The organism is Amycolatopsis sp. NBC_00348, from assembly GCF_036114655.1.
Taxonomy (GTDB): Bacteria; Actinomycetota; Actinomycetes; order Mycobacteriales; family Pseudonocardiaceae; genus Amycolatopsis.
The window spans coordinates 4,817,837-4,933,179 of record NZ_CP107994.1 but is presented as its reverse complement, the minus strand read 5'-3'; the positions used below and the strand labels follow the sequence as shown (position 1 = coordinate 4,933,179).

Genomic DNA, 115,343 nt, shown 5'->3' with positions numbered 1-115,343 from the left:
TCGACTGGCCGGCGCGGGCCGCGGGCTGGGGCGGGAGCCGGGCGGACCTGCCCACCTACGCGTTCCAGCGGGAGCACTACTGGCTGCGGGCCGAAGCACCGGTGGCCGCCGCGACGGCGCCCGACTCGGCGTTCTGGGCGTCGGTCGAACGCGCCGACGCCGGTGCGCTGGCCGAAGCGCTGAACGTCGGCGAGGACGGCCGGGCCGCGCTCGACACCGTGCTCCCGGCGCTGTCCGCGTGGCACCGCCGCCGGCGCACCGAGTCCACTGTGGACAGCTGGCGGTACCGGGCCGAGTGGCACTCGATCCCCGAGCTGGCCGGTGGCACGACGTCGGGCACCTGGCTCGTCGTGGCGCCCGCCGCGCACGCCGAGGACGAGCGTGTCGCCGGTGCCGTGCGGCTGCTCGAAAGCCTCGGCGCGACCGCGGCCGGGGTGGCGCTGGACGACACCGACGCCGACCGCGACCTGCTCGCCGGCGGCCTGCGCACGGTGCTCGACGGGCCGGTCGGCGGCGTGCTCTCGCTGCTGTCGCTGGACGAGACGCACGGGCTCGCGCTCAGCACCGCGCTGGTCCAGGCCCTCGGCGACGCCGGGGTCGAGGCGCCGCTGTGGTGCCTGACCAGCGGCGCCGTCCGGACCGGGACGGCCGACGCGGTGCCTGCGCCGGGTGCGGCGCAGGTCTGGGCGCTCGGCCAGGTGGCCGCGCAGGAGTACCCGCACCGCTGGGGTGGCCTGCTCGACCTGCCCACCGCGCCCACGGCTGCGGACTGGCGCCGGGTGGGCGCGATGCTCACCGGTGGTGGGCGTGAGGAGGAGGTCGCGGTGCGGCCGGCGGGCGTGCTCGCCCGGCGGCTGGTGCGCGCGCCGCTCGGCGACGCGGGTACGTCTTGGACGCCGGAAGGTCAGGTGCTGCTCACCGGGGCGGTGTCGGAGTCGGTCGAGGCATGGCTCACCGGCCTCGGCGCCGAACCGACCCGCGATGTCACCGCGGGCGTTCGTACGGTCGTCCACCTCGTGACGCCGTCTTCGCCCGTGCCGCTGGACACGCTCACGCCGAGTGCGTTCGAAGCGGCCGTGCAGGAGCAGGTCGCCGGAGCGCTCGACGTCGGCGATGACGTCGAGGCGTTCCTGGTGCTCGTGCCGGGTGCGTGCGTCTGGGGTGGGGCGGGTGCGGCGGTCGACGCCGCTGTCGGTGCTCGGCTCATGGCGCTCGCCCAGCAGCGGGGGGCCGGCACGCTGTGTGTCGCCACCGGGCCGTGGGAGGGCACGCCGACCACCCCGGGTGTGGCTCCGCTCGATCCGCAGCACCTGCTGGCCGCGGTGCGTGCCGCGGCGGGGCGGGGTGAGCGTGGGCTCGTGCTGGCCGACGTCGACTGGGCCGCCGTGGCTCCCGGGCTGCGTGCCACCCGGCCGGCCGCGTTCCTGGACGTGCTGGCCCCCGTCGTCGAGGCCAAGCCGGAACCGGTGCGCCTCGGCGCGCTGGAGGGGCTTGGCTCGGCGACCGCCGCCGAGCGGGTCGAGATCCTGCTCGGCGTCGTCCGTGAACAGGCCGCGTTCGTGCTCGGTCACCGTTCCGCGGACGCCGTCGAGGCCGATCGCGAGTTCCTCGAACTCGGGTTCGCCTCGCTCACCGCGGTCGAGCTGCGCAACCGGCTCACCGAGCTGACCGGTCTCGACCTGCCGCCCGCGCTCGTCTACGAGTTCGGCACGCCGAACGCGCTGGCCGGGCACCTGGCGGAGCGGCTCGCGGGCACGTCCTCCGTCAAACCGGCCGAAAGCACGCTCGGCGCGTTGTTCCGGCAAGCCTGCGCCCAGGGTCAGGCGGGCGACTTCGTCAGCATGCTGATGACGGCGTCGCGGTTCCGGCCCACCGGCACGCCCGCCGCGTCGCTGGTGCGGCTGGCGCCGGAGACGGCCGAGCCGAGCCTGATCTGCGTCCCGTCGATGACCGCCATCTCCGGTCCGCACCAGTACGCCGGGATCGGCGCCGCCCTGCGTGGCGTGCGTGGTGTGTCGTCGCTGTCGGTGCCCGGATTCGGGACCGGGGAAGCACTTCCGGCCTCGGCGGACGCGGCGGTCGAGCTGATCGCCGACGCCGTCGCCGAGCGGGCCGGCGACGGGCCGTTCGTGCTGGCCGGGCATTCGTCGGGGGCGGTTCTCGCCCACGCCGTCACCGCGCGGCTGGCGGAACGCGGCCTGCGCCCGCGGGCGCTGGTCGTTCTCGACGGGTACGCGCCGGGCGGCGAAGGAATCGACGAACTGCTGCCCGGCCTGATGGGCGGCATGGCCGACCGCGACGGCCGGTACGCGCCGGTCGACGACGACCGGCTCACCGCGATGGGCGCCTATTTCCGGCTGTTCGAACAATGGCGCGCCCCCGCAGTCACCGTTCCGGTCCTGCTCGTCACCGCGGCCGAGCCGATGCCGGAATGGCCCGCCGGAGACTGGCGGTCGAAGTGGGTTTCCGCCACCACCGAGGCGGAGACCGAAGGAAATCACTACACGATGCTGGACGAGCACGCCGAGGTCGTCGCCAAGCACGTCAACGACTGGCTCGCCCAGCTTTCCTGACCACCGCCCTGCCGGAGATCTCGCACCCCTAGGGTCTCCGGTAGGGGTTAATGACCTGGGGGTCCTCCATTTAGGCTTGACGCGAATTCCAGAGTACTGGGGAGTTGTGATGAACGATTTCACCGAATGGCGAATCCTGAAGAACGGCGCGAAGAACGACTTCGTGCTGGCGGTCGACTTCTATTCCCCCGGCCGCTCCGAAGCGACGTTCTCCGACCTGGCGCCCGCCTTGAGCGTGCCCAGCACGGTCTGGGAGACGATGCAGCCGGAGCCGGGCACCGAGGACGACATGACCGGCGAGGACTACCTGACCCGGTGGCTCGACGCGCTGCCCGGCGGCGAGATCCGCGGCGTGCTCGGGTTCTGCGTCGGCGGCGTCTACGCCTCGGCGCTGGCCCGCCGGATCGGCGAACGCCGGGGCACGCAGCCCGCGGTCGTCATGTTCGACCCGGAACCGGTCAGCGCGATCGTGCTGTACTGGCAGTTCCACAAGCTGCTGGACAAGCTCGTCGGCGTGCTGACCCCGCAGGAGATCGAGGAGTCGAAGACCGTCGGCTTCGCCGAGGCCGACGGCGCCGACGACCTCGTGGTGCTCGGCGACTCGCTGATCAAGCTCTACCGCGAGGTCGGGCACGTCGGCCTCGGCCGGCTCGGCCTCAACGAGGCGCGCCGCAACGAGATGATGAGCTGGTTCGACGCCTACGTGCACTACCTCGTCGGCGCGACCCAGGTCGACACCGCCGTCGACCTGAGCACCTGCACGGTCATCAACTCCGACGCCCCGGCGGACGGCCGCCACCTGGCCGGCGCCGAGATTTCCTTCGACCTCGACCGCCACGACCTGCTTCGCCGCTCCGCGGTGGCCGAAGCCGTGTCGGGCCTGCTGAAGTAGGAGAACCCACGATGCGCACGTTCACCGGCAAGGGCCCGGGGCAGGACGTCGAGGTACCGGCGAGAGCCGGCGTCACGTCCAAGGAAGAGGCGCTGTGGCTGCTGGACCGGCTGGTCCCCGGCAGCGGCGTCAACACGGTCGCGGTGCGGTTCGAGGTGCCGGTCGCGCTGGACCCGGTGGTGCTCGCGGAAGCGGCCCGGCTGGTCCAGCGGCGGCACCACGGGCTGCGCCGGGTCTTCCACGACGAGGGCACCCGCCTCACCGCCGAGGTGCTGCCCGCGTCCGCGGTCACCCTCGACGTGTCCACCGTGGACACGAGCCGGGAGCTGGTGGACGCGCGGGTCGCCGGGTTCGCGGCCGCGCCGCTCGAGATCGGCGGTACGCCGCCGATCCGGCTGGCGCACTTCCGCTGCCCGGACGGCGACGTGGTGTGCGTGTCCGCGCACCACCTCGTGTTCGACACCATTTCCGCCGCCGTCTTCTTCACCGAACTGGCGAAGGCCTACGAGGCGCTGGCCGTCGGGCGCTCGTGCCCGGCCGTGCTCGCGGCCGAGGTCCGCGCCACCCCCGACGTCGTGCCGACCGAGACCGGGATCGCCTACTGGCGCGAGCACCTCACCGGGTTCGACGCCACCGCGCTCGGGCTCTCGGTCGGCACGCCCGAGGCGGCCGGGTCCGTCCTGGACGGGGACTTCGTCGAGCACCGGCTCTCCCGCGAGGCCCTCGCCGCGCTCGACCGGCTGCGGCGCGAGCTGCGGGCCCCCGACGCGGTCGTGCACATGGCCGCCTACTACCTGCTGCTGGCCCGGCACGGCGCCGGTCCGGACCTGGTGGTCGGCACGCCGGTCAACACCCGGCCGTCGCACGCCCAGGGCGCCATCGGCTACCACGTGAACGTGCTGCCGCTGCGGGTCGGCGTCGAGTTCGGCGCCGGTTTCGCCGACCTCGTCGCCCGCACCCGCTCGGTGTACTTCGACGCGCTGGCGCACGCCGACGTCCCGGTCGACCTGCTGCTCCCGGAGCTGCCGCGGGCGAGTTCCGACTGGCGCAGCACGATCTTCCGGCACCTGTTCAACTACCAGCCGGGCGGCGGCCTGCCCCGTTTCGGCATCGGCGGGGTGCACACCCGGCCGGTCAGCGTCGAGAACGGCACCAGCAAGTTCGACCTGGAGCTGGTGGTGCAGGCGGACGCGGACGAAACCGTCCTCAAAGGACGGTACGCGACCGGTTCGCACTTCCGCGCCGACGTCGAGGCGCTGCTGCGCCGCTACGACGCGCTGCTCGTCGCCGCCGGCGCCGACGCGCAGCGGCCGGTGGGGCAGCTGCCGCTGTTCAGCCCCGCCGACCGGGCCGTGGTCGACGCGGCCAACAAGACCCGGCGGCCGACTCGGGCGCGCACGGTCCTCGAGGCGGTCGCCGACCACGTCGCCACCCAGCCGGCCGCGGTCGCCGTGCGGGACGGCGAGCGCGCGGTGACCTACCGCGAGCTGTGGCTCACCGCGCAGGCCACGGCCGACCGGCTGCGCGGCCAGGGCGCCGGCCCCGGCGACATCGTCGGGCTGGCCGGGCGGCGCGGCCCCGAACTCGTCGCGGCGGTGTTCGGCTGCTGGCTGATCGGCGCGGCCTACCTGCCGATCGACCCCGATCACCCGGCGCACCGCGTCGAGCACCAGCTCGCCGACTCCGGCGCCCGGGTGCTGCTGGTCGGCGACGGCGTCTCCCTTGACGCCGACGGCCGGACCGTGCTGCCGCTGCCGGCCATCACCGCCGACGGGCCGGCCGTCCCGGACACCCTCGTCGTGGAAGGCGACGAGGCGGACGACGCGTGCGCGTACCTGATCTACACCTCGGGGTCCACCGGCAAGCCCAAGGGCACGGTGCTCGCGCACCGCAACCTCGCGAACCTGGTCACGCACTTCCGGGGCGAGACCGGGCTGGGCCCGGGCGACGGCGGGCTGTGGATGACGACGTTCGCGTTCGACATGTCGGTGATGGACCTGTTCCTCCCGCTGTACGCCGGCGCCACGCTGGTCGTCGCGCCGGACGAGGCCCGCACCGACGGCCGGGCCCTGCGCGCGGTGCTGGCCGAGCACCGCGTCGACTTCCTGCAGGCGACGCCCACGACGTGGCGGCTCGTGCTGGACGACGTCGCCGACCTCCTGGCCGGGGTCAAGGTGGTCTGCGGCGGCGAGCCGATGCCGCCCGCGCTGTTGCGGCGGCTCGTCGCCACCGGGTGCGAGCTGCGCAACCTCTACGGCCCGACCGAGACGTGCGTCTGGTCCACCGCGGCCCGGCTGACCTCGCCGGACGACCCGATCGTCGTCGGGCGGCCGATCCGCAACACCACGGTGTTCATCGCCGACGACGCCGGGCGCGAGCTCCCGCCGGGCGTGCACGGCGAGCTGTGCATCGCCGGCGGCGGCGTCGCGATCGGCTACCACAACCGGCCCGAGCTGACCGCGGACAAGTTCCGCGAGCACCCGGTGCACGGGCGCTACTACCGCACGGGCGACCAGGGCCGCTGGCGCCACGACGGCACGTGCGAGCTGGTCGGCCGGGTGGACCGGCAGATCAAGCTGCGCGGCAACCGGATCGAGCTCGGCGAGGTCGAGGCCGTGCTGGCCGAGCACCCGGAGGTGGCCGGCGTCGCGGTCGTCCTGGTCGGCGAGCCGAGCGCGGGCGGCATCCTGGTGGCGTTCGTCGAAGGGCCGTTCGTCGAGGGCCCGGACTCGCCGGGGCCGGCCGACCGGCTGTGGCAGCACGCCCGGGCCCAGCTGCCCCGGGCCGCCGTCCCGCACGAGTTCGTCACCATCGACCGGCTGCCCACCACGGTGACGGAGAAGATCGACTACCCGGCCCTGACCCGCCTGGCCGCCGACCGGCGCGCCGCGGCGGGGGAGGAGCCGGGCTCCCCGGCCGCCGACGGCGACCTGCTGGACACGCTGATCGGCCTGTGGGCCGGCCTGCTGGGCCGCCAGGACGTCGCGGCCGACACGAACTTCTTCGTCGTCGGCGGGCACTCCCTGCTCGGCGTGCAGCTGGTGCAGCACGTTGAGGACCTGACCGGCGTCGGGTTGAAGCTCACGGACGTGTTTTCGATGCCGACCCCGGGCCAGCTCGCGGACCACGTCCGCGACCTGCTCCGGACGCCCTGACCACCCTCCCCCTCGGACCCCGGCGCGCCCCTCCGCGCCGGGGTCCCTCCCTTTCCGGGGAGCGGCTTCTTCGCGCGGGAAGGGCTCTCAGCGTTCGACGATGGAGGATCCTGGCCACTCAGCGTCCCAATCCTCCATCGACACCGCGGCCATGCCCCAGTCGGACGATTCTGCGCGAAGCGGTGCGTAATCCGGATCCGCCGGTCGCGAGCCGATGAAGGTATGTGAGCGGTGCGGCTGCGGGCTCCTGAGGTTGCTGTGTCGTAGCCATGCCCTCGGGGTTGCCTTCAGCGGCTTTCGCGTGAGAGGGAAAGCTCAGCCGGTCACCGGGAACGCGTGCAGGCCGCGGATGAACGGTGACGCGCGGCGCGTCACCTCGCCCGCCCGCTGCAGGTTCGGGAACCGCTCCAGCAGCACGCGGAAGGCGACGTCGCCCTCGAGGCGGGCCAGGGGGGCGCCGAGGCAGTAGTGGATGCCGCTGGAGAACGAGATGTGGTCCGGGCCCGACGGGCGTTGCAGGTCGAAGACGTCCGGGCGGTCGAAGGCGTCCGGGTCGCGGTTGCACGCTCCGGTCAGGATGGTCACCTGGCTGTCCACCGGGATCCGCTTGCCGGCCAGCTCGACCTCCTCGTGCGCGAACCGCGCCTGCATCAGCACCGAGGTGTCGTAGCGCAGCGCCTCCTCGACGGCCTTCGGCGCGAGGTCCGGGTCCGCGCGCAGCAGGTCCCACTGCCCGGGGTGCTCCAGGAGGGCGAGCGTGCCGTTGCCGATCAGGTTGACCGTGGTCTCGGTGCCCGCCAGCGACAGCATCCCGCACATCGCGACCAGCTCGGCCGCGGTCAGCTTGTCGCCGTCCACCGACTGCAGCAGCCGGCTGACCAGGTCCGGACCCGGCTCGGCGACGCGCAGCGCGAGCAGCTCGGTGAACAACGCGGTCATGCCGTCGACGGCGTCCTGCAGGCGCTTGGCCTCGGCCAGGGAGACGACGCCGTCGAGCACCAGGCTCAGCCCGGCGGCGAGCTCGTCGAACTCCGCCTGCCGCGATTCCGGAATTCCGAACAGCGTCGCGATCACCGCGCACGGAACGCGTTTGGCGTATTTCTCCATCAAGTCGAACGGCTTGCTCGAATCGACGGCGTCGAGCAGTTCCCGGCACGCCCGTTCGATATCCGGGCGCAGCGCCCCGATGGTCTTCGGGCTGAATGCCGGCATCGCGAGTTTGCGCAGCCGGGTGTGTTCCGGCGGGTCCATCGCGAGGAAGGAATTGTCGAACGTCGACGTGCCCTGCGGCCAGTAACCGCCGAGTGTCCGGCGGCCGAACCGGCGGTCGCGCAGCACGCTGTCGGCGATGTCGCGCCCGAGCACCGCGTAGATCCCGATCCGGCTCTTCTGCACCGGCCCGCGGGCCCGCATCTGCGCGTACACCGGGTACGGGTCCTCCGGGCCGAGCATCAGCGCGGCGATCCGGTCGCCCAGGGCGCCCAGCGAGGTGAGCCCGGCCCGCGCGGTGCGCAGCTGGGCCTCCAGTTCGCTGTCGGTCGATGTCGTCATCGGCTCTTCCCTCGGCTCGGAATTGCTTTTCGCTGCCCGGGGTGGTTAGTCTGATTCGGCCGGTTTGGTCGACTCGGCAGTCGGCTGCCACCGTAATTGCGCGACACGCCGATTCGTAACCCCTATGCCCACCCTTATCGCGGGACGCGAACTGTTCAGTTGTGCCGCGTTCTCTTTTCCCCGGCAGGCCGCTACGCTGTGCCCGGTAAAGCGCGGCCGGCGGGCCGCCCGAACCATGGGGATGATCCACGTGCCTACGATCGACGAAAGTGCACCCGCGCTCCGGCTCTCCGGGTTGCGCAAGAGATTCGGCCGGAAGGTCGCGGTGGACGGGGTCGACCTCGCCGTGCCGAAGGGTTCGTTCTACGGCCTGGTCGGGCCCAACGGGGCGGGCAAGACGACGTCGCTCTCGATGGCCGTGGGCCTGCTCCGCCCCGACGCCGGCGCGTCGCACATCTTCGGCGTCGACGTCTGGGCCGACCCGGTGCACGCCAAGGCCCTCGTCGGCGTGCTGCCCGACGGCATGTCCCTGCCCGAGCGCCTGACCGGCCGCGAACTGCTGACGTACCAGGGGCTGCTGCGCGGCCTGCCCGAGGCGCAGATCGACGAACGCGCGGGCGAGCTGCTCGAGGTCCTCGAGCTGACCGAGGCCAACCGCACCCTGGTGATCGACTACTCCACCGGCATGCGGAAGAAGATCGGGCTGGCGACGGCGTTGCTGCACGCGCCCAAGCTGCTGGTGCTGGACGAGCCGTTCGAAGCGGTCGACCCGGTCTCCGCGGCCACCATCCGCACGATCCTGCAGCGCTTCGTCGCCTCCGGCGGCTCGGTCGTGTTCTCCAGCCACGTGATGGCCCTGGTCGAGCAGCTCTGCGACCACGTCGCGGTGATCGCCCGCGGCCAGGTCGCCGCGGCCGGCCCGGTCGACGAGGTCCGTGCCGGGCGCGGCCTCGAAGACGTCTTCGTCGAGCTCGTCGGCGCCCGCACCGGGGGGATGGAGGGGCTGGCGTGGTTGGCGTCCTGATCCGGATGAAGCTGGCGGTGCTGCGCCGCTCCATGAGCGGGCAGCGCGCGGCCAGCATGCTCGCGGGCGGGTCGATCGGCCTGGTCCTCGCGATCGGCACGCTCGTGGTCGGGTTCTCGCACTTCGGCTCGCCCGAAACCGCCGTCGCGGTGCTGTCGCTGCTGCTCATGGTGTGGACGCTGGGCTGGCTGTTCGGCCCGATGCTCACCGGCGGCGACGCGGTGCTGCGGCTGGAGTACTTCACCCTGCTGCCGATCCGCCCGCGCACCCTGGCCATCGGCATGGTCGGCGCCGGGTTCGTCGGCATCACGCCGGTGGTCGCGCTGGTCGCGTTCGCCGTGCTGCTCGTCTACGGCGCCCACCTCGGCCTGGCCGCCGCGCTCGTCGCGATCCCGGCCGTGCTGCTGCAGCTGTGGTTCGTCGTCGTGCTGTCGAAGGTCGGCATGCAGGCGCTGGGCCGGCTCGTCCGGTCGCGGTTCGGCTGGGAGCTGTCGTCGCTGGTCGTCGGCTTCGTGCTGGGCCTGCAGAACACCGGCTGGATGGACATCGGCCTGGCGATCCGCACGTTCAGCGGCGGCTGGGCCGACGGCGGCGGCATCGTCCTGCGGATCCTCCCGTCGAGCTGGGCGGTCGTCGCGGTGGACGCGGCGGGCAAGGGCAACTGGGGCGTCGTCGCGCTCTCGCTGGGCGGCCTCGCCGTCCTGGGCGTGGTGCTGTTCTTCGTGTTCTCGGCGCTGCTTTCGCGCCAGCTCGTCCGGGGCCTCTCCGACGGCGGCACGACGCAGACCGGCGGCGACAGCCTGGCCACCAAGCGGATCCTGCCCGGCGGGCCGTTCGGCGGCGTGCTGGGCAAGGAACTGCGGCTGTGGGTCCGCGACCTGCGCCGCGCCCGGTTCCTGAGCATCGCGCTGTGGGCGGGCCTGTTCAGCGGGCTGTTCCCGCTGCTCGACGGCAACACCGTGCTGCTGCCCTTCGCGGGCGTGATCACCGCGCTGTTCGCCGGCGCGCTGTCGGCGAACGTCTACGGCCTCGACGCGGGCGCGTTGTGGCTGACGCTGGTCGCCCCGGCGGCCGAACGCGTCGACGTCCGCGCCCGGCAGGTCGCGTGGCTGCTGCTGGTCGCGGTCCCGGTGCTCGTGCTGACCGCGCTGCTGACGCTGGTCAGCGGGCAGGGCTGGGCGTGGCCGTGGGTGCTGGCCGTGCTGCCGGCGATGCTCGGCGGGGCGGCGGGCCTGGTGCCGCTGGTCTCGCTGGTCGGCGTCGCGCCGTTCCAGGACCGCCCCGGCGGCAACCCGATGGACGGCTTCACCGACGAAAGCGGCGACCAGGTCCGGCTGAAGATCTTCGGCATGCTGTTCGGCCAGATCCTGTTGGCCGTGCCGGCCGCGGTCGTCGTGCTGATCGGGTTCCGCACCGGCAGCACGCTGCTGGGCTGGGCGGGCGTCGCGGCCGGGCTGCTCACCGGCGCGTTCTACTACTGGCTGTTCGGCCGGCTCGCCTACCGCCGGCTGGAGAAGGCGGGCCCGGAGATCCTCGACCTGATGCGCAAGGGCGTCCGGACCGAGGTCAAGGCCTCCGCCGACGAGCCGGCGGAGGGCGAGGAAGAGGAGCCGGCGAAGAAGGACGACCTCAGCGGTCCGCAGAACGCCGCGGTCGCGCTGTTCGTCCTGCTCGGCGTCCTGCTGGTGATCCCGCAGGGATTCGTGTCGCTGGGCCTGAGCCTGTTCGGCGCGACCCTGCCGGGCTGGTTCCTCGTCGCCCACGTCGCGCCCGGGCTGCGGGTGCTGGTGGCCATCGGCTCGATCGTGCTCGGCGCGTGCTCCTTCAGCATGGTCGTGCTGATGCACCGCGTCGCCAAGCGCAAGGCCGAAGCCTTGGCGGCGGCGGAGGAAACCGAAGTGCCGGAAGAGGAAAAGGAGAACGGCCGCGAGCACGCGGCGGCCCGCTGACCGCAGTGCGAAAGGCCCGGCTCACTCGGTGAGCCGGGCCTTTTCGCGGGTGCGGGACGTTCAGCGGGGGTGGCGGAAGCGGATGTTGCCCGCGGTCACCTTGCAGTGCGCGCGCAGCACCGGCAGGCCGGGCTCGGGTGGCGCGGTGACCTTGTTCGTGATGTCGCCGGCGCCGGTCGCCATGGCCTCGAACAGCAGGGTCCAGCCGCGCGGGACGATGACGAGGATGGTGCCCCAGCCGCAGTCCAGGTTGAGCGTGACTTCCCGGTGCGGGCACGTCGCTTCGCTGAAGTCGATCCGGACGTCGCCGGAGGAGCACTTGGCGTCGATGCGGCTCGGCACGTCCCACGGGCCGGTGCGCTTGACGTCGCCCATGCCCGCCTTCAGCACCAGCGGCGGTGTCTCGATCGCGGCGAGCGTGCCGGACGGCAGGTCGGCGAGCAACGGAGCCAGGTCGCCGCGGGTGCGCGCGGCCGCCGCCGCGGCCGAGCGCTGGGCGAACTCCTCGAGTTCCAGCATGCCTTGGCCGAGCGCGTCCTGCAGCAGCCGCGCGGCGCGTTCTCTGTCCAGATTGGACACACGGAGGGTGTCTTGGTCGCTCATGTTTCCACGCTAACCAGCGGGAAAGCCCGGCGGCACCCCTACTTCCCGGGGACGGCTCATCCACGAGCCGGGCGGGGTGTAGCCCGTGGCGCGCAGCCACGGCGCGGCGGTGGGCGGCCGGTCCCGCTTCGGACCTCTCGCACTGCCCAGCGCGCCGAGGACGGCGAGTATCACGGCCAGGTCGTCGTCCGGGCCGCTCATACCGGCGGGTTCCCGTGCTTGCGCGCGGGCGGCGCGGCGTACTTCGTCCGCAGCACGGCGAGCGCCTCGATGACGACCGGCCGGGTCCGGGCCGGGTCGATCACGTCGTCCACCAGGCCGCGCTCGGCGGCGTGGTAGGGGTGCGCCAGCTCGGTCCGGTACTCCTGGATCCGCCGGCGGCGCGCCTCTTCCGGGTCGTCGGCCGCGGCGATCTTGCGCCGGAACACGACGTCGACGGCGTCCTCGGCGCCCATCACCGCGATTTCGTTGGTGGGCCAGGCGAAGGACAGGTCGCAGCCGATCGAGCGGGAGTCCATCACGAGGTACGCGCTGCCGTAGGCCTTGCGCAGGACGACCTGCACGCGCGGCACGGTCGCGTTGCAGTAGGCGTAAAGCAGCTTCGCGCTGTGCCGGATGATCCCGCCGTGTTCCTGGTCGCTGCCGGGCCGGAACCCCGGGACGTCGACGAGCGTGACGAGCGGGATGCTGAAGGCGTCGCAGGTCTGGACGAACCGCGCCGCCTTCTCCGACGCGGGGATGTCCAGCACCCCGCCGCCGGCCGACGGCTGGTTCGCCACGATCCCGACGACTTCGCCGCCGAGCCGCGCGAGCCCGCACAGGACGTTCGGCGCCCAGCTCGCGTGCACCTCGAAGAAGTGGCCGTAGTCGGCGATCTCCGCGATGACCTCGCGCATGTCGTAGCCGCGGTCCGCGTCGACCGGCACCAGCTCCAGCAGCGCCGGGTTCGGCCGGTCCACCGGTTCGCCGGGCGGCAGCGACGGCGGCAGCTCACGATTGTTCGCCGGCAGCATCGAGATCAGGTGCCGGACCTCTTCGAGGCACTCTTCCTCGGTGTCGTAGACGAAGCCGGCCGCGCCGGACACCCCGGCGTGCACGTCCGCGCCGCCGAGCTGCTCGTGGGTGATGTCCTCGCCGGTGATCGAGCGGACGACGTCCGGGCCGGCGAGGTACATGTGCGCGATGTCGCGGACCATGAACACGAAGTCGGTCAGCGCGGGGGAGTGGGCCGCGCCGCCGGCGCACGGGCCGAGAAGCACGCTGATCTGCGGGATCACCCCGGACGCCTTGACGGTGCGCCGGAAGATCCCGCCGTACCCGGCGAGCGCGGTGACGCCCTCCTGGATCCGCGCGCCCGCACCGTCCGAAAGGGACACCAGCGGCGCGCCGGCGGACTCGGCGAGGTCCATCAGCTTGTGGATCTTCGCCGCGTGCGCTTCGCCGAGCGAGCCGCCGAAGATCCGGAAGTCGTGCGCGTAGACGAAAACGCGCCGTCCGAAGACCTGGCCCCAGCCGGTGACCACGCCGTCGGAGCAGGGCCGCCGGTCCTCGAGGCCGAACCCGGTGGCGCGGTGCCGCCGCAGCTGGTCGATCTCGTGGAACGTGCCCTCGTCGAAGAGCAGGTCGATCCGTTCCCGGACGGTGAGCTTGCCCTTGGCGTGCTGCCGCTCGGTCGCGCGCCGGGACGGCGACACGGCGTGCGCCCGCAGCTCGGCCAGTTCGGCGACCTTGGCCTCGATGTCGAGAGCCGGCAGGTCGCCGACGACGAGATCTTCGGTGGCGGTCATGACTCACCCCAACGTGTTTCTTTCGGCGGTTCCCCTCGCGGCCGGATGCCGGTAAGTCATTGAAACCGGCCGGCACCGTCCGGACCAGCACGTCGGCCCCCTGTCTGCCGCCCCCGGCCCCCAGCACCCCCTCATCCGGAACCTAGGGGTCGACCCGCGCGCGGGTGTTTGACAGATTCGGCGGGGTAAGCGCGCGACAGCACAGCCGACACGCGGAAGGCCCGGCCATGACCCTCTCCCTGGACAGCCAGCTCTGGATCCGGCGGTTCCACCCGGCCCCGGCCGCGACGGCCCGGCTGGTCTGCTTCCCGCACGCCGGTGGTTCCGCGAGCTACTTCCACCCCGTGTCGGCGGCGCTTTCGCCGGCGGTGGAGGTCCTCGCCGTCCAGTACCCGGGCCGTCAGGACCGCCGCACCGATCCGCTGGTGGACGACCTGTTCGTGCTCGCCGACCAGCTGGCGGAAATCCTCGCCGCCGAGCCGGGCCCGCTGGCGTTCTTCGGCCACAGCATGGGCGCCAGCCTCGCCTTCGAGGTCGCGCGCCGGCTGGAACCGCGCGGCACCGAGCTGCTGGGCCTGTTCGTCTCCGGCCGCCGGGCGCCCTCGGCGTTCCGCGACGAGCGCTACCACCGCGAGAGCGACGACGGCCTGCTCGCCGAGGTCAAGCGCCTGAGCGGCACGGACGCGAAGGTCCTGGAGGACGACGAGATCATCCGCATGGTCCTGCCGGCGCTGCGCAACGACTACAAGGCCGCCGAGACCTACCGCTACCGCCCCGGCCCCGACGTCAGCTGCCCGGTGCTGGCCCTGATCGGCGACCACGACCCCAAGGTGACCGCCGACGAGGCCCGGCAGTGGGCCACGCACACGTCCGGCGCGTTCGAGCTGCGCACCTACCCGGGCGCCCACTTCTACCTGAACGAACACCACGCGGCCGTCAACAGCCTGATCGCCGCCCGGCTCTCCGCGGCTGCTTCGTCGCGCGGCTAGGGGGAAGGCCGGGCCGCTCCCGCGGCGGGCGCCCGCCGGCCTTCGACTCGGTCGGCTACTGCGGTCGCAACGTGGTCGAACGCCGCTTCACCCTGCCCGAGCAGTGACGCGGGCCGGACAAGCCGGCCATCGTCCACCGAGCAGCGGTCGTCCGAACGCCGTGATCACCTGGACCAAAGGCATGGTCGGACATGTCCTGGCGGCCGACGCACGGGGTGCGCCGGCCGCGGGACCTCACAAGCTGCAGGGCGCGAGCGCGTCGAGGCCTTGGGGCTTGTCCGCGTTGCGGCCGATCGCGGTGGCGATCCGGTTGATCGTGGCGACGCGCTTGTCCTCGAGCGGGCCGAGGATGGCGTTCTGGACGAAGTTCGCGCCACCCTCGCCCGCGCTGGTGACCAGGCGGTTGTTCGCTTCGGCGAGCTGCGTGTCGAGCAGGGCGAGGTTGCGCTGGACCTCGGCCTGGGCTTGGGCGGGGATCGCCGGGAGCCGGCTCTCGACGTCCGGGCAGGTGATCTGGCCGCCCTGGGCGGGTTCCGCGGCGCTCGGTTCGGTGGACGCCGGTGCGGCCGCGGACGTGGTGGCGGCCGGCTGCCCGCCGAGGGTGCAGGCCGCGAGCGCGTCGAGGCCCTGGGGTTTCGCCGTGACGCGGCCGATGGCGATCGCGATGCGGTCGATGGTGCTGGCGCGTTTGTCCTTCAGCGGGCCGAGGATGGCGTTCTGGACGAAGTTCGCGCCGCCTTGGCCGGCGCTGGTGACCAGGCGGTTGTTGGCCTCGGCGAGCTGCGTGTCGAGCAGGGCGAGGTTGCGCTGGACCTCGGCCTGGGCTTGAGCGGGGATCGCGGGCAGCTGCCCGGCGACGTCGGGGCAGCTGATCTGCTCAGACGTCGCCGCGCTGGCCTGGCCCGTCTGGCCGGTCGTCGTCGCGATCACCAGGGCGCCGGCGGCGAGCGCGAGGCCCAGGGCCGCCGTGGCGAGTTTCGTCCGCCGGGAAATGCGGTGTCTTTCACCGGTATCAGGCATGAATGGCTCCCATGTTCCGTACTCGTTAGCGTGAACATATGCGCGGCCAGGCGCTATCTTGACGTCTCGACCAGGGGATTGTCCAGCCTGATCGGCCGGAAAAAGATAATCTGAACCAGGTCGAACCGGCGGCCGTATTCTCCGGTGAAGCACCCGGTCTGCGTATTCCGGAAAACGTCGGAAGCCGGCCGGGTCTTGACGAGGACCGGCACTGCCTCCTAGCGTCGCCATACCGACCGGTCGGTGTCCAAGGGAGGTCACTGGATGAGCTGGTACGACGAGAAACCGTGGCTGACGAGCTACGGCGAACGGCCCCTGGAACCGGTCGTGGCGACCACGCTGCCCGAGACCTTCCGCCGGGCCGCGGACCACGTGCCCGACCGGGACGCCGTCGTCTACTTCGACGGCCGGCTCACCTACCGGCAGCTCGACGACCTCTCCGACGGCGTCGCCCGCTACCTCACGCACCACGGCTTCGAGCGCGGCGACCGGCTCGCCCTGGTGCTGCAGAACATCCCGCAGTTCGTCATCGCGCTGCTCGGCGCGTGGAAGGCCGGCGGGATCGTCGTGCCGGTCAACCCGATGTACCGCGAGCGCGAGCTCACCCACGTGCTCACCGACGCCGGCGTCAAGGCGATCGTCTGCTCGCAGCGCGGCTGGAACGCCTACATCGGCGAGACGGCCAAGGAACTGCCCATCGCGCTCACCACCAGCGAACTGGAGTTCCAGACCCGCGACGACGAGCGCGTGCTGGGCAAGGTCGTCCGCGAGGCGACCCCGGGCGCCGTCGAACTCCTCGAAGCCGCCGGGACTCCAGGGCCGAAGCCGCCGGAGCCCGCGTTCGCGCTCGACGACGTCGCCCTCATCAGCTACACCTCCGGCACCAGCGGGACGCCGAAGGGCGCCACCAACACCCACGGCAACCTCGGCACGAACGCCGCCGCGCTCGGCTCCTTCAGCGGCCTGCCCGCCGGCACGACGCTGTTCGGGCTCGCGCCGCTGTTCCACATCACCGGCATGGTCTGCGAAGTCGGCTCCGCGATCGACATCGAGGGCACGCTCTCGCTCGCCTACCGCTTCGAAGCCGGCGTCGTTCTCGACGCCTTCCTCGAGCACGAGCCGTCGTACACCGTCGGGCCGTCGACGGCCTACATGGCGCTCATGGCCCACCCGTCCTTCAGCCGCGAGCACTTCGCGTCGTTCGCGCTGCTCTACTCCGGCGGCGCCGCGCTGCCGCCCGCCGTCGTCGAGGCGTTCCGCGCGAAGACCGGGCACTACATCCACAACGGCTACGGCCTCACCGAGACGACCGCCGGCTGCGTCGTCGTCCCTGGTGACCTCGAAGCGCCGATCGACCCGGCGTCCGGCACCATCTCGATCGGCCTGCCGGTGCCCGACACGATCGTCCGCATCCTCGGCGAGCACGGCGAAGAGCTGCCGTTCGGGCAGGCCGGCGAGATCGCCGTCGAAGGCCCGATGGTCGTGTCCGGCTACTGGAACCGCCCGGACGCCACGGCCGAGTCGATTCCCGGCGGGCGGCTGCTCACCGGCGACATCGGGTTCATGGACGAACGCGGCTGGGTCTACGTCGTGGACCGCAAGAAGGACATGATCAACGCGTCCGGTTTCAAGGTCTGGCCGCGCGAGGTCGAAGACGTCCTCTACACGCACCCGGCGGTCCGCGAGGCCGCCGTGGTCGGCATCGCCGACGACTACCGCGGCGAGACGGTCAAGGCGTACATCAGCCCGGCACCCGGCGTGACCGCCGATCCGGCGGAGCTGGTGGCCTGGTGCAAGGAACGGCTGGCGGCCTACAAGTATCCGCGCACCATCGTGGTGCTCGACGAGCTGCCGAAGACCACCAGCGGCAAGATCCTGCGCCGCGAACTGCGGGCGAGGGGGTAGCGGTGGTCGAGACCGTCCGCGGCGGGATCGCGCCGGAAGCGCTGGGCCGGGTGCTGATGCACGAACACCTCTTCGTGCTCAGCCCCGAGTTCGTCGACAACTACCCCGAGCACGAGGGGTTCCAGGAGGGCAAGCACGTCCCCGAGGCGATCCGGCGGCTCAAGGAGCTGAAGGACGCCGGGATCGACACGATCGTCGACCCGACGGTGATCGGCCTCGGCCGCTACATCCCGCGCGTGCAGCGGGTCGCCGCCGAGGTGGACGTCAACATCGTCGTCGCCACCGGGCTCTACACCTACAACGACGTGCCGCACTACCTGCACTTCCGCGGGCCCGGCACGATGCTGCAGGGCGAAGACCCGCTGGTCGGGATGTTCGTCGGGGACATCCGCGACGGCATCGCCGGCACCGGCGTCAAGGCCGGGCTGCTCAAGTGCGCCACCGACGAGCCCGGCGTGACCCCGGGCGTCGAACGCGTGCTGCGCGCGGTGGCGAAGGCGCACCTCGTAACCGGGGCGCCGATCATGACGCACACCCACGCCGTCAGCCGGCGCGGGCTGGAGCAGCAGGCGATCTTCGCCGACGAGGGCGTCGACCTGAGCCGCGTGCTGATCGGGCACTCGGGCGACTCCACCGACCTCGGGTACCTGACCGAGCTGGCCGACCGCGGCTCGATCCTCGGCATGGACCGCTTCGGCCTCGACCTGCTGCTGCCGTTCGAGGAGCGGGTGAACACGGTCGCGGCGATGTGCGAGCGCGGGTACGCGGGCAGCATGGTGCTCTCGCACGACGCGTCCTGCTACATCGACTGGCTGCCCGAGGACCAGCTGCCGGTGCTGACGCCGAACTGGCACTACCTCCACATCACCCGTGACGTGCTGCCCGCGCTGCGCGAACGCGGGGTGGGTGAAGCCGACATCACGACGATGCTCGTGGACGTACCGAGGCGGTTCCTCGGGTGAGCGATATCCTGTGCGTCCGATCCAGAGTGGGACCGTGGCGCGAAGCGCCTCCGTTGAGGGTGGTGGCGGGGGCATGGATGGAGGAGGGGGGACTTGCCGTGACGCGAGCAAGCGCCCGCAAACCGGGCGAGGCGGCCGGCGACGAGCAGGCCGCCGTGCCGCGGCGCCTGCTGGAGCAGGCCACGAAGCTCTTCGCGAAGAAGGGCTTCGACCGTACGTCCGTCCAGGAGATCGTCGAGGCCGCGGGCGTCACCAAGGGCGCGATGTACCACTACTTCGGCTCGAAGGACGACCTGCTCTACGAGATCTACGCCCGGGTGCTGCGCGAGCAGACGCGGCAGCTGGAGAGCGTCGCCTCGTCGGGCGCGCCGCTGCGCGAGCGGCTGGCCGCGGCCGCGTCGGACGTCGTCGTGTCCAGCATCGACAACCTGGACGACAACACGATCTTCCTGCAGTCGATGCACCAGCTGTCCCCGGACAAGCAGAAGGCGGTGCGCGCCGAGCGCCGCAAGTACCACGAGCGCTTCCGCGGCCTGGTCGAAGAGGGCCAGGCGTCGGGGGAGTTCCGCACGGACAAGCCGGCCGACGTCGTCGTCGACTTCTTCTTCGGCTCGGTGCACCACCTCGGCTCCTGGTACCACCGCAGCGGCTCCCTGACGGCCCGCCAGATCGGCGACCACTACGCGGACCTGCTGCTGGACGCCCTGCGTCCACCTGGTTGATCGCCGGCTACCGGACCGGGCCGGGCCCTACCAGCAGCTCGTCGCCAAGACGGGCTAGTGCCGGCCCACGTGGTCCAGCAGCAGGGCGATCACTTCGTCCGCCGTCTCCGAGGCCAGGAGCTGGCCGGCGCCCTCGATGATCTGGAAGCGGTATTCGGCGTCGATGTGGTGCACCGTCAGCTCGGCGGCGCCGCGGCCGAGCCAGGGGTCCTCGCTGCCCCAGATGTAGAGCGTCGGCACGGTGATCCGGCCCGCCGGGATGTCGAACGCGTCGGTCGTCGCGCCGCGGTACCAGTTCAGCGTCGCGGTCAGGGCGCCCGGTTCGGAAAGGCGCGCGATGTTGCGTTCGACGAATTCGACGGGAATGCGGTTGTCGTAAACCGCGCGTAACCGCATGGCCCCGTCGCGTAGGAGGTATTTCTCGGCTTTGCCGACACCGCGGCGGAAGAACCGGATGTAACCGAGGTCGTGGAACTGCCCGTCGTCGGTCGCGGCCGCGTGCTGCAGCGCCGACGGGTGCGGCGTGGAGAGCACGGCCAGGGACCGCAGCCGGTGCGGGTGGGTCGTCGCGAGCGTCCACGCGACCATGGCGCCCCAGTCGCGGGCGATGAGGTGGAACCGGTCGGCGCCCTGGCTGTCGGCGAACGCGAGGGCGTCGCTGACCAGCTGCTCGATGGTGTAGGCCGCGACGTCGTCCGGGCGCGCGCCCGCGGCGTAGCCCCGCTGGTCGACGGCCACCGCGCGGTAGCCGGCCTCGCCGAGGGCGTGCAGCTGCTCGGTCCAGGCGTCGGCGAATTCGGGCCAGCCGTGCAGCAACAGGACGAATTCGCCCGACGCGGGCCCGGCCGCGAGCGCGCTGTGGTGATGGTCGCCGACGGCGATGTCCAGTTCTTCGAGCGTGCCGGGCGGCCCGGCTTCCGTCGGCGCGACGGCGAATTCCATGGCGCCAGGCTAGATCGCATCCACCGGGTCGAGCCATGGGAAGAAGGGCACTTTTGCCACCCTTTTGCCCTCGCAGTGGCCTGGCTCACACAATTCCCGCTCATCTGAGCGAAAAGCCGAAAGCATATGAATACTATTCACAATTCGGCCGCCGCAGACCCCTTGCCGCGCGAACCCCTGCCGCGCGAACGCCGGGCAGGTTGCCGGGTCTGCCGCGGCTGGTCGTGAGTGTTTAGGAGGGTTAGAACCCTCCTAAACACTCACGACCGGTACGGCTGGGGCACGTGTGACAGCTGGTGCAGGACTCGCCGCCAGCGCGCGCAGCGCGCGCTGCCGCGCCGCCGGTGCGCGCTGCCGCGCCGCCGGTGCGCGCCGCCGGCGCGACAGGCGCCCGCCCGGGCTGGAGCAGCGCAAGTCTGTGAAGGGCTCCTTGCGGGACTCAGGGTCCCGCAAGGAGCCCTTCACAGACCAGGGGAGTGCCTCAGGCGGGCAGGTCGACCAGGTCGGCCAGGCGGGCACGGTGGCGGCCCGGGGTGCCGAGCGCGAGCTCGTCGGCCTTGGCGCGCTTGAGGTAGAGGTGCGCCGGGTGCTCCCAGGTCATCCCGATCCCGCCGTGCAGCTGGATCGCCTCTTCGGTGGCCTTGACCGCGATCGGCGCGTTGCGGGCCTGGGCGACCGACACCGCGATCGGCACGTCGACGCCCGAGGCCAGCGCGTCCGCCGCGTTGCGCGCGGTCGCGCGGGCCAGCACCAGGTCGGTGTAGAGGTTCGCCAGCCGGTGCTTGAGCGACTGGAACCCGCCGACCGGGCGGCCGAACTGGTACCGGCCCTTGAGGTAGCGCACGGTCTCGGTGAGCGCCCACTCGGCGATCCCGGTCTGCTCCGAGGCCAGGATGCCCGCGCCGGCGAGCAACGCCTGCTCCAGCGCGCCCGCCGCCTGCTCGCCCGAGGCCACCAGGACCGCCGGCGCGTTCGCCAGCACGACGTCGGCCACCCGCCGCGTCAGGTCGAAGGAGACCAGCTCGGTGACCGCCGCCGCCGACGCCTCGACGACGTACAGCGCGGGCCCGTCCGGGCCGGCGGCCGGGACGACCAGCAGGTCCGCCACCGACGCGTCGGCGACCGTGCCCACCCGGCCGGTCAACGTCCCGTCGGCCGCGGTCACCGACGACGGGAAACCCGCCCCCGGCGTCGTCGACAGCGGCACGGCCAGCGCGCCGATCGCCTCGCCCGCCGCCAGCCGGCCGACGAACTCGCCGTCGTCGGTGTGCAGCAACGCCGTCGTCGCCAGCACGACGCTGCCGAGGAACGGCACCGGCGCCACGCTGCGGCCCAGCTCCTCGGCCACGACGGCGACCTCGCGGGCCGACGCGCCGTGCCCGCCGCGCTCCTCCGGCACCGCCAGCCCGGCGACGCCGAGGTCGGCGGCCAGGGTGCGCCACAGCTTCAGGTCGTAACCCTCGGCCGTCTCGACCCGCGCCAGCAACGTGGCCGCGTCGGCCTTGGCCTTGAGCAGGTCGCGCACCGAAGCCCGGAGGTCCTCCTCGACCTCCGAATACAGCAGATCAGGCTGTGTCTGACTCATCGGGGGAGGTCCTTCCAGGCGACGTCCTTGTCGACGCGCGGCTCCGACGGGAGACCCAGCACGCGCTCGGCGATGATGTTGCGCAGGACCTCCGAGGTGCCGCCCTCGATGGAGTTCCCCTTGGCGCGCAGGTAGCGGTAACCCGCCTCGCGGCCGGTGAAGTCGACGATCGCCGGGCGCCGGAACGACCAGTCGTCGTAGGCCAGGCCCTCTTCGCCGAGCAGTTCGACCTCCAGGCCGGTGAGCGCCTGGTTCAGCTCCGAGAACGCGACCTTCATGGCCGAGCCCTCCGGGCCGGGCGCGCCGGCGGTGAGCTGCTGACGCAGCCGGGTGCCGGCCAGCCGCAGCGACTCCGCCTCGACCCAGCGCTGCACGAGCCGGTCACGCAGCTCCGGCGTGCGCAGCTCGGGACGTTCGCGCCAGGTCTTGGCGACGATCCCGACCAGCCCGCCCTCGCGCGGCTGCACGTGCCCGCCGATCGCGACGCGCTCGTTCATCAGCGTGGTCTGCGCGACCTTCCAGCCCTCGCCGACGGCGCCGAGCCGCTGCGTGTCCGGGATCCGGACCTCGGTCAGGAAGACCTCGTTGAACTCGGCCTCGCCGGTGATCTGGCGCAGCGGCCGGACCTCGACGCCCGGCGCCTTCATGTCGCACATGAAGTACGTCATGCCCTGGTGCTTCGGCACGTCCGGGTCGGTGCGGGTGACCAGGATCGCCCACTGCGACTCGTGCGCGCCCGACGTCCACACCTTCTGGCCGGTGACGATCCAGTCGTCGCCGTCGCGCACCGCGCGGGTGCCCAGCGCGGCCAGGTCGGAGCCGGCGCCCGGCTCGCTGAACAGCTGGCACCACACCTCGTCGCCGGTCCACAGTGGACGCAGGAAGCGCTCGCGCTGCTCCGGCGTGCCGAAGGCGAGGATGGTCGGCGCGGCCATGCCGAGGCCGATGCCGATCCGGCGCGGGTTGTTGTCCGGCGCGCCGGCGTCGACGAAGAGACCGTCCACAACGGACTGCAGCGCGCGCGGCGCGTCCTGCCCGCCGAGCCCGGCGGGGAAGTGGATCCAGGCGAGACCCGCGTCGTAGCGGGCCCGCAGGAAGTCCATCCGGTCCGTGGTCTTCGGGTCGTGCGCGGCCAGGAACTCGGTGACCTGGCCGGTCAGTTCTTCGGCGGTGACAGTCACTTCGCGCCCTCCGACAGGTACTTCTTCAGCTCACGGCGGGCCAGGGACCGCTTGTGGACCTCGTCCGGCCCGTCGGCCAGGCGCAGCGTGCGGTTGCCCGCCCACATCGCGGCCAGCGGGAAGTCCTGGCTGACGCCCCCGGCGCCGTGCACCTGCACGGCCTTGTCCAGGATCCACTCCACGGCGGACGGCGTCGAGATCTTGATCGCCTGGATCTCGGTGTGCGCGCCCTGGTTGCCGACGGTGTCCATCAGCCACGCGGTCTTGAGCACCAGCAGCCGCTGCTGCTCGATCTTCACGCGCGACTCGGCGATCCAGTCCTGCACGACACCCTGCTGCGCGATCGGCTTGCCGAACGCCTCGCGCGAGATCGCGCGGCGGCACATCAGCTCCAGCGCGCGCTCGGCCATCCCGATGGCGCGCATGCAGTGGTGGATCCGGCCCGGCCCGAGCCGCGCCTGGGCGATGGCGAAGCCGTCACCCTCGCCGGCGATGAGGTTCTCGACCGGCACGCGGACGTCCTCGAAGAGCACCTCGGCGTGGCCGCCGTGGTCGCTGTCGTCGTAGCCGAAGACGTGCATGCCGCGCTTGACCGTCAGGCCCGGGGCGTCGCGGGGGACCAGGATCATGCTCTGCTGCTTGTGCGGCGCGGCTTCGGTGTCGGTCTTGCCCATCACGATGAAGATCTTGCAGGCCGGGTTCATCGCGCCGGAGATGTACCACTTGCGGCCGTTGACGACGTACTCGTCGCCGTCACGGCGGATGCTCGTCTCGATGTTGCGGGCGTCGGAGGAGGCGACGTCCGGCTCGGTCATCGCGAACGCGGAGCGGATCTCGCCGTTGAGCAGCGGTTCCAGCCACTGCTTCTTCTGGTCGTCGTTGCCGAACATGGCCAGGACTTCCATGTTCCCGGTGTCGGGCGCGGCGCAGTTGACCGCGGTCGGGGCCAGCCGGATGCTGCGGCCGGTGATCTCGGCGAGCGGCGCGTACTGCAGGTTCGTCAGGCCCGCGCCGTGGTCGCCGGGGAGGAAGAAGTTCCACAGCCCGCGCTTGCGCGCCTCGGCCTTGAGCTCCTCGACGACCGGCGGCATGGCCCACGGGTCGTCGCGCTCGGCCAGCTGCCGCTCGAACACGGCCTCGGCCGGGTAGACGTGGGAATCCATGAACTCGAGGAGCTTCGCGCGCAGCTCCTCGGTCTTGGCGTCGAACGCGAAGTCCATTACTTCTCCTCGTTGAGAATCTCGTTGCCGTGCGAGATGAGCAGCGGGACGCCGGAGCCGACGCCTTCGAAGCCCGCCCCGACCGTCTGGCCCTTTTGGTAGCGGTAGTAGATGCCTTCCAGGATCACGGCCAGCTTGAAGAAGGCGAAGCTGACGTACCAATCGAGCTGCGAGACGTCGCGCCCCGAGCGTTCGGCGTAGCGGGCGACGACCTCGTCGGTGCTCGGGTAGCCGGGCGCCGAGCTGGCGTTCGACACGAACTGCAGCGACACCTTGTCCCGCTCGGCGTAGGCCACCAGCAGCGCGAGGTCGGTCAGCGGGTCGCCCAGCGTCGACATCTCCCAGTCGAGCACGGCGGAGATCTTGTCGTCGCCGTCGACGAGGACGTTGTCGAGCCGGTAGTCGCCGTGGATGATCGACGGCTTCCCGGACACCGGCACGGCTTGGGCGAGCCGCTCGTGCAGCTCCTCGATGCCCGGCAGGTCGCGGCTGCGCGAGGCGTCGAGCTGCTTCTTCCACCGCCGCAGCTGCCGCTCCAGGAAGCCCTCGGGCCGGCCGAAGTCGCCCAGCCCGGCCGCGACCGGGTCCACCGCGTGCAGGTCGACGAGCGTGTCGACCAGCGCGTCGGCGATGGCCCGGGTCCGCCCGGCGCCGAGCGCGGCCAGCTCGTCGGCCGTCCGGTAGGGCGTGCCCTCGACGAAGCTCATGACGTAGAAGCTCGCCCCGATGACGTCGGGGTCCTCGCACAGCAGGAGCGCCTCGGGCACCGGGACGCGCGTGTCGCGCAGCCCGGAGATCACCCGGAACTCGCGGGTCATGTCGTGCGCCGTGGGCAGCACGTGCCCCAGCGGCGGGCGGCGCACCACCCAGCGCGACCGGCCGTCGCCCACCACGTAGGTGAGGTTCGACCGGCCGCCTTCGACGACGTCCGCGGTCAGCTCCCCGGCGACCAGCCCGGGCCGCTGCGCGTCCAGGTGGGCGCGCAGCCGGCCCAGGTCGAGACCCGGCGGATCGGTGCTCATCCAGCCTCCTCAAGCTTCTTTCCGGCGATGATACCGACCAGTCGGTATGTCGTACAGGGACCAGGCCCGAAGCGGCACTTTCACGTGAAAGTGCCGCTTCGACGGCGCGTGCGTCACGCGAGGAAGCGCGTCACCCATTCGGCGACGCACGCGGGCTTCGCCGCACCCTCGATCTCCACGGTCCACCGCGACACCGCCTGCTTGCCGCCCTCGATGTCGGTGATCTCGACCAGCTCGGCCCCGGCACGCACCTTCGAGCCGACCTTCACCGGCTGCGGGAAGCGGACCTTGTTGAGGCCGTAGTTGATGCCCATCTTGATGCCGTTGACCCGGTAGATCTTCGGGCCGAACGCCGAGAGCAGCGAGAGCGTCAGGAAGCCGTGGGCGATGGTGCCGCCGAACGGGCCCGCGGCGGCCATCGCCTCGTCGACGTGGATCCACTGGTGGTCGTCGGTGGCGTCGGCGAACTTGTTCACCCGGTCCTGGGTGATCGTGTGCCAGTCGCTGTAGCCGAGGTGCTCGCCGACCGCGGCGGCGAAGGCGTCGAGGTTGTCGAATTCGCGCATCCGCCTCAGTCCTTCGGTCCGCCGGCGACGTAGATGACCTGGCCCGAGATGAACCCGGCGCCGTCGCTCACCAGGAACGACGCCAGGTTGGCGATGTCGTCCGGCGTGCCGACGCGCTGCACCGGGATCTGCGACGCGGCGGCCGCCTTGAAGTCGTCGAACGACATACCGATCCGCTCGGCCGTCGCCGCCGTCATGTCGGTGGCGATGAAGCCCGGGGCGATCGCGTTCGCCGTGACGTTGAACTTGCCCAGCTCGATCGCGAGGGTCTTGGTGAAGCCCTGCATGCCGGCCTTGGCCGCGGAGTAGTTGACCTGGCCGCGGTTGCCGAGCGCCGAGGTGCTGGACAGGTTGACGATCCGGCCCCACTTCTCGGCCGTCATGTGCTTCTGGACCGCGCGCGTCATCAGGAACGAGCCCTTGAGGTGGACGCCGAGCACGGAGTCCCAGTCCTGCTCGGTCATCTTGAAGATGAGGTTGTCGCGGGTGATGCCGGCGTTGTTGATCAGCACGGTCGGCGCGCCGAGCTCCTCGGCCACCCGCGCGACGGCGGCGTCGACCTGCTCGGCGTCACTGACGTCGAGCGTCACGCCGACGGCCTTGCCACCATCGGCGACGATCGCGTCGGCACCCTGCTTGACGCCGGCCTCGTCCAGGTCGAGCAGCCCGACGGCGAAGCCGTCAGCGGCCAGCCGGGCGGCGACAGCGGCCCCGATGCCACGGCCGGCCCCGGTGACCACGGCGACACGGGAAGGGGAATCGGTCACGGAGGACCTCCTCGTCGTTGAGAAGCGGGTTGGTTGCCGCTCGCGAGCCTACTAAGCGGTTGGTCACCGAGGCTACGGACAGCGCCCGCTATTTCGCTGCCAAAGTTACGCAGGTTCCCGGCCTCTCGCCTGGTCGAACCCACCCGGTGGCCTGCGTCACACCCACCTGGTGGCCTCCCAAGGCCCGGGCCGGTACGGCTCGCCTGCGCGTCGAGGTGGTCACGACGACGGGCCGTTCCGGTCGTGCGGGACTACGCCGGGTTCTCCGCGACGGCGAGGTAGTCCGTGTAGATCTGCGGTGAGCCGGAGAACGAGGCCAGCTGCTTCCACTCCTCGTACATCTGCTTGGTGTCGCGGTGGGCGGACGCGAACTCCGCGGCCTCGCCGGTGGCGATGTCGGGCTCGGGGTAGAAGACGTCCAGCGCGTCCAGGCCCGCGATCTCCATCATCATCACGTACTGGTCGAGGCGGTTGCCCCGCTCGCCCTTGAGCACGTGGAACCGCCAGTCCGGGTAGTCGTCGATCCGGTGGTGGTTCTCGGCGATGAAGCGGTCGAACACCTCCTCGGTCACACCGGCGCGCAACGCCAGGTTGTGGATCCCGACGACCCGGGCGACGGGCTCCTCACCCGGCCGATCGCGGTAGCGGGGGCCGGGCGTGACCGTGCTCCGCGGATTGTCGGCCAGCAGCCGGTAGTCGGTGAACAACGTCGGCAGCTCACCGAACGTGCCCAGCCGCCGCCACCGCGCCAGCACCGCCTCCGCTTCGGGGTGCTGCGCCCAGAACAGCCGGGCCGGCTCGGTCTGCTCACCCCGGGCCGTGACGTAAAGGTCGCGCTGCTCGGCGCTCTCGATCTCGTACAACATCAGGTACTGCCCGGTCCGCTCTCCGCGCAACCCGCGCAGCAGAGTCCACCGCCACCCCGGGTACACGGGCAGGTGAACGCCTTCACCACGCACGAAGGTCTCGAACTCCTCCGGCGTGACACCAGCCTCGGTGTCGATGGCGATGTACTGGAAGGTGAACACCGACAAGCGTCCCAATTGCGCGTCCAATCCTCGGGCCGGGAAAGGGATCGCGCGTCCGACGAGCACGACCCCCGCACCACATCCTGCCCGCTCCAGAGCAACGGGGCCCGCCAGCCCTCGGTCTCGATCTCCGACGCAGTGGTGCCCACGAGCGGAGCGCGAGTTCTCCCATCGGGTGCGCGCCGGGGGTGAACAGAACGATCGGCCCAGCACTATCCATCTCCTCCAGCGCCGGGACGAGTCCCGCGCGCAACACGGACGACTTGCCTGCTCCGGAGGGCCCGAACACGGCGAGGAAACGCTGCCGCCGAAGCCGGGCGACGAGGTCGTCGACCAATCGCTCGCGCCCGAAGAACCGTCCGGCGTCCGAAGAGCGGTACGCGGCCAGGCCGACGTAGGGCGCGGTGGCGGCAGCCTGGTCGGCGTGTTCGAGTTCGAGGTCGTTCAGCTCGGCGGAGACCGCGTGCCACCGACGTTGCCACTCGGCCCGGTCGCCGTCGCAGGCTGTGACGTACGCCAGCGTGACCGCCAGGCTGGGCAGCCGGCGACCGCCTGCGGCGTCGGACAACGTCGTCGACGAGAAGTGCGCTAGCCGAGCCAGGTCCCAACGGTCGCTCTGCACGTGGCATAGCTTGTCCAACCCCTCCCCGGGTCAGTTGCCGATTGTCCGGGTGTTGATGTCCGGCGTCCAGGCTCCGGCGCCGGACAACCCGTCCGCACTACACCGATAAACGTGCGTCGCGAATCGCCGCGGCGCTGCCCGCTCCGGTGAAAGGAACGGTGTGTTGCGACCTGCTACTCGGCTGGGAGTGCCCCTCGCGTTGATGGCGGCCATTGCCGCCACGACGACCGGTGTCGCCTCGGCCGCGCCGCCTGGCGTGGTGTTTCCCCCTGCTCGGGCCGTGGGGTGGAGTACGACGACGGTTCAGGTCTTCCACCGCCAGGTGGTGGTGTCGACGCAGGGCGGAGCGAAGCAGGTGATCGTCATCATGACCGGCACGATCCGCAAGATCACGTGGACTTGGCGAACTGCACCGCCAAGCCCCCTGGTCGCGTCAACAGTCAGTGGGCGATCGTTCTGACCTTTGGTCACCACCTGGCCCAGCGTGGCACTGCCGAACCGAGCCGGCCAGGAGCTGACGGTACGCCACGCTTACGTTGAGCGATCCGGCTTTCTGTACGGGCGTTCTGGCAGCAGTTGCCTTCCAGTCAGCCGTGCCGGTAACCGTCAGCGAGCTGAACGTCGAAACCCGCCCGTGACACCGTGACGGCCGCTCGTCGGCCACGCGGTCAGCCGGCGGCGGTGTTGTAGTTGACGATTCGCTCCACCATGAGGGCGACCGCGCCGGTCAGTGGGCTGGCCGTCTCCTTGCGCACGACGTCGGGCAAGCGGTGCGCTTGCTCTTCAGTGACCGTCACGATGCCCCAGCACGCGTTGTAGCCGGTGGGATCCGCGGGCTTCTCGGCGGCCGCCTCGACGGTCACGGCGCCGTCCCGTTCGGCGACGGTCAGGGCGCCCATCTGCCGCAGTGTCTCGGGATCCCGCTCTTCGACGGCCACCGCGGCCCAGCCCGCCGCCGCTGTCCGCTGCAGCGCGGTGAGCAGCACGCCGGCGCTGCCGGCGCCGGAGACAACGATGTCAGGCAACATGAGGGCCACTGGTCCCGTCGTCATCGGCAGGGCGGACCGGATCGCTCCGTCGAGCGCCGGTGCGAACGATTCGTCCTGGTAGACGAAAACGAGCTGGAAGATCCCGGCGTACCGCGCGAGGTACCGCACCGTGTCCAGCTTGTGGGGCCGGAACACGACCACCACGCGCACCGTGAGCCCGCTTCCGGCCAGTTCGACGGCGGTCTCCAGGCTGCGGTCGAGCACCGTGACGCCGGGAGCCAGGCAGTGCAGCTCCTTCGGGTAGGGCGCGCCGAAGCGCGACCCGACCCCGGCGCAGGGCAGGATGATCGAAACGTCGGGGCGGGGTCGGTCCGAACCGTGCATCGCGTGGCCCTCGGGTCGTGGGGACGATCGGAAAACGTTGCGCACCCGACCGTAGCCAGCCGGGGACGGCCCCCGGCGAGAGGGCGCGGTGATCGACTCGCGCCGCGGCACGCGCCGTAAGCTGCTGCCGCACACCCGGCCGTGGCCGGCGGCCCGGCGGAACGGAAGAGGGCGCGAATGCGGGTGCTGTTGTCCACCTACGGGACGCGTGGCGACGTCGAACCGCTGGTCGCGCTCGCGGTGCAGCTTCGGGCGCACGGCGTCGAGGTGCGGCTGTGCGCTCCACCCGACGAAGAGTTCGCGGAGCGGCTGGCCGGCCTGGGCGTGCACCTGGTGCCGATCGGACCGCCCGTGCGCGAGCTGATGCGCGCGACACCGCCGTCGGCGGCGGAGCTGGCGCGGTACCGGACCGAGCTGGTCGACGCGCAGTTCGGCATCCTCCCGGCGGCGGCGGAGGGGTGCGACGCGCTGGTGGTGGCCGGCCTGGCGCAGGTCGGCGCGCGGTCCGTGGCCGAGGCCGCGGGGATCCCTTACGTGTACGTGACCTACGCCGCGGTCAACCTTCCCTCGCCGCACCACGCGCCGCCGCCGCGGCCGGGCTGGCCGGAGCCCGCCGGGGACGACAACCCGGCGCGGTGGGATGAGGACGCCCGCCGGGTGAACGAGCAGTTCCGCGAGCCGCTCAACGGCCATCGCGCGGCCCTCGGCCTGCCCCCGGTGGACGACGTGCGCGCCCACGTCTACACCGGCCGGCCGTGGCTGGCCGCGGATCCGGCCTTGGGGCCGTGGCCGGAGACCCCGGGGATCGACGTCGTCCAGACGGGCGCCTGGAGCCAGGCCGACGAACGCCCGCTCCCGGCCGGCTTGGAGACGTTCCTCGACGCGGGCGCGCCGCCGGTCTACGTGGGCTTCGGCAGCATCCGGCCGTCGCCGGACATCGCCGCGTGGGCCGTGGCGGCGGCCCGCGCCCGCGGCCGCCGCGTGCTCGTCGCCCGCGGCTGGGCGGACCTGGACCTGGCCGACGGCCGGGACGACTGCTTCGCCGTCGGCGAGGTCAACCAGCAGCGCCTGTTCGGCCTCGTGGCCGCGGTGGTCCACCACGGCGGCGCGGGCACGACGGCGACCGCGGCCCGGGCGGGCGTGCCGCAGGTCGTGGTGCCCGTCCAGCTGGCGGACAACCCGTACTGGGCCGGCCGGGTGGCGGAGCTGGAGGTCGGCGCGGCACTCGACGGCCGGACCGCGACCAGAGCGTCCCTGGACGCCGCGCTGGAGACCGCCCTCGCCCCCGAGACCCGGGCGCGGGCCACGGCACTGAGCACCCGGATGCGCGCCGACGGCGCGAAAGTGGCCGCGAGCCTGCTGATCGACACCATCCGGTGAGCGAAGCGGCTGGTTTCACCGCATCAAGGCCTGCAGTGGGGATGTTCAGGCCGTCCGCGTGACCGCCGGCCGCCGCCCGTGAGGATCTCGCCGGACGATTTCGCTGTCGACATCCAAGCGTTGACGATGCCGAGGCGCGCGAAACGCTGGTTTAGCGGGCAGTCAGTGGCCGCCGTTGGGTTTCAGGGCGTTTGTCAGCTTGCGGATGGTCGGGTTCAGGTACAGCTCGCGCAACGGCAAGGCGGGCAAGCCTTGCTGTTGCATCGCGGCGTCCAGGCGGACCGCGTAGAGCGAGTTGCCGCCCAGGCTGAAGAAGTCGTCGTCCGGTTCTACCGGTTTGCCCAGCACCTCTGCCCAGATCTTCAGCATGGCCGGGTCGACGTCGTCGGCGCTGTCTGGGCGTTCGGAGGTGGAGTTGTGGGTGAACTCCGGTTCGGGGACGGCTGCCGTGTCGAACTTGCCGTTCGGCGTGAGGGGTAGCTGGGGTAGCACCGTGATCGTGGCCGGGAGCATGTGTTCCGGGAGGAGTTTTGCCGCCCATCGGCGGATCGCTGTCGTTGTGGTGCTGTCGGTTACTACGTAGGCGTCCAGGCGTAGTGCCGCGTTGTCTCCCGTGTCGCGGCCGCCGACTACCACCGCGGCGTCGTGGACGCCCGGGCACTGGCGGAGGACGCCGCGGACTTCGCCGGGTTCGATGCGGAACCCGCGGATCTTGACCTGGTCGTCCAGCCGGCCGAGGTGTTCCAGGCGGCCGTCGGGCAGCAGGCGGCCTCGGTCGCCGCTGCGGTACATGCGGCCGCCCGTGATCGGGTCGGGCAGGAATCGCTCCGCCGTGAGGGCCGGTCGGCCTAGGTAGCCGATGGCTACTCCGGCGCCGCCCACGTGGATCTCGCCGGGTGCGCCTACCGGTAGGTGACGGCCGCGTTCGTCCAGTACGTACAGGTGCCAGCCCGGCAGTGCGGGTCCTACCGACCGGGAGCCGGAAAGTGCTTCGCGGCGGGTGATCGTCTGCGCCGTCACGTGCACCGTCGTTTCGGTGATGCCGAACATGTTCACCAGCCGGCACCGGCTCTCGGGGTAGCGGTCGAACCACCCGCGCAGCGGGGCGGGATCCAGCGCTTCGCCGCCGAACACGACCAGCCGCAGCGGCAACGGCGTGAGCGGCGCCCGGTCGGCGGCCATCAGCTGGGCGAACGCCGACGGCGTCTGGCTGAGGACGGTGACCCGCCGTGACGCGAGCAGCGCGCGGAACTCGGCCGGGGACCGGGAGACCCAGTACGGCACGACGACTAGGTGGCCGCCGGTGAGCAGCGCGCCCCAGATCTCCCACACGGAGAAGTCGAACGCGCTCGAGTGGAACAGCGTCCAGACGTCGTCCGGGCCGAGCCCGAAGTCGCCGGTGGTGGCGGCCAGCAGCGCCGGCACGTTGCGGTGCGGCACCACGACGCCTTTCGGCCGGCCGGTGGAGCCGGACGTGTAGATCACGTACGCGGCGTCGTCGGCACTGCGCGCCGGAACCGGAAGTTCCCCGGTACCAAGGGAAAGCGCTGCCGGTGACACCCACTCGACGTCGCTCGCCGGGAGTTCGGCGGTCGCGGCCACCACGAGCCGCAGGTCCGCGTCCGCGACGGTGCAGGCGAGGCGGTCCCGGGGGTGGGCCGGATCCATCGGCACGTAGACCGCGTCCGCCTTGAGCACGGCGAGCAGCGTGGCCACCAGGTCCAGCCCCCGGTCGAGGCAGACGCCCACCCGGTCGCCGGGGCGCACCCCGTGCTCGACGAGGCTCGCGGCGAGGCGGGTGGACCGGTCGTCGAGTTGTTCGTAGGTCAGGGATTCGGCTTCGCAGGACACGGCGGTCGCGTCCGGCCGCTCGGCCACGCGGCGGGCGAAGACCCGCTCGATGCGCTCCGGTTCCCGGCCGGGCTCCCGGGACGGACGGCCGAGTGCGGCGAGGGCCGCGGCTTCCGCGTCGTCGACGAGGTCGAGGTCCCGTGGGTCGCGTTCCGGAGCACTCGCGAGCACCTGGGCGTAGACCCGGGCGAGGTGGGTGGCGAACCGTGCGGCCGAGGCATCGTCGACGTCCGTGAGCCGGTGGTGGACGGTCACGGTCAGCTGACCTGTGGTTGTGCGGGGGACGAGCGTCAGGGGGCACAGCGGGGCCTGGCAGGCGACGTACCCGTCGGCGGTCTGTCCATTCGCGACGATTGCGACGGCCTGACCGGCGGGCCGCGCTGCTGGGGCGGGGTCCGCCAGTTCGCCGAGGGTCGACTCGCCCGAGAAGTCCAGGGACGGCACCGAAAAGCGGTCGAACGCACCGAGAACCGCGGCCGGGCGGTCCGGTTCCGGGGCGCACAGCAGGATTTCCTGCGTCGTCCGCCCGGTGTACCGGCTGAGCACCAGGCCCGCCGCTACGACCAGTGCCGGTACTGTGCCGGAGCCCGCCGCGCCGAGTACGACGTCCACCTGGCCACTGCGGTCACCCGCCCGCGGATCCGAGGTGGCCCAGGCGGTTTCGCCGTCATCCCAGTCGGGGTCGACGGACGGTGCCGGTGGTGAGATGTCCGCGGCCGCGCGGGTGCCCGTGACGACGTCGGCGATGAGGCGTAACGACGTGAGGTCCAGTGCCTGCCGCCGGGCGACGAGCACCAGGTCGGCCGATCCGTCCGCGTAGACCAGGCACACGGCTCGCAGCACCGGGCCGCCCGGCTCGATCGGCCGGTGCAGTTCGGCGTGGAGCCGGCGGTCAGCCGCGGGAGAACCGGCGGGCGCGGGGACCGGGTCCAGCCACAGCCGGGGCGGGCGGGCCGGCCACCACGCCGTCGCGGCGGCCCGGAACGCGGGCTCCGCGTCGGCCGGCAGGTGGGGGAGGCGGACCCGCAGGGCGTGGCACGATGCCCGGGGCGACCGGGATGCCTTACTGGACAAGGAAACCCTCCTGGGAGTGCACGGCGTCGGAAGCCGGGTCATCGAGCGGTGAAGCCGCCGTCCACGGTCAGGACGCTGCCGGTCACCTGCCGGGACTCGTCGGAGGCGAGCCACACCGCGGCGGCCGCGACGTCGTCCGGTTCGATCAGCGCATTCATCGGCTGCGCCTGCAGGAAGGTCGCCTCGTGCTCGGAGACGGGGACCGCCAGCGACCGGGCGATCTCCGAGAGCATGCGGCCCTCGACGGCGTCGTCGTCGCGGACGGACCCCGGGCACAGCGCGTTGACCCGCACCTTCGCGGGGGCGTAGTCGAGCGCGACGGCCTTGGTGAGCCCGATCAGCCCGTGCTTGGCCGCGACGTAGCCGGCGAAGTACCGGTACCCGACCAGTCCCGCCGTCGAGGCGATGTTGACGATGCTGCCCGACCGCCGGCCGACCATCCCGCCGGCGACGGCGCGAATGGCGCGCCACGCACCGGACAGGTCGACGTCGATCATCAGCTGCCACTCCTCCTCGGCGATCTCGTGCGCGGCCTTGCCCGAGGGCGCGGCGATCCCGGCGTTGTTGACCAGCACGTCGATCCGGCCGAACCGCTCGACGGTGTCGGCCACCGCGGTCACGATCCCGGGCAGGTGCCGCACGTCGACGTGGTGCGTCCGCACGGCGACGCCCTGGTCGCGGCACAGGTCGGCGGTGAGGGCCAGCTGGCTCGCCGAGCCCAGCGGGTACGGGACGCCGTCGAGGTCGCCCGCGATGTCCAGCAGCACCAGATCGGCGCCCTCGCGCGCGAACGCGGTCGCGCAGGCGCGCCCGACGCCCCGGGCGGCCCCGGTGACCACGATGACCTTGTCCCGCAGTCTCATGGCGCGCTTTCCCCGGCGACGGCCAGTTCGCCGGCGAGCAGGCCGAGCACCTCCTCGGCGCGGTCCACCAGGTACATGTGGCCGCCGGTCAGCTCGACCGAGCGGAAGCCGGCGGTGCTCGCCCGCGCCCACTCGGCGATCCGGGCGGCACTCACCAATGCGTCGTCGCGCCCGCGCAGCGCGGTCACCGGGATCGGCAGCGTCACCCCGGCGTCCGGGCGGTAGTTCTCGTGCATCTCGACGTCGGCCCGCAGCATCGGGAGCAGCATCGAGCGCATCTCCGGGTGCCGCAGCGTCGGGTGGGCGTAGCCGGAGAACCGCTCGACCTGGGCCAGGAACGCGTCGTCGGGCAGGCCGGTCGCCCGGCTTTCCCGGCCGCTCCACGGCCCGGGGGAGCCGCTCACGAAGAGCCGGGTGAGCGGCGCCCCGAGCCGGTCGAGGCGCCGGGCCAGCTCGAACGCGAGCACCGCGCCGAGGCTGTGCCCGAACAGCGCGATCCGCGCGGCGCCCTCGATCCGCTCGACGACGGCGGGCAGGACGTCGTCGAGCGCGCGGCCGACGTCCGCGTGCGGTTCGTCGACGAACCGCTCTTCGCGGCCTGCGAGCTGGACCGCGACGACGTCGAGCGATTCCGGCGCCAGGGGTTGCCAGGCCCGGAAGAACGACGCGCCCGCGCCGGCGAACGGCAGGCAGATCACCGTGGTTTCGCGCACTTGCTTCCCTTCTCCGCGGCCGTCCGGGACGGCCTCACCGTGCCGGTGTCCGCGCGCGGCCGAGTTCCGCCGCGGTGACCAGCTCCCGGCCGCCGCCGGTGTCGATCGCGAACGTCAGGCGGTCGAGCACCCGCGCCAGCCGGGCCAGCATCTCGTCGTGGTCCGCGGCGACCCCGCTGATCAGGTCGAGCGGCCGCGTCATGACCGACGCCGGCAGCGCCGTGCCGGGTTCGAAGTACGGCCGGTACCCGGTGACGCCGGGGACGCGCCGGACGTCGTCGACGCCCAGGGTCTCGAGCAGCGTGAAGGCGCCGACCGGGGCCGGGGTGTTGTACTGGAAGTAGACCTGCCCGGGCCGGGGCGGCCGCTCGGGCAGCTCGGCCCCCAGGGCCAGCCGCGCGGTCAGCTGGACCATGTCCAGGCCGTGGGCCCTGCGGGCGAGGTCGTTGATGTGCCCGCCCATCCGGCCGTTGACCTCGATGATCCGCGGGCCGGCCGCGGTCAGCTTGAGCTCGGTGTGGCTCACGCCGAAGCGCACCCCGAGCGCGTTCAGCGCGCGCCCGGTCAGCTCTTCGACCTCCCGCTCTTCGGCCGGGGACAGCGGGGAAGGCCAGAACTGGCCCACTTCGCGGAAGGGCGGCGAAGTGGGGAACTTCCCGGTCACGGCGAGGTGCCGGACCCCGCGCGGGGTCGTCACGCTCTCGACCGAGACGTAGTCGCCGAACGGCTCGCTGGGGCGCCCGGCCAGGAACTCTTCGAGCACGAGGCCCGCCACCGGGTCGGGGCCCGCCAGCAGGTCCGCGCTCAGCCGGGCGCCCGCTTCGGCGTCGGTGACGAGGTGGGTGTCCCGGCTTCCCTGTCCCCGCAACGGTTTGAGCACCGCGGGGACGCCCACCGCGGCCACCGCGCCCGGCCAGTCGCCGGCGTGGCGGACCGGGTGCGCCCGCACCTCGTCGACGCCGTGGGCGCGCAGCTCGTCGCGCTGCCGCAGTTTGTCCGTCAGCAGCGCCACGGCCGGCGCCGAGTGGAACCGCAGGCCCAGCCGGTCGGCGATGCGCGCGGCGACCGGCATCATGGTGTCGCTGAAGGTCACCACGGCGTCGATCCCGATCGCGGCCAGCCGGGTGAGCACGGGCTCGAGGCCGTCGTCCAGGAACAGGACCTCGCCCAGCTCGCGCAGCAACGGCACGAGCGGCCCGGCGGGTCCCGCTTCGTGGCCCACGAAGACCAGGTCGCCGAGCGCGCCGAGGCTGAGCGCGACCTCGGCCGCGTTGACCGCACCCCGGTCGTAGGCGACGGCGAAGGTGGTCACGCCGGTTCTTCTGTTGACGTCGCCGCCACCAGCCGCCGCGCCGCCGCGATGAAGTCGGCCAGCACCGGGTGCTCGAAGATGAGCCTGATCGGCACCTCGGTGTCCCAGCGGGCGCGCAGCCGGGTGATCATCCGCATGGCGGCGGTCGAATGGCCGCCGAAGTCGAAGAAGTTCGTTTCCGGTCCGTCGGGCGGACTGCCGAGCACCTCGGTCCATGCCTGGATGACGGTGCTGCCGATCGGGTCCGGTTTCGTTTCCGGCGGCATATCGATCTTGGAAGAGTTTTTCATTCACGTGTCTCCGGTATGTGCTGATCTTGGAGATCTTCGTAGCGATTCACGCTAGCAGTGATCAATTTGTCAGCTGTCGGTAATTTTACCCACTCGGGCGTGGTGGGGAATTCCCTTCCTTCGTCGGGAAAACGCGAGCTATAGTCGGGACGAACGTCGAGCCCGGCGAGCATCGGTTCTCGCTGAAACAGGGCGGAAACCGGTCCGGGGATGTGCTCGGTGCCGGGTTGCACGCAACGATGCGGGCAGGTGAGAGGTACTTTTATGTCATTTCTGTCGGCCGTGGAATCGGCTCGTTCGGTAGCGATCTTCGATTCGAATCGATCCGCCGTACGGGTGAACGGCACGCGAATGCTGGCCGATCTCGACAAATTGGCTACGTACGGTGTCGATTCCGAGGGCGGTTTGTCCAGGCTTGGGTTCACTTCCGCGGAAGATTCCGCGCGCGCGTTTTTGCGCGACGCGGCCGCGCGAGCGGGCCTGGGCAGTACGGTGGATCAAGCGGGCAATCTCTTCCTGCACCAAGGGAAAACGCTTCCGGACGATCCGGTGGTGCTGATGGGGTCGCACGTCGACACGGTGCGGCGGGGCGGCCGCTTCGACGGCACCTACGGCGTGGTCGCCGGGCTGGAAGTGCTGCGGACCCTCGCCGAACACGACCTGCCGATGCGCAACGCCCCGGTGGCCGTGGCGTTCTCCAACGAAGAGGGCGCCCTTTTCCCCTATCCCTTCTGGGGTTCGCTGGCGGTCAGCGGGCAGCTGGACGCGCCCGAGGCCGCCGTCGACCGGACGGGCCGCTCGATCCGTGAGCCGCTGGCCCGCGCCGGCGGCGACCTGGACGCGATCGGCGAGGCCGTCTGGCCGCCCGGGATGATGGCGGCCTACCTCGAACTGCACATCGAACAGGGGCCCGTCCTCGAGTCCCGCGGTATTCCGATCGGTGTGGTGACCGGCATCGTCGGGCGCACCATCATGGAGTTCGAGGTGCGGGGCAAGCAGAACCACGCGGGAACCACGCCGATGGACCAGCGGCGCGACGCCCTCGTGGCGGCGGCGAAGCTGGTGCTGCGGGTCGAAGCCCTTTCGGCCGAACGGAAGCTGTGCGCGGTCAGCACCGTGGGCGACCTCGCCGTCGAGCCGGGACAAGCGAACGTGGTACCGGGCCGGGCGCGGCTGACGGCCGAGATCCGGGACCTCGACGCGACCCGCCTCGAGGTCGTGGAAGCGTTGCTCCGCGAGGAAACCACGCGGTCCGCGCGCGATGCCGGGGTCGACGTCACGTGCGTGACGACCATGCGCTCGGCGCCGGTCCGGACCGCGACGGCGTTGCAGACGGCGATCGAGGAGGCGGCGGCGGACCTCGCGCTGCCCGTCGTGGCCATGCCCAGCGGCGCCGGGCACGACGCGCAGATGATCGCCGCCGTCGCGCCGGTCGGGATGATCTTCGTGCCCAGCCGCGACGGGATCAGCCACGCACCCGAAGAGCACACCGCGCCGGGACAGCTCGTCGCCGGCGCCAACGTGCTCCTCCACGCCGCCCTTCGCGCCTGACGAAACCGGCGCAACCGACCGAAACGGGGAACAGCCATGCCGAACGACACCACGGAAGACGAGTTCGAGTACCAGGTCGTCGTGAACGAGGAAGAGCAGTACTCCATCTGGCGGGTGGGCAAGGAGATCCCGCGGGGCTGGCGGCCCGACGGGACCCGCGGCGCCCGGAAGGCCTGCCTGGAGCACATCGAGCGGGTCTGGGTCGACATGCGGCCGCTGAGCCTGCGCACGTTCATGGACCGGCAGGCGGCCGGGAACTGATCCGGCCGCCCCGGCACGAGGTCGGCATGCCCGCACCGAGAACGCCGTTCGCCCGGCAGTGCCTGGCGGCGCGCGACCGCATCGGACCGCTGATCCGGCGCACGCCGATCCTGACCGACCCGGACACCGGGATCCACCTGAAGTGCGAGAACGAGCAGGTCACCGGCTCGTTCAAGGCACGCGGCGCGCTCAACGCCCTCACCGCGCTCGGGCCGGGCGCCGTCGTCGTCGGCTCGTCCGGGAACCACGGCATCGCCACCGCGTGGGCCGCCTCCCGGCTGGGGGCCGACGCCACGGTGGTGATGACCGAGGCGACGAGCGCGTACAAGCGGAACCGGATCCGGCGCCTCGGCGCGCGGGTGATCACGTGCGCCGGCGGGAACAACGCCAGAGGGGACCGCGTGGCCGAGATCGCGGCCGCGACCGGCGCGGTCCCGGTGTCGTCCTACGACCACCCGCTGGTGGTGGCCGGGCAGGCCTCAGTGGGCTTCGAGATCCTCGAGCAGCTGGCCGGGGCCACGACGATCGTGGTGCCGGTCGGCGGCGGCGGGCTGCTCGCCGGGGTGGCCGCCGCGGTGGAGGTCGCCGGCCGGCGGGTCCGCGTGGTCGCCGCCGAGCCACGCGCGGCCAACGACACCGCGCTGTCGCTCGCGGCGGGCCGGCGGATCGAGATCGACCCCCCGGTTTCCGTCTGCGACGGCGTTCTCGCCCAGACGCCGGGCGCGTTCACCTTCCCGCTGATCCGCCGGCTGGTCGACGAAGTCGTCGAGGTCGGCGAAGACGAAGTCCTCGCGGCGATGCAGGAACTCGCCGTGCTCGGCCTGACCGTCGAACCGACCGGCGCCCTCGCCTTCGCCGCGGCCCGCACCCTGCCGGCCGCGGCGGGCACGGTCGCCGTCGTGAGCGGCGGGAACGTCGAGCCGGCCGAGTTCCGCCGGCTCACCGGAGCCAGCCGGTACCCCGCCCGTCCCTGATCGTCACGTGTTTCGGAGGAAGCCGATGTCCGGCGCACCGCTGTCCTTTTCGCAGCAACGGTTGTGGTTCCTGGATCAGCTCGAACCGGGGAGCGCCGAATACGTCGTGCCGTTCGCCTGGCGGCTCACCGGCGAGCTGGTCGTCCCCGCGCTCGAGGACGCCATCACCAGGGTCGTGTCGCGCCACGAGGTGCTTCGCGCCCGCTTCGTCGCCGAAGACGGCGAGCCCGCGCAGGTCGTGACGGCGGCGGAACCGGCCCGGCTGCCGCTGCTCGACGCCCGGGACGACGACCTCGCCAAGGTGGTCGCCGGGTTCGCGGCCGAGCCGTTCGACCTGGCCCGCGGTCCGCTGTGGCGCGCCGGGCTGGTGCGGGCGGGCGAGCGCGACCACGTGTTCGTCTTCGCCGCGCACCACGTCGTGATGGACGCCTGGTCGGCGCGGAACCTCGTGGACGAGCTGGGGGAGTGCTACCGGGCGGCGCTGTCCGGGCGGCCGCCGGTGCTGCCGGAGCTGACCATGCAGTACGCGGATTTCGCGCGCTGGCAACGGGAGCGGCTCGACGGCGCGGTCGCGTCCCGGCTGCTCGGGCACTGGCGACGGCAGCTCGACGGGATCCGGCCGCTCGACCTGCCGACGGACCGCCCGCGCGGGGCGCTCGCCTCGGCCGAGGGCACCGCCGTCGAGTTCACCGTGCCGCCGGACGTGGCCGACGGGCTGGTGAAACTGGCCGGCGAGCACCGGGTGACCCGGTTCATGATCGTGCTCGCCGCGGTCCAGGTGGTGCTCGGGCGCTACTGCGGGCAGGACGACGTCGCCGTCGGCACCCCCATCGCCAGCCGCGGCCGGGAAGAAGCCGAAGCGCTCATCGGGTTCTTCGTCAACACCCTCGTACTGCGCACCGACCTGTCCGGCGATCCGACGTTCGCGGAGCTGCTGGCCAGGGTCCGCGAGGTCGCGCTCGACGCCTACGACCACGAGGAACTGCCCTTCGAACGGCTGGTGGAACAGCTGCACCCGGACCGGGACCGGACCAGCACCCCGCTGATCCAGGCGTTGCTGGTGCTGAACACGACCTTCGACCACCTCGAGCTGGACGGCCTGCGCGCCGAGGCGTTCCCGGTCGAGTTCCTGCACTCGAAGTTCGACCTGACGGTCGGGTTCGTCGACAGCGCGGACAGCCTGACCGGCTGGGTGCGCTACCGGACCGAGCTGTTCGACACCGCCCGGATGACCCGCATGTGCGGGCACCTGCTGCAGGTGCTCACCGCCGTCGCCGTCGACCCCGAGGTCCGGCTGTCCGACCTGCCGCTGCTCACCGACGCCGAACGCGGCGAACTCGTGCCCGCCGGCGCGCCCGTGTCCGGGCCTGCCGAGCCGGCGCACGCGCTGTTCGAGGCGCACGCGAAGACGTCCCCGGACGTCGTCGCGCTCGTCGAACCGGACGGCGGCCGCCTCACCTACGGCGAACTCGACGTCCGGGCCAACCGGCTCGCCCGGCACCTGCTCGCGGCGGGTGCCTCGGCGGGCGCCCCGATCGGGATCTGCCTGCCCCGGTCGGCCGACGCGATCGTGGGCATCCTCGCCGCGCTCAAGACGGGCATCGGTTACGTCGCCCTGGATCCCGGCTACCCGCAGGCTCGGCTCGAGTACCTCCTGACCGACAGCGGGATCGACCTGGTGCTCGCCGACCGGGACACCGCGGCCGCGCTCCCGCCGGGGTTCGCGGGCCGGACGGTGGATCCGCGGGACCCGGCGATCCCCGGCCGGCCGGGGCACGATCTCGCGCTGCCGGTGCACCCGCTTTCCGTCGCCTACATCGCGTACACGTCCGGCTCGACCGGACAGCCGAAGGGCGTCGTCGCGACCCACGAGGCCGTGTCGCGGCGGATCCGGCACATCCGGGCGGACTACGACCTGGGCCCGTCGGACGTCGTCCTCGCGATCGCGGGGTTCGGCTTCGACGCGTCGGCACGCGAAATCCTCGGGACGCTCACGTCGGGGGCGCGGCTGGTGCTGGCCGGGCCGGACGCGGCCAAGGACCCGGCCGGGGTGGTCGGCCTGGTCGCCGCGGCGCGGGTGACGGTGATCGCGAGCACGGTGCCGTCGGTCCTGTACGAGCTCGCGGCCCAGCCGGTCGCCGCCGGCGTGCCCGCGGACGTCCGGCTGGTGCTGTGCAGCGGTGAACGGCTGCACGCCGAACGGCTGGCCGGCTGCGCCTGGCTCGCCGGGAAGGTGCTGAACCAGTTCGGCCCGACCGAAGCCACGATCACGGTCACCTGGACGCGGGTGCCGGCGGGCGCCGGGCCGTCGTGGCGCTACGACGTGGGTTCCGCGGTCGGCGACACGACGCTCTACGTCCTCGACGACGCGCTGAACCCGTGCCCCGTCGGCGTGCCCGGCGAGCTGTACATCGGCGGTCCCGGCCTCGCCCGCGGGTACCTGGGCCGGCCCGGCCTGACCGCCGAGCGCTTCGTGCCCGACCCGTTCGGCGGCGGCCGGCTCTACCGCACCGGTGACCGCTGCCGCTGGTCGCCCGCGCACACCCTCGAGCACCTCGGCCGGCTCGACAACCAGCTGAAGGTGCGCGGTCTGCGCGTCGAGCCGGCGGAGATCGAGGCCGCGCTGCGCGCGCTCGAGCCGGTCGCCGACGCGGTGGTCGTCCTGCGCGAGGACGTCCCGGGAGACCAGCGGCTGACCGCCTACTTCACGACGTCCGGCGCGCCGCCCGCCGCGTCGTGGCTGCACGCCGAGCTCGAGCGGGTCCTGCCCGCGTCGCTGGTGCCGTCGGTCTTCGTGGCCCTCCCGGCCCTGCCACGGACGGTGAACGGGAAAACCGACCGCGGCGCCCTGCCCGCGCCCGGGAGCGAACGGCCGGAGCTGGGGGCGGCACCCGTGCGGCCGCGGACCCCGGCCGAGGCCGCCGTCGCCGGCGTCTGGCGGGAGGTGCTCGGCCTGGACGAGGTCGGCGTCCTCGACGACTTCTTCGCGCTGGGCGGGCATTCCCTGCTCGCCACGCACGTCGTGGCCCGGTTGCGGAGCCGGCACGGGTTCGCCGTGTCCCTGCGCGCGCTCTTCGAGACGCGGACCGTCGCGAAGCTCGCCGCCCTCGTCTCCGCCGTCGATCCGGTGGCGGCCGGGGAATCCGTGGCGGAGGCGCCCATCGCGCGGTCCGGGCGGCGCGGCCCGGCGCCGCTGTCCTTCGCCCAGCACCGGCTGTGGTTCCTCGACCAGCTCGAACCGGGCGGCACCGACTACGTCATCCCGCTGGGCTGGGAGCTGTCCGGGGTGGTCGACGCCGGCGCGTTGCGCGCCGCGCTGACCGAGGTGGCCCACCGGCACCACACGCTCCGGACCACGTTCCCGACCGCCGACGGCGAGCCCGTCCAGGTCGTCGCGCCGCCGGGCCCGGTGCCGTTCACCGTGCTCGAAGCGGGGGACGGGGACCTGGACGACGTACTGGCCGGGTTCGTCGCCGAGCCGTTCGACCTGGGCACCGGGCCGGTCTGGCGCGCGCTGCTGGTCCGGACCGGCCCCCGCCGTTCGGTGTTCGCGCTGACGATCCACCACATCGTCGCGGACGCCTGGTCGGCCGCCGTCTTCGCCGAGGAGATCGGCCGCGCCTACCGGGCCGCCGTCGAAGGGCACGCGCCGGCGCCGGCGGACCTGCCGATCCAGTACACCGACTTCGCCCGGTGGGAGCGGGACCGGCTGAGCGGTCCCGCGCTCGACGAGCCGCTGGCGTACTGGCGCGACCGGCTCACCGGGACCGAGGTGCTCGACCTGCCCGCCGACCGGCCCCGCCCGGCCGCCACCGAGACCGCCGGTGCCTCGCTCGAGTTCACCCTGCCCGCCGCGACCGCCGACGGGCTGCGGGCGCTCGCCCGGGCCGAGGGCGCGACCCTGTTCATGGTCGTGCTCGCCGGGCTGCAGGCCGTCCTCGCCCGGTACACCGGTCAGGACGACATCACCGTCGGCACCCCGGTGGCCCGGCGCGCCCGCCCGGAGACCGAGCCGCTGATCGGCATGTTCGTCAACACCCTCGTGCTGCGGACCGACGTCGGCGGGGACCCCGCCTTCACGGCCCTGCTCGCCCGGGTGCGGGACACCACGCTGGGCGCCTACGAGCACCAGGACGTGCCGTTCGAACGGCTCGTCGAGCAGCTGCGCCCGGACCGCGACCTCACCCGGACGCCGCTGTTCCAGGTCTCGTTGTCGGTCGACAACACCCCGGCGCTGCGGCTGCGGCTGCCCGGCCTGACCCTGGCCGACCACCCGTTGACCACCGACCGCGCCAAGTACGACCTCGCCCTCGCGTTCACCGACAACGCCGAGGAGTTCTCGGGCGTCATCTGCTACCGCACCGCGTTGTTCGACGCGCGCCGGATCGAGCGGCTGGGCGAGCACCTGCGGACGTTCTTCGCCGGTGTCGTCGCGGATCCCGGTGCGCGGCTCTCGGCGACCCCGCTGCTGACCGAAGCCGAACGCCGGACGGTCGTCGAGCAGTGGGGCACCGGCCCCGCCGAACGCCCCGAGGCGGCCGAGCGGCCGGGGTGGATCCACCGCGTGCTCTCGAAGCACGCGCAGGACCAGCCGGACGCGGTCGCGGTCCGCGCCGCCGACGGCACCACCGTGAGCTTCCGGGAGCTGGTGGACCGCGCCGAGCGCCTCGCGGGCCACCTGCGGGACCGCGGGGCCGGGCCGGAGGACGTCGTCGGGATCTGCCTGGCCCGCCGCCCGGAGACGATCGTGGCCCTGCTCGCCGTGCACCGCGCCGGCGCCGCCTACCTCCCGCTGGATCCGGGACACCCGGCCGAACGCCTCGCCGCCACGCTGGCGGACGCGCGCGCGGCCGTCCTGCTCACCGACACCGCGCACGCCACCGACCTGGGCGCCCGGATCCGCGCGGACGTCGTCGACGTCGACGACCCGGCCACCGCGCGGGCCATCGCCGGGCACGCCCCCGCCGGGGACCCCGGCGGCCACCCGGAGAGCCTCGCCTACGTCATCTACACCTCCGGCTCCACCGGTACCCCCAAGGGCGTGCAGATCACCCACCGGGGGCTGGCGAACTACCTCGCCTGGGCCGCCGGCGCGTACCCGTTCCCGCGGGCCGGCGGTGCGGTGCTGCACTCGTCGCCCGCCTTCGACATGACCGTCACGTCGATCTTCCTGCCGCTGCTGGCCGGCCGGCCCGTGCAGCTGGCCGAGGAGGGCGCCGACCCGGCCGGGCTGCTGCCCGCGCCCGGCGCCGCCCTGGTGAAGCTGACGCCCACCCACCTGAGGGTGCTGGCGGGCACCTCGCCGGCCGGGGTCGTGTTCCCGCCCGCTGTCATCGTCGGCGGTGAGGACCTCCCGGCCGCGGCGGCCACGGAAGTGCTCGCCGGGCTGCCGGCCGGCGGCTACCTGGTCAACGAGTACGGCCCCACCGAGACCGTCGTCGGGTGCTGCGTGCACACCCTGCCCGCGGGCGCCGTCGCCGGCCCGGGCCGCGTCCCGATCGGCCGGCCGATCGCGGGCACCCGGCTCCACGTGCTCGACGCGGCGCTGTCGCCGTGCCCGATCGGCGTGGCGGGCGAGCTGTACATCGGCGGGGCCGGCGTGGCCCGCGGGTACCGGGACCGGCCCGGGCCGACCGCGGAGCGCTTCGTCCCCGACCCCTTCGGGTCCGGCCGGCTCTACCGGACCGGCGACTCCTGCCGCTGGTCGCCCGACGGGCACCTCGAATACCTGGGGCGCACCGACTTCCAGGTGAAGATCCGCGGCCACCGCGTCGAACCCGGCGAGATCGAGGCGACGCTGCTGGCGCAGCCCGGCGTCGCCGAGGCGGTCGTGGTGGCCCGGGAGGACACCCCGGACGACCGCCGGCTCGTGGCCTACCTGGTGCCCGGCGCGGACCCGCTCGACCTGCCGGCCCTGCGCGCCCGCCTGACGTCGTCGCTGCCCGGCTACCTGGTCCCGTCGGCCTTCGTGGTGCTGCCCGCCCTCCCGCTGTCCGGCAGCGGCAAGGTGGACCGCCGGGCGCTGCCCGCGCCGGACACCGCGCGGCCCGACCTCGGCAGCGGCCCGGTCCCGCCGCGCGGGCTGCTGGAGGAGCTGGTCGCCGACATCTGGAGCGACGTCCTCGGCGTCGAGGAGGTCGGCGTCTTCGACGACTTCTTCGCGCTGGGCGGGCATTCCCTGCTGGCGACCCAGGTCGTGGCCCGCCTCGCCCGCACGAGCGGCCGTGAGGTGCCGCTGCGGCTGCTGTTCGAGGCGCCGACGGTGGCCGGGATGGCCCAGCGGCTCTCCGGTGCGGACGGGACCGCGCTCAGCCCGATCCCGCACGCCGACCGCGCGGCCGGGCTCCCGCTTTCCTTCGCGCAGCAACGGTTGTGGTTCCTCGACCAGTTCGAGCCCGGCAGCACCGAGTACATCGCGCCGATGGCCTGGCGGCTGACCGGCGAGCTCGACCCGGCCGCGCTGGGAGCGGCGCTGGCCGCGGTCGTGGCGCGGCACGAGGTGCTGCGGACGGCGTTCCCGACCGTGGAAGGCAAGCCGTCCCAGCACATCGCGGCCGCCGTCGCGGTGACCCTGCCGGTCCTGGAAGCCGGCGACCGCTCGCCCGAGCAGGTCGTCACCGACTTCGTGTACCGCCCGTTCGACCTGGGTACCGGACCGCTGTGGCGCGCCGCCGTCGTCCGGCTCGGCCCGCGGGAGCACGTGCTCGTGCTGGCCATGCACCACGTCGTCGCCGACGCCTGGTCGTCCGGTGTGCTCGTGCGGGAGCTGAGCCACCACTACCGGCGGGGCGCCCCCGGGCTCCCGCCGCTCGCGACGCAGTACGCGGACTTCTCGGCGTGGCAACGGAACTGGCTCACCGGGCCGGTGCTGGAGGCCCAGCTCGGCCACTGGCGCGACCGGCTGGCCGGGCTCACGCCGCTCGAGCTGCCGGCCGACCGTCCCCGCGAGGCCGTCCGCTCGGCCGACGGCGCCGCGATCGAGTTCACCGTGCCCGCCGAGGTCGCCGCCGGGCTGCGACGCCTGGCGCGGGACCACCGGGCGACGCTGTTCATGGTGGTCCTCGCCGGGGTGCAGGCCGTGCTCGCGCGGCACACCGGGCAGCACGACGTGGCGGTCGGCACCCCGATCGCCGGGCGCACCCGGACCGAGGTCGAGGACCTGGTCGGCTTCTTCGTCAACACGCTCGTCCTGCGCGCGGACCTGTCCGGCGACCCGGCTTTCACCGAGCTGCTGGAGCGCGTCCGCACGGTCACCCTGGACGCCTACGAGCACCAGGACCTGCCCTTCGAACGGCTCGTCGACGAACTGCGGCCCGAGCGCGACCTGGCCCGCACCCCGCTCTTCCAGGTCATGCTCACCCTCGACAACACCCCGCCCGGGGCGTGGGTGTTGCCCGGGGTCGAGGTCACGGAGTTCCCGCTCGACGCGCGGCACGCCAAGTTCGACCTCACCTTCGCCTTCACCGACACCCCGGACGGGCTCGCGGGCGTCATCCGCTACAGCACGGCGTTGTTCGACGCCGGCCGGGTGACCCGGCTGGGCGAGCACGTCGGGCGCGTACTGGAGGCGGTCGCGCAGGATGCGGGCCGGCGCCTGTCGGACCTGCCCCTGCTCACCGAGCGGGAACACGCCCAGGTCGTCGCGGAGTGGAATCCCGGCGGCTCGGCCACCGGCGTCGCGCTGCTCCACGAGCTGGTCGAGCGGCACGCCGCCGAGCGCCCGGACGCCGTCGCGGTCACCGACACCGACGGCGCGGTCCTGACCTACGCCGAGCTGAACCGCCGGGCGAACCGGCTGGCCCACCACCTGCGCCGGCGCGGCGCGGGCCCGGAGCAGCTCGTCGGGCTGTGCCTGGGGCGGTCGGTCCGGACCGTGGTGAGCCTGCTCGCCGTGCTCAAGTCCGGCGCCGGGTACCTGCCGCTGGATCCCGCGTACCCGGCCGAGCGCCTCGCGTTCATCATCTCCGACGCCCGGACGGCGCTCGTCGTCACCGACGCGGCCACCGCCACCCGCGACTGGGCGGCCGAAGTCGTGAACCTCGACGACGCGGCGCTCACCGCGGTGCTCGACGGCCTGCCCGGCACCGATCCGCGGCCCGTCATGAGCCCGCAGAACCTGGCCTACGTCATCTACACCTCCGGCTCCACCGGCAAACCCAAGGGCGTTCAGGTCACCCACGCCAACGCCACCCGGCTGTTCGAGGCGACCCGGGAGACCTTCGGCTTCGACGACGAGCAGGTGTGGCTCTCGACGCACAGCTACGCGTTCGACTTCTCCGTCTGGGAGATCTGGGGCGCGCTGACCACCGGCGGGCGGACGGTGATCGCCGCGAACGCGGTGGCCCGCGACCCCGAGCGGCTGGCGGGCGTCGTCGCCGAGCAGCGCGTCACCATGCTGAGCCAGACGCCGACGGCGTTCCGGGCCCTGATGGCGTCGCTGATCGCCGCCGGACCGGGGCACCTGCGGTTCGTCGTCTTCGGCGGCGAGGCCCTCGACCTGACCACGCTGCGCCCCTGGTTCGACGACGACCGGACCCGAGCCGTCGCGCTGGTCAACATGTACGGCATCACCGAGACGACGGTGCACACGACGTCGCTCGTGCTGTCGCCCTCGACCCGCGGTGACGCCGCGGCCGGCCCGATCGGCCGGGCGCTGAGCGACCTGCGCACCTACGTGCTGGACGCGGATCTGGCGCCCTGCCCGATCGGGGTGCCCGGCGAGCTGTACGTCGGCGGCGCGGGCGTGACCCGCGGCTACCTCGGCCGCCCCGGGCTGACGGCGGAGCGGTTCGTCCCGGACCCCTTCGGCACCGGCCGGCTCTACCGGACTGGCGACGTCGGCCGGTGGTCGGCGGCGGGGGTCCTGGAGTACCTCGGCCGGACCGACCGCCAGGTCAAGATCCGCGGGTTCCGGATCGAGCTGGGCGAGATCGAGGCGCGGCTGCTGGACTCCGCCGACGTCGCCGCGGCCGTGGTCACCGCGCGGGAGGACAAGCCGGGCGAACGCCGTCTGGTCGGTTACGTCGTGCCCGCCGAGCGGTCGCCGTCGGTGTCGGAGCTGCGGGCCTGGCTGGAGCGGACGTTGCCCGCCCACCAGGTGCCTGGCGCCTTCGTCTTCCTGCCGGCGTTGCCGCTCACGGCCACGGGCAAGGTCGACCGGCGTGCGCTGCCCGCACCCGGTGCGGCCCGGCCGGAACTCGCCTCGGGCTTCGCCGAACCGCGCACCCCGGCGGAGGAACTGCTGGCCGGCGTCTGGGCGCAGGTCCTCGGGCTCGACCGGGCCGGGGTGTTCGACAACTTCTTCGACCTCGGCGGGGACTCCATCCTGAGCATCCAGATCGTCGCCAGGGCCGTGGCCGGCGGCCTCCGGATCACGCCCCGGATGGTGTTCGAGCACCAGACCATCGCGGCGCTGGCCGCGGCGGCCGAGACGGCGCCGGTCGTGCGGGCCGAGCAGGGCGTGGTGACGGGCGACGCGCCGCTCACGCCGATCCAGCACTGGTTCTTCGCCCGCGACCTGCCGCACCTCGACCACTACAACCAGTCGATGATCGTCACCGTGCCGCCGGCGGCGACCGAGCGGGACCTCCGGCTGGTCCTGGACCGGCTCGCCGCGCAGCACGACATGCTGCGCGCGCGGTTCACCCCCGGGCCGGACGGCTGGACGCAGTCCGGCACGGCCGAGGTCCCCGAGGATCTACTGTGGACAGTGCGGTGCGCGACCGATACCGCGCTCACCGTCGAGGCGGACCGGTTGCAGGCGAGCCTGGACATCCGGGCCGGGCGGGTGTTCGGTGCGCTGCTGGCCGATCTCGGCCCCCGCGGGCGGCGGCTGCTGCTCGTGGCCCACCACCTCGTCGTGGACGGCGTCTCGTGGCGGGTGCTGCTCGAAGACCTGGAGACCGGCTACCGGCAGGTGCGGGCGGGCCTGCCGATCACGTGGCCCGCCAAGACGACGTCGTTCCTGCAGTGGGCGCGAACGCTGCCGGAGTACGCGGTTTCCCCCGCCGCCGACGGGGAAAGCGACTTCTGGGGCAAGAGAACGGGCCCCGGCGCCGTGATCGCGGTCGACCACCCCGGCGGGGCCAACACCGTCGAGTCCACGGCGCGGGTCACGCGCGAACTGAGCGCGGAGCTGACCCGCGCGCTGCTCGTCGAGGTGCCCGCCGCGTACCGGACGCAGATCAACGACGTCCTGCTGACCGCGCTCGCACTGGCGATCCGGCCGTACGCCACCGCCTCCGACGTCGTCATCGACCTGGAGGGCCACGGCCGCGAGGAGATCGTGGCGGGGGTGGACCTGTCCCGGACGGTCGGCTGGTTCACCTCGATCTACCCGGTGGCCCTGGACACCGGCGGCGGCACCGGCATCGCCGAGGTGCTCAAGGAAACCAAGCAGGCGCTGCGCGAGATCCCGCGGGGCGGCGTCGGCCACGGGATCCTGCGGTACCTCGCCCCCGGCGGCGCCGGGCTCACGGACTCCGGCGGGCAGGTGCTGTTCAACTACCTCGGGCAGTTCGACAACGTGCTCGCCGCCGACCGGACGTTCGGCGGCGCCGAGGAGCCACGGGGGAGCGCGCAGGCGCCGAGCGGACGGCGTTCGCACGTGCTGGAGCTCAACTCCGAGATCAGCGGCGGCCGGTTCCGGGTCACCGTCGGCTACTCCCGGAACCTGCACCGCGCGGAGACCGCGGACCGGCTCGCCGACGCCTTCGTCGCCGAGCTCGCCGCCGTCATCGCCCACTGCACCGCCCCGGGCACCACCGGCGCGGTCCCCGCGGACTTCCCGCTCGTGGGCCTCGACCAGCAGACCCTCGACCTGATCATCGACGAATACCGAAGGGACGTCTGATGGAGGCCTCGCCACTGGAGGACATCCTCCCGCTGTCACCGATGCAGGAGGGGATGCTGTTCCACAGCTTGCTGGACCCCGACGGCGGCGTGGACTTCGAGCAGCTGCTGTACCGGTTCGACGGGCCGCTCGACACCGCCGCGCTGGAGCGGGCGTGGCAGTCGGTGGTGGCCCGGCACACCGCGCTGCGCGCCCGGCTGCGCTGGCAGGGCGTCGACCGGCCGCTCCAGCTGATCGAGCGGTCGGTGACGGTGCCGGTCACCGTGCTCGGCCGGGTGCCGTCAGATGGGCTCGAAGCGTGGCTGGCGCAGGACCGGCGTGAAGGCATCTCCCTGGCCAAAGCGCCGCTGCTGCGGGTCACGCTGTTCCGGGAGACGGACCGGGAACACCTGATGGTGCTCAGCTTCCACCACGTGCTGCTGGACGGCTGGAGCGTCCGGCTGGTGCTGCGCGACCTCATGACGTGCTACCGCGCCGAAAGCGAAGGCCGGCGCGTGGTGCTGGAGCCCGCGCCGCAGTACCGCTCGTTCCTGCGCTGGCTCGGCGCCCAGGACACCGCCGCCGCCGAGCGGTACTGGAAGGGGGAGCTGGCCGACTTCACCGCCCCGACGAAGATCACCGCCGACCGGCCGGGCACCGAGTCCGGTTTCGCCGTGGCCGAGCTGGAACTCGACGCCGCGGAGTCCGCGCGGGTGCGGGAGTTCGCGCGGGCGCAGCGGATCACCGTCAACACGGTGCTGCAGGGCGCGTTGGCGCTGGTGCTGTCCCGCTACACCGGCGAGCGCGACGTCGTCTTCGGCGCCACCATGAGCACCCGGCCGCCGGAAGCCGACCGGGTCGAGTCCATGGTCGGGCTGATGATCAACACGCTGCCGCTGCGAGTGCGCGTCGAGCCGGCGAAACCGGTCGGCGAGTGGCTGCGGTCGGTCCAGGACGCCCAGCTCCGCCTGCGCCAGTACGACTACACGCCGCTCGTGCTCGCGCAGAGCAGCAGCGGGGTACCGCAGGGCACGCCGCTGTTCGAAAGCCTGCTGGTGTTCGAGAACTACCCCGCCGCGAGCGCGGCGGACCAGTCGGCGGGCGGCGTGGAGCTCGTGCCGGTCGGCGCGCGCGAACGCAACGGCTACCCGCTCAGCGTCGTCGCGGCGGTGCGCGACCTCCTGCGCGTGGAGATCACCTACGACCGGGCGCGGTTCGACCGCCACCGGGCCGGCCTGCTCGCCGGGCACCTGCGCACCCTGCTGCTCGGGCTGGCCGCGGATCCCGCCGCCTTGGTCGGCGACCTCGGCATCCTCACGCCGGCGGAGCGGCAGCTGATCGTCACCGAGTGGAACGCCACCGACGCCGGATACCCCGCCGACCGCTGCGTGCACGAGCTGTTCGCGGCGTGCGCGGCCCGCGATCCCGGCGCGGTCGCGGTGGTGGACACCGACGGCACGCGGCTGACCTACGGCGAGCTGGACGCCCGGGCCAACCGGCTGGCCCACCACCTGCGCGGGCTCGGGGCCGGCCCGGAGCAGCGGATCGGGATCTGCGTGAGCCCGTCGGTGAACGCGCTGGTGGGGATCTTCGGCATCCTCAAGTCCGGCGCCGCCTACGTGCCGCTGGACCCGGGGCACCCGGCCGAACGGATGCGCTTCATGCTGGACGACACCGGCGCGGAGTGGGTCCTGGTGGAGCCGCGGACGCGGCCGGGCCTGCCGGCGGAGTACGCGGAGCGGGCCATCGTGCTCGACGCGGACGTCTCCGTGGCGGCCGGGCTGCCGGAGACCGACCCCGGCGCGCCCGTCCGCGCGGACAACCTCGCCTACGTGATGTACACCTCCGGCTCCACCGGCCGGCCCAAGGGCGTCCTCGTGGCGCACCAGGGCCTGGTCAACTACCTGTGGTGGGCCATCGACGGCTACGGGCTGGGCGGTGCGTCCGGCGCCCCCATGCTCGGCTCGATCGCCTTCGACCTCTCGATGCCCAACTTCTTCCTGCCGCTCATCGGCGGCAAGGACGTCACCCTGCTCGCGGCCGATCGCGGGCACGACTCGCTGCGGGAGCTGCTGGCCGCGCCCGGTGACTTCAGCCTGCTCAAGATCACCCCCGGGCACCTCGACCTGCTGCGCGGCATGATCGGCGAGGACGAGCAGCTCGGCTCCGTCCGGACCTACGTGGTCGGCGCCGACGAGGTCAAGCCGGAGACCCTCGCGGCCTGGCAGCGGATCGCCCCCAAGTCCCGGGTGATCAACGAGTACGGCCCGACCGAGACCGTCGTCGGCTGCTCGATCTACGTCGCCGACGAACGGTTCGACCCCTCGGTGCCCGTGCCGATCGGGCGCCCGATCGCGAACACCCGGATGTACGTGCTCGACGAGGCGCTCAACCCGGTGCCGGTGGGTGTCGTGGGGGAGCTCTGCATCGGCGGCGACGGCGTCGCCCGCGGGTACCTCGGGCGCCCGGACATCACGGCCGAGCGGTTCGTGCCCGACCCCTTCGGCCCCGGGCGGCTCTACCGCACCGGCGACCTGGCCCGCTTCCGGCCCGACGGCGACCTGGAGTTCCTCGGCCGCACCGACCACCAGGTGAAGATCCGCGGGTACCGCGTCGAGCTGGGCGAGATCGAGGCGCGCCTGCTGCTGCTCGACGCGGTGTCCGAAGCGGTGGTCGTCGCGCGGGAGGACACCCCGGGTGACCGCCGGCTGGTCGCCTACCTCGTCGCGGACGGCGACCTCACCGAGCCCGCCGTCCGCGAGTGGGTCGCAGCGGTGCTGCCCGGCTACATGCTGCCCGCCGCGTTCGTGTTCCTGCCGGCGTTGCCGTTGTCGGGCAACGGGAAGGTCGACCGGCGCGGCCTGCCCGCGCCCGGCGGTGCCCGGCCCGAGCTGGCCGCCGGTCCGGTCCGGCCCCGGACGCCGTCCGAGGAACTCGTCGCCGGCGTCTGGTCCGACGTGCTCGGGATCGACGAGATCGGCGTCTACGACGACTTCTTCGCGCTGGGCGGGCATTCCCTGCTGGCGACCCAGGTCGTGTCCCGGCTGAGCCGGCTCGGCGGCGCCGAGGTGCCGCTGCGGGCGTTGTTCGCCGACCCGACGGTGGCGGACCTGGCCCGGCTGCTCGACGAACGGCGGACCGGGCGGCGGATCCCGCCCATCGAGCGGGTGGCCGGCGACGGTGATCTCTTCCCGCTGTCTTTCGCCCAGCAACGGCTGTGGCTGCTCGACCAGCTCGAGCCGGGCAGCACCGAGTACGTCGTCCCGCTGGCCTGGCGGCTCACCGGCACCCTCGACGTCGCGGCCCTGGAAACCGCGCTCGGCGGGGTGATCGCCCGGCACGAGGTGCTGCGGACCACGTTCGCCGCCGGGGAAACCGAAGCGGGGCAACGGATCCACCCCGCCCGCCCGGTCGGGATCCCGGTCTTCGACGTCGGCGTCGAAGCACTCGACGACGCCATCCGCGGGCCGGCCACCAAGCCGTTCGACCTGGTGACGGGCCCGGTGTGGCGCACCGCGTTGTTCCGGGTCGCGGCCGACGACCACGTCCTGCTGTTCGCCACCCACCACATCGCGATGGACGCCTGGTCCGCGCGCAACCTCGTCCGCGAGCTGGGGGAGGGGTACCGGGCTGCGCTGCGCGGCACCGCACCCGAAACGCCCGCACCCGCGGTCCGGTACGCGGACTTCGCCGTCTGGCAACGGAACTGGCTGCGCGGCGACGTGTTGGACGAGCAGCTCGGCTACTGGCGCGAGCAGCTCACCGGCGTCCCGCCGCTGCAGCTGCCGACGGACCGGCCCCGCGCCGCGGTCCGCTCGACCGAAGGCGCGTCGCTGGAGTTCAGCATGCCCGCCGAGCTCGCCGCGGGCCTGCGCGGACTCGCCCGGGACCACCGCACGACGCTGTTCATGGTCATCCTCGCCGGCGTCCAGCTGGTCCTCGGCCGGTACGCCGGCCAGACCGACGTCGCCGTCGGCACCCCGATCGCCGGGCGCAACCGGCGTGAGGTCGAGGGACTGATCGGCTTCTTCGTCAACACCCTGGTGCTGCGCACCGACCTCGGCGGTGACCCGCGGTTCGCCGAGCTGCTCGACCGGGTGCGCGAAGTGACGATGGGCGCCTACGAGCACCAGGACCTGCCCTTCGAACGGCTCGTCGAAGAGCTCCAGCCCGAGCGGGACTTCGCCAGGACACCGCTGTTCCAGGTGATGCTGTCGGTCAACACCGTGCCCGCCGGCGAGTGGGAGCTGCCGGGCGTGCACACCGAAGAGCACGGGTTCACGACCGGCCAGGCGAAGTTCGACCTCACGCTGGCCTTCGCCGACACCCCCGGCGGCCTGCTCGCCGGCATCCGCTACAGCACGGCCCTGTTCGACGCCGAGCGCGTGCGCCGGCTGAGCGAGCACGTGCAGCGGATCTTCTCGGCCGTCGTCGCTGATCCGAAGGCCCGGCTCTCGGACCTGTCACTGTTGTCCGAAGCGGAACACGAAAGCCTGGTGCACGGCCGCAACGCCGACCGCACGAGCCACGTGCCCGCCGGGGTGACCGGGCTGCACCGGCTCTTCGAACAGCAGGCGGCCGCGCGCCCGGACGCCGTCGCGCTGGCGGGGCCGGCGGAGCTGACGTACGCCGAGGTCGACCGGCGGGCGGACGCGCTGGCCGCGCGGCTGCGCGAGCGCGGTGCCGGCCCCGAGGTCTTCGTCGGGATCTGCCTGCCGCGCAGCGCGGAAGCGGTGATCTGCGCGCTCGCCGTGGCGAAGACCGGGGCGGCGTTCGTCCCGATCGACGCGCGCCAGCCGCGGGACCGGGTGGCGTTCATCCTCGAGGACACCGGCACCGGGCTGGTCCTCACCGACGCCGCCACCGCGGCCGGGGCGCTCACCGGGTTCCGGGGCGAGGTGCTCCTGATCGGCGGGGACGACGACGCGGCGGAGTCCCGGCCGGTCCCGCCCGCCGCGATCCACCCCGGCAACGCCGCGTACGTCGTCTACACGTCCGGCTCGACCGGGCGCCCCAAGGGCGTCGTCGCCACCCACGGCAACGCGCTGGCCCGGATCGGCTACCTGCGGGACGAGTACGGCATCGGCCCGGCCGACACCGGGATCACGCTGTCCGGCTGGGGTTTCGACGCCTCCGTGCGCGAGATCTTCGTCGCCCTGTCGGCGGGGGCGAAGCTCGTGGTCACCGACCCGGACGCCGCCAAGGACCCGGCCTCGGTCGTGGCGCTGCTCGCCGGGCACCGCGTGAGCACGATCCTCAGCGTGGTGCCGACCCTGCTCTACGAGCTGGCCGCGCAGCCGGTGCCCGACGCCGGCCTGGCCGCGGTCCGCCTCGTCCTGTGCAGCGGCGAGCACCTGTACGCCGAGCGGCTGGCGGAGTGCGCCTGGCTCGCGGGCAAGGTGGTCAACCAGTTCGGGCCGACCGAAACCACGATGACCGCGACGCGGATCCGGGTCCCGGCCGGCGCCGGGTCGGCGTGGACCTACCCCGTCGGCGAGCCCATGGCCGGCACCGAGGTCTACGTCCTGGACGCGGCGATGGCGCCGTGCCCGGCGGGTGTCCCCGGCGAGCTGTACATCGGCGGCGCCGGCGTCAGCCGCGGCTACTGGGACCGGCCCGGGCTGACGGCCGAGCGCTTCCTGCCCAACCCCTTCGGCGACGGCCGGCTCTACCGCACCGGGGACCTCTGCCGCTGGGGACCGGGCCAGGTGCTCGAACACCTCGGCCGCACCGACCACCAGGTCAAGATTCGCGGGTTCCGGGTCGAGCTCGACGAGATCGGGACGCACCTGCGGGCGCTGGATGCCGTGGCCGAAGCCGTTGTCGTGGCGCGGGAAGACGAGCCGGGCGACCAGCGGCTGGTCGCCTACGTCGTGCCCGCCGGCACCGCCACCACGGTCCCGCAGCTGCGCGCGTCGCTCGAAGAATCCCTGCCGGAGTACCAGATCCCGGCCCGGTTCGTGCTCGTGCCCGCGTTGCCGAAGACGGCGAACGGGAAGATCGACCGGCTGGCGCTGCCGGATCCCGACTCGGCGCGCCCGGAGCTCGGGGCGGGCTTCGCGGCCCCGCGCACCGAGCTGGAAACGGCCATCGCCGCGATCTGGCACGAGGTGCTCGGCCTCGACCGGGTCGGGGTGTTCGACGACTTCTTCGACCTCGGCGGGCATTCGCTGCTCGCCGCGCACGTCGTCGCCCGCCTGCGCGCCCGGCACGACGTGAAGGTGCCGCTGCGGGCGATCTTCGAGGCGCGGACCGTCGCCGGGCTGGCCGAACTGGCCGCCGCCGAGCAGCCGACGGCGACGCCGGGACTGGTGCCGCTGAACACCGGTCCCCGGGACCGCACCCTGTTCTGCGTGCACGAGGGGACCGGCAGCGTCACCGGGTACTACGCGCTGGCGCGGGCGCTGGAGCCGGACTTCGCGCTCGTCGGGCTCGACTTCGACGAGTCCCTCGTGACGGCCGCCGCGCCCGACCAGGTGGTGGCGATGGCCGAGGTCTACGTCGAGCGGATCCGGCGGTGGCAACCCGCGGGCCCGTACCGGCTGTGCGGCTGGTCGTTCGGCGGGATCGTCGCCTACGAGGCCGCGGCCCAGCTGCTCCGCGCGGGCGCCGAGGTGAGCTGGGTCGGCCTGGTCGACTCCGTCGTCCAGGCACCGGAAACGCGGCAACGCCACCACCTCGACGGGCTCCTCGACGAGATGATCGCCGTGGCCGAAGGCATTTCCGAAGCGGACTGGACCGGCGTGGCCCCACGCCGGCTGACGGACCTGGTGCGGCAGGCCGGTTTCCGCGAGGAACAGATCGGGCTCGGGAAGGACGCGCTGGAGAGCGTGCTGCGCCGCAACCGGTTCTTCCGGATGGCCAAGCGGAACTACCGGCCGCGGCCCGCCGACGTCCCGCTCACCGTGCTCAAGGCGACCGACGGCAACTGGTCGTGGCCCTGGTTCGAAGCGTGGCGCGAGCACGCGCCGCGCACCGCGCTGCTGGAGGTGCCGGGCACCCACCTGTCGGTGCTCGAAGAACCCCAGCTCGCCCAGGTCGTTTCGGTGTTCCGGGCCGGGTTGGAGGCGGCCGGATGACCGCCCGCGACGAACCCTCGGCGCCCGCGCCCGAATCTGCCGGTCAGGCCGAGATTCCGGTGCCACTGAGCCGCAACCGCGACTTCACGTTGCTCTGGGTCAGCCAGCTGGCGTCCGTGCTGGGCAGCCGGATGTCCTACGTCGGTTACCCGCTGCTGGTGCTCTCGCTGACGGGGTCGCCCGTGCTCGCCGGCCTGGTCGCGACGGCGCGGGGCGCGCCGCAGTGGCTGCTCGGCCTGCCCGCCGGGTTCTTCGCGGACCGGTGGGACCGCCGCCGGCTCATGCTGACGTGCGACCTCGTCCGGTTCGTCGCCCTCGCCAGCATCGTCGGCGGGCTCGCGACGGGCTGGCTGACGTACCCGCACATCATCGTCGTGGCGCTCGTCGAAGGCTCGGCCACCGTGCTGTTCTCGCCGGCGGAGGTGGGAGCGCTGCGCCACGTCGTCCCCGCGTCGCAGCTGCGCTCCGCGACCGCGCGCAACGAAAGCCGGGAATACGGCGCGATGCTGGCCGGCCCGCCGATCGGCGGGACGCTCTTCTCGATCGCCGCGCTGCTGCCGTTCCTCGGCGACGCGCTGTCGTACCTCGTCTCCTACGTCACGGTGTCGATGATCAAGACCCGGTTCCGGTCGGCGCCGGTGCCGGACACGAAGGCGCTGTCGCTGATTTCGGGGGTGCGTGACGGGCTTCGCTGGCTGTTCCGCCAGCCGTTCCTGCGCGGCAGCGCCCTCATGGTCGCGGCCACGAACCTCGTCGGGAACGGGATGCCCACGCTGCTCGTCGTCATCGGCCACGAGTCCGGCACGTCGGCCGCGGTGGTCGGCACCGTGCTGACCGTGGCCGCGGTGGGCGGGCTGCTCGGGTCGTTCGCCGCGACGTGGGCCGCCGAGCGGATCCCCGCGTCCTGGATCGTCATCGGGTTCCCGTGGGTGTGGGCCGCGCTGCTGCCGATCCTGCTGGTCGCGGGCAACATCGTCGTGATGGGTGTCGTGTTCGGGCTCATGCTCGCGGCCGCGCCCCTGTGGAACTCGGTGCTCTCCACCTACCGCATCGTGCTCGTCCCCGACGAGCTGCTGGGCCGGGTCGACAGCGCCTGCCGGTTCATCAGCCAGTCGGCCACCCCGCTCAGCCCGCTGCTGGCCGGGGTGCTCCTGCAGTTCTACGGCAGCACGACGACCGTGCTGGTGATGCTGGGCTGGCTGGTGCTGGTCGCGCTGGTGGGCACCGTCGTGCCCGCGCTGCGCCACCCGCCGGTGCTGCCCGGTGACGAGAAGCAGCCGTCCGATCCGGTCGTCGCCTGACAGCCCACCACGAAGGGAAACCCGATGCGCTTCGGCATCATGTTCTTCGCCGCTCCCGACGGTGCGGCCGCCTCCGAAACCTTCGACACCATGTTCGCCGCCGCGAAACTGGCCGACCGGGGCGGGCTGAGCGCCGTCTGGACGCCGGAACGGCACTTCGACCGGTTCGGCGGCGTCTTCCCGAACCCCGCGCTGACGAGCGCGGCGCTCGCCATGACGACGGATTCGCTGCAGTTGCGCGCCGGCAGCCTGATCTCGCCGCTGCACAACACCGTCCGGATGGCCGAAGAGTGGTCCGTGGTGGACAACCTCTCCCGCGGCCGGGCCGCGGTGTCCTTCGGCGCGGGCTGGAACGTCAACGACTTCGTGCTGAGCCCGCAGACCTACGCCGATCGGCGGGACGTCATGCTGGCGCAGCTCGACGACCTGCGCCGGCTGTGGCGCGGCGAGGCGATCGAGCTGCCCAACGGGCTGGGGCACCCGGTGCCGGTGCGCCTGTTCCCCCGGCCGATCCAGCCGGAGCTGCCGATCTGGCTGACGTCGTCGGGCAACCCGCAGACGTTCGTGGACGCCGGCGCCCGCGGCACGAACGTCCTGACGCACCTGATCGGGCAGGACGTCGACCAGCTCACGGCGAAGATCAAGCTGTACCGCGAGGCCCGGGCCGGGACCGGGCTCGATCCCGCCACCGGCGTCGTCTCGCTGATGCTGCACACCCACCTGGCCGACGACGAAGCCGAAGCGAAAGCGACGACGAGAACACCGTTCCGCGAGTACCTCCGCTCGGCGGTTTCCCTGGAGACCAAGGCGGCGAAGGGCGGCGGCACCATCAGCGGCGGCCACCGGATGCCGGCCGAGGACCTGCCGGACGACGTCGTCGAAGACCTGCTCGACCTGACCTGCGACCGCTACCTGCGGGACGGATCGCTGATCGGCTCGCCGGAAAGCTGCCGGACCGTCGTCGAACGCTTCGCGGCGGCGGGGGTGGACGAAGTCGCGTGCCTGGTCGACTTCGGCCTGAGCGCGGAGCGGATCCTCGCCGGGCTCCCGCCGCTGATCACCCTCGCGCGGCACTTCTCCCGGACCCGGCCTTGACCAGCTCGCGCGTCCGGCCGGCCCCGGCGCGGTTCAAGGCCTACCGGTTCCGCCAGGCCAGCCGGCTCGACCTGCTGGCGAAGCTGCCGGCGGACCTGCGCTTCGAGATGGAGGTCGTGTCGCACATCCTGCCCTTCCGGATCAACGACTTCGTCCTCAACGAGCTGATCGACTGGGCGGACCCGCCCGCCGACCCGCTGTTCCGGCTGTTGTTCCCGCACCGGGACATGCTTTCCCCCGAGCACTACGACGCGATGTCCGAGCTGGTGCGGCTGGGCGCGCCGGCCGCGGAGATCCAGGCGCTGGCGCGGAAGATCCGAGAGGAGCTCAACCCGCACCCCGCCGGGCAGCAGACGCTGAACGTGCCGTCGCTCGAGGGCGACGCGCTGCCCGGGATGCAGCACAAGTACGCCAACACCGTGCTGTTCTTCCCCTCCGCGGGCCAGACGTGCCACTCGTACTGCGCTTTCTGCTTCCGCTGGCCGCAGTTCGTCGGCGCCGAAGACCGGTTCTCCGCGCCGGACAGCACGGCGTTGCGCGCCTACCTGCGTGCGCACCCCGAGGTGTCCGACGTCCTGGTGACCGGCGGCGACCCGATGGTCATGCGGACCCACCGGCTGGCCGGGTACCTCGACCCGCTCCTGGCGGACCCCGGGCTGGAGCACGTGCGGACCATCCGGATCGGCACCAAGGCGCTCACCTTCTGGCCGCACCGCTTCGTCCTGGACGACGACGCCGGCGAGCTGCTGGCGTTGTTCCGGCGGATCGTCGCCGGCGGCCGGCACCTCGCGGTGATGGCCCACCTCGACCACTGGCGGGAGATGGAGGACCCGCTGTTCGCCGAGGCCGTCCGCCGGATCCGCGAGACGGGCGCGGTGATCCGCAGCCAGGCGCCGGTCCTCGCGCGCGTCAACGACGACCCGCGGGTGTGGTCCCGGATGTGGGAACGGCAGGTGGCGCTGGGCATCGTGCCCTACTACATGTTCGTCGAGCGCGACACCGGGGCACGCAATCACTTCGAGGTGCCGTTGGTGCGCACGTGGCGGATCTACGCCGACGCCGTCAGCGCGGTGTCCGGCCTGGCCCGCACCGCGCGCGGCCCCAGCATGAGCTGCGGTCCGGGCAAGGTGGAGATCCAGGGCGTCGCCGAAGTCCACGGCGAGCGGGTGTTCGTCCTGCGGTTCATCCAGGCCCGCGACCCCCGCTGGACACAGCAGCCGTTCTTCGCGGCGTTCGACCCCACCGCCACCTGGTTCGACGCCCTGCGCCCGGCCTTCGGCGAGCGGGAGTTCTTCTTCAGCCGGGACTACGCGGCGATGACCGGAGCGGGAAGCTGACGCCCTGGCCCGGGATCTTCAGTGGCACAGCAGGGAAGAGCCGCGTTCGGAGAGTTCGTGGAAGGCCGAACCGCGCGATCGGCTCCTCGTGAGGCGGGCTTCGGTCAGCCTGCCGCCTCTTTCGTGCGCTCCAGCTCGAACCGCGCGCCGATGCGGTCCAAGATCGCCAGGGACCGGCGGAATGCGGCGGCGTCACCGGTGAACCTCCTGGAGCACGACGTGTACCTCAGCTGGTGGTGACACCGAGCGGGTACGACACGAAGGTCCAGTCGGTGCTGAAGCACTGGCTGGGCAACGACTTCCCGTTCCGCAAGCCGTATTTCTCCAACCGGCAAATCCCCGGCTGACGCTCCGGCCCGGGATCTTCAGTGGCACAGCAGGGAAGAGCCGCGTTCGGAGAGTTCGTGGAAGGCCGAACCGCGCGATCGGCCCGTCGTCACCAGGCCCGCTCCGCGCAGTACCGACGTGTGCTGGCTCGCGCTGGCCAGTGAGATGCCCGCCGCGCGGGCCAGTTCGGTGGTGTTCACCCGGGGGAGGGTCGCGATGACGCGCAGGACCTCGGCGCGGGTGTTGCCGAGCAGGGTGTTGAGCGAGCGGTCGCAGCCGGTGGCGGGCTCGGCCGCCCAGCCGGGTTCCGGTGCGATGGGGTAGACGAGCACGGGCCGGTCCGGCTGACGCAGCAGCGTGATCGGGCCCGGCCAGCAGAACAACGACGGCACCAGCGTCAGCCCGGCGCCGCCGAGGACCAGGTCCTGCTCGACGGGGTAGGCCAGTTCGAGGACCGGGGCGCGCCAGCGGGCCGACGGGTGCAGGGTGGCCAGGACGGCCTCGAAACCCCGGGTGACGGCCAGTTCCGCCCGCTTCCGGCGATCGGCGCGGATGTGGCGGCGGATGGTTTCCCAGTGCGGCTTCACGGCCGCGTCGTGGTAGGTCGTCAGCGCGTCCCCGAGCAGGTTCAGGGCCGGCACGTTGCCGTCGGCCAGGTCCGCCGGCCAGGACGCGACCCGGGTGCCGGACGCGAGCTGGGCGATGTCGGCGCGCAGCCTCTCGCGCGGTGTGCTGAGGACGAGGTCCAGCCCGGTGCCGAAGTCGGCGACGTCGCCGGACGGCGTGAGGAAGTCGGGGGAGTACCCGGTCGGCCGGCTCAGCGTGCGCAGCACACCGGCCGGGCGGGCGAGGCGCGCCGGCAGGCCGCGCCGCCAGCCGCGGAAGCGCAGGTCGGCCGGTGCCGGCGTCGTCAGGTGCAGGCTGAGCAGTACCTCCCACATCGGGTCGGGCTCGGCGAGGATCCGCACGCGCACGAGGTCGGCGTCGGTGAAGTGGATGCGAAGCATGAATCCCCCAGTTGGTGACAACCCGACCATATGGTGCGGCGACGCCTGAACGCTGTACGCTTCCTGTACGCGGGCTTATCGCGTTCCACCTGCGAATTCGTCGAAACTTCAGCGGTCCGACCGGCAGAATCCGGCGACGATCGGCAGGAACAGGGGAAGACTTGCGAGGGGGCCGATGACGCTGGGGGAGCGGCTGCTGGCGTACCGGCGGCGAGCCGGGATCAGCCAGCAGGAGCTGGCCGGGCTCGCCGGGGTCAGCGTGCGGACGTTGCGGGACATCGAGCGGGGCGAGGTGCGCCGGCCGCACGCGCGGTCGCTGGCGAAGCTCCTGGAGGCCACCGGGCTGGCGGACGTCGGCCCCGCGCCCGGCGAGCGGGCCGGCGGGTTCCGCGTCGAGGTGCTGGGCCCGCTGGCGGTGCGGCAGGACGGCCGTGAGGTACCGCTCGGTTCGGTGATGCAGGCCCGGCTGCTGGGGCTGCTCACGCTGCGCGCCAACCAGGTGGTGTCCCGCGCGGACGTCGTGGAGTTCCTGTGGGGCGAGCGGTCCCCGGAGTCGTCGGTGAACCTGGTCCAGACCTACGTCTCGCGGCTGCGGAAGTTCTTCGCCGGCCTGGACGCCGATCCCGGGCTGGTGACCCGCGTCGGGCCGGGGTACCGCCTCGGCCTGGCACCCGGGCAGAGCGACCTGCTGGAGTTCGCCGAAGCCCTGTCGCAGGCCCAGGAAGACCGCCGGGCGGGCGATTCCGCCGCGGCCGTGCAGTCCTACCGGTCGGCGCTGGAGCTGTGGCGCGGTCAGGTCCTGGACGGCGTCCTGCTGCCCGCGGCCCCGCACCCGGTGGTCGTCGCGGTCACCCAGCAGCGCCTCAAGGCCGTGCTCGACTACGCGGATCTCGCGGTGCCGCTCGGCCACCACGACGACGTCCTCGACCGGCTGCGGGAAGCGGCCTTCGCCGACCCGCTGCACGAAGGGCTGACGGAGCGGATCATGCGGGCGCTGGCCGCCTCGGGGCAGCGGGCGGCCGCGGTCCAGGTCTTCCTCGCCTTCCGCGGCCGGCTCCGGGAGAACCTCGGCCTCGAGCCGGGTCCCGAACTGCAGCGCACCTACCTGCACAGCATCCGCGAGGAACCGGGCACGCCGACCCCGGCGCTGCTCAGCCGCCGCTCCGGGACCCCGGCCGCGCCCATCCCCGCCGAGCTGCCGCCCGACCCGTCGCGGTTCATCGGCCGGGACGCGCAGCTGCGGCAGCTCGACGAGTTCGTGTTCGACGCCGCGCCGCACGCCTCGGCCCGCGTCGTCGTCCTCAGCGGCACCGCGGGCGTCGGGAAGTCGGCGCTGGCCGTGCGGTGGGCGCACCGGATGCGCCACCGCTTCCCGGACGGGCAGCTGCACGCCGGGCTCAACGGCTTCTCCACGGTCGGCACCCGGTCGGCGGGCGAGGTGGTGGCCGCGTTCCTCACCTCGCTCGGCGTCGCGCCCGCCACCATCCCGGTCGACCTCGACGCCCGGGTCGCCCTCTTCCGCTCGGTGCTGGCCGACCGCCGGATGCTGCTGGTGCTGGACGACGCCGTCAGCCCCGATCACGTGCGCCCGCTCATCGCCGCCAGCCCGCACTGCGCTGTGCTCGTGACGAGCCGCAACAGCCTGGCCGCGCTCACCCTGCACGTCGACGCGCTGCTGGTCGAGCTCGACGTGGTCTCCCGCGGCGAAGCCATCGCGCTGCTGCGGGCGTCGTGCGAGCGGGAGGCGGCCGAAGCCTCGCCCGGGGCCCTGGCGGAGCTGGCCCGGCTGTGCGCCCACCTGCCGCTCGCGCTGCGGATCGCCGCCGCCAACATCGCCGGCCGGAAGACGGTCGCGGAGTACCTGACCGTCCTGACCGAAGGCGATCGGCTCGCCGGGCTCTCCCTGGGCGGCGACAGCCGGTCCGCGGTGCTGACGGCCTTCGAGATGTCCTACGCCGCGCTCCCGCCGGAGACGGCCCGGCTGTTCCGGCTGCTGGGGTCGCTGCCCGGAGCCGACGCCGGGATGCCGGCCATCGCCGCGCTGGCCGGCGCCGGCGTGGACGACGCGGCGCGGATGGTCGACCGGCTGGTCGCCGCGCACCTGGTGCAACGACGGCCGGGCGGCCGGTTCCAGACCCACGACCTGCTCCGCCTGTTCGCCGGGCAGCGCAGCGCCCGCGCCGACGAGGAAACGGACCGGGCGGCGGCGCTCGAGCGGTTGTTCGACTACTACCTGGAGACCGCCACCCAGGCGACCGCGAGGCTGTACCCGGGCATGCTGCGGCTCTCGGAGCTGCGCCAGTACCCGCCGTCGCCCTGGCGGGAACGAGATGAGCCCGGGGTCTGGCTGACCGCCGAACGCGCGAACTTCGCCGCCGTCGTGGCCCACGCCGTCGACCACGGCCCGCAAGGCGTGGCCTGGCAGCTGATCGACGTGCTCCGCGGCCACCTCTGGCGCACCTACGACCCGTCGTCGTGGTGCGCGCTGGCGCTGGCCGGGCTCGACGCGGCGCGCCGGGAGGGCAACCGGGCCGCCGAGGCCGCGATGCACTACAGCCTGGGCGCGGCGCACCGCTACGGCCTGCGCGACCTGGCGGCCTCCCGGCAGCACCTCGACCAGGCCCAGCGGATGCTCCGGGAACTGGGCGACACCACCGGCTGCGCCGCGGCGCTGGACAGCCTGGGCATGGTGCTGCACGAGGCCGGCGAGTCCGCCCCGGGCCTGGCGGCGCTGGAGACGTCGCTGGAGCTGTGCCGTGAGGCGGGGTTCGTGGTGGGCCAGGCGAAGGTGCTCGGCAACGTCGGTTTCGTCCTGGCCACGATGGGCCGCACCGAGGAGGCCAGGCAGCGCTTGGCCGAGGCGGCGGCGTTCGCCGCGCGGCTCGGTGATCGTCACCTGGAAGCGACGGTCCAGCACAACCTGGGTTACGCGCGGGCGTGCGACGGGCGGTTCATCGAGGCCGAGCGCAGTTACCAGCAGGCCCTGCTGATCCGGGAGGACATCGGCGACGCCGAAGGCCGCGCGTCGACGCTGGAGAAGATCGGCACGTTGCTGCACGACACGGGCAACCCCGCCCAGGGAACGCGGTACTGGGAGGCGGCCCTGGTCGTCTTCGACGACCTGTCCCACCCGAAGGCGGCCGAGGTCCGCGCCCGGCTCGGCCAGTACTGACGGGCCGCTCCGACCAGGCGTGCGACGATCTGCGGGGAACCCGGATCGGACTAAGGAGCCTCGGACCTTGCCTGTGGTGCACGCTCTGTGGTCTCCGGGCCGGGGGCTGCTGCTGTGGGCGGAGCACGACCGGCGCCCGGCCGGTACGTCGAGCCGGTCGGCGCGGATCGCGTTGCCGCATCCGTTCGCGGTCTCCAGCGCGCAGCTGACCGCGCTGCACCCCGGCAAACCCACGTCGGCGACGCTGCTGCTGCCGTCGCGGGCGAGCCGGCCGCTCGCTTCTGCCGAGCAGGCTGCGGGTCAGCGGCGTGGCCCGGCGCCGTCGTTGCGGCCGTGGTCGGTGCCGGCGTTGATCGTGGACGCGACCGAGCTGGACGACCTCGACGACGCCGCCTCGTACGGCGAATCCGTCACCTACCTGCGCGCGGTGGCCCGCCTGGCCGCGGATCTGGTGCGGCGCGGGCGGGTGCTGCCGACGCTGCTCCGCCAGGGCGACGCGGCCGAGGCCCGGTGGCGCCCGGTGCTGCAAGGCGTCGACTTCGTCGCGTTCGACTCGCTGGTCGCGGCCATGCCGCCGGTCGGACGGGCCGAGCAGGTCGCGCCGCTCACCGGGGCCTCGCCGCGCGCGCTCGTCACCGATGCCCTTCACACCCTGGTCGACACGGCGGTCCGGGACCGGCTCGCGCGCGCGGAGCCGCCCGTCGACCTGCGCGGGGGCCGGGGCGCGGCCGGGGTGTGGCTGGCCGCGTTGCAGGGCGGCGGTCCCCGCGTCGAGCTGCCGCTGAGTGAGCTCGGTGTGCTGGCCGAGGCCGTCGCGAAGTGGGACGAGGTCGCCGACACCGACGTCGTCGACGGCCGGGCGTGTTTCCGGCTGGCCGAAACCGGCACCCTGCGTCGACCGGCCGACGCCGATCCCGACGACCAGACCGGCGACGGCACCAAGTGGCAGCTGCGGTTCCTCCTGCGCGCGACGGCCGATCCGAGCCTGCTGCTCTCGGCGGGGCAGATCTGGTCGGGCGAGGCGCACGGGCTGGTCCGGGACCCGAAGGGGCTGCTCGTCGCCGAACTGGGCCGGGCCGCGCTGGTCGAACCGATGCTGGCGCCGGCGTTGCGCCGGACGCAGCCGGCCGAGTACGACCTGACCGTCGAGGAAGCCGAACGGTTCCTCACCTCGGGTGCGACCCGGCTGATCGAGGCCGGGTTCGAAGTGCAGCTCCCGGCCTCCTGGGACGGCAGGCGCCGGCTCGGGCTGCGGCTGTCGGTCCGCAGCACGCCGTCCGAGCAGGTCGTCACCCGCAACCGGGTGGGCCGCGACGAGCTGGCCACGTTCCGCTGGACGATCGCGGTGGGCGACGTCGAGATCGGCCGAGAAGAACTGGCCACGCTCGTCGCGGCGAAGACCTCGCTGGTGCGGCTGCGGGGGAGGTGGATCAGCGTCGACGCCGATCGCCTGCGCGCCGGACTCGAGTTCCTGCGCCGCGACCCGTACCGGCACACCGAGCCCCCGACCGGGGCCGAACTGCTGGAGCTGGTGCACCTCGCGCGGGAGGCGCCGCTCCCGGTCACCGCCGTCAGCGCCGACGGCTGGGTCGGGGACGTCCTGGCCGGGCGGGTCGAGGAGGCCCTGCGGCCGGTCGAGCTGCCGCCGTCGTTCCGGGCCACGCTGCGCCCCTACCAGCAGCGGGGTGTCGCCTGGCTGGCGTTCATGGCGGAGCTGGGGCTCGGGGCGTGCCTGGCCGACGACATGGGCCTCGGCAAGACCGTCCAGACGCTGGCGCTCGAGGCACTCGAGCGGGCCGCGGGCGAGCACCGGCCGACGCTGGTGCTGTGCCCGATGTCGCTGGTCGGCATGTGGCAGTGGGAGGCGGCGACCTTCGCTCCCGGCCTGCGGGTCCACGCCCACCACGGCAGCGCCCGCACGCACGGCGACGCGCTCGCCGAGCAGGTCGCCGCGGCCGACCTCGTCGTCACGACCTACGCCACCGCCGCCCGCGACGCCGATGAACTCGAGAAGGTCACCTGGCGACGCCTGGTGCTCGACGAAGCGCACGCCATCAAGAACGCCGACACCGCGACGGCCAAGGCGGTGCGGCGGTTCACGGCCGGGCACCGGCTCGCGCTGACCGGTACCCCGGTGGAGAACCGGCTGGCGGACCTGTGGTCGGTGCTGGACCTGCTCAACCCCGGGCTGCTCGGCAGCAGGTTCGAGTTTCGGCAACGATTCGCCGTCCCGATCGAGCGGCGGGGCGACACCGACGTGGCCGCCGAGCTGCGCCGGCTCACGCGGCCGTACCTGCTGCGCCGGGTGAAGACCGACCCCGCGATCGTCCCCGAGCTCCCGGAAAAGCTCGAGATCCGGCAGGAGTACCGGCTCACCCGCGAACAGGGCACGCTGTACTGCGCGATCGTCGACGAGATGATGAAGAAGATCGAGAACAGCCAGGGCATCAAGCGCCGCGGCAACGTCCTCGCCGCGATCACGAAGCTCAAGCAGGTCTGCAACCACCCCGCGCACCTGCTGCACGACGGCTCCCCGATCGGGCGCCGCTCCGGCAAGGTCAGCCGCCTCGAAGAGGTCCTGGCGGAGATCCTGGCGTCGGGTGATCGGGTGCTGTGCTTCACGCAGTACACCGAGTTCGGCCACATGCTCGTGCCCCACCTGACCGACCGGCTCGGCGTCGAAGTCGCCTTTTTGCACGGCAGCTTGGCCAAAGGCGCGCGAGACGCGATCGTGGACCGCTTCCAATCCGGCGACGGGCCGCGGATCCTGGTGCTCTCGCTCAAAGCGGGCGGCTCCGGGCTCACGCTGACCGCCGCCAGCCAGGTCCTGCACCTGGACCGCTGGTGGAACCCGGCCGTGGAGAACCAGGCCACCGACCGGGCGTTCCGGATCGGCCAGGGCCGCACCGTCCAGGTCCGGAAGTTCGTCTGCCCCGGCACCATCGAAGACCGCATCGACACCTTGATCACCAGGAAACGCGCGCTCGCGGGCATGGTCGTCGGCGAGGGCGAAAGCCGGCTCACCGAACTGTCCACGGACGCGCTGCGCGGGGTGCTCACCCTGGGGGAGGACGCGATCGATGACTGAACCGCTCCCGTGGTGGCCGACCCGGTTCCTCCGGGCGCTGACGGCGATCGGCGTCCTCTTGCCCGCACCCGGCCGGGGCCGCGTCGTGTCCCTGGAGGTCGGCGCCGGGCGCGTCGAGGCCGAGGTGCGGGACGGCCGCGCGTACCAGGTGCGGATCGGGCTGACGGCGTTCGGGAAGGCGGACTGGGCGGCGATCACCCACGCCCTCGCCGCGAAGGCGTCGGCCACCGTCCTGCTGCTCAGCGGCGAGCTGCCCCGCGACGTCGAGCAGATCTTCACAGCAGTCCGGCTGCCGCTGTTCCCGTCGTCGGCGCGGGAGGTGTCGCTGGACTGCACCTGCCCGGACGCCGAAGTGCCGTGCGGCCACCTGAACGCCGTGTTCGCCGCGCTCGTGGCCCGGGTCGCCGACGACCCGTTCACCGTCCTCGCCCTGCGCGGCCGGAACCGCGAAACGCTGCTGGAGGAGCTGAAGAACCGGCTCATCTCCGCCGAACCGCTCGATCCCGACGACCGGTCGCCGGCCCTGACCGAGGTCATGAGCACCTTCTTCGCCGGCGGCCAGGCCCCGGGCCTGGCCGCCGCGGCACCGCTGCACGGACCGCGTACGCCGGTCGACGCGCTCCTGGACCAGGCCCCGCCGTTCACGATCACGGCGGGCGGCGAAGACGTCACCGAACTGCTCCGGCCGGCGTACCGGGCACTCGCCGGAGACCCCGGCGCTTAGCTTCGGCCGGCGGTGACGACGGTCCGGCTGCGACACTGTCCGGCATGACGTTCCGGTCGCAGCCCCTGGATCCGGCCTCGTGGCCGGACCTGGAGCGGGTGTTCGCGGGCCGGGCCGGGCGGGGCGACAGCTGCTGGTGCCAGCGGTTCCGGCGGCACGACCAGCCGGACAACCGCGCCGCGCTGCGTCGCGAGGTCGACACCGTCTCGGTGCCGGTGGGGCTCGTCGGGTACGTCGACGACGAACCGGTGGGCTGGACCCGGGTGCAGCCGCGCGCCCTGCTGCCGGGCGTGACCGGGAACCGTGCGGTGCGCCGGCTGCTCGAGGACGATCCGGCGGCGTGGTGGGTCACGTGTTTTGTCGTCCGGCGCGGGCACCGGGGTCACGGTGCCGGCGTTTCCTTGCTGGGCGCCGCCGTCGAGTGGGCCCGGGAGCACGGGGGGTCCGTTGTGGACGGACACCCGGTCGACGTCGCCGCGCTGGCGGCGGTCCCGTCGCCCTCCGCGGTGTTCACCGGCACGGTCGCCATGTTCACCCGGGCGGGGTTCACCGAGATCGGCCGGACGTTCCCGAGCCGGCCGATCATGCGCAAGCGGCTGCGGCCATAGCCGCGTGCTCCCGGGCTCGGGAGCAGGAAGACCGGCGCCGTACCGACCGGGTGGTATGTTGGCGCGGTGATCGAAACGGCGCGCCGGACCTGGCGATTCCTGGAGCCATACCACGGGATGATCTACTTCGCGCCGGAAGCCGCCGCCGCGTACGCGGAGCTCGGCATCACCGGCCGCGCCGGCTACTTCGCGTCGCGGTCGGCGGCGTTCGGCGCGGTCCCGGCGCCGGTCGTGGTCGCGACCTTCTTCAACTTCAACCCGGCCCTCGTCACGACGTCGATCAGCACCGCCTGGTCCGCCAGCGAGCCGGCCGCGGTCCTCGCCGCCCGCTACGCCGCGGCCGACCAGGCCCTGCGCGGCGTCCTGGGCGACGCGATCGGCTCACCCGAGATGCGCCGGGCCGCCGTTCTCCTCCGTGAGGCCGCCGAGACGGTCACCGGCGACGTCACCGGCCGCCCGCTCTTCGCCGCCCACGCGGCGTTGCCGTGGCCCACCGAGCCCCACCTGGTCCTGTGGCACGCGCAGACCCTGCTCCGCGAGTACCGCGGCGACGCGCACGTGGCCGCCCTGCTGACGGCCGGCCTGCGCGGCGTCGAGGCCCTCATCACCCACGCCGCCTCGGGTGCCGTCCCCGCCGAGACCCTGCGCACGTCCCGGGGGTGGTCCGAGGACGACTGGAACCGGGCCGTCACCGGCCTCCGCGAGCGCGACTGGCTCACCGACGACGCCGACCTGACGTTCACCCCCGGCGGCGCCGCCCGCCGAGCGGAGATCGAGAAGGCGACCGACGAGAACAGCGTCGTGCCCTACGCCCGCATCGGCGAGCCCGCCTGCGCCGAACTGCAGGCACTGGTGAGCCCGTTCAGCCGGGCACTCGCCGAAAAGCTCATGCCGTGGGCGCTCGCGAGGCAGTAGCCGATCCGCTGCGTGAATGACTCGTCCGCGAAGTCCTGTCTTCGCGGACGAGTCACCCACCACCCCCTCAGGAGGTGCTGCAGCTGACGCTCGGCCAGTTCCAGTTCCCGTTGTGCTGGATGGTCACCCCGAAGTTGTTGCCGCTGCCGTTGGGTGTCGCGGTCATGACCTGACTGCTCGGCCAGGTGGCGTTGACGTTCCAGGTGGCGATGATCTTCGCGGGGCTCGGCACCGTCATGGTCACCGTCCACGAACTGGCGCCGCTGACCGAGACGTTGAGGTTGTACCGGTCGCTCCAGGACTGGCCGGCCGACAGCGAGGCGCTGCAGCTGCCGCCGCCCGGGGTCGTGGTCGGGGTGGTCGGTGTGGTGGTGCCCGTCGGGGTCGTCGTCGGGGTGGTGGTCGTGCCTCCGGAGTTGAGGACGTTCAGCACCGAGTTGTAGGCGGACTTCTTGTTGCCGTTGCCGTCGAACAGGAGCGGGCTCTCGCCGGAGCGCCACGAGTCGCTGTCACGCACGCCCCACACCGTGATGCCGACGCAGCGCGCGACGTTCACGCACGCCTGGGTCAGCGCCGCGTACTGCGACGTCGACGCGTTCGTGACGTCGACCTCCGTCAGCGCCACGTCGACGCCGAGTGCCGCGAAGCTGGAGATCGTGGTCTGGAGGTTGCCCGGAACCGAGCTGCCGCCGGTGAAGTGGGCCTGCAGGCCGACGCAGTCGATCGGCACGCCGCGGGACTTGAAGTCCCGCACCATGTTGTAGACACCCTGGGTCTTGCCGTAGCTCCAGTTGTCGATGTTGTAGTCGTTGTAGCAGAGCTTGGTCGACGGGTCGGCCGCGCGGGCGGTCTTGAACGCGACCTCGATCCAGTCGTTGCCGGTGCTCTGCAGGTTCGACGACCGGCGGCTGCCGTCTTCGTTGAAGGCCTCGTTGACGACGTCCCAGTACGCGAGTTTCCCTTGGTAGTGGGCCATCACCTTCTGGATGTGGTTGATCATCGCGCTGCGCAGCGAGCTGCCGCCCATGTTCTGCATCCAGCCCGGCTGCTGGGCGTGCCAGGCCAGGGTGTGGCCGCGGACCTGGGCACCGTGGCTGATCGCCCAGTTGTAGATCTGGTCGCCCGAAGAGAAGTTGAACTGGTTCTGGTTCGGCTCGGTCGCGTCCGGCTTCATCTCGTTCTCGGGCGTGACCATGTTGAACTCGCGCGCGGCGAGCGTGGTGTAGGCCGAGTTGCTCAGCTTGCCGGCGGCGATCGCCGTGCCGAAGTACCGGCCGGACTGCGCGGCCGCGGCGCCCAGGGTGCTGGCCGCGGCGTCGGCGCCGGGAGCGGCCACGAGGACGGCGGCCACGGCGGTCACGGTGGTGACTCCGGCCACTACCCGGCCGACCGAGGACCGCCACCACCGGTTGCCGCGCAGGCCTGACGAACTTCCCGCCATCCGAGATCTCCTTCCGGGCTCCCGCCCAGGAGCTGTCCACCTCGGGGTCGAGTCCCCGCCGGCGCTTTCCGGGCCTGGGAACCAAGTCGTCGGTGACCTGGACGAAATCGACGATGTTCACTGTCCGCGATCAGGAGAGCACGCGGCGCCGAGGCCGGGCAAAGAGTTTCGGTCGAGTTTCGGGGCACCCGCGCGAGCGGCGACGGCGTGCCTGGCGAGCGCGAGGCTCGCCAGGCACGGGGCGTCAGGCCGGGTTGTCCAGCGTCAGGGCCGTGCAGCGGATGCCGCCGCCGCCCTTGCGCAGCTCGGTGGTGTCCAGCTGCACCACCGTCAGGCCCAGGGACCGCAGGTCCGCGGCCAGGCGGGGCGCGCCGCTGGTCATGGTCACCGTGCGGCCGTCGCTGATCAGGTTCAGCGCGAACGCCGCCGCCTCGTCCGGGGCCACCTCGATCAGGTCCATGCCGAGCCCGCGCAGCGTGCGCAGGCTCGGCGCGTCCAGCGCCTGCGGGTTGTACGCCAGCACGCGGCCGGGGTGGATCACCGCGACCGCCAGGTCCAGGTCGTACCACTGCGGGCTCGTGGTCCGGAGGGCGACGACCTCGTAGCCGAGGTGCCGCGACAGCGTGTCGAGCGCGCGGAAGTCCGTGCGCTGGCCGTGGGCGCTGAGCAGCAGGTCGCCGCAGGCCAGCGCGTCACCCTGGCCGCTGAAGGCGTACGGCGTCTCCGCGACGTCGAAGCTGTTTTCCTCCAGCCAGGCCCGGTGGTGCGGCGTTTCCGCGGCCCGCTCCGGCGGGAGGGTGGCCAGCACCGCGCGGTCGCCGCGGACGACCGCCGCGTTGGCCGTGTAGGTCATGTCGGGGCAGCCGGGGTCGGCGTCGACGAACTCCACCTTGCGGCCGGCGGCCAGGTGCGCGGCGACGATGCGGTCGTGCTCGGCGACCGCGGCCGCGACGTCGGGCTGGACGCCGACGTGCATATACGGGTTGATCTCGTAGTCGATCCGGAAGTAGTCCGCGGCGCACATCAGCAACCTGCGGTGGGAGACCGGGGCTTCCTCGGTGGTGGCCGGGGAGACACGCGGGACGGTGCTGGTCATGGTCACTCGTTTCGTCGGGCGGGCGGTACGGGCTGGCGGGGCGCCCTCGAGTGGGGGCGCCCGGCCGGATCGGTGCTGTACCGCGGGTTCGCCGCGTCCGGACGTACGACGGTGGACGTCCGAAGGCGGCCGGTGGGGCCCGGCGAATCGAGCGGCCCGGGTCAGCCCAGGCCGCGGAGGCGGAACAGCTCGATCGTCATGAGGTGCTGCGCCCGAGCCGCGTCGAGGCGCTGGGCGATCGTCGTGGCCGAGGTCGCCGGCCGCATCGCCGAGGACACCGCGCGCACCAGTTTGGTGATCATCACATCTCCATTCGATTCTTTCCCCGGCCGGGTTTCCGATCTCCGGCCCGGGGTCATCAGATTGCCCGGGAGCGTGGCCGGAGGTCTGGCCAGATCCGGACAGCTTCGCCGCTCCGGCGGCGACAATGGGTGAAAGCACGTGGAGGTTCCCGATCTTGGTCGATTAACCGCGCCGGGCGCGGGAACGGCGGGGGAATCAGCGATTGGCGTTCAGGAACCCGATCACGACGGCCCCCCACCAGCACAGCTGCGAGATCGCCGTGGTGAGGCCGCCGCGCACGAGCAGGCGCCGGGGGACGGGACCGGCCACGACGGCCATCCGCTTGCCCAGCTCCATGACCTGGACGCCGTTAACGGTGAGCACGGCCACCAGCGCCAGTTTCACCACCGTGGCGGCCGCGTGCAGGTTCGGTTCGAGCAGCGCACCGCTGCCGACCAGGCCCGTCAACCCGGCCCACACCAACAGGTGCAGCCGGGAGGTGCTGCGGACGGCTTCGGCGAACGTCGAGCGGCCGAGCACCCACAACGCGAAGAAGTAGTCGGCCACCAGCACCGCGCCGAGACCCAGGACGAGGGAGGCGAGGTGGGTGAACAACGCGATGGTGTGCCACGCCGCGTTCGGGTGCGCCACCGAGGAAACCCAGATCGCGGCGACGAGCAGCATGATCGAAGCAGCCATCGCGAGATAGGGCCTGTAGTGTCGGAAATCGGTCGGCCGCACCACCCTGGGCGGCAGCTCTTCCGCCGGCGCGAGACGCGGGCGGATCGGGGTGCCGGCCGGGCGGTGGCGCTCGGCGGCCCGGCCGGCCCCGTCGGGCTCCGGAATCCTTACGGGGATGCCGTTGTCGAGCATGTCCTGTCCTTCCGGAAAACGGCCGGCGAGGCCGTGAAGGGGCGGGGGCCGGGTACGAGGTCCTGCCGGCGTCGGCGTGCGGAATGCACGCCGGTTCCCTGCTGATTACAGGCCATGGCGGACTTGGCTGGGAGCGTTGTCCGGAAAGGACAATCAATCGGCTCTTCCCGAGGACGCGCGGGAGGGGACAAAGTGGTACAGGTACGGCGAATGCCGACGTGAGGGTGCGATTGACCGCACCCGGATGGCCGCCCCGGAATCGCGGCGAAATGATGCGTCACGGGACGGCGTGCGTCGTTGCCGGGCCGTCCGGTGGCGCGTCAGGCGGACACGGGCCCCGCCATGGCCCGGTATTCGTGGCCGTGCGGCTGCTCGATCGTGCTGAGCACGAAGGCGCGCATGGGCTGCGGCAGCCCACGGCCGTCGAGGTACGGGTCGGCGTGGGAGAGCAGACCGGCGTCGGCGATTTCCTCGGCCAGCTCGTCTTCGCCCGGAGGCAGGGACCCCGGCGTGCCGGCCGGGGTCCGGGCGAGCTGGTGCAGCAGTTCCCGTGCGGGCGGGCTGAGCGTGCGGTAGGCGGACTCCAGGGAGTACCGCATGGACAGGTCCCCGACACTCAGCCAGTCGACGGTGTTGTCGTTCAGGCGCCACTCTTCGACGACGCGGCGCAGGGTCAGGTGCGGCCGCGAGGCGATCTTGCGGATGGCCAGGTCGAGCGCGAGCGGCAGGTCCCCGCACAGCTCGGCGAGCCGTGCGCAGTCCTGCCCGGCGGTGACGGCGAGGTGCGGCAGCGCGGCGGTGATCATCGCGATCGAGTCGCCGCGTGACAGCGGGGTCAGCTGCAACCGGTCGACGTCGCGCAGGCCCAGCAGCCGCTTGCGGCTGACCAGCAGCGTGGTGCTCGTGGTGGTCTCGGCGAGCAGCGGGCGCACCTGCTGCTCGTCCTGCACGTTGTCCAGCAGCACCAGGAGCCGGCGATCGGCCAGGAGCGTGCGGTAGACGCCGGCGCGGTGGTCGAAGCTGCCGGAGAGGTCCTCGACGCCGAGGGCCCGCAGGAAGCCGTCGAGGATGTCGCCGGCCTCCGGCGCGGCCGGCGCGCCGGCCAGGCCGTGGCGCAGGCCGCCGAGGTCGGCGTAGAGCTGCCCGTCGGGCAGGTCCGCCGCGACCGAATGGGCGTAGTACAGCGCGAGGTCGCTCTTGCCGACCCCGGCCGGGCCGCTGATCACCATGGGCGTGTCCCCGGGTGAGCGCAGCCACGCCAGCTCGGTCGTGCGGCCGGTGAACCCCCGCGGCCGCTGGGGTAGTTGAGCCGGGTGCGACGGAACCCCGCCGCGCCGCTGGAACAGTGCCGGTCTTCTGGTGCGCCCCCCGATCGAGGGCTGCGTATAGCCGCCGGTGGCGACGTGCCAGTGCCGCCGCCACGCCTCGTCGTCGCCGCCGCACGCGGCGACGAACGCGAGGGTCACCTGCAGCGACGGCATCCTGTTGCCGCTCGCCGCGCTCGAGAGCACGGACGACGAGAACATCGCCGACCGCGCCATTTCCCGGTATGTCGGATTTCCGGCCCGTGCTCGCAGTTCGCGCAATTCCCGAGCGAACTGGGTGGCGACGCCGCCGGACGTGTTGACGGGCTTTTCCGGTCTGCCCATGTGAATCCCCTTCCCCTTACTCACTCAGCGTCGCTGACGGCGGCTGGTATCTCTTCCGCTGCATGGCGGTGTCGTTGGCCCGTTCGTGTAATGTGTGCCTGATTTTCCGGCGAATTCCGGTGATCTTTTACATCCATCGCGTGAATTGTGCGAACGCTCGACGGCCGCCCGCGCGGTGCGGGCGGCCGGGGCGCTGCTGTGTGGTCAGGCTACGGCGACGCGTGCGCGGGGAGCGGTCATGCCGAGCAGGGCGCACAGCGCCGCCACCAGGCCGAGCGCGCCGCACAGCCACCAGACCCCGTTGCCCAGCGCGACCCACGTGGCGACGCCGAACAGGGGACCGAGTGCCATCCCGAGACCGAAAGTCGCTTGGTGGGCGCTGATGTAGCGCGCCTTGACGGCCGACGGGAAGGACGAGGGGTAGGCGAACATGGTCGGGCCGTTGATCATGATGCCGAAGACGAACACCACCGTACACACGATCAGCGCGACGGCCGAGCCGCCGCTGATGCCGAAGCCGGCGACCCCGAGTCCCATCAGCGCGGTGCCGGCCGTGGCGGCGACGCGCCCCGGCCAACGCGTGACGAACGACGTGATCTTCAGCTCGCACAGGATGAGCACGGCCGACGCGGTCACGAGCACGACGCTGTAGAGCCACGTCGGGTGGCCTTCGGAGTTGATCTTGAGCGGCAGGGCGACGGTGTACTGGACGTAGACGATCGAGCCGATCAGCACCGACGCCAGGAAGAACCAGAAACGCCCGTCCCGCAGCAAAGTCGCGTACGCCGCCCGGGTGCCGGTATCGGCCCGCTCGGTCGGTGCCTCGCGCTCGACGCGGTGGTCGGGCAGCAGCCGGATCGCCAGGAACGCGTAGAGCACCGCGGTGGCCGAGTCGAACCACAGCAGCAGGTTCCAGTCCAGCAGGATCAGCCCGGCGGCGATCAGCGGGCTGAGCGACGCGCCGAGGTTGAGGGCGGTGCGCATCATCGAGAAGCCCATCACCCGATCGTCTGCGGGCATCAGCTCGCTCAGCAGGACCGCCGCCGCGGGCCGGTAGCTCTGGGTCGCGAGGCCGGCCAGCAGCAGCGCGACGAGCAGTGCCACGAACATCCCGGGACTGGCGAACAGGGGGACGACGGCGAGGACCACGGCCGAGCCGAGCATCGCGGCGAAGATGGTGGCGCGCGGGCCGATGCGGTGCACCAGCTCCCCGCCGGCCAGCCCGCCGAGGACCGAACCGATGCTGTACGCGGCGATGGCGAGGCCGGCCTGGCCCGCGGAGAAGCCGCGGAAAACCAGGTACAGCACCATGAACGTCTGGACGAACGCGCCGAGCTGGTTGACGAGCACGCCGCCGAGCAGGTACCGCACCGGCGTCGGAGTCCGGCGCAGGACGGCCAGCACGCCGGTGGGTTTGTCGGTGATCGGGGTCACGGTGGAGCCTCCTGGTGGCTTGCGAACGGGTGCGCCGCACCGGAATCGGCCTCGGGCCGAGGAGCGGCGTACACATTCCAGCCGCCGGGCGAGTTGACCGGCAGAGTTGTCTCCTCCGGAAAATCAACTCGGGGGCGATCCGCGGTGCGAGGAATTCGGAGCGTGACCCTTCGGTCGCGCAATTCACCGCACAAGCGTCCGGCCGGACGCAGCGATTGCTGCATCCGGCCGGTGCGGGAAAATCAGAGCCCGACGATCTGCTCGTGATCGATTTCGACGAATTCCAGGATCAGGTCGGCGAACTGGCCGGCGATCAGCTTCTGGTAGGCGGCCGACCCGGTGTGGGCGTCGTAGGCGGCCTGGTCCGCGAAGTGTTCGACGAACAGCAGGTAGTCCGGCTTGGCGGGGTCGCGGTAGACGCGGAAGGACAGGGTGCCGTCCTCCTGCCCGGGACCCAGCGGCGCGAACTCGTGCACGAGCTTCTCCGCTTCGTCCTGCTTGCCCGGCTTGAGGGGGATGGGGAACACCTTCGCCAGCATCGGAGAGCCTCTCTCTAGTGCGGTGCGCGTCCGGCGCGCCGCCGTTGAGGAAGACTCTGCCGGGCGCGAGCGGCCGAGTCTGGTCAGATCCGGACACGATCTCCGCGGCCCGGATACGCCTCCGTGCGGCATGTCCGGATGTGGCTAGCTTCGCGCCCGCGCATCCCTTAGACCTGTGTCATGACGACTTTTTCGGCCGTGGTCACCACCGGCATCTACTGCCGCCCGGGCTGCGGCGCGAAGCCGCTCGCGGAGAACGTGAAGACGTTCGAGCTGGCGGCCGAGGCCGAGGCCGCGGGGTTCCGCGCGTGCCTGCGCTGCCGCCCCTACCGGGTGGCGGGCCCGGTCGGGGCCGAGGCGCCGGAGCTCGTCTGCCGCGCGGTCCAGCTGATCATCGCCGGCGCGCTGGACACCGGGACGGAAGCGGCTCTCGGCGAGCGCCTGGCGGTGTCCCCGCGGCACCTGCGCCGGCTCTTCCACGACCACCTCGGCGTGACGCCCGACCAGCTCGCCCGCTCCCGGCGGGCGCACTTCGCCCGCCGCCTGCTCGACGACTCCGACCTGACGGTCGCCGACGTGGCCTTCGCCTCCGGGTTCGGCAGCCTCCGCCAGTTCAACCGGGACATGAAGCTGGTCTTCCGCGCGTCCCCGGTCGAGCTGCGCAACCGGCGCCGGCGCGCCGACCGGCTCGCCGCGGACGGCGGCCTGGCCATGCGGCTGCCCTTCGCGCCGCCCCTGCACTGGGAGGCGCTGAGCACGTTCCTCGGCGAGCGCGCGGTCCCGGGCGTCGAGTCGGTGCTCGACGGCGTCTACCGGCGCACGATCAGCATCGACGGCGAGGCGGGCGTCGTCGAGGTGCGCCGCGGCGGTGACGACCACCTGCTGCTGATCGCGCACATGCCGTTCTGGGAGGGCATCATCCACGTCGTCGACCGCGTCGGGCGGATGTTCGGCGTCGACGCCGACACCGCCCCGGCCGAGGCCGCGCTGCGCGACGACCCGGTGCTGGCCCCGCTGCTGCGCGCGCGTCCCGGCCTCCGTGTCCCCGGGGCCTGGGGGTTCTTCGAGATCGGGGTGGAGGCGGTGCTGAGCCAGCGCAGCGCCCGGCCGCTGGTCCGGCGGCAGCTGGCCGCGCTGGTCGAGGCGGCCGGCACCGCGGTCCCCGGCCTGGAGGACGGGCTGACCCACCTCTTCCCCTCGGCCGAGACGCTCGCGCACGCGGACCTGGCGGGCGTGCTGCCCGCGGCCACCGCCAAGACGGTGCGCGGGTTCGCCGCCGCGGTCGCCGCCGACGAGACCCTGCTGGACGGCGGCACGAGCCTGGCCGACTTCACCGCCGCGCTGACGGCCGTGCCGGGGGTGGGGGAGTGCGCCGCCCAGCAGATCGCGCTGCGGCTGGGCTACGCCGACGCGTTCCCCGCCGCCGACCGGACGCTCTGCACGACGCTGCTGGCGAACGACATCCTCGACGACAGCGAGGGCCTGGCGAAGGCCTGGCACCCGTGGCGCGCGTTCGCCGCGACCCACCTGATCGCCGCCGGCGTCCCCACGCTGGCGGCCTGACCCACCGCGGCCGGTCGTGAGTGGTCAGGGCGGTTCTAACCGCCCTAACCACTCACGAGAGCCGCGGCAGACCCACCGAAGTAACCGAAGGAACGAGGAGAATGTCCATGGACAGCGTCCAGCGAGGGCTCGCCGAAACACTGCGTGCCCTGCACCACGACCGCACGCTGGTGCTGCCGAACGCCTGGGACGCCGCCAGCGCGGCCCTCATCGCGCAGGCAGGGGCCCCGGCGATCGCCACCACCAGCGGCGGGGTCGCCTGGTCGGCGGGCCGCCCGGACGGGCACGGCCTGACGCGCGCCGAGATGGCCGCCCTGGTCGCCCGGATCGTGCAGGTCGTCGACGTCCCGGTGACGGCCGACATCGAAGGCGGCTACGGCCCGTCCGACGACGACGTCGCCGCGACCGTCGCCGCGATCGTCGAGGCCGGCGCCGTCGGGATCAACCTGGAGGACTCGACCGCGCCCGGCGGGCCGCTGTTCGACGTCCCCGCCCAGGTCGGCCGGGTCCGCGCGGCCCGCGACGCGGCGACCGCGGCCGGGCTGCCCGAGCTGTGGATCAACATCCGCACCGACGTCTACCTCTTCGGCATCGGTGCGGCCGAGGGACGCCTCGACGACGTCCTGACCCGGGCGGGCGCCTACGCCGCGGCCGGCGCCGACAGCCTGTTCGTGCCGGGCCTGATCGACCTGGAGACCCTCGGCCTCCTGGTGAAGGAGAGCCCGCTGCCGGTCAACGTGATGGTGTGGCCGGGCGCCCCGACCGTCGCGGAGCTGGAAGCCGTCGGCGTCCGCCGGATCAGCGTCGGCACCGCGATCGCCCAGGCGGCCTACGCCGTCGCCCGCAACGCCGCGGTCGAGCTGCTCGGGCACGGCACCTACAGCGCGCTCGAGGGCGGCCTCGACTTCGGCGCCGTGAACAGCGCCGTCACCGGCTGAGCGCAGCCGACCGGCCAGCGGGCCGCGACGGGACCTGCGGGTCCCCTCGCGGCCCGCCGTCGTTACCCACTCGTCTACCTCAAATCACACGGTATTGATTTTCCTTGGTGGCCAATGGTTTCCATCAATTAAACGGAAGCCTTGAATCACTTCCAACGCGGCCGGACCGAGTCCGCGACCTGCAGTTGGAGCCCCGAGGAAGTGATGAGATGACCGTTGTCGAGCCGCTGTCCGTGCCCGAAGGTGACGTCAGGCCGCCCGATACCGCCGCGGAGGTCCTCGCCCGTGCCCAGGCACTGGCGCCGGTGCTCCGGGAGCGCGCCGAGGAGATCGAGCGGGCCCGGCGGCTGCCCGCCGACGTCGTGGAACTGCTGCGTGCCACCGGAGTCTTCCGGATGGGGTTCGCCAAGGACCGCGGCGGCCCCGAGCTGACCTCGGCCGAGCAGACCGAGGTGATCGAGGCCATCGCCTACGGTGACGCCGGCGCCGGGTGGTGCGCGATGATCGGGTCCGACACCGGTCTCTACGCGTCCTTCCTCGACCGCGCCGTCGCCGACGAGATGTTCCCCAGCCCGGACGTGGCGACCGCGGGCCTGCTGTTCCCCAACGGCCGCGCGGAGATCGTCCCCGGCGGCTACCGCCTCACCGGCCGCTGGCAGTTCGGCAGCGGCGTCACGCACGCCGACTGGGTCGTCTCGGGCGCCTTCCTCTACCGCGACGGCGCACCCGAGCCCGGCGCCGACGGGGCCCCGCACGACTCGATCCTGCTCATGGTGCCGAAGTCCGACGTCGAGGTGCTCGACACCTGGCACACCACCGGTCTCGCGGGCAGCGGCAGCTGCGACTACACCATCACCGACGTGTTCGTGCCCGCCGAGCACACGCTGGTCTTCTCGGACGTCCGCAGCGGGACGGGCCCGCTGGCCCAGCCCGAGGTGCACATGCGGAACATGCCGGGCGTCGCGCTCGGTGTCGCCCGCGCCGCGCTGGACCACGCCCGTGACCTCTCCGTCGCCGCCGGCCGCGCGGAGGACTACCGCACGCAGGTCACCCTGGCCGACTGCGAAGCCGACTTCAACGCCACTCGCGAAGGCGTCTACGGCGCCCTTCGCCGCCAGCACGAAGTCCTGTCCGCGGGCGGCACCCTGGACGACCTCACGCCGTCCGAGCGCGCCGCGCTCCCGCTGTCGCGGCGGCACGCGTTCCGCACCGCCCGCTCGATCGTCACCCGGCTCTACGACCTGGTGCAGACGAGCGCGATCTACCGGCCCTCGCCGCTGGACCGCTGGCTGCGCGACACCACCACGATGTGCCAGCACATCGTGGCGCAGGACCGGATCCTGCAGACCGCCGGCGCCCACCTGCTCGGTGGCCGGCCCGCGTTCCCGCTGGCCCTCGGGATCACCTCCAGCCGGCGCTGACCCACCCCGAACCACCCCGATCCGCCCTCCACCTAAGGAAGAAACCGATGCGCAAGCTCAAGGTCGCCGTGTGCGCGGCCGCCGCACTGGCTGTCACGCTCTCCGCGTGCAGCACCCCGGGCGGCACGACCGCCGCCAGCACCCCCGACGGAGCCGCGGCCCCCGCGGCCGCCGCCGCGAACATCGACCGCGACGCGGTCGTCAGCTACAGCGAGACCGAGCCGGCCGCCCCGCTGGTGCCCGGCAACACCACCGAGGTCGGCGGGATCAGCGTGCTGGGCACGCTGTTCCGCGGCCTCATCGAGTACGACGCCAAGACGGCCGCCCCGCACAACGCCGTGGCCGACTCGATCAGCACGACCGACTCGAAGACCTGGACGATCAAGCTGAAGTCCGGCTGGACGTTCCACGACGGCACCCCCGTCACCGCGAAGAGCTTCGTCGACGCGTGGAACTACACCGCCTATTCGCCGAACCTGATGGCGGGCGCCAGCTACTTCTCCCACGTCCAGGGCTTCGCGCAGGTCAACAACGCCACCGCGGACGGCAAGCAGCCGGCCACCCTGCCCGCCAGCAAGGAGCTCTCGGGCCTGAAGCTGGTCGACGACAGCACGTTCACCGTCGCCCTCGACGCGCCGTTCTCGGAGTTCGGCGTCCAGCTCGGTTACGCGGCGTTCTTCCCGCTGCCCGCGAGCTTCTTCGCCGACCGCAAGGGTTTCGAAGCCCACCCGATCGGTGACGGGCCGTTCGAGTTCGAGTCGTACACGCCCGGCAAGGACCTCGTCGTCAAGCGGTTCGACGGCTTCGCCGGCACGCAGAAGGTGAACATCGGCGGCATCGACTTCCGCTTCTACACCGACCTCGACAAGGCCTACGCCGACGTCCTGGCCAACAAGCTCGACTTCCTGTCGTTCACGCCGTGGACCTCCACCCAGGGCGGCAAGATCAAGAAGGACCTGCCCGACAACCGGCGCAAGACCTACACCTACCTCGGCTACCAGGCCATCGCGTTCCCGCTGTTCGACAAGCGCTACGACAGCCCGCAGTTCCGCCAGGCGATCTCCATGGCCATCGACCGGAAGGCCCTGATCCAGCAGGTCTTCAACGGCGGCCGCACCCCGGCCGACGGCCTGGTCGCCCCGAACGTCCAGGGCCACCTCGACAACCAGTGCGGCGAGCTGTGCACCTACGAGCCGCAGAAGGCCAAGCAGCTGTTCGACGCCTCCGGGTTCCAGGGTGACATCGAGCTGACGTCCAACATCGACTCCGGCAACCAGGAGTGGATGGAGGTCATCTGCAAGCAGATCCAGGCTTCGCTGGGCCGCACCTGCAAGTTCACCCCGCAGACCACCCTCGGCGACTTCCGCTCGAAGCTGAACGACCGGAGCGTCACCGGCATCTACCGCTCGGCGTGGGTCGCGGACTACCCGTCGATCGAGAACTTCCTCAACCCGCTGTTCCGCACCGGTGCCGCCTCGAACGTCGGGCAGTACTCGAACCCGAAGGTCGACGAGCTGCTCAAGGAAGCCGACGCCGCGCCGTCGCAGCAGCAGGGCCAGGCGCTGTACCAGCAGGCCGAAAAGCTGGTCCTGCAGGACATGCCGACCATCCCGATCTGGTGGCAGTCCGGCACCGCGGCCTGGTCGACCCGGCTGCACGACGTCCAGCCCACCCAGTTCCGCGAGCTCGACCTCTTCAGCGTGACCGTCAGCAAGTAGTCCCCGTGCGGCGCGCCGGGACCCGGCGCGCCGCACCCCGAGATGGAAAGCAGGCACGTTATGACCGTCCACGAGGTGGATGTCCTGATGATCGGGGCCGGCCCGGCGAACCTCGCGCTGGCCGTGGCCATCGAGGAGTGCGGCCGGTCCGATCTGGCCGGCGGCGCCATGATCCTGGAGCAGCACGAGGACGTGAAGTGGCAGCGCAACCTGATGCTGCCGTGGGCCCGCAGCCAGGTGTCCTACGTGAAGGACCTGGTCACCCTGCGCAACCCGCGCAGCCGGTTCTCGTTCCTCAACTTCATGCACGAGCGCGGTGAGCTCGACGAGTTCGTCAACCTCGGCACCTTCAACCCGTTCCGCTGGCAGGTCTCGGCGTATCTGCAGTGGGTCGCCGACTCGCTCGAGCGCGTCCGGGTGCGCTACAACGCCCGCGCCGAGCGGATCCTGCCGATCCACTCCGAGTCGGGCGCGGTGCTCGGCTTCACCGTCCCGCTGTCCGACGGCGACACGGTCCTCTGCCGCGACCTGATCGTCGGCGGCGGCCGCGACGCCCACGTCCCGGAGGTCTTCCGCGGGCTGCCGGCCGAGCGGGTCGTGCACAGCACCGAGTACAGCACCCGCGTCGCCGACACGGTGGCGCAGGCCCGCCCGGGCAAGCCGCTGCGGCCGGTCGTGGTCGGCGGGGCGCAGAGCGCGGCCGAGATGTTCATGGCCCTGCACGAGCACGCGAAGGGCTCGTCCCCGACGATGCTGGTCCGCGCGATCGGCCTCAAGGACTACCAGACCAGCAAGTTCGTCAACGAGCTGTTCTTCCCGTCCTTCGTGGACGAGTTCTTCACGATGACCGACGAGGCGCGGGCGCGGGTGCTGGAGGAGATGCACCTGACCAACTACGCCGGCCTCGCGGCGCCGTTCCTCGAAGAGCTGTACACGATGATCTACCGGCAGAAGATGCAGGGCCTGCCGGTCTCCACGATCCGCGCGCTCAGCGAGGTCGTCGGCGCCCGCGCGGCGGAGATCGAGGGCGGCGGCGAAGAGGTCGTGCTCGACGTCCGCGACCTCAAGCACGGCGGCATCGAGCAGATCCGCTGCGACGCGGTGTTCCTGGGCACCGGCTTCGACTCGCGGATGCCCGCGATGGTCCGCGGCCTGGCCGACTCGATCGGCCTGGACACCGTCTCGGTCAACCGGCAGTACCGCGCCGAGCTCGGCCGGGAGGCCCACGGCGCGCTGTACCTGCAGGGCGTCAACGAGGCCACGCACGGCATCTCCGACTCGCTGATCAGCGTGCTCGCCCAGCGCTCGGCCGACATCGTCCGTGACATCGTCGACCGCCGCGAAACGGGCACGGGTCCCGACGGTGGCCGCCGCACCTCCGGCGAGTCCGTGGTGGTGGCGGCATGATCGACGTCCGCAGGCTCGACCGCGAGCACCTGGAGCGCGCGTACGGGCTCGACTCGCAGCGGCTGCTGCCCTGGCCGGAGCTCAACGCGCCGTTCGAAGGCGCCTGGTGCGTCCTGCGCCCCGGCACCACCTCCACCCCGCACGCCCACCACGAGTACGAGATCTTCATCGCCGTCCACGGCGCGGCCACCCTGATCGTCGACGGCGAGCCGCACCCGTTCACCGCCGGCGACATCGTCCGGCTGCCGCCCGGCTCGACCCACTGCGTCACCAACGAGGGCGACGCGGACTTCGAGTACTACGGCGTCTGGTGGGACGCCGAGATGACGGCCCAGTTCGCGGCCCGCCACGAAGCGAGCGTGTCATGAACACGCGGACCGTGGTCATCTCCCCGGCGCCGACGGCGAACGGGGACCTGCACCTCGGCCACATCGCCGGCCCGTTCCTGGCCGCGGACGTGCACACCCGCTACGCCCGGGCCCAGGGCCGGGAAGTCCTGCTGGGCACCGGTTTCCAGGACACCTCGACGTTCGTCGTGACGACCGCGCACCACCGCGGCGTCACCCCGGCGGAGCTGGTGGCCACCTCGGCCGCGCAGATCGAGGCCAGCCTGGCCGCGCTGGGCATCGGCGTCGACGGCTACACCGGCGACGACGACCGGTTCACCAAGTGGGTCGTCGACTTCGTCGGCCGGCTCTACTCGGCGGGCAAGCTGGAACTGCGCACGATGAAGTTCCCGTACTCCGAGCGGACCGGCGAGTTCCTGCTGGACGGCTTCGCGGCCGGCGGCTGCCCGGAGTGCCTCGCCGAAAGCTGCGCGGGGCTCTGCGAGAGCTGCGGGGCCCTGGTGGCGGCGGGCGAGCTCCTCGGCGTCCGGTCCACTTTGGACCCCGAGGACCCCGTGGTGCTGCGCGAGGCCGACGTCCTCGTGCTGCCGGTCGAGCGCTACCGCGAACAGCTGCGGGCGCACTTCGCGGCGAACGCCGCCGGGATGCGGCCGCACATGGCGCAGGCGATGGCGCAGATGCTGTCGCGGCCGCTGCCGGACTTCCCGGTGACCTACCCGATCTCCTGGGGCATCAAGGTGCCCTTCCCGGAGGTCGCGGGGCAGGTCGTCAACCCCAACGCCGAGCCGATGGCGTGGAGCATGCACTGCTCGGCGCTCGCGGCCGAGCAGCGGGGCGTCGCGGCCGGCACCGAGGACGCGCTGTGGCTCGCCGGGGCCGGCTCGGAGATCGTGTACTTCCTCGGGTTCGACAACATCTACCCGTTCGCGATCGCCGGCCCGGCGATGCTGCTGGCCTTCGACGGCCAGTACGACCTGCCGACGCGCTACCTCACCAACGAGTTCTACGAGCTGGACCACCGGAAGTTCTCCACCAGCCGCGGGCACGTTGTGTGGAGCCGGGAGCTGGCCGCCGAGGTGCCGCGGGACCTGATCCGGTTCCACCTGGCCGCGACCAGCCCCGAACACCAGCGCACCAGCTTCAGCCGGGACGCGCTCGCGCGGGTCACCGGCACCCGGCTGGTCGAACCCTGGAACCGCGTCGCCGACAAGGTGAACCGGTGGATCGGCCTCGGCCCGCTGGCGGTGTCGGAACGCTCGCGCCGCGGCGCGGCCCGGATGGCCGAGCGCTTCGCGGCGTCGTACGAGCTGGCCGGGTTCAGCCTGAACCGGGCCGCGGAGACGATCACCGACCAGCTGGCCCGGCTCGACCGCCGGGAGGTGACCGGCGCCGACGCCGGTGACTTCTGCTTCGAGGTCGACCGGCTGCTGCGCGCCGCCGCGCCGATCCTGGTCGACCTGGCGGCGGCGGTCCTCGGCGAGGACGCCGGGGCGGCCCCGGCCGACGTGGACTCGTTCACGCCGGCCGCCCTGCCTCGCCTGCGCCCGGCGGAGGCCGGGCGATGAGCGCCGGCACCCGGCAGGGTGGTGGGCGGAGCAGCGCGACCGCGGTGGTCCTGGGCGAAAGCCCGGCGGTGACCGGCGGTGGCCGGAACGGCGGCACGGCGGTACTGCTGGGCGAAAGCCCGGCGGCGACCGGTGTGGTGCCGGATGTCGCGGAAGCCGTCCTGCCCGGTGCGGGCCGGACGGCGAACTCCGCCGGCCGGCCCGGCGTGGCCGCGGCCACGCCGGGCGGCGACTGGGCGTGGACCGGTGGCTCCCGGCGCGGCGGCCTGCGGGTCGTGGTGGTCGGCGGCGGCATCTCCGGGCTGCTCACCGCGATCCGGTGCGTCCTGGACGGGCACCGCGTGGTGCTGCTCGAGCGCGGCCCGGTGCCGCACCCGGGCGCCACGTCGTTCGACCAGCACCGGGCGCTGCGGGCCCTCGTCGTCGGCGACACGGCCGCCACGCGCCAGGCGGCGGAGCTGCACCGCCACTGGCGCGAGCTGGACGCGCTGCTGTGCGACCACCTGCCGGGTGCCGGCCTCTACCGGCGGGTCGGGGTCCTCCAGGCCCTGCCCCCCGGCCAGGTGCCCGCGGCGGTCGCCACGGCGTCGGCCGCGGGGGTGCCGATCCGGATCGTGCACCCGTCGGCGTACCCGCTCGTCGGGTTCCCGCGGGGCAGCGGCGCGGTGCTCGAACCGCACGCCGGGACGCTGCTGGCCGACCGGATGCTGCACGCGGCGGCGCGCTGGCTGCGCCACCACCCCGACGCCGAGCTGCGGCCCGGCCGGGAAGCCGTCGGCATCGACCCGGACCGCGCCCGCGTCCGGCTCGCCGACGGCACCACGGTGACCGGTGACGTCGTGCTCGTCGCCGCCGGCCCGTGGACCGGGGCGCTGGTCGACCGGCCGGTGGCGTTGCACCGCCAGACGATGGTGTACCTGCGCCCGCCCGCCGCGCTCGCCCACGCGTGGGCGGCGACGCCCACGGTGGGCGGGATCGGCACCGACGGGCGGGCGTGGCTGCTGCCCTCGGTGGCGGGCACCCTGCTCAAGGTGAGCACCGACGCCGTGCGGCGCGAGGTGACCACCCTGTCCGGGCCCGACGACGACGCGGGCTGGGCCGCGCGGGTGCTCGCCGCCGGCGTCGTGTCCGATGTGGACGGATACGACGTGGTGCGGGTCAAGCACTGCCACTACGCCACGGCCGCCGACGGCAACACCGGCTTCGTCCGGGTCGGGCCCGCGGTCTGGGCCCGTCCGGCCAGCGGCGGTGACGGCTTCCGCACGGCGCCGCTGGCCGCGGACGCCGTCGTCGCGCAGCTGGCCGGCCAGGCCACCGCCGTCGGCACGCTCGCCTGATCGCCGTCGTCTCAACCACCTTCCCCTGAACACTTTCCGACCGGAGGAACGTCTTCCATGACCTCGACCGCCCCGGGTGCGCTGCTCGTCATCGGCAGCGGGCTCAAGCTCTACCGCGAATACCTCGTCCGCAGCGTGTCCGACCGGGCCCGTGAAAACGGGCTGCGGCTGGTGCTGATCAACAACCTCAACCCGACCTGGCAGCACGAGTACTTCGACGACATCACCGTCGTCAACGTCTTCGACCACGCGCTGCTCGCCGAAACCGCCCGCAAGCTGGCGACCGAGTACACGATCGCCGGCGTGCTCTGCTGGGACGAGCCGCTGGTCATGCCCGCGGCCGAGCTGGCGGCCGAGTTCGGCGTGCCGGGCCTGAGCATCCCCGGCGTGCACGGCTGCCGCGACAAGCACAGCTGCCGCGTCCGGCTCACCGCCGCCGGCCTGCCGCAGCCCGGCTTCCACCTGGCCGCCGACCTCGACGACGCCCGCGCGGCGGTCGCCCGCATCGGGTTCCCGGTGGTCGTCAAGCCGCGGGCGCTCGGCGCCAGCATGGGCGTCTCCCTCGCCCGGGACGACGCCGAGTTCGACGCCGCCTACCGCGTCGCCCACGAGGCCAGCCTCGTCGGCGACGAGCCCTACCGCGGCGGCGCGATCATCGAGGGCTACGCCGACGGTCCGGAGATCAGCATCGACGGCGCCGTCCACAAGGGCGAGTACCTGCCGATGTTCATCGCCCGCAAGAGCACCGGCATGCCGCCGTTCTTCGAGGAGACCGGTCACGTCGTCGACTCCGCCGACCCGCTGCTGAAGGACGAGGAGCTGCTGGGCGTGCTGGCCAAGGCCCACCACGTGCTCGGCATCGAGAACGGGATCACCCACACCGAGGTCCGCCTGACCCGCTCCGGCCCGGTGATCATCGAGGTCAACGGCCGGCTCGGCGGCGACCTCATCCCGTTCCTCGGCAAGACCGCGACCGGCATCGACCCGGGCAGCGTGCTGTTCGACGTCGCCACCGGGCAGCGCCCGGACGTCTCGCACAGCCGCGAGGGCGTCGCCGGCATCCGGTTCGGCTACCCGGACCACGACTGCGTCCTGCACTCGATCTCCGTCCCGACGGAGGCACCCGGGCTGGTCACCGCGTCCCCGATGGCGGAGCCGGGCACCACGCTGCGGCTGCCGCCGGGCGGCTACATCGCCCGGCACTCGTTCGTCGTGTGCCAGGCACCCGACCGCGACACGTGCGAGCAGCGGCTCGCGCACGCGGCCTCGCTCGTCGAGGTGGGTTCCGAGGACATCGAGCCCCCGCCCGTCGGCACCACGCTGGCGATGCCGGCCGGACTCCTGGACGTGGACGAATGAGCGTCGACTACCACGGCCGCCGGTTCCGCGCGCTGGGCGGCGGTGACGGCACGTACGCCGAGTACCACCAGCACGGCGACCTGGTCTGGGCCACGTTCGAGGGCGGCCACGTCCGGCGCGGCACCGTCACCGGCGTCTGCGGGCCGACCGGCGTGCTGCGGCTGGCCTACACGATGGTCCTGGTGACCGGCGAGGTGATCGCCGGCAACAGCGTCAACACCCCGCAGTGGCACGGCGGCCACCTGGTGCTGCGGGAAGTCTGGGAGCGCCACGGGGACAACGCCGCCAAGGGCGTGTCCTACCTCGAGGAGGTCCTCGCGGCCGAGCTCGCGGGAGCGGCGCGATGACCGCGTGGGACACCCTGCGCGGCCTGGTGGCCGGCGAACTCCGGCTCCCCGGCGACCGCGGCTTCGGTGAAGCCACGGCGCCGGTGAACCGGCGGTTCGCCGCCACCCGCCCCGCGGCGGTGCTCTCGGCCGCCCACGCGGGCGACGTCGCCCGCGCGATCGAATGGGCCCGGACGGAGTCGATCCCGCTGGTGGCTCGAGGCGGCGGGCACAGCTACGCCGGCTTCTCCGCGAACACCGGGCTGGTGCTGGACCTGCGGCGGCTGTCCGGGATCCGCGTCGACCGCGGCACCGGGCGGGTCACCGTCGGCGGCGGGACGCAGATGAAGGCGCTCTACGCCGGGCTGCGACCGTGGGACCTGACCTTCCCGCTCGGCAACTCCGACACCGTCGGCATCGGCGGCCTGACCCTCGGCGGCGGCGTCACGACGATCTCCCGCGCGCACGGCATCACCTGCGACGCGCTGGTCTCGACCGACGTCGTGCTCGCCGACGGCTCGGTCGTCACGGCGTCGGAAACCGAAAACCCGGACCTGTTCTGGGCCTGCCGCGGCGGCGGGGGCGGCAACTTCGGCGTCAACACGAGCTTCACGTTCCAGGCGCGCCCGGCCCCGGCCGGCTCGACCTGCCTGCTGCTCTGGTCGTGGCCGCACGCGGTCGAGGTGCTGGCCACGATGCAGGAGGTCATGCTGGCCGCGCCCGAGGCGTTCTCGGCGCGGATCGGCATCGCCCGGTCGTCGGGCGGCGACGGCGTCGTGTCCGTGGTGGGCCACCACCTCGGTCCGGCGGCGGAACTGCGTGAGCTGCTGGCGCCGGTCTTCGCCGTCGCGGCCCCCGACCGCGCCGACATCGAGGACCGGGACTTCTGGGAAGCCGCGACGTACCTGCACCACGCCAGCGAGGGCGGGGCGTTCGCGGCCCGGACCCGCTGCACGCCGCACGCGATCGGCGACGACGGCGTCGAGGCGCTCGTCCGGGCCGTCGACAAGTGGCCGGGCAGCGGCAACCCCGACGGCGCGGGCGCCGCGCTGTTCGCGTGGGGCGGCGCGATCGGCCGCGTCCCGGTGGGGGACACCGCGTTCCCGCACCGGGACACCCGGTTCCTGCTCAGCCTCGACACGTCGTGGGCCGAGGACGACGCGCCGGGCGTCGTCCAGGCGAACCTGGACTGGCTCCACGCCCTGCACGCCGAGGCGGGGGAGTTCGCGCCGGACGCGTCCTACGTCAACTTCACCGACCCGGACCTCGAGGACTGGCGCGGCGCCTACTACGGGCCGAACGCCGCCCGGCTCGCCGAGGTCAAGCAGCGGTACGACCCCGACCGGTTCTTCCGGTCCCCGCAAGGAGTCTGACCACCGGCCGGCCCGCTCCGGCGGGCCGGCCCGTACCCCGGGAGCAGCCGAATGTCCCCCGACCTGCGTGGCGTGATGCGCACCTTCGCCACCGGCGTGTGCGTCGCCACCACCTACCGCGACACCCCCGGCGGCCGTCGTCACGACGCCGTCACCGTCAACTCACTGGGCTCGATCTCCCTCGACCCGCCGTTGATCTCACTGTCCTTCCGCAAGGAGTCGGTGTTCCTCGCCGACCTGCTCGACACCGGCCGCTGGGTCGTGTCGATCCTGCCCGCGAGCGCGCGGGAGCTGGCCGGGCGCCTCGCCGGCCCGCGGTCCTCGCGGGTCTCCGAAATTGCGGTTCTCGAAGCGACTCCGGGGGAGCGGACCGGGGCGCTCGTGCTCGACGGCGCGAGCTGGCTGGAGTGCGCGCTGCGGCAGCCGATCGACCTCGGCGACCACACGCTGGTCGTCGGGGAAGTCCTGGCCACCGGCCACGACCGGCAGGCGCCCGCGCTCGTGTTCGTGCACGGCACCTACCACTCCGTCACCGATCCGCGGCAGGTCTCCGGGCCGGGCCAGTGGGGTGAGGCGGTGGGGTGAGGCGCCCTGGCCCGGCTCGGCGCGGTCGGGCATGCTGAGCGCCCGGCAAGAGGAGACCTGAGACGGTGAACGAAGATTCGATGCGCTGGAACGGCCAGCGCACCGACCGCGTCGACGCGGGGACGCTGCCGGGCCTGGCCCGGCTGACCGGGTTCGTGCGCAGTGTCCGGACCCCGGAGTTCCGGGGCGTGACGTTCCACGAGGTGCTCGCGAAGAGCGCGTTGAACCACGTGCCGGCAGACGCGCGCATGCTGCCGGGCGAGTACACGATGAACCCGTACCGCGGCTGCACGCACGCGTGCCAGTACTGCTTCGCGCGTCCCACGCACACGCGGCTCGGGCTGGACGTCGCCGGTGACTTCGACAACGAGATCATCGTCAAGACGAACATCGTCGAGGTGCTGCGGGGCGAGCTGGCCCGCAAGCGGAAACTCCCGCCGCGCGTGGCTTTCGGCACCAACACCGACGTCTACCAGCGCGCCGAGGGCCGCTACGCGCTGATGCCCGGGATCATCGACGCGCTGACGGGCCACCGCGTCCCGTTCTCGATCCTGACCAAGGGCACGATGATCCGCCGCGACTTGGACCTCCTGGCCAAGGCGAGCCGCGCGACGACGGTGCACCTGGGCGTCTCGCTGTCGATCCTGGATGAGGAGTTGCAGCAGTCGGTGGAGTTCGGCACGGCGACCACGACGGCGCGCCTGGCCACGGTCCGCGCCATCCGCGACGCGGGCCTCGAGTGCACGGTGTTCCTGTCGCCGATCCTCCCGCACCTCACGGATTCGCCGGAGCAGCTGGAAGAACTGGTGTCCGCGGTGTCCGAAGCGGGCGCGACGAGCGTGCTGTACCACCCGCTTTACCTGTCGTCCGCGGTGAAGGAAGTGTTCTTCACGTGGCTGCGCGGCGCGCACCCGGAGCTGGTCTCGGAGTACACGCGGTTGTACTCGTCCGGTTCGGAGACGTCCTACCGGCACGAGATCGGGGCGCGGATCCGCCCGCTGATCGCGAAGTACGGCTTCCCGGACCCGGACGAGACGATCGAGGACAAGTTCGCCCTCAACGGCCGCCGGGGCCAACCGGAGGAGGAACCGGCGCAGCAGTCCCTCTTCTGAGGTGCCGGCTGTTCAGGCGTGCGGCCAGATCTGAACCAGCCAGGTCTCGTGGAAGACATCGGGATCGCCGTCCTCGGCGATGTTCCGGCCGGCCGGCCGCCCGGCGCGGAGCCCCGCCGAGGTGCGCACCGCCACCATTCCGGTCGACCACTCCCCGTTCGTCATCTTCGGTGACGCCTCCTACGCCGACCTCGACCCCCCCGCGCCCCGGACTGGCTGGGGCCCCGGGCGGTCATGCATTCCGCTCGATTCGCGCGGTCTCGGCGAGCAGTTCGTCCATCAACGCCCTGATGCGGCCGTACAGCGCGGTTCCCGTGAGCCCGGCGGCGTCGGCCAGCAACCGCTCGCGGCTCTCCCGGTCGCCCAACGCCGTCGCGAGGCGTTCGCCACGGCCTTGCGGAGCGAACTGGCTGGCGTTCGCGCCCACCCGCGTGCCCAAGGCCCACAGCTCACGCGCGATCGCGGCCTCACCCCGGAAGTCCGTGAATGCCACATTCACGGACACTACGTCCCTCGATGTGGCATTCACGGACTTGCGCAGCATCGTCGTGGCGGCCAGCTCGGCGCCGCCCATCGCCCAGGCGCCCAGCAGCGGGCGGTCGTGGGCGGTCAGGACTTCGGGGCGCACGGCACGCAGCGTGTCGGCGGCCCGGGCGCCGGCGCCGAGCCACACGTGGAGGACGGCGACGGCGATCCGGAAGACGGCCGGCGGGCCGGCCCGCAGCAACGCGTCCACGTGGGCCGTGGCCTCGTCGGGCCGGCCGCGGCGCCAGGCCAGCTGGGCCAGGCCGAGCCGTGCCTGGTGGACGTCGAGGCCGGCCGAACCGGCGGTGTCCCGCAGCCGGCGCTCGGCCTCGGCGTCGCCGGCCAGCGCCAGCTGCGTGTCGAGCAGCACGCGCGTCGACCGGGCGTCCTGGGCCGCGCCGACCAGCGCCAGGTGCCGCTCGCTGCGGCGCAGCCACTCGTCGGACCCGGTCGTGTGCCCGGCGGCGTGGGCGGCCATCCCCATGCCCCAGTGGTCGCCGATCGCCTCGAACCGGCCGTAGGCCAGCTCGGCGTCGCCGGACCGCCGGGTGCCGGCGTCCTCGACCAGGACGGCCCGGATGAAGTGGCCCATCCCCTGGACGTACGGGTCCGGGTGCGCGACGAGGACCGCGGCGTCGGCCAGGCTCTTGTCGGGGACCGCCTGCTCCAGCCCGGGCATCGCCGCCGCCAGCGCGGCCGTGCGCGGTGAGACGTCGCCGGGGCGCTCCGCGAACAGCGTGCGCAGCGCGCGGCGGGCCAGCACGGTGAGGCGGACGGGCCCGGTGTTGCCCGCGTTGACGCCGATCAGCACGCACAGCCACGCGAGCCGGTCGGCGTGCGGCAGCGGACGCGCAGTGGCCCGGCCGCGCGTGATCGCCGACCGCGCCCGCGCGGCGGGGTCGTCGAGGTGCAGCAGCCTGCGCGCCCAGGCGCCGGCCTCGAGGTGCCGGCCGCGCACCGTCCACAGCTGGAACAGGGCCGTGGCGACGTCGACCGCGACCGGTTCGTCGTCGTGGTCCCACGCCCACCGCAGAGCGGCGACGAAGCTGTCCTGGTCGGCCGCGCAGGCGTCCAGAGCTTCGATCTGGGCGGGGCCGACGAAGTCGGGCCCCAGCGACACCGCCCGCCGCCCGGCCCAGCCGACCAGCCCGGCCATCGCTTCCGCGCGCCCGGCCGCGTCGAGGCGGGCCTCGCCGTGTTCGCGGACCGTCTCCAGCATCCGGTAGCGGTCGTCCTCCAGCCGCAGCATCGACTGCTCGACCAGGATCGCCAGCCCCCGGCGGGCGCCGGGGCCCGCGACGGCCTCGGCGAGGTCCGCGGTGAACGGCGCCGGGATGACGGCCAGCCGTTCCAGCAGCTCCCGTTCGCCGGGCTCGAGCAGCTCACGGCTCCAGCCGACCAGCGCCCCCAGGCCGGCGTGCCGTTCGGGCAGCCCGCGCACGGCGTCGTCGAGCAGCGCGAACCGGTCGCCGAGCCCGGCCAGGACGTCGTCGAGCGGCATGGACCGCAGCCGGGCGGCGGCCAGTTCGAGCGCCAGGGGCAGGTTGTCGAGCCGGTGCGCCAGGGCCAGCGCCCGGTCCCGCGGCCAGGCCGGCGTCGCGCCGCCGGTCCGCACGCGGGCTTCGAGCAGGGCGAGCGCCTCGTCGTCGGGCAGCGCCGGCAGCCGGTGGACGACCTCGCCGAGCAGGCCCAGCGGCGCCCGGCTGGTGGCGAGCACGCCGAACCCGGGCGGCGCCACGGCCAGCAGCTCGGCCACGACGTGCGCGACGGCGCCGAGGACGTGCTCGCAGTTGTCGAGCACGAGCAGCCCGTCGAGCCCGGCGCCGAGGGCCCGCAGCCGTTCGTCGGGCCCGAGCGGGCGGCGGTCCGGGGCGCGGGTGTCCGGGCCGCCCAGTACCGCGAGCACGGCGGGCAGCACCTCGGCGGGCGAGCGCAGGCCGGCCAGCTCGACCACCCGCACGGGCTCGGCGGAACGGGCGATCTCGGCGGCCAGCCGGGTCTTCCCGGCCCCGCCGGTGGCGACGACGGTCACCACCGGCGCCTCCCGCAGCGCCTGTCTGACGGCGGCGAGATCCGGCTCGCGCCCGATCAGCGGCGTCATCGTCCGGCGCCAGGCGGCCGGCAGCCCGCCGGCCCGGTGCGGCCGCGCCGTCAGCTGCCCGCGCAGCAGGGCGAGGTGCGCGTCGGCGAGCAGGGGTGACGGGTCGGCGCCGTACCGCTCGACGAGCTCGCCGCGCACCCGCTCGACCACGTCGAAGGCTTCGGCGTCGCGACCCTGGGCCGCGAGGACCCGCACGAGCAGCGCGGCGGCCGGCTCGTCGGGCGGGACGCGGGCGACCAGCCGCCGCAGGTCCGCCTCGTCGACCGGCCCGCCGCCGGCCAAGGCGGCTTCCGCCCGCAGCGTGACGACGTCGCCGAAGAGCCGGGTCGGCTCCGGAACTTCCGGGAACAACGCCCGCGCCTCGTCGGCGCAGTCCCGCGCGCGCCCCGCGTCGCCTTCGGCCAGCGCCCGCCGGCCACGATCGGCGAGCGCGCGGACGGCGACGGCGTCGAGCTGCACCTCATCGACCGGGATCCGGTACCCACCGGGCCCGGTGCGCACCGGCACGCCGAGCCGCCGCACCCGGCCGACCAGGGCCTGCACCGCACCGGTGGCGTCCTCGGGAGGTGCGCCCTGCCAGACCGCGTCGACCAGCGCGGTGGTGGAAACGGTGCGGCCCCGGGCATCGAGCAACTCCCGGATCACGGCCGCCAGCCGATCACCCCGCACCGGCCGGCCATCCACCGCCAGAGGGCCGAGAGTCGTGATCCGCACGCCACCATCATCACCCATTCGCCGCGCGCGGGCCTGGGCCGCGGGTTCGCCGAGTCCGCGCGGCCGGTCAGCGGAAGCCGTGCCCGCCCGGCGCAGCACCTAACCTGCCGCGCGCGGGCCGGGCTGCGGGTTCGCCGGGTCTTCCCGCGCCGCGCGGCGACGGTCCGCTGTCGCGCGGCCGAGTGTCGTGATCCGCACATCCGCATCGCGGGCGGGCGGGTGCCAAGCCCGTCGCTCGGGCCGCGGCTTCGCCGCGCGGCCGGTCGGCGGAAGCCGTCGACCTGCGTCGGCCCGGCGCAGCACCCCCCCGCCGCGCGCGGGCCCGGGCCGCGGGTTCCCCGGGCGGCGGTCTCCCCGCGCCGCGCGGCGACCATCCGCATCCGCGTCCCGGCGCAGCACCCACCCGCCGCACCCACCCGGCCGCGCGCGGAACCCCGGGTGACTACTCGGCGAACCTCTCCGCCAGGTTGATCAGGTTCAGGGCCGCGTTGTCGCCCAGCAGGATCGCGTTGTCCGCCACGCCCTGGGCCGCCGATGCGGCGCTGCGTGGGAACAGTGCCTCCTCGTACTCGGCCAGCGCGGCCTCGATGTCGCCCGGGTGTGCGGCGATGGCCGCGCCCAGTTCGGCGCCGTCCTGGAGGGCCAGGTTGGCGCCTTCGCCGTTCGGGGGCTGCAGGTGGGCGGCGTCGCCGAGCAGTGTCACTCCCGGTATCCGGTCCCAGCGGTGCTCGACCGGCAGCGTGTAGTGGCGGCGGTAGACCGGGGCGGTGTCGCTTTCGGTGATCACCTCGGCCAGTTCCGGGGCCCAGCCGTCGACTTCCCGCGCGATGCGCGCGGTCGCCGCCGCGGGATCGGCGAAGTCTATTTCGCCGAACCAGTCCAGCGACCGGGCTAGCCACAGGTAAGCGTGCAGGTTCCCGTCGCTTTCCCGGTGCACCAGGAAAACCTTCCCGCTCGCGCTCTTGTCGAACACCATCAACGCCCCGTCGCCGACGGCTTTCGCGACCCCGGGGTGCCGGTTGTCGGCGTCGAACAGGAAAGTCTCGATCGACGCGTTCCCGGCGTATTCGGGCGTGACGTCGGTGAGCAGCGGCCGGACCCGCGACCACGCGCCGTCCGCGCCGACGAGCAGGTCCGTCACGTCGGTGGTGCCGTCGGCGAAGGTGATTTCGTGGCGGCCTTCGCCGAGGGCGCGCACGCCGTCGACCCGCCGGCCCCACCGGACGGTGCCCGCCGGGAGCGAATCGAGCAGCAGCTGCCGCAACGCGGCGCGCTGCGCTTCGGGACTGCCGCCGGTGCCGTCGTCGGCCTTGTCGTACAGCACGGTCCCGTCCGTCTCGACGACCCGCATCGCTTCCCGGCCAGGGAGGACGATGGCGCGGAAATCGTCGATCAAGCCGGCCGCCTGGAGAGCGCGCTGTCCGTTGTGGTCGTGGATGTCGAGCATTCCGCCTTGGGCGCGGGCCGTCGGTGACGCCTCCGCTTCGTGGACCGTGACCGGGATCCCGTGCCGGGACAGGACCCGGGCCAGGATGAGGCCGCCGAGTCCGGCGCCGACGATCGTGACGGGAGTGCGCATGGGTGCTCCTTCGGTGACGGTGGTGCGAATTGCCACCGAGCGTGTGTGACCCCGCCGACACGGCCCCGACATGACGCCGACATGACACCGACACGCCTTTCCCGGAGATGTCGCCGATACGCATTGGCTGCCACGAGCCTTGCGGATCCGGCGGAATTCGAGTAAGGGCCGGGGATCGCCCGGAAAATCGGGGACCCGCGCTGCCCGGCCCGCGACGGCGGCGTTAGTGTCGCCGCCGTTGTAGGCGCACCGAAACCGACCCGTGATCTCGGTCGGCAAACCGAGTACTGTTCGGGCACCAATCGGACTCGAGGAAGTGGAGCGATGTCGGAACGACCGCCCGCACAGCATCGGGAAGAACGCGAGTCAGTCGGCCGGGCCGTAATCGGGGTGGTCGTCACCGCGGTCGTCGCCGCGGCGATCTGGACGTGGATATCCCTGTCGGTTTCCGGTGGTCAGGGGATTGTCATCGCCATCGCGGGCGCGTTCACCGGGATCGTCGCGTGCGTCGCGGTGTTCTTCGCGCTGCGCCGCACCGATCAGGTCGCGCACGCGACGGGGCAGACGCGGACCGCGCTCGACGAGGCCCAGCAGGCCCGCGAGTTCGTCCGGTACAGCGACGGTGAACTGGCCCGGCTGCTGGAGCAGACGGTGCCCGACGCGGTCCGGCGGCTGCGCGGCGGCGCGCCCGCGGACAGCGTGCTCGCCGAGGTCCCGCGCCCGGCCGACGAACTCCACCAGCGCGTCCTGCGGCTGGTGGTCGACGAGATCGCCGTCGGGGAACGCCGGCGCGCGGCCGCGACCGCCGCCTGCGCGAACGCCGCGGGCCGGCTGCAGGCGCTGGCGACCAGCACCCTCGGGGACCTGCGGGAGATGGAGAACCGCTCGTCCGACGCGATGCTCGGCGACCTCCTGAAAGTGGACCACAGCACGGCGCAGGCGGGCCGGCTGGCCGACAGCATCGCCGTGCTCACCGGCGCGCGCTCGGGCCGCCGCTGGACGAAACCGATCCGGATGGAGAGCATCCTGCGCGGTGCCCTCGGCCGCATCGGCGCTTATCAGCGGGTCCGGGTGCATTCCGCGAGCGGGGTGGCCGTCGTCGGTTACGCCGCGGAAGACGTCATGCACGCGCTCGCCGAACTCATGGACAACGCGACGAAGTTCTCGGCGCCGTCCGAAGAAGTGCACGTTTATGTCGAAGATCTGCACAACGGCGCGGTCATCACCATCGAGGACGGCGGCCTCGGGATGAAGGCGCAGGCCCTCGTCCGCGCCGAGCGCGCGGTGTCGCTGGACCAGCCCCTCGACCTGACCTCGATGTCGGGCACGCGCCTCGGCCTGGCGGTCGTGGGCTGCCTGGCCCGCAAGCACCAGCTGCACGTCTTCTTCCGGCCGTCTTCGCGTGGGGGGATCGGTGTTGTCATGCGCATTCCGACGCAGCTGATCACGCAGCCCCGGCCGGAAACGGTGTCGGAGGCCGACGATTCCGCCGCCGTCGCGTGGCCCGGGCCCGCCGACGACACGAGCCACGAGATCACCGGCGACCTGGCCGAGCCGTCCGAGCTGCCGCGGCGCTCGCGCGGGCAGACGCTGACCGCCGCGTCGCGCCGGCCGCCGTCGCCCACGCCGAGCACCGCCCGGGCCGAGCGGGACACCGGTTCCCGGTTCGGTGCCTTCCAGCAGCGGCGCAGCGGCAGTACCGCTCCGTCGCGCCACGCCGCCACCCCGGCGGACACCGGCGAAGACGCGTGACCCGTCGCTCCCCCCGAACACCCACACCCCGCCAGATTGGAGCGAGGGGACCCGCCAGCCCGGTCCCCGGATTCGATGACTGATTCGGACAAGAGCCTCGAATGGCTCCTCGAGAACCTCGTCGGCAACACGGCCGGCGCGTGTCACGCGCTCGTGTTGTCCCGTGACGGCCTGAAGCTCTGTCACACCCAGGGCCTCACCGTCGACCGCGCCGACCAGCTGGCCGCGATCGCCGCCGGCGTCCAGGCGCTGGCGCACGGTGCGTCGGTCGAGTTCGGCGACGGCACCGGTGGCGTGCGGAACTCGATGACCGAGTTCCACGGCGGGATCCTCTTCATCGTGGAGGCGGGTGTCGGCTCGCACCTGGCCGTGATCGCCACCGAAGACGCCGACGTGGGCCTGATCGGCCACAACATGGACGAGCTGGTGGAACAGATCGGCTCGGTCTTCACCGCCCCGCCGCGCTTCACGGCGGCTGACCACCCGGCTTCGTGACGCGTTCGGCGCTCGACGGGGAGGACCCGGACCGGCTCTACACGGTCACGGGCGGGCGCAGCAGCGCGGACGACATCGACCTCGATCTCGTCACGTTGATCGTCCGGGAGTCGCAGCCGTCGGCGGGCATGCAGTCCGAGCACGTCAGGATCCTGGAGATCGCGGCGAAACCGACGTCCGTCGTCGAGCTGTCGTCCGATCTGGCGCTACCGGTGAGTGTGATCAAGATTCTGCTCGCGGACCTGCTGGCCACGGGCAAGGTGTCCGCCCGACATCCGTCGTCGGCCCAGGCCGCGGGACGGACCTCCGACTCGGAATTCCTCAAGAAGGTGCTCGTTGGACTCCGCAATCTCTGAACAAGACGAACGGCTGCCCCTGGCCGACACCGCGACCGATGGCCTGAAGATCGTCATCGTCGGCGGCTTCGGCGTCGGGAAGACGACCATGGTCCGGTCGGTCAGCGAGATCCGGCCGTTGAGCACCGAAGAGACGATGACGCAGGCCGGGATCGGCGTCGACCACACCCGCGGGGTGCAGGCCAAGACGACGACCACGGTGGCGTTCGACTTCGGCCGGATCAGCCTCGACGAGCAGCTGGTCCTCTACCTGTTCGGCGCGCCGGGGCAGGAACGGTTCTGGTTCCTCTGGGACAGCCTCTTCGCCGGCACCCTCGGCGCCGTCGTCCTGGTGGACGCCCGCCGGCTGGCCGAGTCCTGGTACGCGATCGACCGGCTCGAACACCACGGGACGCCGTTCATCGTGGCGCGCAACAACTTCGGGCCGCCGAAGCACAGTCTCGACGACGTCCGCGCCGCGCTCGACCTGCCCGACGAGGTGCCGCTCGTCGACTGCGACGCCCGCGACCGGGACTCGGCCAAGCAGGTGCTGATCTCGCTCGTCGACCACCTCTACACCCTGTCCACAGTCCGGGAGGGCGCATCGTGACCGGTTTCCAGACCAGCACCCCGGCGGACACGATCCCCGCGGCGGACCGCGTCCGGTTGTACGGGCCCGAGTTCCAGAAGGATCCCGCCGCGCTCTACGCCCGGATCCGGCGCCAGTACGGCGGCGTCGTCCCGGTCCTGCTCGACGGCGACATCCCGGCCTGGCTGCTGACCGGCTACCGCGAGATCCACCAGGTGTGCCAGGACTCGCAGCTGTTCGCCCGCGACAGCCGCCGCTGGAACCAGTGGGGCAACGTCCCCGACGACTGGCCGCTGCTGCCGTACGTGATGCACAACCCGTCGGTGATGTTCACCGAGGCCGCGGAACACCGGCGGCGGGCGGGCGCGATCGGCGACGCGCTGTCGGCGGTCGACCAGTTCGACCTCAGCGCCCACTGCGAGCGCATCGCGGACCGGCTGATCGACGAGTTCGCGGGCTCCGGCGAAGCCGACCTGATCGCCCGGTTCGCCCAGCAGGCACCGCTGCTGGCGATCGCGAAGATGTACGGCATGCCCGACTCGGAGGCCCCCGCGCTGGTGCGGGACGTCGCCCTGTCGCTGGACGTCGGCCCCGAGGCGCTGCCCGCGTACGGCCGGGTGCAGGAGGCGATGGCGCGCCTGGTGGCGGTGAAGCACCAGCAGCCGGGCGCGGACGTCCCCACGGCCATGATGCAGGACCCGGCGAACCTGACCGACGACGAGGTCGTCCAGGACCTGCTGGTGGTGACGGCCGCGGCCCAGCAGCCGACGGCCAACTGGATCGGCAACACGATCCGGCTGATGCTGACCGACAGCCGCTTCGCGATGACGTTGTCGGGCGGCCGGGGGAGTGTCGGCCAGGCCCTCAACGAGGTCCTGTGGCACGACACGCCCACGCAGAACTTCATCGGCCGCTTCGCCACGCGCGACACGGTGCTGAGCGGCGTCCGCGTCCGCCAGGGTGACCTGGTGGTCCTCGGCCTGGCGGCGGGCAACGCCGACCCGCACGCCCGTCCGGACGCGGCGTCGGGCGCCCTGGGCAACCACGCGCACATGTCCTTCGGCCACGGCGAGCACGGATGTCCTTACCCCGCACCGGAAGTGGCCGAGGTCATCGCCCGCACGACGGTCGAGGTGCTGCTGGACCGCCTCCCGGACCTGGAACTGGCCGTCCCGGCGGAGAACCTGGTGTGGCGTCCATCGGTGTGGATGCGCGGCCTGGAGAGCCTGCCGGTGGTCTTCACCCCGGTCCACGTCGCCGGCCCGGCGACGTGGTGACCGTGACCTCGGCGCTCCCGCTCGCACGTCCGTGAAGGCCTCCTTACCGGCTCTTATGGCCGGTAAGGAGGCCTTCACGGACAACGGGGGTCGGGGGGGCGGCGGCGGGCGGCTAGCTCGACTGGCCGCCGCCGGCGCGTTCCTCGCGCAGCAGTTCGAGCGCGCGCTCCCGGGCCTTGGCCCGGTAGCCGGCCGGGTTCCGGTCGAACTCTGCGGTGGCCGTCTGCCAGTGGGTGAAGGCGGCCGCGATGTCCGCTTCGCTGTGCAGCCAGTCGGTGCTCGCGCCGGGTCCGACCAGGCCGTCGGCGGTGCAGGCCTGGTCGAAGCCGTGCAGGTGCAGGAGCGCGCTCCCGGTCATCGGATCGGTGACGCGCTCCGGCTCGTCCTCCACCCACCGCACGGCCCAGGCGTGCGCGGCGGACCTGGTGATGGCCCCGGAGATCAGCTCGGTCCAGGTGCGCGCCACCTGCTCGCGGTCGGGAACGGTCACCACCGCAGGCTAACCGGCCGCCGATCCCGCCGGCGCCTACGCCGGGGTGAACGTCACCGGCACCGACGCCGGTCCCCGGGTGAAGACGCCTCGCTCGGCCGGTTCCGCACCTTCGGCGAGCCGGACGTCCGGCATCGCGTCCAGCAGCTGGTTGACGCCCACCTCGATCTCCGTCTTCGCCAGCAGCGCGCCCACGCAGAAGTGCCGGCCCAGTGCGAACGACAGGTGGCTCGCCGCCGCGGAAAACGCTGTCTCCGTCGGCAGGTCCGTGCGGAAGATGTCGAACGCGCCCGGGTTCGCGAAGCGGCGCGGGTCGCGGTTGGCGGCGCCGATCAGGCAGGTCACCGTGCTGCCGGCCGGGATCTTCTCGCCGCCGATCTCGACGTCTTCCGCGGGCTGGCGCATGATCATGTGCACCGGCGGGGTGTGCCGCAGGGTTTCGGCGAACGCCTTCGGGATCAGGTCGCGGTCCGCGCGCACGGCGTCGAGCTGGTCCGGGTGCTCCAGGAGGTTGCGGAACAGGCTGGCGATCGCCTTGTCCGTGGTCTCGCCGCCGGCGGCGAGCAGCAGGCTGCAGAACGCCTTGATGTCCTCGTCGCTCATCGTGGTGCCGTCGACTTCCGTGGCGCAGAGCGCGGAAAGCAGGTCGTCACCGGGGTTTTCGCGGCGGTCGCGGATGATCGGGATCATGTACGCGGCGAGCTCGTCGTGGGTCTGGAGGCCGGCCGCGGTGACGGCCTCGTCCTGGCTGAGGTTGCCGAGGAAGGCGATGATCGCGCTGTACCACCGCTGGAACCGGGCGTGGTCGCTCTGGTCCAGACCCAGCATGTCGACGATCACGTTGATCGGGAAGTGCCGCGCGTAGTCCGTCACGATGTCGGCCGAGCCGCGGCCGCGGAAGACGTCGATGAGCTGCGTCGAGTTGCGTTCGATCACCGGGCGGAACTTCTGCTCCAGCTCGTTGCCCCGGAACGCCGGCGCCACCAGGGCGCGCCGGATCGAGTGCTCCCGGCCGCTCATCTGCAGGATGGTCCGGCCGTGCACGGGTTCCAGCTGCCAGCCGTAGTTTTCGGTGGTGAACACGCCTTCCTTGAAGGCGCGCGACACGTCCTCGAAGCGCGAAATGACGTAACTCTGCATTCCCTCGTGCCAGATCACCGGCGAATGCTCGAGCATGACGTCGTAGGCGGCGTACGGATCGGCGGCGAACTCCGGAGACAGAAGGTCCGGCGCGTGCCCTGCTGAAGTCACGAGGCTCCTTTTCTCGACGGTCGGTCAGCAGGTTATCGGGGATAGTTGCCATTGCGAAAGAGTTCGGGTGGGGCTATTCACCCAAAACGACGTGGAAGATCTTCTCGTCGCTGTTGTCGGGAATACTGTCCTTGTCACCGTTGTTCGTCGTCGTCAGCCACAGTCCGCCGCCGGGCGCGGGTTCGACCGTGCGCAACCGCCCGTAGGTGCCGTTGAAGTACGCCTGGACGTTCGTCAGGTCGCTGCCGCTGATCACCTCGCGGTACATCCGGGTCCCGCGTTCGCACGCGACGTAGATCACGTCGCGGACGATGGCGATGCCGGAGCAGGAGCCGTCCGCCGTCGGGTACGTGCGCTTCGGGGCGATGAAGCCCGCGGTGCCGCACGTCCCGGAGGTGCCTTCGCACGCCGGCCAGCCGTAGTTGCCGCCCTTGGTGATCAGGTTGGTCTCGTCCATGATCGCGTTGCCGAACTCCTGCTCCCACAACCGGCCCTGGGAGTCGAACGCGAGCCCCTGCGGGTTGCGGTGGCCGTAGCTCCACACCTGGTTGCCGAACGGGTTGTCCGAGGGCACGCTGCCGTCCGGGTTGAAGCGCAGGACCTTGCCGTTGAGGCTGGTCTTGTTCTGCGCGTTGTCGCCGTTCTGGGCGTCGCCGGTGCTGGCGTAGAGCTTGCCGTCGGGGCCGAAGCGCAGCCGGCCGCCGTTGTGGAACTTGTTGCGCAGCAACCCGCTGAGCAGGACCTGCTCCGAACTGGTGGTGAGCTTGTCGTTCTCCAGCTTGATCCGCACGATCCGGTTGTCGGACGGCGAGGTGTGCATGATGTAGAGCCAGTGGTCACTGGCGAACGTGGTCGCGACGGCCAGGCCGAGCAGGCCGCCTTCGCCGTCGGTGTTGTCGACGCCGGGGACCGTGCCCACGGTGGTCTTGGCCCCGGTGGCGGGGTTCAGGTGGACGATGTCGTGCGCGTCGCGCCGGGTGTAGAGGATCGTGCCGTCCGGCAGCGTCACCAGGCCCCACGGGATGTCGGTGTCGGTGGCGATCTGCGTCACGGTGCACACGGACGCGCCGCAGGCCGCGCCGGTCGTGACGGTCGTGGACGCGCTGGGTGCCGACACGTTCGCCTGGGCGTCCCGCGCGACGACGTAGTACGAGTAGCTCGTGTTCGCCGCGAGACCGCTGTCGACGAAGGTGGTCGCGGGCGGCGCGGTGGCGGTCCCGGTGACGGTGCCGACCTTGGCGCCGCCGCGGTAGACGTCGTAGGCCCGGACGCCGATGTTGTCGGTGGCCGCGGTCCAGTTCAGGGTCACCGTCGTGCCGGCCGCGGAACCGGTCAGCTTGGTGGGCGCGCTCGGCGCCTGGGTGTCCGGCTGGCACTGCGGCGGGGTGATCGGCACGGTGGTGCTGGCCTGCGAGACGTTGCCCGCGGCGTCGCGGGCGTTCACGTACAGGCCCCAGGTCACGCCGCCGACGACGGTGAGGCTGGTCGACAGGGTGCTCCCGCTCACCGACTTCATCAGCTGGCCGTCGTGGTAGACGTCGTAGAACGCGACGCCCACGTTGTCGGTGGCCGCGTTCCACGAGAACGTCACGGCGTCGCAGACCAGGTCGCTCACCCGCGGGTTGCCCGGCACGCTCGGCGGCTGGGTGTCGGCGGCCAGCGTGGTCCGCCACTTCTGGTTGCCGCCGTTGTTGCAGGTCCACAGCCCGACCAGGGTGCTGTTGGCGGTGCCCGCCGCGGTGACGTCCAGGCAGAGGCCCGACTGAACGCCGGTGATCGTGCCGTCGGTGCCGATCCGCCACTTCTGGTTGGCCCCGCCGTTGCAGGTGTAGATCTGCGCGTCGGCCGGGGAGGTGGTGCTCGCGCCGGCGACGTCGAGGCACATGGTGCCGTCGTAGACCCGCAGCTCGCCCGCCGAGGTGAACGTCCAGCCCTGGTTGGCCTGCCCGTTGCAGTCGTAGATGTTGACGCGCGTCTTCGCCGCGGTGCTGTTGCCGACGACGTCGAGGCAGCGCCCGGAGGCCACGCCGACCACGGTCGAGCCGGTGGCCGCGGTCGCGGTGGTGGCGGTGGGCGCGACCACCGCGGCGGCGGCGATCACGGCGGTCAGGACACCGAGGCGCAATCGCCGACGGACGTTCGAGGAGAACATTCTCCTACCTTTCACGGGGGATCGGCCGGAGACCGCGGGGAGGGTGCGGAGTGCCGCACCACTGTCGTGGGCGCGCGACCGGACGTCAAGACTTGTCCGGCTGCTTGTCCGCTCAGTCGGTGATTGCCGTTGTACGGTGTGTCATATATCAGATCGGACTTCGGGAGGCCTGGTGGAACTCACCCGACGCCGCGCACTGGCGATCAGCGCGGCCGGTGTGGCCGCCGCGGGACTGCCGACGTCCGGGGCCGCGTCGGCGGCCGGAACCGGCGCGGCGCTCGCGGGCCCGGTGACCGAGACGATGCTGCTCACCGGCAGCGACGCCGACCACACCGTCGACTGGGACTTCCAGGTCACGGCCGGCCGGCGCGCGGGGGAGCAGGCCACGATCCCGACGCCGTCCAACTGGGAGTGCCACGGCTTCGGCAGCTACCACTACGGCGGGGACCTCGTCCCGGCGGAGAAGGGCAACTACCGGCACTCGTTCACGCCGCCGGCGTCCTGGGCCGGGCGCCGGATCTTCCTGGTGTTCGAGGCCGCCATGACCGACGCCGACGTGCGGGTCAACGGCGTCTCGGCGGGACCGGTGCACCAAGGCGGCTTCTACCGCTTCCGCTACGACGTGACGGCCCTGCTGCGGCTCGGCGCGGCGAACCTGCTCGAGGTGACCGTCAGCAAGGAGTCGGCCGACAGCTCCGTGAACGACGCCGAGCGCCGCGGCGACTTCTGGAACTTCGGCGGGCTCTTCCGGCCGGTGTCGCTGGAGGCCTACCCGGCCGCGCGGATCGACCGCGTCGCGATCGACGCCCGCGCCGACGGGACTTTCACCGCCCAGGTCACGCTCGCCGGGGTGAGCGCGGCGGGCCGGGTCTCGGCCCAGCTGCGCCGGCTCGACGGCACGGCCGTGGGCGGCGCCTTTTCGGTCGCCGTGGCGAGCGGCGCGACCGGCGCGACGCTGACCACCACCGCGGCCCAGCCACCCCTGTGGACGGCCGAGACGCCGAACCTGCACCAGGTCGAGCTGACGCTCGCGAGTTCCGCCGGCGTGGCCTTGCACAGCACCGTCGAGCGCTTCGGGTTCCGCACGATCGAGGTCCGCACCGGCGACGGCGTTTACGTCAACGGGAAGCGGATCGTCCTCAAAGGAGCGAACCGGCACACCTTCTGGCCGACGTCCGGCCGCGCGTCGAGTCCCCGGCTCGCCCGGCTGGACATCGGGCTGATGAAGGACATGAACATGAACGCCGTCCGGATGTCGCACTACCCGCCGGACGCGTACTTCCTCGACCTCTGCGACGAGCTCGGGCTCTACGTCCTGGACGAGCTGACCGGCTGGCAGCACCACTACGACGAGGGCGTCGGCGCGCCGCTGGTCGCGGCCCTGGTGCGGCGCGACGTCAACCACCCGTCGATCCTGTTCTGGGACAACGGGAACGAGGGTGGCTGGAACACCGCGCTGGACGACGACTTCGGCCAGTACGACCCGCAGCGGCGGGCGGTGCTGCACCCGTGGACGACGTTCAGCGGCGTCGACACCAGTCACTACCAGACCTACAGCAGCACCGCGACCAAGGCCGCCGGCACCACGGTCTTCATGCCGACCGAGTTCCTGCACGGGCTCTACGACGGTGGCGCCGGCGCCGGGCTGAACGACTACTGGAAGCTCATGGGCGGCGCCCAGCGCTCGGCGGGCGGGTTCATCTGGGCGCTCGTCGACGAAAGCGTCGTGCGCGACGACCGCGGCGGCGCCCTCGACACCAACGGCAGCCGGGCCCCCGACGGCATCCTCGGCCCGTACCGCGAGAAGGAAGGCAGCTTCTTCACGATCAAGGACATCTGGTCGCCGGTCCAGCTGGCCAGCCCGGCCTACTACGACACGGTCTTCCCGGCGTCGTTCGACAAGACCGTGAAGCTCGTCAACCGGTACGACTTCACGAACCTCCGGACGTGCCGGTTCGGCTGGCAGCTGCTCGTGTTCCCCGCGCCCGGCGCGGGCCCCGGCCACCAGGTGCTCGCCCAGGGCCAGGCCGGCGCGCCGGACGTCGCCCCGGGCGCCACCGGCGCGGTGACGCTCGGCCTGCCCGCCGACTGGACCGGCGCCGACGCGCTGCGGCTGAGCGTGACCGACGCGACCGGCCGGGACGTCGCCGGCTGGACGTGGCGGATCCGCAAGGCGCCGGACTTCGCCGCGCGCCTGGTCAAGCCGGCGACCACCGGCAGTGTCACCGCGGCCGAGACCGCCACCGACGTCACGCTCGTCGCCGGCGCCACCCGGGTCACCGTCAGCAAGTCCAGCGGCCGGCTCACCGGCGTGCGCCGGGGCAGCGCACCGGTGTCGCTCGGCAACGGTCCTGCCCCGGCCGGCGGGACGGCCGCGCTGACCGCGTTCAGCCACTTCCGCGACGGCACCGGCTGGGTCGTCCAAGCCGACTACACCGGCGACCTGACGTCGGTGCGCTGGCGGCTGGACGCCAACGGCTGGCTGCGGCTGGAGTACCGCTACCGCGCCACCGGCGACCACGACCACCTCGGCGTGAACTTCGACTACCCGGAGGCGAACGTCCGGGGCCTCACCTGGCTCGGCGACGGGCCCTACCGCGTCTACAAGAACCGGCTGCGGGGTGTGCAGCCCGACGTCTGGAGCAAGCCGTACAACAACACCGCGACCGGGTCGAGCGGGTTCGGCTACCCGGAGTTCAAGGGCTACCACGCCCGGACCTGCTGGGCGGTGCTCGACACCACCGAAGGCGCGGTCACGGTGGTCGCCGCGGACGAGGGCCTGTTCCTGCGGTTGTTCACCCCGGCGGTGGGACCCGACCCGCAGAACGCGGTCGTCACCTACCCGGCAGGCAACCTCTCCCTGCTCGACGGCATCGCGCCGATCGGCAACAAGTTCCACGGCGTCGCCTCGCTGGGCCCGGAGAGCCGCCCGAACGCGGCCACCGGCGACTACCACCGGACGGTGTACTTCCGCTTCGACGCGTGATCGCCGCAGGTCCGAGGGGTGGTCGCCGGATAACGCGCCGGAATTCGGGTACTCCGCCGCCATGACGAACGATGGCGAAGACCGCGGGCGGCTGCCCGCCGAAGACGAGAACCAGACCGAAGAGCGGACCTTGGACCGCGGGCTCGCGCCGCCCTCGGTGGAGCCCGAGATCACCTCGACCCACCCGCTCGACCGCGGGCTCGCCCCGCCGGACGAGGAAGAGCCCGGCGAAAAGTGAATAAGTTTTTGACTCAGGGAGAACAAGACGGTTTCTTCACTCATTCGACTGAATCGATGATTGCGCTGAGTCAAAAATAGAAAAATCTGTAACTCTCTTGTCGGGCAGATCGACTGTTCGGGGGTCAGACGACTGCGATCCGTGACGCCGAGGGGCGCGTGGATCGCCGACGGGAGGCCGAGAATCGATGGGTGTACCTGGGCAGGCGCAGTCGATCGCGCGCGACCACGCTCCCCGCCGGCCGCGGATCCGGGCGGGCGACCGGAATCGCTGGCTGCTGCTTTCCCTGGTCACGTTCGCGGTGGTCCCGGCCGACGACGACGGCAGCGCCTGGGCGATGGTCGCGGCACTGGCCGCCGTCGCATTGCTGGCCGCGGCCCACCGGACGCTACGTCGAGCCGCGGCGAAGGTCGACGCCGCGTTGACGGACGAACTCGACCCCCGATGAGGAAGAATCGCGCCGGAATGCCCCCGGACGCGATTCCCAGTGACAGATCCCCCCGAAATGTGACACCCGGCGAGGACGTCACTCCTTTCAGGGTCAGAAGTACGGGGACCAGCCGGCGCCGTGGACGACCGCCTTGGCGAACTTGTTCATGCCGAGGCCGTTCCAGGTGTAGAGCGTGCCGCCGCTGCTGATCGAGGCGATGTCGGCGAGCGGCTTCGTGAACTACCCGAGCGAGTGGTGGCACTGGTCCTACTGGGCGCTGGCGACGGAGACCGCGCACGCCCCCTACGGCCCGACCACTACCTGAACCGACCAGCGGTAAACTGACGCCCGATGCCGGAAACCCGCCAAGTCTCGAAGCCGCCCGCGAAGCCGGGAGGGCCGACGCCACGTGGTGGCGGCTGGCTCCCGCACGGCTACCACCTCGACGCGCACTCCCACCCCGACGGCCAGCTCGTGTACGCGGCCGCCGGTGCGCTGGCCACCACGACCGAGCGGGGGACGTGGGTGGCGCCGGCCAGCCGGGTGACGTGGACGCCGCCGGGGTTCGCGCACTCCCACCGCTTCTACGGCCGGACCGACGCCCGGCTCGTCGCCATCCCGGCCGCGGAGTGCGGCGGGCTCGTGGCGCACCCCAGCGTGTTCGCGGTGAGCCCGCTGCTGCGGGAAGTTCTCCTGGCGCTGACCGGCCCGGACGGGCGGACTCCCGAGGCCGAGAAACGGCTGCGCGCGGTGGTGCTCGACGAGCTCGGCGAGCCGCCCGAGCAGTCCCTGCACCTGCCCGAACCGCGCGACGACCGGCTGCGCGTCGTCACCGATCTCCTGCGCGCCGATCCCGGCCGGACCGCGACGCTGGCCGAGCTGGGCCGCGCCGCTGGCGCGAGCGAGCGCACGCTCAGCCGGCTGTTCCACGCCGACCTCGGCATGGGCTTCCACCGCTGGCGCACCATCCTGCGCATCCACCACGCCCTGGCCCACCTCACCGGCGGGCAGTCGGTCACCGACACCGCGATCGCGTGCGGCTGGTCCAACCCCTCGACGTTCATCGAGGCGTTCACCGCCGTCGTCGGCCAGACGCCCGGCCGCTACCAGGCCGGCCTCCAGGAGCACGGCGCTTGAGGTTGGCGGCTTTCCGGTATCGGCTGGCCGGATACCGGTGGTCGGCCCGCGCGCCCGGGGCCACGGTGGTGCCATGACCAACACCGAAGAGCACACCACCGTGGCGATCGTGGGCGGCGGAGTCGCCGGGCTCGCCCTCGGGAACTTCCTGCTGCGCAGCGGAATCGGCTGCGTGATCCTGGAGAAGCACAGCCGCGAGCACGTCGAGCACCGGCAGCGGGCCGGGTCCCTCGACGCGCAGGGGGTGCGCGTGCTGCGGGAATGGGGCCTGGACGAGGTCGTCGAGGGCAGCACGAGCCACGAATCGTCCGACGCGGGGATGCCGCTGCTGATCGACGGGGGGACGCGCTGGTGGAAGATGGACCTCGACGACGACGATGCCGACGGCGCGTTCTGCCCCCAGCAGGTCCTCGTCCGGAACCTCATCAGGGTGTTCCTGCGCGACGGCGGCGACCTGCGCTTCGAGGCGGAAGACGTTGCGCTGGAAGACATCGGTACCGAGTCGCCCCGGGTGCGCTACCGGGATGCGTCGGATACGGCGAAGGTGCTCGGCTGTGACGTCGTCGCCGGGGCCGACGGCTACCACGGCGTCAGCAGGACGGCCGTGCCCGCCGACGTCCTCACCTGCGACACCCACGAGTTCGGGTACGCCTGGCTGACGGTGCTGACCGAGGTGCCGGCGGATCCGCCGGCCGTGCTCGCGGTGCACTCCCGCGGTTTCGCCGCGCGGATCACCCGCGGCCCGCGCGCGAGCCGCGTCTACCTGCAGTGCCCGCTCACCGACACCGCCGGCGACTGGCCGGACGAGCGCGTCTGGACCGAACTGGGCACCCGGTTCGGGGAGCCCGTGGCGGTCCGCGGGCCGATCACGAGCAAGCAGGTCGTCCCGCTGCGCGGGGTGGTGTTCAGCCCCATGCGCTACGGCCGGCTCTACCTGCTCGGGGACGCCGCGCACCTCATTTCGCCGATGAGCGCGGAAGGGATGAGCCTCGCCCTCCACGACGCCGAGGTGCTCGCCCGCGCCGTCGTCCAGCAGATCGACAAGGACGATCCGAGCCTGCTCGACCACTATTCCGAAACCTGTCTCGATCACACGTGGGCGCGGCAGACGGCCGCGGTCCGGATGACCGAGACGATGCACGATTCCGGCGACGCTTCCTACGAGGGGGAGTTCCGCAAGCGGATCGCCCGCGAGAACCTGGAAAGCATGGTGGAGCCGGTGCGGTGACCGGCTGTGGCCGGCCGCGTTACCTGAACGGCCGCATCGCCCGGCCGATCGGCGGGCGGTGACCCACAGCCAGTGGTTCACCGCCTGCTACGGACCATTCTTTCGTGTAGCCCCCGATGTGGTCACAGGAGTTACCAAAGTGGTTAAACTGCCAGCCCAGGTGAATGTGGTCCCGATCCGGAGGTGGCGTGACTCTCGCAGTCGACCCGGATGTGTGGTCGGATCATTGGTGGGACCAGGACGTCGCGTCACCGGCCCGCATTCGTGACGCGGCCCTGCGCGGCCACGACAACTACGCCACCGATCGCGCCGCGTTGCGCGACCTGGACGAGGCCGCGCCGGGTTTCACCGACCTGCTGCGCGCGGCCCGGGCGTGGCACGTGCGGGTCGTCCGCCACCTCGCCACCCGCGGCGTCGACCAGTTCCTGGACCTGGCCGCGGGATTGCCGACCGCGCAGGACAACACGCACCAGACCGCGCAGCGGGAGAACCCCGACGCGAAGGTGATCTACACCGACACCGACAGCCTCGTGCTCAGCTACGAACGCGCGCTGCTCGACGACAACGACAACACCGCGGTGGTGCGCGCCGACCACCTGGAACCGTGGCACCTGCTGGGCCACGAGACGGTCAGCACGGCGTTCGACCTCACCCGCCCGGTCGCCGTACTGCTGACCACGGGCGTCCAGCACGAACCGGACGACGCCCGCCTGTCCGCGGCCCTGGCCGGCTACCGAGCACTGCTGCCACCGGGATCGGTGCTGGCACTGAGCTGCTGGGCAGAACCCACCGGGGCGGGCGTCACCCCGCGCGCGATCGAGCGCACGTGGGAGTCCCGCTGCCACCGGCCGGTCCGCTGCCGCACCGAAACGGGCGTAGAGCGCCTGTTCGCCGGCTTCGACCTGCTCGACCCGGGCTTGGTACGCCTGCAGGACTGGTGGCCGGACGGCCCAGCACTACGCGCCCCCCGCCCGGCACAACGGCTCGCCGTCGGCGGTGTGGGGATGAAGCGGTCCTAGGGCTGATACTCGGCGAAGATCTCGTCCAGAACACGCCGTGCGTTCACGGCTTCGTGGTCATCGCGGCCCCAGGTCTGGGCGCACGTGACGAGCGTCTTCCACAGCGCCCAGCCGCGGCCGCGTGCCCACTCGGCGTCGTCGACGGACAGCCGCTCGCGGAACGACCGGCGGCCGTCGGCGGTCAGCAGGGTCCACGCGATGGCCACGTCGCAGGCCGGGTCGCCGGCGCCGCAGGTGCCGAAGTCGATGACCGCTGCCAGCTTTTCGTTTCGCAGCAAGAGATTTCCCGGGGCGACGTCGCCGTGGAACCAGGTCTCCGCGCCGTCCCAGTGCGCGGCCAGTGCGGTCTGCCAGATCTCGCCGGCCAGGTCGACGTCGACGTGGCCGGTCAGCTTGGCGAGCGCGCGCCGGGCCGACTCGTCGTACGTGCGCAGGGTGCTGCCCCGGAACCAGTTGTGCGTGCCCGGCCGAGGCGCGTCCGTGGTGTCGACGCTCCGCAACGCCACCAGGAAATCGGCGAGGTCGGCCGCGAACCCGACGGGGTCGGCGATCCGGTCCGCGCTCGCGGGCTCGCCCTCGAGCCACGGGTATATCGACCACGCGAACGGATAACCCGCGCCGGGTCCGCCTTCCGCCAAGGGCACGGGGATGGGCAGCGGCAGCCGCGGCGCGAGCACCGGCAGCCAGCGCTGTTCCTTGGTGACCGCCAAGGCGTACTCGGCCGCGCTGGGCAGCCGCACCGACATCGTGTCGCCGAGGTGGAAGGTCCGGTTGTCCCAGCCGCCGTCCGCCACGGGCCGGACCGGGAGGCCCGCCCACCGCGGGAACTGCTCGGCGACGAGCCGGCGGACCTGGTCGGCGTCGACGGTCAGGCGCTGGGGCACGGGACCGAGCGTGGGTGTGGTGCTCACCCGGTCATCATGATCTGTGAGGTACCGGCAGCGGGAACGAATTGTCCCGCTGCCGGTCCGGTCAGGCCTGGATGTTCTCCAGGTCCTCGAGCAGGCTCGGGTGCTTCGGCTCCCAGCCGAGCGCTTCCCGGGTGTGGGCGCTCGACGAGGGCTGGTCGGCCGCGAAGATCGGGCCCAGCGGGCCGAACGTCTCCTCGGCCACCGATTCGACCGGCAGGCCCAGGCGCCGGCCGATGACCGCGGCGATGTCGCGGACCGCGTCGCCTTCGTCGGCCACGGCGTGCCAGGCGGTCCCAGCCGGGGCCTCCTCCAGGGCCAGCCGGAACAGGACGGCCGCGTCGAGGGCGTGCACCGCCGGCCAGCGCTGGGTGCCGTCGCCCGGGTAGCCGGACACGCCGGTCTGCCGCGCGATCCGGGTCAGCAGGCCGGCGAAACCGCCGTCACCCTCGTTGTGGACGGTGCGCGGCAGCCGCACGGCCGAGCTGCGGACCCCGCGCGAGGCCAGTTCCAGGGCGGCCGTGACGGCGCGGCCGCGGCCGCCGACCGGCCCGTCGGTCGGCGCCGGGTCGGCCTCGGTG

85 protein-coding genes (2 of these 85 running past the window's edge) are annotated in these 115,343 nt (G+C 72.6%); 49 read left to right on the top strand and 36 right to left on the bottom strand.

Going from position 1 to position 115,343, the window contains the following annotated elements; translation table 11 throughout:
* From OHS58_RS21475 to OHS58_RS21465, 3 genes are all read left to right on the top strand, one after another.
* Positions 1-2,573, top strand: partial view of a type I polyketide synthase gene (locus OHS58_RS21475; RefSeq protein WP_328649602.1) — the 3' portion only. 12,199 nt of this gene lie to the left of the window's left edge; only the last 2,573 of its 14,772 coding nucleotides appear in the window; its start codon lies beyond the left edge, outside the window; the stop codon is at positions 2,571-2,573.
* 109 nt (positions 2,574-2,682) lie between these two features.
* Positions 2,683-3,465, top strand: coding sequence for a hypothetical protein (locus OHS58_RS21470; RefSeq protein WP_328649601.1), 783 nt, complete (start codon positions 2,683-2,685; stop codon positions 3,463-3,465).
* 11 nt (positions 3,466-3,476) lie between these two features.
* Complete coding sequence (locus OHS58_RS21465) at positions 3,477-6,620, top strand: non-ribosomal peptide synthetase (protein ID WP_328649600.1); 3,144 nt, start codon at positions 3,477-3,479, stop codon at positions 6,618-6,620.
* 315 nt (positions 6,621-6,935) lie between these two features.
* Here OHS58_RS21465 and OHS58_RS21460 read toward each other — a convergent pair whose 3' ends face one another.
* Positions 6,936-8,171, bottom strand: coding sequence for a cytochrome P450 (locus tag OHS58_RS21460; RefSeq protein WP_328649599.1), 1,236 nt, complete (start codon positions 8,169-8,171; stop codon positions 6,936-6,938).
* Between the two features lie 250 nt (positions 8,172-8,421).
* On the opposite strand from OHS58_RS21460, the gene OHS58_RS21455 reads away from it, so the two are divergent.
* Together OHS58_RS21455 and OHS58_RS21450 are read left to right on the top strand one after the other, a co-directional pair.
* A complete protein-coding gene (locus OHS58_RS21455) occupies positions 8,422-9,195 on the top strand; it encodes an ABC transporter ATP-binding protein (RefSeq protein ID WP_247049358.1) in 774 nt (257 codons plus the stop codon).
* Positions 9,180-11,144 (top strand): hypothetical protein, encoded by a 1,965-nt coding sequence (locus tag OHS58_RS21450; protein ID WP_328649598.1) that lies wholly within the window; start codon positions 9,180-9,182, stop codon positions 11,142-11,144. Before OHS58_RS21455 ends, OHS58_RS21450 begins: the two co-directional genes overlap by 16 nt.
* Before the next feature lie 60 nt (positions 11,145-11,204).
* Here the strand turns inward: OHS58_RS21450 and OHS58_RS21445 are convergent, their stop codons facing one another.
* From OHS58_RS21445 to OHS58_RS21435, 3 genes are read right to left on the bottom strand one after another with little or no spacing between them, the layout of a single operon-like run.
* Complete coding sequence (locus tag OHS58_RS21445; protein WP_328649597.1) at positions 11,205-11,747, bottom strand: DUF1707 SHOCT-like domain-containing protein; 543 nt, start codon at positions 11,745-11,747, stop codon at positions 11,205-11,207.
* A gap of 9 nt (positions 11,748-11,756) precedes the next feature.
* Positions 11,757-11,948 (bottom strand): hypothetical protein, encoded by a 192-nt coding sequence (locus tag OHS58_RS21440; protein ID WP_328649596.1) that lies wholly within the window; start codon positions 11,946-11,948, stop codon positions 11,757-11,759.
* Positions 11,945-13,534, bottom strand: coding sequence for an acyl-CoA carboxylase subunit beta (locus tag OHS58_RS21435; RefSeq protein ID WP_328649595.1), 1,590 nt, complete (start codon positions 13,532-13,534; stop codon positions 11,945-11,947). Before OHS58_RS21435 ends, OHS58_RS21440 begins: the two co-directional genes overlap by 4 nt.
* Positions 13,535-13,761: 227 nt before the next feature.
* Here OHS58_RS21435 and OHS58_RS21430 point away from each other — a divergent pair, with 227 nt between their 5' ends.
* Positions 13,762-14,523, top strand: a complete 762-nt coding sequence (locus tag OHS58_RS21430; protein ID WP_326948002.1) for a thioesterase II family protein — start codon at positions 13,762-13,764, stop codon at positions 14,521-14,523.
* Positions 14,524-14,757: 234 nt separating this feature from the next.
* Here OHS58_RS21430 and OHS58_RS21425 read toward each other — a convergent pair whose 3' ends face one another.
* The gene (locus OHS58_RS21425; RefSeq protein ID WP_328649594.1) at positions 14,758-15,543 is read right to left on the bottom strand and encodes a hypothetical protein; all 786 of its coding nucleotides are present in this window, start codon (positions 15,541-15,543) and stop codon (positions 14,758-14,760) included.
* Positions 15,544-15,807: 264 nt separating this feature from the next.
* On the opposite strand from OHS58_RS21425, the gene OHS58_RS21420 reads away from it, so the two are divergent.
* From OHS58_RS21420 to OHS58_RS21410, 3 genes are all read left to right on the top strand, one after another.
* The gene (locus OHS58_RS21420) at positions 15,808-17,448 is read left to right on the top strand and encodes an AMP-binding protein (RefSeq protein ID WP_328649593.1); all 1,641 of its coding nucleotides are present in this window, start codon (positions 15,808-15,810) and stop codon (positions 17,446-17,448) included.
* A gap of 2 nt (positions 17,449-17,450) precedes the next feature.
* Complete coding sequence (locus tag OHS58_RS21415; protein WP_328649592.1) at positions 17,451-18,410, top strand: phosphotriesterase family protein; 960 nt, start codon at positions 17,451-17,453, stop codon at positions 18,408-18,410.
* 98 nt (positions 18,411-18,508) lie between these two features.
* Complete coding sequence (locus OHS58_RS21410) at positions 18,509-19,132, top strand: TetR/AcrR family transcriptional regulator (protein WP_326948006.1); 624 nt, start codon at positions 18,509-18,511, stop codon at positions 19,130-19,132.
* A gap of 54 nt (positions 19,133-19,186) precedes the next feature.
* Here OHS58_RS21410 and OHS58_RS21405 read toward each other — a convergent pair whose 3' ends face one another.
* The 9 genes from OHS58_RS21405 to OHS58_RS21365 all read right to left on the bottom strand — a co-directional run bounded on the left by OHS58_RS21405 (position 19,187) and on the right by OHS58_RS21365 (position 28,065).
* A complete protein-coding gene (locus tag OHS58_RS21405) occupies positions 19,187-20,074 on the bottom strand; it encodes an alpha/beta fold hydrolase (RefSeq protein WP_328649591.1) in 888 nt (295 codons plus the stop codon).
* A gap of 481 nt (positions 20,075-20,555) precedes the next feature.
* Positions 20,556-21,659: an acyl-CoA dehydrogenase family protein gene (locus tag OHS58_RS21400; RefSeq protein ID WP_328649590.1), complete on the bottom strand. Its 1,104-nt coding sequence runs from the start codon at positions 21,657-21,659 to the stop codon at positions 20,556-20,558.
* A complete protein-coding gene (locus OHS58_RS21395; RefSeq protein WP_326954582.1) occupies positions 21,656-22,840 on the bottom strand; it encodes an acyl-CoA dehydrogenase family protein in 1,185 nt (394 codons plus the stop codon). The genes OHS58_RS21400 and OHS58_RS21395 overlap by 4 nt, the downstream gene beginning before the upstream one ends.
* A complete protein-coding gene (locus tag OHS58_RS21390) occupies positions 22,837-24,060 on the bottom strand; it encodes an acyl-CoA dehydrogenase family protein (RefSeq protein ID WP_326948011.1) in 1,224 nt (407 codons plus the stop codon). The genes OHS58_RS21395 and OHS58_RS21390 overlap by 4 nt, the downstream gene beginning before the upstream one ends.
* Positions 24,060-25,082 (bottom strand): phosphotransferase family protein, encoded by a 1,023-nt coding sequence (locus tag OHS58_RS21385; protein WP_328649589.1) that lies wholly within the window; start codon positions 25,080-25,082, stop codon positions 24,060-24,062. The genes OHS58_RS21390 and OHS58_RS21385 overlap by 1 nt, the downstream gene beginning before the upstream one ends.
* Positions 25,083-25,195: 113 nt before the next feature.
* On the bottom strand, positions 25,196-25,648 hold the full coding sequence (locus tag OHS58_RS21380) for a MaoC family dehydratase (protein ID WP_328649588.1): 453 nt from the start codon (positions 25,646-25,648) through the stop codon (positions 25,196-25,198).
* A 5-nt stretch (positions 25,649-25,653) separates the two neighbouring features.
* Positions 25,654-26,415 carry a 3-oxoacyl-ACP reductase FabG gene (gene fabG, locus OHS58_RS21375; RefSeq protein WP_247049388.1) on the bottom strand — a complete coding sequence of 254 codons (762 nt, stop codon included), beginning with the start codon at positions 26,413-26,415 and terminating at the stop codon, positions 25,654-25,656.
* A 251-nt stretch (positions 26,416-26,666) separates the two neighbouring features.
* Complete coding sequence (locus OHS58_RS21370) at positions 26,667-27,458, bottom strand: hypothetical protein (protein WP_328649587.1); 792 nt, start codon at positions 27,456-27,458, stop codon at positions 26,667-26,669.
* Positions 27,364-28,065, bottom strand: coding sequence for an nSTAND1 domain-containing NTPase (locus OHS58_RS21365; protein WP_328649586.1), 702 nt, complete (start codon positions 28,063-28,065; stop codon positions 27,364-27,366). The genes OHS58_RS21370 and OHS58_RS21365 overlap by 95 nt, the downstream gene beginning before the upstream one ends.
* Positions 28,066-28,252: 187 nt before the next feature.
* Here OHS58_RS21365 and OHS58_RS21360 point away from each other — a divergent pair, with 187 nt between their 5' ends.
* Positions 28,253-28,525 (top strand): hypothetical protein, encoded by a 273-nt coding sequence (locus OHS58_RS21360; protein WP_326948016.1) that lies wholly within the window; start codon positions 28,253-28,255, stop codon positions 28,523-28,525.
* Positions 28,526-28,733: 208 nt separating this feature from the next.
* Here the strand turns inward: OHS58_RS21360 and OHS58_RS21355 are convergent, their stop codons facing one another.
* Entirely contained in the window at positions 28,734-29,438 is a 705-nt protein-coding gene (locus OHS58_RS21355) for a hypothetical protein (protein ID WP_328649585.1), read from the bottom strand.
* 177 nt (positions 29,439-29,615) lie between these two features.
* Between OHS58_RS21355 and OHS58_RS21350 the strand changes: the two genes are divergently transcribed.
* Positions 29,616-30,818 carry a glycosyltransferase gene (locus OHS58_RS21350; RefSeq protein ID WP_328649584.1) on the top strand — a complete coding sequence of 401 codons (1,203 nt, stop codon included), beginning with the start codon at positions 29,616-29,618 and terminating at the stop codon, positions 30,816-30,818.
* Positions 30,819-30,980: 162 nt separating this feature from the next.
* On the opposite strand, the gene OHS58_RS21345 is transcribed toward OHS58_RS21350, so the two are convergent.
* The 5 genes from OHS58_RS21345 to OHS58_RS21325 are packed head-to-tail and all read right to left on the bottom strand — an operon-like array spanning position 30,981 to position 36,921.
* Positions 30,981-33,743: an amino acid adenylation domain-containing protein gene (locus OHS58_RS21345; RefSeq protein WP_328649583.1), complete on the bottom strand. Its 2,763-nt coding sequence runs from the start codon at positions 33,741-33,743 to the stop codon at positions 30,981-30,983.
* A 38-nt stretch (positions 33,744-33,781) separates the two neighbouring features.
* The gene (locus OHS58_RS21340) at positions 33,782-34,606 is read right to left on the bottom strand and encodes an SDR family oxidoreductase (protein ID WP_326948020.1); all 825 of its coding nucleotides are present in this window, start codon (positions 34,604-34,606) and stop codon (positions 33,782-33,784) included.
* Entirely contained in the window at positions 34,603-35,319 is a 717-nt protein-coding gene (locus OHS58_RS21335; RefSeq protein ID WP_328649582.1) for a thioesterase II family protein, read from the bottom strand. The genes OHS58_RS21340 and OHS58_RS21335 overlap by 4 nt, the downstream gene beginning before the upstream one ends.
* A 34-nt stretch (positions 35,320-35,353) precedes the next feature.
* On the bottom strand, positions 35,354-36,631 hold the full coding sequence (locus tag OHS58_RS21330) for a hypothetical protein (protein WP_328649581.1): 1,278 nt from the start codon (positions 36,629-36,631) through the stop codon (positions 35,354-35,356).
* Positions 36,628-36,921: a phosphopantetheine-binding protein gene (locus OHS58_RS21325; protein ID WP_328649580.1), complete on the bottom strand. Its 294-nt coding sequence runs from the start codon at positions 36,919-36,921 to the stop codon at positions 36,628-36,630. Before OHS58_RS21325 ends, OHS58_RS21330 begins: the two co-directional genes overlap by 4 nt.
* 264 nt (positions 36,922-37,185) lie before the next feature.
* On the opposite strand from OHS58_RS21325, the gene OHS58_RS21320 reads away from it, so the two are divergent.
* Genes OHS58_RS21320 through OHS58_RS21285 form a run of 8 tightly spaced genes read left to right on the top strand, consistent with a single transcriptional unit; the run spans position 37,186 to position 61,350 of the window.
* Positions 37,186-38,472: a M20 family metallo-hydrolase gene (locus OHS58_RS21320; RefSeq protein WP_328649579.1), complete on the top strand. Its 1,287-nt coding sequence runs from the start codon at positions 37,186-37,188 to the stop codon at positions 38,470-38,472.
* Between the two features lie 36 nt (positions 38,473-38,508).
* A complete protein-coding gene (locus OHS58_RS21315) occupies positions 38,509-38,733 on the top strand; it encodes an MbtH family protein (protein WP_326948025.1) in 225 nt (74 codons plus the stop codon).
* Between the two features lie 26 nt (positions 38,734-38,759).
* Positions 38,760-39,707: a threonine ammonia-lyase gene (locus OHS58_RS21310; protein ID WP_328649578.1), complete on the top strand. Its 948-nt coding sequence runs from the start codon at positions 38,760-38,762 to the stop codon at positions 39,705-39,707.
* A gap of 25 nt (positions 39,708-39,732) precedes the next feature.
* On the top strand, positions 39,733-50,559 hold the full coding sequence (locus tag OHS58_RS21305; RefSeq protein ID WP_328649577.1) for a non-ribosomal peptide synthetase: 10,827 nt from the start codon (positions 39,733-39,735) through the stop codon (positions 50,557-50,559).
* Positions 50,559-57,617: a non-ribosomal peptide synthetase gene (locus OHS58_RS21300; RefSeq protein ID WP_328649576.1), complete on the top strand. Its 7,059-nt coding sequence runs from the start codon at positions 50,559-50,561 to the stop codon at positions 57,615-57,617. Before OHS58_RS21305 ends, OHS58_RS21300 begins: the two co-directional genes overlap by 1 nt.
* Positions 57,614-58,918 carry an MFS transporter gene (locus OHS58_RS21295; protein ID WP_326954569.1) on the top strand — a complete coding sequence of 435 codons (1,305 nt, stop codon included), beginning with the start codon at positions 57,614-57,616 and terminating at the stop codon, positions 58,916-58,918. The genes OHS58_RS21300 and OHS58_RS21295 overlap by 4 nt, the downstream gene beginning before the upstream one ends.
* A 24-nt stretch (positions 58,919-58,942) precedes the next feature.
* Complete coding sequence (locus OHS58_RS21290) at positions 58,943-60,013, top strand: MupA/Atu3671 family FMN-dependent luciferase-like monooxygenase (protein ID WP_328649575.1); 1,071 nt, start codon at positions 58,943-58,945, stop codon at positions 60,011-60,013.
* A complete protein-coding gene (locus tag OHS58_RS21285) occupies positions 60,010-61,350 on the top strand; it encodes a KamA family radical SAM protein (RefSeq protein ID WP_328649574.1) in 1,341 nt (446 codons plus the stop codon). Before OHS58_RS21290 ends, OHS58_RS21285 begins: the two co-directional genes overlap by 4 nt.
* Positions 61,351-61,715: 365 nt before the next feature.
* Here OHS58_RS21285 and OHS58_RS21280 read toward each other — a convergent pair whose 3' ends face one another.
* The gene (locus OHS58_RS21280) at positions 61,716-62,684 is read right to left on the bottom strand and encodes an ArsR/SmtB family transcription factor (protein ID WP_247049425.1); all 969 of its coding nucleotides are present in this window, start codon (positions 62,682-62,684) and stop codon (positions 61,716-61,718) included.
* Between the two features lie 175 nt (positions 62,685-62,859).
* Here OHS58_RS21280 and OHS58_RS21275 point away from each other — a divergent pair, with 175 nt between their 5' ends.
* The 5 genes from OHS58_RS21275 (at position 62,860) to OHS58_RS21255 (ending at position 71,191) form a co-directional block, all read left to right on the top strand.
* On the top strand, positions 62,860-65,856 hold the full coding sequence (locus tag OHS58_RS21275; RefSeq protein WP_328649573.1) for a BTAD domain-containing putative transcriptional regulator: 2,997 nt from the start codon (positions 62,860-62,862) through the stop codon (positions 65,854-65,856).
* Between the two features lie 67 nt (positions 65,857-65,923).
* The gene (locus OHS58_RS21270; protein ID WP_328649572.1) at positions 65,924-68,944 is read left to right on the top strand and encodes a DEAD/DEAH box helicase; all 3,021 of its coding nucleotides are present in this window, start codon (positions 65,924-65,926) and stop codon (positions 68,942-68,944) included.
* Complete coding sequence (locus OHS58_RS21265) at positions 68,937-69,668, top strand: SWIM zinc finger family protein (protein WP_328649571.1); 732 nt, start codon at positions 68,937-68,939, stop codon at positions 69,666-69,668. Before OHS58_RS21270 ends, OHS58_RS21265 begins: the two co-directional genes overlap by 8 nt.
* 44 nt (positions 69,669-69,712) lie before the next feature.
* A complete protein-coding gene (locus OHS58_RS21260; RefSeq protein ID WP_328649570.1) occupies positions 69,713-70,276 on the top strand; it encodes a GNAT family N-acetyltransferase in 564 nt (187 codons plus the stop codon).
* Positions 70,277-70,342: 66 nt separating this feature from the next.
* Positions 70,343-71,191 carry an SCO6745 family protein gene (locus OHS58_RS21255; protein WP_328649569.1) on the top strand — a complete coding sequence of 283 codons (849 nt, stop codon included), beginning with the start codon at positions 70,343-70,345 and terminating at the stop codon, positions 71,189-71,191.
* 67 nt (positions 71,192-71,258) lie between these two features.
* Here the strand turns inward: OHS58_RS21255 and OHS58_RS21250 are convergent, their stop codons facing one another.
* The 7 genes from OHS58_RS21250 to OHS58_RS21220 all read right to left on the bottom strand — a co-directional run bounded on the left by OHS58_RS21250 (position 71,259) and on the right by OHS58_RS21220 (position 78,493).
* Positions 71,259-72,632, bottom strand: a complete 1,374-nt coding sequence (locus OHS58_RS21250) for an endo-1,4-beta-xylanase (RefSeq protein ID WP_326954561.1) — start codon at positions 72,630-72,632, stop codon at positions 71,259-71,261.
* A 244-nt stretch (positions 72,633-72,876) separates the two neighbouring features.
* The gene (locus tag OHS58_RS21245) at positions 72,877-73,728 is read right to left on the bottom strand and encodes a dimethylarginine dimethylaminohydrolase family protein (RefSeq protein ID WP_328649568.1); all 852 of its coding nucleotides are present in this window, start codon (positions 73,726-73,728) and stop codon (positions 72,877-72,879) included.
* 161 nt (positions 73,729-73,889) lie between these two features.
* Positions 73,890-74,030: a hypothetical protein gene (locus tag OHS58_RS21240; protein ID WP_247049491.1), complete on the bottom strand. Its 141-nt coding sequence runs from the start codon at positions 74,028-74,030 to the stop codon at positions 73,890-73,892.
* Between the two features lie 196 nt (positions 74,031-74,226).
* Complete coding sequence (locus OHS58_RS21235; RefSeq protein ID WP_328649567.1) at positions 74,227-74,709, bottom strand: hypothetical protein; 483 nt, start codon at positions 74,707-74,709, stop codon at positions 74,227-74,229.
* 494 nt (positions 74,710-75,203) lie between these two features.
* Positions 75,204-76,532 (bottom strand): helix-turn-helix domain-containing protein, encoded by a 1,329-nt coding sequence (locus OHS58_RS21230; protein ID WP_326954560.1) that lies wholly within the window; start codon positions 76,530-76,532, stop codon positions 75,204-75,206.
* Between the two features lie 204 nt (positions 76,533-76,736).
* Positions 76,737-77,966, bottom strand: coding sequence for an MFS transporter (locus OHS58_RS21225; RefSeq protein ID WP_326954559.1), 1,230 nt, complete (start codon positions 77,964-77,966; stop codon positions 76,737-76,739).
* A gap of 242 nt (positions 77,967-78,208) precedes the next feature.
* Entirely contained in the window at positions 78,209-78,493 is a 285-nt protein-coding gene (locus OHS58_RS21220; protein WP_247049498.1) for a putative quinol monooxygenase, read from the bottom strand.
* A gap of 192 nt (positions 78,494-78,685) precedes the next feature.
* Between OHS58_RS21220 and OHS58_RS21215 the strand changes: the two genes are divergently transcribed.
* From OHS58_RS21215 to OHS58_RS21155, 13 genes are all read left to right on the top strand, one after another.
* A complete protein-coding gene (locus OHS58_RS21215; protein ID WP_328649566.1) occupies positions 78,686-80,068 on the top strand; it encodes an AlkA N-terminal domain-containing protein in 1,383 nt (460 codons plus the stop codon).
* A gap of 107 nt (positions 80,069-80,175) precedes the next feature.
* Positions 80,176-81,006, top strand: a complete 831-nt coding sequence (locus OHS58_RS21210; RefSeq protein WP_328649565.1) for an isocitrate lyase/PEP mutase family protein — start codon at positions 80,176-80,178, stop codon at positions 81,004-81,006.
* 209 nt (positions 81,007-81,215) lie between these two features.
* Positions 81,216-82,427: an acyl-CoA dehydrogenase family protein gene (locus OHS58_RS21205; protein ID WP_326948046.1), complete on the top strand. Its 1,212-nt coding sequence runs from the start codon at positions 81,216-81,218 to the stop codon at positions 82,425-82,427.
* 47 nt (positions 82,428-82,474) lie between these two features.
* On the top strand, positions 82,475-84,145 hold the full coding sequence (locus OHS58_RS21200; protein WP_328649564.1) for a peptide ABC transporter substrate-binding protein: 1,671 nt from the start codon (positions 82,475-82,477) through the stop codon (positions 84,143-84,145).
* Positions 84,146-84,205: 60 nt separating this feature from the next.
* Positions 84,206-85,552, top strand: coding sequence for a SidA/IucD/PvdA family monooxygenase (locus tag OHS58_RS21195; protein WP_328649563.1), 1,347 nt, complete (start codon positions 84,206-84,208; stop codon positions 85,550-85,552).
* Positions 85,549-85,920, top strand: coding sequence for a cupin domain-containing protein (locus OHS58_RS21190; protein ID WP_326948049.1), 372 nt, complete (start codon positions 85,549-85,551; stop codon positions 85,918-85,920). Before OHS58_RS21195 ends, OHS58_RS21190 begins: the two co-directional genes overlap by 4 nt.
* The gene (locus OHS58_RS21185; RefSeq protein WP_328649562.1) at positions 85,917-87,464 is read left to right on the top strand and encodes a class I tRNA ligase family protein; all 1,548 of its coding nucleotides are present in this window, start codon (positions 85,917-85,919) and stop codon (positions 87,462-87,464) included. Before OHS58_RS21190 ends, OHS58_RS21185 begins: the two co-directional genes overlap by 4 nt.
* Complete coding sequence (locus tag OHS58_RS21180; RefSeq protein ID WP_328649561.1) at positions 87,461-88,801, top strand: NAD(P)/FAD-dependent oxidoreductase; 1,341 nt, start codon at positions 87,461-87,463, stop codon at positions 88,799-88,801. Before OHS58_RS21185 ends, OHS58_RS21180 begins: the two co-directional genes overlap by 4 nt.
* Before the next feature lie 57 nt (positions 88,802-88,858).
* Positions 88,859-90,160: an ATP-grasp domain-containing protein gene (locus OHS58_RS21175; protein ID WP_326948052.1), complete on the top strand. Its 1,302-nt coding sequence runs from the start codon at positions 88,859-88,861 to the stop codon at positions 90,158-90,160.
* A complete protein-coding gene (locus tag OHS58_RS21170; RefSeq protein WP_326954552.1) occupies positions 90,157-90,507 on the top strand; it encodes a hypothetical protein in 351 nt (116 codons plus the stop codon). The genes OHS58_RS21175 and OHS58_RS21170 overlap by 4 nt, the downstream gene beginning before the upstream one ends.
* The gene (locus OHS58_RS21165; protein WP_328649560.1) at positions 90,504-91,859 is read left to right on the top strand and encodes an FAD-binding oxidoreductase; all 1,356 of its coding nucleotides are present in this window, start codon (positions 90,504-90,506) and stop codon (positions 91,857-91,859) included. The genes OHS58_RS21170 and OHS58_RS21165 overlap by 4 nt, the downstream gene beginning before the upstream one ends.
* A 51-nt stretch (positions 91,860-91,910) precedes the next feature.
* Entirely contained in the window at positions 91,911-92,444 is a 534-nt protein-coding gene (locus OHS58_RS21160; RefSeq protein WP_326954550.1) for a flavin reductase family protein, read from the top strand.
* A gap of 65 nt (positions 92,445-92,509) precedes the next feature.
* Positions 92,510-93,556: a radical SAM protein gene (locus tag OHS58_RS21155; RefSeq protein ID WP_328649559.1), complete on the top strand. Its 1,047-nt coding sequence runs from the start codon at positions 92,510-92,512 to the stop codon at positions 93,554-93,556.
* A 12-nt stretch (positions 93,557-93,568) separates the two neighbouring features.
* On the opposite strand, the gene OHS58_RS21150 is transcribed toward OHS58_RS21155, so the two are convergent.
* The 3 genes from OHS58_RS21150 to OHS58_RS21140 form a co-directional block, all read right to left on the bottom strand.
* Positions 93,569-93,721, bottom strand: a complete 153-nt coding sequence (locus tag OHS58_RS21150; protein WP_328649558.1) for a hypothetical protein — start codon at positions 93,719-93,721, stop codon at positions 93,569-93,571.
* A gap of 67 nt (positions 93,722-93,788) precedes the next feature.
* Positions 93,789-96,827, bottom strand: coding sequence for an ATP-binding protein (locus tag OHS58_RS21145; RefSeq protein WP_328649557.1), 3,039 nt, complete (start codon positions 96,825-96,827; stop codon positions 93,789-93,791).
* Between the two features lie 511 nt (positions 96,828-97,338).
* Complete coding sequence (locus OHS58_RS21140) at positions 97,339-98,475, bottom strand: FAD-dependent oxidoreductase (protein WP_328649556.1); 1,137 nt, start codon at positions 98,473-98,475, stop codon at positions 97,339-97,341.
* Positions 98,476-98,865: 390 nt separating this feature from the next.
* Here OHS58_RS21140 and OHS58_RS21135 point away from each other — a divergent pair, with 390 nt between their 5' ends.
* The 5 genes from OHS58_RS21135 (at position 98,866) to OHS58_RS21115 (ending at position 102,923) form a co-directional block, all read left to right on the top strand.
* On the top strand, positions 98,866-100,227 hold the full coding sequence (locus tag OHS58_RS21135) for a sensor histidine kinase (protein WP_328649555.1): 1,362 nt from the start codon (positions 98,866-98,868) through the stop codon (positions 100,225-100,227).
* A 75-nt stretch (positions 100,228-100,302) separates the two neighbouring features.
* Complete coding sequence (locus OHS58_RS21130) at positions 100,303-100,722, top strand: roadblock/LC7 domain-containing protein (protein WP_247049526.1); 420 nt, start codon at positions 100,303-100,305, stop codon at positions 100,720-100,722.
* Entirely contained in the window at positions 100,719-101,078 is a 360-nt protein-coding gene (locus OHS58_RS21125; RefSeq protein WP_247049528.1) for a DUF742 domain-containing protein, read from the top strand. The genes OHS58_RS21130 and OHS58_RS21125 overlap by 4 nt, the downstream gene beginning before the upstream one ends.
* Positions 101,059-101,667, top strand: coding sequence for a GTP-binding protein (locus tag OHS58_RS21120; RefSeq protein WP_442792282.1), 609 nt, complete (start codon positions 101,059-101,061; stop codon positions 101,665-101,667). The genes OHS58_RS21125 and OHS58_RS21120 overlap by 20 nt, the downstream gene beginning before the upstream one ends.
* Positions 101,664-102,923 (top strand): cytochrome P450, encoded by a 1,260-nt coding sequence (locus OHS58_RS21115; protein ID WP_326948062.1) that lies wholly within the window; start codon positions 101,664-101,666, stop codon positions 102,921-102,923. The genes OHS58_RS21120 and OHS58_RS21115 overlap by 4 nt, the downstream gene beginning before the upstream one ends.
* 112 nt (positions 102,924-103,035) lie before the next feature.
* Here the strand turns inward: OHS58_RS21115 and OHS58_RS21110 are convergent, their stop codons facing one another.
* From OHS58_RS21110 to OHS58_RS21100, 3 genes are all read right to left on the bottom strand, one after another.
* Positions 103,036-103,413, bottom strand: coding sequence for a hypothetical protein (locus tag OHS58_RS21110; RefSeq protein WP_328649554.1), 378 nt, complete (start codon positions 103,411-103,413; stop codon positions 103,036-103,038).
* A gap of 36 nt (positions 103,414-103,449) precedes the next feature.
* Entirely contained in the window at positions 103,450-104,664 is a 1,215-nt protein-coding gene (locus tag OHS58_RS21105; RefSeq protein WP_328649553.1) for a cytochrome P450, read from the bottom strand.
* Positions 104,665-104,737: 73 nt separating this feature from the next.
* Positions 104,738-106,816: a PQQ-dependent sugar dehydrogenase gene (locus tag OHS58_RS21100; protein WP_328649552.1), complete on the bottom strand. Its 2,079-nt coding sequence runs from the start codon at positions 106,814-106,816 to the stop codon at positions 104,738-104,740.
* 172 nt (positions 106,817-106,988) lie between these two features.
* On the opposite strand from OHS58_RS21100, the gene OHS58_RS21095 reads away from it, so the two are divergent.
* The 7 genes from OHS58_RS21095 to OHS58_RS21065 all read left to right on the top strand — a co-directional run bounded on the left by OHS58_RS21095 (position 106,989) and on the right by OHS58_RS21065 (position 113,854).
* Positions 106,989-109,802 (top strand): glycoside hydrolase family 2 protein, encoded by a 2,814-nt coding sequence (locus tag OHS58_RS21095; protein WP_328649551.1) that lies wholly within the window; start codon positions 106,989-106,991, stop codon positions 109,800-109,802.
* A 61-nt stretch (positions 109,803-109,863) separates the two neighbouring features.
* The gene (locus OHS58_RS21090; RefSeq protein ID WP_326948069.1) at positions 109,864-110,040 is read left to right on the top strand and encodes a hypothetical protein; all 177 of its coding nucleotides are present in this window, start codon (positions 109,864-109,866) and stop codon (positions 110,038-110,040) included.
* A gap of 187 nt (positions 110,041-110,227) precedes the next feature.
* Positions 110,228-110,488 (top strand): hypothetical protein, encoded by a 261-nt coding sequence (locus OHS58_RS21085; protein WP_326948070.1) that lies wholly within the window; start codon positions 110,228-110,230, stop codon positions 110,486-110,488.
* Between the two features lie 175 nt (positions 110,489-110,663).
* Positions 110,664-110,795 carry a M15 family metallopeptidase gene (locus OHS58_RS21080; RefSeq protein WP_328649550.1) on the top strand — a complete coding sequence of 44 codons (132 nt, stop codon included), beginning with the start codon at positions 110,664-110,666 and terminating at the stop codon, positions 110,793-110,795.
* A 26-nt stretch (positions 110,796-110,821) separates the two neighbouring features.
* A complete protein-coding gene (locus OHS58_RS21075) occupies positions 110,822-111,607 on the top strand; it encodes a helix-turn-helix domain-containing protein (protein ID WP_328649549.1) in 786 nt (261 codons plus the stop codon).
* Between the two features lie 73 nt (positions 111,608-111,680).
* Positions 111,681-112,835 carry a 4-hydroxybenzoate 3-monooxygenase gene (locus OHS58_RS21070; RefSeq protein ID WP_328649548.1) on the top strand — a complete coding sequence of 385 codons (1,155 nt, stop codon included), beginning with the start codon at positions 111,681-111,683 and terminating at the stop codon, positions 112,833-112,835.
* A gap of 188 nt (positions 112,836-113,023) precedes the next feature.
* The gene (locus tag OHS58_RS21065; protein WP_328649547.1) at positions 113,024-113,854 is read left to right on the top strand and encodes an SAM-dependent methyltransferase; all 831 of its coding nucleotides are present in this window, start codon (positions 113,024-113,026) and stop codon (positions 113,852-113,854) included.
* On the opposite strand, the gene OHS58_RS21060 is transcribed toward OHS58_RS21065, so the two are convergent.
* Together OHS58_RS21060 and OHS58_RS21055 are read right to left on the bottom strand one after the other, a co-directional pair.
* The gene (locus tag OHS58_RS21060; protein ID WP_328649546.1) at positions 113,851-114,765 is read right to left on the bottom strand and encodes an aminoglycoside phosphotransferase family protein; all 915 of its coding nucleotides are present in this window, start codon (positions 114,763-114,765) and stop codon (positions 113,851-113,853) included. The two genes, OHS58_RS21065 and OHS58_RS21060, sit on opposite strands and share 4 nt — an antisense overlap.
* 61 nt (positions 114,766-114,826) lie before the next feature.
* Positions 114,827-115,343 carry the 3' portion of an SDR family oxidoreductase gene (locus OHS58_RS21055; protein WP_328649545.1) on the bottom strand. Its footprint extends 365 nt past the window's final position, so the window shows 517 of its 882 coding nt (coding positions 366-882); its start codon lies beyond the right edge, outside the window; it ends in the stop codon at positions 114,827-114,829.

Coding starts and splice junctions, on each gene's coding strand:
- OHS58_RS21470 (WP_328649601.1), top strand. CDS start 2,683: ATGAACGATTTCACCGAATGGCGAATCCTGAAGAACGGCGCGAAGAAC.
- OHS58_RS21465 (WP_328649600.1), top strand. CDS start 3,477: ATGCGCACGTTCACCGGCAAGGGCCCGGGGCAGGACGTCGAGGTACCG.
- OHS58_RS21460 (WP_328649599.1), bottom strand. CDS start 8,171: ATGACGACATCGACCGACAGCGAACTGGAGGCCCAGCTGCGCACCGCG.
- OHS58_RS21445 (WP_328649597.1), bottom strand. CDS start 11,747: ATGAGCGACCAAGACACCCTCCGTGTGTCCAATCTGGACAGAGAACGC.
- OHS58_RS21440 (WP_328649596.1), bottom strand. CDS start 11,948: ATGAGCGGCCCGGACGACGACCTGGCCGTGATACTCGCCGTCCTCGGC.
- OHS58_RS21435 (WP_328649595.1), bottom strand. CDS start 13,534: ATGACCGCCACCGAAGATCTCGTCGTCGGCGACCTGCCGGCTCTCGAC.
- OHS58_RS21430 (WP_326948002.1), top strand. CDS start 13,762: ATGACCCTCTCCCTGGACAGCCAGCTCTGGATCCGGCGGTTCCACCCG.
- OHS58_RS21425 (WP_328649594.1), bottom strand. CDS start 15,543: ATGCCTGATACCGGTGAAAGACACCGCATTTCCCGGCGGACGAAACTC.
- OHS58_RS21420 (WP_328649593.1), top strand. CDS start 15,808: ATGAGCTGGTACGACGAGAAACCGTGGCTGACGAGCTACGGCGAACGG.
- OHS58_RS21405 (WP_328649591.1), bottom strand. CDS start 20,074: ATGGAATTCGCCGTCGCGCCGACGGAAGCCGGGCCGCCCGGCACGCTC.
- OHS58_RS21400 (WP_328649590.1), bottom strand. CDS start 21,659: ATGAGTCAGACACAGCCTGATCTGCTGTATTCGGAGGTCGAGGAGGAC.
- OHS58_RS21390 (WP_326948011.1), bottom strand. CDS start 24,060: ATGGACTTCGCGTTCGACGCCAAGACCGAGGAGCTGCGCGCGAAGCTC.
- OHS58_RS21385 (WP_328649589.1), bottom strand. CDS start 25,082: ATGAGCACCGATCCGCCGGGTCTCGACCTGGGCCGGCTGCGCGCCCAC.
- OHS58_RS21380 (WP_328649588.1), bottom strand. CDS start 25,648: ATGCGCGAATTCGACAACCTCGACGCCTTCGCCGCCGCGGTCGGCGAG.
- OHS58_RS21355 (WP_328649585.1), bottom strand. CDS start 29,438: ATGCACGGTTCGGACCGACCCCGCCCCGACGTTTCGATCATCCTGCCC.
- OHS58_RS21350 (WP_328649584.1), top strand. CDS start 29,616: ATGCGGGTGCTGTTGTCCACCTACGGGACGCGTGGCGACGTCGAACCG.
- OHS58_RS21340 (WP_326948020.1), bottom strand. CDS start 34,606: ATGAGACTGCGGGACAAGGTCATCGTGGTCACCGGGGCCGCCCGGGGC.
- OHS58_RS21325 (WP_328649580.1), bottom strand. CDS start 36,921: ATGAAAAACTCTTCCAAGATCGATATGCCGCCGGAAACGAAACCGGAC.
- OHS58_RS21320 (WP_328649579.1), top strand. CDS start 37,186: ATGTCATTTCTGTCGGCCGTGGAATCGGCTCGTTCGGTAGCGATCTTC.
- OHS58_RS21315 (WP_326948025.1), top strand. CDS start 38,509: ATGCCGAACGACACCACGGAAGACGAGTTCGAGTACCAGGTCGTCGTG.
- OHS58_RS21310 (WP_328649578.1), top strand. CDS start 38,760: ATGCCCGCACCGAGAACGCCGTTCGCCCGGCAGTGCCTGGCGGCGCGC.
- OHS58_RS21305 (WP_328649577.1), top strand. CDS start 39,733: ATGTCCGGCGCACCGCTGTCCTTTTCGCAGCAACGGTTGTGGTTCCTG.
- OHS58_RS21300 (WP_328649576.1), top strand. CDS start 50,559: ATGGAGGCCTCGCCACTGGAGGACATCCTCCCGCTGTCACCGATGCAG.
- OHS58_RS21295 (WP_326954569.1), top strand. CDS start 57,614: ATGACCGCCCGCGACGAACCCTCGGCGCCCGCGCCCGAATCTGCCGGT.
- OHS58_RS21290 (WP_328649575.1), top strand. CDS start 58,943: ATGCGCTTCGGCATCATGTTCTTCGCCGCTCCCGACGGTGCGGCCGCC.
- OHS58_RS21280 (WP_247049425.1), bottom strand. CDS start 62,684: ATGCTTCGCATCCACTTCACCGACGCCGACCTCGTGCGCGTGCGGATC.
- OHS58_RS21275 (WP_328649573.1), top strand. CDS start 62,860: ATGACGCTGGGGGAGCGGCTGCTGGCGTACCGGCGGCGAGCCGGGATC.
- OHS58_RS21265 (WP_328649571.1), top strand. CDS start 68,937: ATGACTGAACCGCTCCCGTGGTGGCCGACCCGGTTCCTCCGGGCGCTG.
- OHS58_RS21260 (WP_328649570.1), top strand. CDS start 69,713: ATGACGTTCCGGTCGCAGCCCCTGGATCCGGCCTCGTGGCCGGACCTG.
- OHS58_RS21250 (WP_326954561.1), bottom strand. CDS start 72,632: ATGGCGGGAAGTTCGTCAGGCCTGCGCGGCAACCGGTGGTGGCGGTCC.
- OHS58_RS21245 (WP_328649568.1), bottom strand. CDS start 73,728: ATGACCAGCACCGTCCCGCGTGTCTCCCCGGCCACCACCGAGGAAGCC.
- OHS58_RS21240 (WP_247049491.1), bottom strand. CDS start 74,030: ATGATCACCAAACTGGTGCGCGCGGTGTCCTCGGCGATGCGGCCGGCG.
- OHS58_RS21235 (WP_328649567.1), bottom strand. CDS start 74,709: ATGGCTGCTTCGATCATGCTGCTCGTCGCCGCGATCTGGGTTTCCTCG.
- OHS58_RS21230 (WP_326954560.1), bottom strand. CDS start 76,532: ATGGGCAGACCGGAAAAGCCCGTCAACACGTCCGGCGGCGTCGCCACC.
- OHS58_RS21215 (WP_328649566.1), top strand. CDS start 78,686: ATGACGACTTTTTCGGCCGTGGTCACCACCGGCATCTACTGCCGCCCG.
- OHS58_RS21210 (WP_328649565.1), top strand. CDS start 80,176: ATGGACAGCGTCCAGCGAGGGCTCGCCGAAACACTGCGTGCCCTGCAC.
- OHS58_RS21205 (WP_326948046.1), top strand. CDS start 81,216: ATGACCGTTGTCGAGCCGCTGTCCGTGCCCGAAGGTGACGTCAGGCCG.
- OHS58_RS21200 (WP_328649564.1), top strand. CDS start 82,475: ATGCGCAAGCTCAAGGTCGCCGTGTGCGCGGCCGCCGCACTGGCTGTC.
- OHS58_RS21195 (WP_328649563.1), top strand. CDS start 84,206: ATGACCGTCCACGAGGTGGATGTCCTGATGATCGGGGCCGGCCCGGCG.
- OHS58_RS21190 (WP_326948049.1), top strand. CDS start 85,549: ATGATCGACGTCCGCAGGCTCGACCGCGAGCACCTGGAGCGCGCGTAC.
- OHS58_RS21185 (WP_328649562.1), top strand. CDS start 85,917: ATGAACACGCGGACCGTGGTCATCTCCCCGGCGCCGACGGCGAACGGG.
- OHS58_RS21180 (WP_328649561.1), top strand. CDS start 87,461: ATGAGCGCCGGCACCCGGCAGGGTGGTGGGCGGAGCAGCGCGACCGCG.
- OHS58_RS21175 (WP_326948052.1), top strand. CDS start 88,859: ATGACCTCGACCGCCCCGGGTGCGCTGCTCGTCATCGGCAGCGGGCTC.
- OHS58_RS21170 (WP_326954552.1), top strand. CDS start 90,157: ATGAGCGTCGACTACCACGGCCGCCGGTTCCGCGCGCTGGGCGGCGGT.
- OHS58_RS21165 (WP_328649560.1), top strand. CDS start 90,504: ATGACCGCGTGGGACACCCTGCGCGGCCTGGTGGCCGGCGAACTCCGG.
- OHS58_RS21160 (WP_326954550.1), top strand. CDS start 91,911: ATGTCCCCCGACCTGCGTGGCGTGATGCGCACCTTCGCCACCGGCGTG.
- OHS58_RS21150 (WP_328649558.1), bottom strand. CDS start 93,721: ATGACGAACGGGGAGTGGTCGACCGGAATGGTGGCGGTGCGCACCTCG.
- OHS58_RS21140 (WP_328649556.1), bottom strand. CDS start 98,475: ATGCGCACTCCCGTCACGATCGTCGGCGCCGGACTCGGCGGCCTCATC.
- OHS58_RS21130 (WP_247049526.1), top strand. CDS start 100,303: ATGACTGATTCGGACAAGAGCCTCGAATGGCTCCTCGAGAACCTCGTC.
- OHS58_RS21100 (WP_328649552.1), bottom strand. CDS start 106,816: ATGTTCTCCTCGAACGTCCGTCGGCGATTGCGCCTCGGTGTCCTGACC.
- OHS58_RS21090 (WP_326948069.1), top strand. CDS start 109,864: ATGACGAACGATGGCGAAGACCGCGGGCGGCTGCCCGCCGAAGACGAG.
- OHS58_RS21085 (WP_326948070.1), top strand. CDS start 110,228: ATGGGTGTACCTGGGCAGGCGCAGTCGATCGCGCGCGACCACGCTCCC.
- OHS58_RS21075 (WP_328649549.1), top strand. CDS start 110,822: ATGCCGGAAACCCGCCAAGTCTCGAAGCCGCCCGCGAAGCCGGGAGGG.
- OHS58_RS21070 (WP_328649548.1), top strand. CDS start 111,681: ATGACCAACACCGAAGAGCACACCACCGTGGCGATCGTGGGCGGCGGA.